109 protein-coding genes and 2 tRNA genes (2 of these 111 only partly in view) are annotated in these 112,779 nt (G+C 61.5%); 76 read left to right on the top strand and 35 right to left on the bottom strand.

Going from position 1 to position 112,779, the window contains the following annotated elements; genetic code table 11:
* The 13 genes from ACFOGH_RS05560 to ACFOGH_RS05500 all read left to right on the top strand — a co-directional run.
* Positions 1-207, top strand: the 3' portion of a protein-coding gene (locus tag ACFOGH_RS05560; RefSeq protein WP_380072070.1) for a glycoside hydrolase family 19 protein. Its footprint begins 474 nt before the window's first position; the window shows 207 of its 681 coding nt (coding positions 475-681); its start codon lies beyond the left edge, outside the window; the stop codon is at positions 205-207.
* A gap of 73 nt (positions 208-280) precedes the next feature.
* On the top strand, positions 281-478 hold the full coding sequence (locus ACFOGH_RS05555) for a hypothetical protein (RefSeq protein ID WP_380072069.1): 198 nt from the start codon (positions 281-283) through the stop codon (positions 476-478).
* A 72-nt stretch (positions 479-550) separates the two neighbouring features.
* On the top strand, positions 551-1,105 hold the full coding sequence (locus tag ACFOGH_RS05550; RefSeq protein ID WP_380072068.1) for a hypothetical protein: 555 nt from the start codon (positions 551-553) through the stop codon (positions 1,103-1,105).
* On the top strand, positions 1,105-1,452 hold the full coding sequence (locus ACFOGH_RS05545; RefSeq protein ID WP_380072067.1) for a hypothetical protein: 348 nt from the start codon (positions 1,105-1,107) through the stop codon (positions 1,450-1,452). Before ACFOGH_RS05550 ends, ACFOGH_RS05545 begins: the two co-directional genes overlap by 1 nt.
* 8 nt (positions 1,453-1,460) lie before the next feature.
* Entirely contained in the window at positions 1,461-1,871 is a 411-nt protein-coding gene (locus ACFOGH_RS05540) for a hypothetical protein (protein ID WP_380072066.1), read from the top strand.
* Positions 1,871-2,074 (top strand): hypothetical protein, encoded by a 204-nt coding sequence (locus ACFOGH_RS05535; protein WP_380072065.1) that lies wholly within the window; start codon positions 1,871-1,873, stop codon positions 2,072-2,074. Before ACFOGH_RS05540 ends, ACFOGH_RS05535 begins: the two co-directional genes overlap by 1 nt.
* Positions 2,074-2,925, top strand: coding sequence for a hypothetical protein (locus ACFOGH_RS05530; protein WP_380072064.1), 852 nt, complete (start codon positions 2,074-2,076; stop codon positions 2,923-2,925). Before ACFOGH_RS05535 ends, ACFOGH_RS05530 begins: the two co-directional genes overlap by 1 nt.
* Position 2,926: 1 nt before the next feature.
* Complete coding sequence (locus tag ACFOGH_RS05525; RefSeq protein WP_380072063.1) at positions 2,927-3,604, top strand: hypothetical protein; 678 nt, start codon at positions 2,927-2,929, stop codon at positions 3,602-3,604.
* On the top strand, positions 3,601-3,894 hold the full coding sequence (locus tag ACFOGH_RS05520) for a hypothetical protein (protein WP_380072062.1): 294 nt from the start codon (positions 3,601-3,603) through the stop codon (positions 3,892-3,894). Before ACFOGH_RS05525 ends, ACFOGH_RS05520 begins: the two co-directional genes overlap by 4 nt.
* Before the next feature lie 40 nt (positions 3,895-3,934).
* On the top strand, positions 3,935-4,180 hold the full coding sequence (locus ACFOGH_RS05515; protein WP_380072061.1) for a hypothetical protein: 246 nt from the start codon (positions 3,935-3,937) through the stop codon (positions 4,178-4,180).
* A 1,000-nt stretch (positions 4,181-5,180) separates the two neighbouring features.
* Positions 5,181-7,556: a Hint domain-containing protein gene (locus tag ACFOGH_RS05510; protein ID WP_380072060.1), complete on the top strand. Its 2,376-nt coding sequence runs from the start codon at positions 5,181-5,183 to the stop codon at positions 7,554-7,556.
* A gap of 390 nt (positions 7,557-7,946) precedes the next feature.
* A complete protein-coding gene (locus ACFOGH_RS05505) occupies positions 7,947-12,113 on the top strand; it encodes a Hint domain-containing protein (RefSeq protein ID WP_380072059.1) in 4,167 nt (1,388 codons plus the stop codon).
* A 208-nt stretch (positions 12,114-12,321) separates the two neighbouring features.
* Positions 12,322-17,130, top strand: a complete 4,809-nt coding sequence (locus ACFOGH_RS05500; RefSeq protein ID WP_380072058.1) for a Hint domain-containing protein — start codon at positions 12,322-12,324, stop codon at positions 17,128-17,130.
* A 34-nt stretch (positions 17,131-17,164) separates the two neighbouring features.
* On the opposite strand, the gene ACFOGH_RS05495 is transcribed toward ACFOGH_RS05500, so the two are convergent.
* Entirely contained in the window at positions 17,165-17,746 is a 582-nt protein-coding gene (locus ACFOGH_RS05495; RefSeq protein WP_380072057.1) for a nucleotidyltransferase family protein, read from the bottom strand.
* Between the two features lie 219 nt (positions 17,747-17,965).
* Positions 17,966-20,389 carry a GcvT family protein gene (locus ACFOGH_RS05490; protein WP_380072056.1) on the bottom strand — a complete coding sequence of 808 codons (2,424 nt, stop codon included), beginning with the start codon at positions 20,387-20,389 and terminating at the stop codon, positions 17,966-17,968.
* Positions 20,390-20,560: 171 nt separating this feature from the next.
* Between ACFOGH_RS05490 and ACFOGH_RS05485 the strand changes: the two genes are divergently transcribed.
* Positions 20,561-22,084, top strand: coding sequence for an ArnT family glycosyltransferase (locus ACFOGH_RS05485; protein WP_380072055.1), 1,524 nt, complete (start codon positions 20,561-20,563; stop codon positions 22,082-22,084).
* Positions 22,085-22,087: 3 nt separating this feature from the next.
* Here ACFOGH_RS05485 and ACFOGH_RS05480 read toward each other — a convergent pair whose 3' ends face one another.
* The 6 genes from ACFOGH_RS05480 to ACFOGH_RS05455 form a co-directional block, all read right to left on the bottom strand.
* Entirely contained in the window at positions 22,088-23,383 is a 1,296-nt protein-coding gene (locus ACFOGH_RS05480; protein WP_380072054.1) for a branched-chain amino acid ABC transporter permease, read from the bottom strand.
* Position 23,384: 1 nt separating this feature from the next.
* Positions 23,385-24,389, bottom strand: coding sequence for a branched-chain amino acid ABC transporter permease (locus ACFOGH_RS05475; protein WP_380072053.1), 1,005 nt, complete (start codon positions 24,387-24,389; stop codon positions 23,385-23,387).
* A 4-nt stretch (positions 24,390-24,393) separates the two neighbouring features.
* Positions 24,394-25,104 (bottom strand): ABC transporter ATP-binding protein, encoded by a 711-nt coding sequence (locus tag ACFOGH_RS05470; protein ID WP_380072052.1) that lies wholly within the window; start codon positions 25,102-25,104, stop codon positions 24,394-24,396.
* Positions 25,104-25,649: a hypothetical protein gene (locus ACFOGH_RS05465; RefSeq protein WP_380072051.1), complete on the bottom strand. Its 546-nt coding sequence runs from the start codon at positions 25,647-25,649 to the stop codon at positions 25,104-25,106. The genes ACFOGH_RS05470 and ACFOGH_RS05465 overlap by 1 nt, the downstream gene beginning before the upstream one ends.
* Positions 25,646-26,431: an ABC transporter ATP-binding protein gene (locus ACFOGH_RS05460; RefSeq protein ID WP_380072050.1), complete on the bottom strand. Its 786-nt coding sequence runs from the start codon at positions 26,429-26,431 to the stop codon at positions 25,646-25,648. The genes ACFOGH_RS05465 and ACFOGH_RS05460 overlap by 4 nt, the downstream gene beginning before the upstream one ends.
* 140 nt (positions 26,432-26,571) lie before the next feature.
* Complete coding sequence (locus ACFOGH_RS05455) at positions 26,572-27,762, bottom strand: ABC transporter substrate-binding protein (RefSeq protein WP_380072049.1); 1,191 nt, start codon at positions 27,760-27,762, stop codon at positions 26,572-26,574.
* Positions 27,763-28,360: 598 nt separating this feature from the next.
* Here ACFOGH_RS05455 and ACFOGH_RS05450 point away from each other — a divergent pair.
* A complete protein-coding gene (locus tag ACFOGH_RS05450) occupies positions 28,361-28,678 on the top strand; it encodes a DUF4189 domain-containing protein (protein WP_380072047.1) in 318 nt (105 codons plus the stop codon).
* Here ACFOGH_RS05450 and ACFOGH_RS05445 read toward each other — a convergent pair.
* Entirely contained in the window at positions 28,675-29,700 is a 1,026-nt protein-coding gene (locus ACFOGH_RS05445; RefSeq protein ID WP_380072046.1) for a GlxA family transcriptional regulator, read from the bottom strand. The genes ACFOGH_RS05450 and ACFOGH_RS05445 overlap by 4 nt on opposite strands.
* A gap of 153 nt (positions 29,701-29,853) precedes the next feature.
* On the opposite strand from ACFOGH_RS05445, the gene ACFOGH_RS05440 reads away from it, so the two are divergent.
* Positions 29,854-31,224, top strand: a complete 1,371-nt coding sequence (locus ACFOGH_RS05440; RefSeq protein ID WP_380072045.1) for a class II 3-deoxy-7-phosphoheptulonate synthase — start codon at positions 29,854-29,856, stop codon at positions 31,222-31,224.
* Between the two features lie 117 nt (positions 31,225-31,341).
* On the opposite strand, the gene ACFOGH_RS05435 is transcribed toward ACFOGH_RS05440, so the two are convergent.
* Positions 31,342-31,980, bottom strand: a complete 639-nt coding sequence (locus ACFOGH_RS05435) for a PAS domain-containing protein (RefSeq protein WP_380072044.1) — start codon at positions 31,978-31,980, stop codon at positions 31,342-31,344.
* 168 nt (positions 31,981-32,148) lie between these two features.
* Here ACFOGH_RS05435 and ACFOGH_RS05430 point away from each other — a divergent pair, with 168 nt between their 5' ends.
* From ACFOGH_RS05430 to ACFOGH_RS05420, 3 genes are read left to right on the top strand one after another with little or no spacing between them, the layout of a single operon-like run.
* Complete coding sequence (locus ACFOGH_RS05430) at positions 32,149-33,048, top strand: YicC/YloC family endoribonuclease (RefSeq protein WP_380072043.1); 900 nt, start codon at positions 32,149-32,151, stop codon at positions 33,046-33,048.
* Between the two features lie 3 nt (positions 33,049-33,051).
* Positions 33,052-33,687, top strand: a complete 636-nt coding sequence (gene gmk / locus ACFOGH_RS05425) for a guanylate kinase (RefSeq protein WP_380072042.1) — start codon at positions 33,052-33,054, stop codon at positions 33,685-33,687.
* Positions 33,684-34,205 carry a gamma carbonic anhydrase family protein gene (locus ACFOGH_RS05420; protein ID WP_380072041.1) on the top strand — a complete coding sequence of 174 codons (522 nt, stop codon included), beginning with the start codon at positions 33,684-33,686 and terminating at the stop codon, positions 34,203-34,205. The genes gmk and ACFOGH_RS05420 overlap by 4 nt, the downstream gene beginning before the upstream one ends.
* A 45-nt stretch (positions 34,206-34,250) precedes the next feature.
* Here the strand turns inward: ACFOGH_RS05420 and ACFOGH_RS05415 are convergent, their stop codons facing one another.
* From ACFOGH_RS05415 to gap (ACFOGH_RS05400), 4 genes are all read right to left on the bottom strand, one after another.
* The gene (locus ACFOGH_RS05415; protein ID WP_380072040.1) at positions 34,251-34,412 is read right to left on the bottom strand and encodes a hypothetical protein; all 162 of its coding nucleotides are present in this window, start codon (positions 34,410-34,412) and stop codon (positions 34,251-34,253) included.
* Positions 34,413-34,649: 237 nt separating this feature from the next.
* On the bottom strand, positions 34,650-35,654 hold the full coding sequence (gene gap / locus ACFOGH_RS05410) for a type I glyceraldehyde-3-phosphate dehydrogenase (RefSeq protein WP_380072039.1): 1,005 nt from the start codon (positions 35,652-35,654) through the stop codon (positions 34,650-34,652).
* Positions 35,655-35,768: 114 nt separating this feature from the next.
* Positions 35,769-35,912, bottom strand: coding sequence for a hypothetical protein (locus ACFOGH_RS05405; RefSeq protein ID WP_380072038.1), 144 nt, complete (start codon positions 35,910-35,912; stop codon positions 35,769-35,771).
* 12 nt (positions 35,913-35,924) lie between these two features.
* Complete coding sequence (gene gap / locus ACFOGH_RS05400) at positions 35,925-36,923, bottom strand: type I glyceraldehyde-3-phosphate dehydrogenase (protein ID WP_380072037.1); 999 nt, start codon at positions 36,921-36,923, stop codon at positions 35,925-35,927.
* 190 nt (positions 36,924-37,113) lie between these two features.
* Between gap (ACFOGH_RS05400) and ACFOGH_RS05395 the strand changes: the two genes are divergently transcribed.
* Positions 37,114-38,085 carry a DUF808 domain-containing protein gene (locus ACFOGH_RS05395; RefSeq protein ID WP_380072036.1) on the top strand — a complete coding sequence of 324 codons (972 nt, stop codon included), beginning with the start codon at positions 37,114-37,116 and terminating at the stop codon, positions 38,083-38,085.
* A 366-nt stretch (positions 38,086-38,451) separates the two neighbouring features.
* Here ACFOGH_RS05395 and tkt read toward each other — a convergent pair whose 3' ends face one another.
* Complete coding sequence (gene tkt, locus ACFOGH_RS05390) at positions 38,452-40,467, bottom strand: transketolase (protein WP_380072035.1); 2,016 nt, start codon at positions 40,465-40,467, stop codon at positions 38,452-38,454.
* Between the two features lie 209 nt (positions 40,468-40,676).
* On the opposite strand from tkt, the gene ACFOGH_RS05385 reads away from it, so the two are divergent.
* The 3 genes from ACFOGH_RS05385 to ACFOGH_RS05375 are packed head-to-tail and all read left to right on the top strand — an operon-like array spanning position 40,677 to position 41,882.
* Positions 40,677-41,186, top strand: a complete 510-nt coding sequence (locus ACFOGH_RS05385) for a hypothetical protein (protein WP_380072034.1) — start codon at positions 40,677-40,679, stop codon at positions 41,184-41,186.
* Positions 41,179-41,550, top strand: coding sequence for a cell division protein ZapA (locus tag ACFOGH_RS05380; RefSeq protein ID WP_380072033.1), 372 nt, complete (start codon positions 41,179-41,181; stop codon positions 41,548-41,550). Before ACFOGH_RS05385 ends, ACFOGH_RS05380 begins: the two co-directional genes overlap by 8 nt.
* Entirely contained in the window at positions 41,547-41,882 is a 336-nt protein-coding gene (locus tag ACFOGH_RS05375) for an MliC family protein (protein WP_380072032.1), read from the top strand. Before ACFOGH_RS05380 ends, ACFOGH_RS05375 begins: the two co-directional genes overlap by 4 nt.
* A 94-nt stretch (positions 41,883-41,976) precedes the next feature.
* Here the strand turns inward: ACFOGH_RS05375 and grxD are convergent, their stop codons facing one another.
* Positions 41,977-42,339, bottom strand: coding sequence for a Grx4 family monothiol glutaredoxin (gene grxD / locus ACFOGH_RS05370; protein ID WP_380072031.1), 363 nt, complete (start codon positions 42,337-42,339; stop codon positions 41,977-41,979).
* Between the two features lie 70 nt (positions 42,340-42,409).
* Positions 42,410-42,646, bottom strand: a complete 237-nt coding sequence (locus ACFOGH_RS05365) for a BolA/IbaG family iron-sulfur metabolism protein (protein WP_380072030.1) — start codon at positions 42,644-42,646, stop codon at positions 42,410-42,412.
* 213 nt (positions 42,647-42,859) lie between these two features.
* Here ACFOGH_RS05365 and ACFOGH_RS05360 point away from each other — a divergent pair, with 213 nt between their 5' ends.
* Complete coding sequence (locus tag ACFOGH_RS05360) at positions 42,860-43,126, top strand: DUF2798 domain-containing protein (protein ID WP_380072029.1); 267 nt, start codon at positions 42,860-42,862, stop codon at positions 43,124-43,126.
* 31 nt (positions 43,127-43,157) lie between these two features.
* On the opposite strand, the gene ACFOGH_RS05355 is transcribed toward ACFOGH_RS05360, so the two are convergent.
* The 5 genes from ACFOGH_RS05355 to ACFOGH_RS05335 all read right to left on the bottom strand — a co-directional run bounded on the left by ACFOGH_RS05355 (position 43,158) and on the right by ACFOGH_RS05335 (position 48,726).
* Complete coding sequence (locus ACFOGH_RS05355) at positions 43,158-43,643, bottom strand: GNAT family N-acetyltransferase (protein WP_380072028.1); 486 nt, start codon at positions 43,641-43,643, stop codon at positions 43,158-43,160.
* Positions 43,640-44,089 (bottom strand): GNAT family N-acetyltransferase, encoded by a 450-nt coding sequence (locus tag ACFOGH_RS05350; RefSeq protein WP_380072027.1) that lies wholly within the window; start codon positions 44,087-44,089, stop codon positions 43,640-43,642. Before ACFOGH_RS05350 ends, ACFOGH_RS05355 begins: the two co-directional genes overlap by 4 nt.
* A complete protein-coding gene (purL, locus tag ACFOGH_RS05345; RefSeq protein WP_380072026.1) occupies positions 44,089-46,248 on the bottom strand; it encodes a phosphoribosylformylglycinamidine synthase subunit PurL in 2,160 nt (719 codons plus the stop codon). The genes ACFOGH_RS05350 and purL overlap by 1 nt, the downstream gene beginning before the upstream one ends.
* Positions 46,249-46,821: 573 nt before the next feature.
* Positions 46,822-47,661, bottom strand: coding sequence for an ATP-grasp domain-containing protein (locus ACFOGH_RS05340; protein ID WP_380072025.1), 840 nt, complete (start codon positions 47,659-47,661; stop codon positions 46,822-46,824).
* Between the two features lie 171 nt (positions 47,662-47,832).
* Positions 47,833-48,726, bottom strand: coding sequence for a LysR family transcriptional regulator (locus ACFOGH_RS05335; RefSeq protein WP_380072024.1), 894 nt, complete (start codon positions 48,724-48,726; stop codon positions 47,833-47,835).
* Between the two features lie 200 nt (positions 48,727-48,926).
* On the opposite strand from ACFOGH_RS05335, the gene ACFOGH_RS05330 reads away from it, so the two are divergent.
* The 13 genes from ACFOGH_RS05330 (at position 48,927) to ACFOGH_RS05270 (ending at position 60,295) form a co-directional block, all read left to right on the top strand.
* A complete protein-coding gene (locus tag ACFOGH_RS05330) occupies positions 48,927-49,805 on the top strand; it encodes a lysophospholipid acyltransferase family protein (RefSeq protein ID WP_380072023.1) in 879 nt (292 codons plus the stop codon).
* Positions 49,806-49,845: 40 nt separating this feature from the next.
* Positions 49,846-50,658, top strand: a complete 813-nt coding sequence (gene murI, locus ACFOGH_RS05325; protein ID WP_380072022.1) for a glutamate racemase — start codon at positions 49,846-49,848, stop codon at positions 50,656-50,658.
* Positions 50,659-51,195: 537 nt separating this feature from the next.
* Positions 51,196-51,945 (top strand): DUF1684 domain-containing protein, encoded by a 750-nt coding sequence (locus ACFOGH_RS05320; RefSeq protein ID WP_380072021.1) that lies wholly within the window; start codon positions 51,196-51,198, stop codon positions 51,943-51,945.
* Between the two features lie 60 nt (positions 51,946-52,005).
* Complete coding sequence (argC, locus tag ACFOGH_RS05315) at positions 52,006-53,034, top strand: N-acetyl-gamma-glutamyl-phosphate reductase (protein WP_380072020.1); 1,029 nt, start codon at positions 52,006-52,008, stop codon at positions 53,032-53,034.
* 18 nt (positions 53,035-53,052) lie between these two features.
* Positions 53,053-53,496, top strand: a complete 444-nt coding sequence (ccmE, locus tag ACFOGH_RS05310; RefSeq protein WP_380073973.1) for a cytochrome c maturation protein CcmE — start codon at positions 53,053-53,055, stop codon at positions 53,494-53,496.
* 69 nt (positions 53,497-53,565) lie between these two features.
* Positions 53,566-54,177: a holin-associated N-acetylmuramidase gene (locus tag ACFOGH_RS05305; RefSeq protein WP_380072019.1), complete on the top strand. Its 612-nt coding sequence runs from the start codon at positions 53,566-53,568 to the stop codon at positions 54,175-54,177.
* Positions 54,168-54,659, top strand: a complete 492-nt coding sequence (locus ACFOGH_RS05300; protein WP_380072018.1) for a holin family protein — start codon at positions 54,168-54,170, stop codon at positions 54,657-54,659. Before ACFOGH_RS05305 ends, ACFOGH_RS05300 begins: the two co-directional genes overlap by 10 nt.
* Before the next feature lie 82 nt (positions 54,660-54,741).
* A complete protein-coding gene (argS, locus tag ACFOGH_RS05295) occupies positions 54,742-56,487 on the top strand; it encodes an arginine--tRNA ligase (protein WP_380072017.1) in 1,746 nt (581 codons plus the stop codon).
* Positions 56,488-56,572: 85 nt separating this feature from the next.
* The gene (locus ACFOGH_RS05290) at positions 56,573-57,640 is read left to right on the top strand and encodes an SPOR domain-containing protein (protein WP_380072016.1); all 1,068 of its coding nucleotides are present in this window, start codon (positions 56,573-56,575) and stop codon (positions 57,638-57,640) included.
* Entirely contained in the window at positions 57,637-58,644 is a 1,008-nt protein-coding gene (nagZ, locus tag ACFOGH_RS05285) for a beta-N-acetylhexosaminidase (protein ID WP_380072015.1), read from the top strand. The genes ACFOGH_RS05290 and nagZ overlap by 4 nt, the downstream gene beginning before the upstream one ends.
* Positions 58,637-59,434, top strand: coding sequence for a segregation and condensation protein A (locus tag ACFOGH_RS05280; protein ID WP_380072014.1), 798 nt, complete (start codon positions 58,637-58,639; stop codon positions 59,432-59,434). Before nagZ ends, ACFOGH_RS05280 begins: the two co-directional genes overlap by 8 nt.
* Positions 59,431-60,087 carry an SMC-Scp complex subunit ScpB gene (gene scpB / locus ACFOGH_RS05275; protein WP_380072013.1) on the top strand — a complete coding sequence of 219 codons (657 nt, stop codon included), beginning with the start codon at positions 59,431-59,433 and terminating at the stop codon, positions 60,085-60,087. Before ACFOGH_RS05280 ends, scpB begins: the two co-directional genes overlap by 4 nt.
* Positions 60,088-60,091: 4 nt before the next feature.
* Complete coding sequence (locus ACFOGH_RS05270; RefSeq protein ID WP_380072012.1) at positions 60,092-60,295, top strand: hypothetical protein; 204 nt, start codon at positions 60,092-60,094, stop codon at positions 60,293-60,295.
* 47 nt (positions 60,296-60,342) lie between these two features.
* Here ACFOGH_RS05270 and ACFOGH_RS05265 read toward each other — a convergent pair whose 3' ends face one another.
* Genes ACFOGH_RS05265 through ACFOGH_RS05255 form a run of 3 tightly spaced genes read right to left on the bottom strand, consistent with a single transcriptional unit; the run spans position 60,343 to position 62,584 of the window.
* Positions 60,343-61,320 (bottom strand): methyltetrahydrofolate cobalamin methyltransferase, encoded by a 978-nt coding sequence (locus ACFOGH_RS05265; RefSeq protein WP_380072011.1) that lies wholly within the window; start codon positions 61,318-61,320, stop codon positions 60,343-60,345.
* Positions 61,321-61,335: 15 nt separating this feature from the next.
* Positions 61,336-62,259, bottom strand: coding sequence for a methylenetetrahydrofolate reductase (locus ACFOGH_RS05260; RefSeq protein WP_380072010.1), 924 nt, complete (start codon positions 62,257-62,259; stop codon positions 61,336-61,338).
* 22 nt (positions 62,260-62,281) lie between these two features.
* Entirely contained in the window at positions 62,282-62,584 is a 303-nt protein-coding gene (locus tag ACFOGH_RS05255) for a virulence factor (RefSeq protein WP_380072009.1), read from the bottom strand.
* A 260-nt stretch (positions 62,585-62,844) separates the two neighbouring features.
* Between ACFOGH_RS05255 and ACFOGH_RS05250 the strand changes: the two genes are divergently transcribed.
* Positions 62,845-63,978 carry a Ppx/GppA phosphatase family protein gene (locus ACFOGH_RS05250; protein WP_380072008.1) on the top strand — a complete coding sequence of 378 codons (1,134 nt, stop codon included), beginning with the start codon at positions 62,845-62,847 and terminating at the stop codon, positions 63,976-63,978.
* Positions 63,975-64,727 (top strand): RlmE family RNA methyltransferase, encoded by a 753-nt coding sequence (locus tag ACFOGH_RS05245; protein ID WP_380072007.1) that lies wholly within the window; start codon positions 63,975-63,977, stop codon positions 64,725-64,727. The genes ACFOGH_RS05250 and ACFOGH_RS05245 overlap by 4 nt, the downstream gene beginning before the upstream one ends.
* 98 nt (positions 64,728-64,825) lie before the next feature.
* Here ACFOGH_RS05245 and ACFOGH_RS05240 read toward each other — a convergent pair whose 3' ends face one another.
* Entirely contained in the window at positions 64,826-65,386 is a 561-nt protein-coding gene (locus tag ACFOGH_RS05240) for a YcbK family protein (RefSeq protein WP_380073972.1), read from the bottom strand.
* A 356-nt stretch (positions 65,387-65,742) separates the two neighbouring features.
* Here ACFOGH_RS05240 and ACFOGH_RS05235 point away from each other — a divergent pair, with 356 nt between their 5' ends.
* The 4 genes from ACFOGH_RS05235 (at position 65,743) to ACFOGH_RS05220 (ending at position 70,066) form a co-directional block, all read left to right on the top strand.
* Positions 65,743-67,389, top strand: a complete 1,647-nt coding sequence (locus tag ACFOGH_RS05235) for a L,D-transpeptidase family protein (RefSeq protein WP_380072006.1) — start codon at positions 65,743-65,745, stop codon at positions 67,387-67,389.
* A gap of 65 nt (positions 67,390-67,454) precedes the next feature.
* Entirely contained in the window at positions 67,455-68,546 is a 1,092-nt protein-coding gene (locus ACFOGH_RS05230) for a UDP-3-O-(3-hydroxymyristoyl)glucosamine N-acyltransferase (RefSeq protein WP_380072005.1), read from the top strand.
* Between the two features lie 30 nt (positions 68,547-68,576).
* Positions 68,577-68,858 (top strand): acyl carrier protein, encoded by a 282-nt coding sequence (locus tag ACFOGH_RS05225; protein ID WP_380072004.1) that lies wholly within the window; start codon positions 68,577-68,579, stop codon positions 68,856-68,858.
* Complete coding sequence (locus ACFOGH_RS05220) at positions 68,855-70,066, top strand: beta-ketoacyl-[acyl-carrier-protein] synthase family protein (protein WP_380072003.1); 1,212 nt, start codon at positions 68,855-68,857, stop codon at positions 70,064-70,066. The genes ACFOGH_RS05225 and ACFOGH_RS05220 overlap by 4 nt, the downstream gene beginning before the upstream one ends.
* A 180-nt stretch (positions 70,067-70,246) precedes the next feature.
* Here the strand turns inward: ACFOGH_RS05220 and ACFOGH_RS05215 are convergent, their stop codons facing one another.
* Complete coding sequence (locus ACFOGH_RS05215; RefSeq protein WP_380072002.1) at positions 70,247-70,915, bottom strand: invasion associated locus B family protein; 669 nt, start codon at positions 70,913-70,915, stop codon at positions 70,247-70,249.
* Between the two features lie 460 nt (positions 70,916-71,375).
* On the opposite strand from ACFOGH_RS05215, the gene ACFOGH_RS05210 reads away from it, so the two are divergent.
* Together ACFOGH_RS05210 and ACFOGH_RS05205 are read left to right on the top strand one after the other, a co-directional pair.
* The gene (locus ACFOGH_RS05210; protein WP_380072001.1) at positions 71,376-72,932 is read left to right on the top strand and encodes a helicase HerA-like domain-containing protein; all 1,557 of its coding nucleotides are present in this window, start codon (positions 71,376-71,378) and stop codon (positions 72,930-72,932) included.
* 73 nt (positions 72,933-73,005) lie between these two features.
* Positions 73,006-74,307 carry a CAP domain-containing protein gene (locus tag ACFOGH_RS05205; RefSeq protein WP_380072000.1) on the top strand — a complete coding sequence of 434 codons (1,302 nt, stop codon included), beginning with the start codon at positions 73,006-73,008 and terminating at the stop codon, positions 74,305-74,307.
* Here ACFOGH_RS05205 and ACFOGH_RS05200 read toward each other — a convergent pair.
* From ACFOGH_RS05200 to ACFOGH_RS05185, 4 genes are read right to left on the bottom strand one after another with little or no spacing between them, the layout of a single operon-like run.
* On the bottom strand, positions 74,304-75,599 hold the full coding sequence (locus ACFOGH_RS05200) for a transporter associated domain-containing protein (RefSeq protein WP_380071999.1): 1,296 nt from the start codon (positions 75,597-75,599) through the stop codon (positions 74,304-74,306). The genes ACFOGH_RS05205 and ACFOGH_RS05200 overlap by 4 nt on opposite strands.
* Positions 75,596-76,546: a tyrosine recombinase gene (locus ACFOGH_RS05195; protein ID WP_380071998.1), complete on the bottom strand. Its 951-nt coding sequence runs from the start codon at positions 76,544-76,546 to the stop codon at positions 75,596-75,598. The genes ACFOGH_RS05200 and ACFOGH_RS05195 overlap by 4 nt, the downstream gene beginning before the upstream one ends.
* Positions 76,547-78,190: a hypothetical protein gene (locus ACFOGH_RS05190; RefSeq protein WP_380071997.1), complete on the bottom strand. Its 1,644-nt coding sequence runs from the start codon at positions 78,188-78,190 to the stop codon at positions 76,547-76,549.
* Positions 78,180-78,452 (bottom strand): hypothetical protein, encoded by a 273-nt coding sequence (locus tag ACFOGH_RS05185; RefSeq protein ID WP_380071996.1) that lies wholly within the window; start codon positions 78,450-78,452, stop codon positions 78,180-78,182. The genes ACFOGH_RS05190 and ACFOGH_RS05185 overlap by 11 nt, the downstream gene beginning before the upstream one ends.
* 65 nt (positions 78,453-78,517) lie before the next feature.
* Here ACFOGH_RS05185 and ACFOGH_RS05180 point away from each other — a divergent pair, with 65 nt between their 5' ends.
* The 6 genes from ACFOGH_RS05180 to ACFOGH_RS05155 all read left to right on the top strand — a co-directional run bounded on the left by ACFOGH_RS05180 (position 78,518) and on the right by ACFOGH_RS05155 (position 83,425).
* Complete coding sequence (locus ACFOGH_RS05180; RefSeq protein ID WP_380073971.1) at positions 78,518-79,060, top strand: shikimate kinase; 543 nt, start codon at positions 78,518-78,520, stop codon at positions 79,058-79,060.
* A gap of 2 nt (positions 79,061-79,062) precedes the next feature.
* A complete protein-coding gene (gene aroB, locus ACFOGH_RS05175; protein ID WP_380071995.1) occupies positions 79,063-80,181 on the top strand; it encodes a 3-dehydroquinate synthase in 1,119 nt (372 codons plus the stop codon).
* A 152-nt stretch (positions 80,182-80,333) separates the two neighbouring features.
* On the top strand, positions 80,334-81,113 hold the full coding sequence (locus ACFOGH_RS05170; protein WP_380071994.1) for an ABC transporter ATP-binding protein: 780 nt from the start codon (positions 80,334-80,336) through the stop codon (positions 81,111-81,113).
* 34 nt (positions 81,114-81,147) lie between these two features.
* On the top strand, positions 81,148-81,912 hold the full coding sequence (locus tag ACFOGH_RS05165) for a transporter substrate-binding domain-containing protein (RefSeq protein WP_380071993.1): 765 nt from the start codon (positions 81,148-81,150) through the stop codon (positions 81,910-81,912).
* Positions 81,912-82,649, top strand: coding sequence for an ABC transporter permease (locus ACFOGH_RS05160; RefSeq protein WP_380071992.1), 738 nt, complete (start codon positions 81,912-81,914; stop codon positions 82,647-82,649). Before ACFOGH_RS05165 ends, ACFOGH_RS05160 begins: the two co-directional genes overlap by 1 nt.
* Entirely contained in the window at positions 82,649-83,425 is a 777-nt protein-coding gene (locus tag ACFOGH_RS05155; RefSeq protein WP_380071991.1) for an ABC transporter permease, read from the top strand. Before ACFOGH_RS05160 ends, ACFOGH_RS05155 begins: the two co-directional genes overlap by 1 nt.
* Before the next feature lie 158 nt (positions 83,426-83,583).
* On the opposite strand, the gene ACFOGH_RS05150 is transcribed toward ACFOGH_RS05155, so the two are convergent.
* The gene (locus ACFOGH_RS05150; RefSeq protein WP_380071990.1) at positions 83,584-84,240 is read right to left on the bottom strand and encodes a TetR/AcrR family transcriptional regulator; all 657 of its coding nucleotides are present in this window, start codon (positions 84,238-84,240) and stop codon (positions 83,584-83,586) included.
* 57 nt (positions 84,241-84,297) lie between these two features.
* Here ACFOGH_RS05150 and tgt point away from each other — a divergent pair, with 57 nt between their 5' ends.
* The 8 genes from tgt to ACFOGH_RS05110 all read left to right on the top strand — a co-directional run bounded on the left by tgt (position 84,298) and on the right by ACFOGH_RS05110 (position 91,722).
* Complete coding sequence (gene tgt / locus ACFOGH_RS05145; RefSeq protein WP_380071989.1) at positions 84,298-85,425, top strand: tRNA guanosine(34) transglycosylase Tgt; 1,128 nt, start codon at positions 84,298-84,300, stop codon at positions 85,423-85,425.
* 10 nt (positions 85,426-85,435) lie between these two features.
* Positions 85,436-85,987 carry a hypothetical protein gene (locus tag ACFOGH_RS05140; RefSeq protein WP_380071988.1) on the top strand — a complete coding sequence of 184 codons (552 nt, stop codon included), beginning with the start codon at positions 85,436-85,438 and terminating at the stop codon, positions 85,985-85,987.
* Positions 85,988-86,201: 214 nt separating this feature from the next.
* Positions 86,202-88,610: an endopeptidase La gene (gene lon, locus ACFOGH_RS05135; protein ID WP_380071987.1), complete on the top strand. Its 2,409-nt coding sequence runs from the start codon at positions 86,202-86,204 to the stop codon at positions 88,608-88,610.
* Positions 88,611-88,772: 162 nt separating this feature from the next.
* Positions 88,773-89,348 (top strand): HU family DNA-binding protein, encoded by a 576-nt coding sequence (locus tag ACFOGH_RS05130; protein WP_380071986.1) that lies wholly within the window; start codon positions 88,773-88,775, stop codon positions 89,346-89,348.
* Between the two features lie 12 nt (positions 89,349-89,360).
* Positions 89,361-89,435 (top strand) — tRNA-Val (locus tag ACFOGH_RS05125).
* Positions 89,436-89,763: 328 nt separating this feature from the next.
* Positions 89,764-90,282 carry a VOC family protein gene (locus ACFOGH_RS05120; RefSeq protein WP_380071985.1) on the top strand — a complete coding sequence of 173 codons (519 nt, stop codon included), beginning with the start codon at positions 89,764-89,766 and terminating at the stop codon, positions 90,280-90,282.
* Positions 90,283-90,287: 5 nt separating this feature from the next.
* Positions 90,288-91,289 carry a zinc-binding dehydrogenase gene (locus tag ACFOGH_RS05115; protein WP_380071984.1) on the top strand — a complete coding sequence of 334 codons (1,002 nt, stop codon included), beginning with the start codon at positions 90,288-90,290 and terminating at the stop codon, positions 91,287-91,289.
* The gene (locus ACFOGH_RS05110) at positions 91,276-91,722 is read left to right on the top strand and encodes a GlcG/HbpS family heme-binding protein (RefSeq protein ID WP_380071983.1); all 447 of its coding nucleotides are present in this window, start codon (positions 91,276-91,278) and stop codon (positions 91,720-91,722) included. The genes ACFOGH_RS05115 and ACFOGH_RS05110 overlap by 14 nt, the downstream gene beginning before the upstream one ends.
* 291 nt (positions 91,723-92,013) lie before the next feature.
* On the opposite strand, the gene ACFOGH_RS05105 is transcribed toward ACFOGH_RS05110, so the two are convergent.
* Complete coding sequence (locus ACFOGH_RS05105) at positions 92,014-92,664, bottom strand: TetR/AcrR family transcriptional regulator (RefSeq protein WP_380071982.1); 651 nt, start codon at positions 92,662-92,664, stop codon at positions 92,014-92,016.
* A 273-nt stretch (positions 92,665-92,937) separates the two neighbouring features.
* On the opposite strand from ACFOGH_RS05105, the gene ACFOGH_RS05100 reads away from it, so the two are divergent.
* The 7 genes from ACFOGH_RS05100 (at position 92,938) to ACFOGH_RS05070 (ending at position 101,721) form a co-directional block, all read left to right on the top strand.
* Positions 92,938-94,050 (top strand): sugar ABC transporter substrate-binding protein, encoded by a 1,113-nt coding sequence (locus tag ACFOGH_RS05100; RefSeq protein ID WP_380071981.1) that lies wholly within the window; start codon positions 92,938-92,940, stop codon positions 94,048-94,050.
* A 90-nt stretch (positions 94,051-94,140) separates the two neighbouring features.
* Complete coding sequence (locus ACFOGH_RS05095; protein ID WP_380071980.1) at positions 94,141-95,106, top strand: ABC transporter permease; 966 nt, start codon at positions 94,141-94,143, stop codon at positions 95,104-95,106.
* 11 nt (positions 95,107-95,117) lie between these two features.
* Positions 95,118-96,623, top strand: a complete 1,506-nt coding sequence (locus tag ACFOGH_RS05090; protein ID WP_380071979.1) for a sugar ABC transporter ATP-binding protein — start codon at positions 95,118-95,120, stop codon at positions 96,621-96,623.
* A 7-nt stretch (positions 96,624-96,630) separates the two neighbouring features.
* Positions 96,631-97,572: an ABC transporter permease gene (locus ACFOGH_RS05085; protein ID WP_380071978.1), complete on the top strand. Its 942-nt coding sequence runs from the start codon at positions 96,631-96,633 to the stop codon at positions 97,570-97,572.
* A gap of 9 nt (positions 97,573-97,581) precedes the next feature.
* On the top strand, positions 97,582-98,601 hold the full coding sequence (locus ACFOGH_RS05080) for a zinc-dependent alcohol dehydrogenase (protein WP_380071977.1): 1,020 nt from the start codon (positions 97,582-97,584) through the stop codon (positions 98,599-98,601).
* A 13-nt stretch (positions 98,602-98,614) separates the two neighbouring features.
* Entirely contained in the window at positions 98,615-100,111 is a 1,497-nt protein-coding gene (locus ACFOGH_RS05075) for an aldehyde dehydrogenase family protein (RefSeq protein WP_380071976.1), read from the top strand.
* Positions 100,111-101,721: a GMC family oxidoreductase gene (locus ACFOGH_RS05070; protein WP_380071975.1), complete on the top strand. Its 1,611-nt coding sequence runs from the start codon at positions 100,111-100,113 to the stop codon at positions 101,719-101,721. Before ACFOGH_RS05075 ends, ACFOGH_RS05070 begins: the two co-directional genes overlap by 1 nt.
* Before the next feature lie 338 nt (positions 101,722-102,059).
* On the opposite strand, the gene ACFOGH_RS05065 is transcribed toward ACFOGH_RS05070, so the two are convergent.
* Positions 102,060-102,878 carry an aldo/keto reductase gene (locus ACFOGH_RS05065; RefSeq protein WP_380071974.1) on the bottom strand — a complete coding sequence of 273 codons (819 nt, stop codon included), beginning with the start codon at positions 102,876-102,878 and terminating at the stop codon, positions 102,060-102,062.
* 118 nt (positions 102,879-102,996) lie between these two features.
* Between ACFOGH_RS05065 and ACFOGH_RS05060 the strand changes: the two genes are divergently transcribed.
* The 4 genes from ACFOGH_RS05060 to ACFOGH_RS05045 are packed head-to-tail and all read left to right on the top strand — an operon-like array spanning position 102,997 to position 106,913.
* A complete protein-coding gene (locus ACFOGH_RS05060; protein ID WP_380071973.1) occupies positions 102,997-104,568 on the top strand; it encodes an acyl CoA:acetate/3-ketoacid CoA transferase in 1,572 nt (523 codons plus the stop codon).
* A complete protein-coding gene (locus ACFOGH_RS05055) occupies positions 104,565-105,329 on the top strand; it encodes an enoyl-CoA hydratase/isomerase family protein (protein WP_380071972.1) in 765 nt (254 codons plus the stop codon). The genes ACFOGH_RS05060 and ACFOGH_RS05055 overlap by 4 nt, the downstream gene beginning before the upstream one ends.
* A 25-nt stretch (positions 105,330-105,354) precedes the next feature.
* Positions 105,355-105,666, top strand: coding sequence for a Dabb family protein (locus tag ACFOGH_RS05050; RefSeq protein WP_380071971.1), 312 nt, complete (start codon positions 105,355-105,357; stop codon positions 105,664-105,666).
* Complete coding sequence (locus tag ACFOGH_RS05045) at positions 105,663-106,913, top strand: glycerate kinase type-2 family protein (RefSeq protein WP_380071970.1); 1,251 nt, start codon at positions 105,663-105,665, stop codon at positions 106,911-106,913. Before ACFOGH_RS05050 ends, ACFOGH_RS05045 begins: the two co-directional genes overlap by 4 nt.
* Positions 106,914-107,095: 182 nt before the next feature.
* Here the strand turns inward: ACFOGH_RS05045 and ACFOGH_RS05040 are convergent, their stop codons facing one another.
* Positions 107,096-108,112 (bottom strand): aldo/keto reductase, encoded by a 1,017-nt coding sequence (locus ACFOGH_RS05040; protein WP_380071969.1) that lies wholly within the window; start codon positions 108,110-108,112, stop codon positions 107,096-107,098.
* A 155-nt stretch (positions 108,113-108,267) separates the two neighbouring features.
* On the opposite strand from ACFOGH_RS05040, the gene ACFOGH_RS05035 reads away from it, so the two are divergent.
* The 6 genes from ACFOGH_RS05035 to ACFOGH_RS05010 form a co-directional block, all read left to right on the top strand.
* Positions 108,268-109,410, top strand: a complete 1,143-nt coding sequence (locus ACFOGH_RS05035; RefSeq protein WP_380071968.1) for an acyl-CoA dehydrogenase family protein — start codon at positions 108,268-108,270, stop codon at positions 109,408-109,410.
* An 11-nt stretch (positions 109,411-109,421) separates the two neighbouring features.
* Positions 109,422-110,183, top strand: coding sequence for a 3-ketoacyl-ACP reductase (locus ACFOGH_RS05030; RefSeq protein WP_380071967.1), 762 nt, complete (start codon positions 109,422-109,424; stop codon positions 110,181-110,183).
* A gap of 9 nt (positions 110,184-110,192) precedes the next feature.
* Positions 110,193-111,338, top strand: a complete 1,146-nt coding sequence (locus ACFOGH_RS05025) for a dihydrodipicolinate synthase family protein (protein ID WP_380071966.1) — start codon at positions 110,193-110,195, stop codon at positions 111,336-111,338.
* Positions 111,335-112,195 carry a sugar phosphate isomerase/epimerase family protein gene (locus ACFOGH_RS05020; RefSeq protein ID WP_380071965.1) on the top strand — a complete coding sequence of 287 codons (861 nt, stop codon included), beginning with the start codon at positions 111,335-111,337 and terminating at the stop codon, positions 112,193-112,195. The genes ACFOGH_RS05025 and ACFOGH_RS05020 overlap by 4 nt, the downstream gene beginning before the upstream one ends.
* A 185-nt stretch (positions 112,196-112,380) precedes the next feature.
* Positions 112,381-112,456 (top strand) — tRNA-Val (locus ACFOGH_RS05015).
* Positions 112,457-112,579: 123 nt separating this feature from the next.
* Positions 112,580-112,779 carry the 5' end (the start) of a pirin family protein gene (locus ACFOGH_RS05010; RefSeq protein ID WP_380071964.1) on the top strand. The gene runs 730 nt beyond the window's last position, so the window shows 200 of its 930 coding nt (coding positions 1-200); its start codon is at positions 112,580-112,582; its stop codon lies beyond the right edge, outside the window.

The following is a 112,779-nucleotide window of genomic DNA, read 5'->3' as shown; positions in this document are numbered from 1 at the left end:
ACCAAGTGCATCAACGGCGGCACCAACGGCCTCACGGATCGAATCCGGCTGACCGTCGCCGCCTCGCTGTTCCTCTCAGGGTCAGCAGATGCCAAATCCTTCCAGCGTGCCCACGGGCTTAAAGCCGATGGTATGATCGGCCCGATCACCCGCAGCGTTCTGCACAAAGCGCTGACGGGGCAACCTGTCGTCACCTTCGCCCTCTAACCGACCTGCAACCCCTCACAATTCGATCCCCCCGCCACGCATCCCGCGTGGCCTTTTGGCATAGGAGCCAGCCATGAATCCTGTCTATATCCGCCTCGGGCTTTACGTCCTCTCCACCGTCATTGCGGCGCTCCCTGCCGCTTATGCAGGCCTGATCACCTACGATATGGCCGCAGATGTTTTTATGGTTAAGCCGGTAACGCTCCTGACATCGCTGCTTGGCGGCGGCGTAATCACTGGGGGCATCTTCGGCAAGTTCGGCAAGAAATAACCGCCTGATCTGATGAGTGGCGCGGGCTTTGATCGGCCCGCGTCATAATTCCAAGCCCTGAAAGGCAACCCAATGACGAATGAAGTTTTGCAGGCGACCGCCTCGGCCGGCGCTGAAATCGTGCGCGGTGGCGGCATGGCCGAGGTAGCGGAAGCGCACGGCTTCTACACCGTCGAGTGTATCGGGCCGGATGGCGAGATCCGCTGGACCGACACGATCGAGAACCTTGTCACCACCGCCGGCAAGAACGATGCGCTGGATAAGTATCTGGCAGGCTCGGCCTACACGGCGGCTTGGTTCCTCGGTCTGGTGGATGGCGGGTCCGCACCGACCTACGCCGCGGCTGACACGATGGCCTCGCACTCGGGCTGGACCGAGGCGGTGCCATATTCCAACGCCACGCGCCCTGCGCCTGCCTTCGGCGCGGCTGCCGCTGGCGCTAAGGCATCGACGGCCACAGCGTTCAACATCAACGCGACCGCCACCGTCGCCGGCTGCTTCCTTGCCTCGGTCAACGCCAAGTCGGGCACCACCGGAATCCTGTATTCCTGTGGTTCCTTCGCGGGCGGCAATAAGGCCGTGACATCGGGCGACACGCTGAACGTCACCTATACGGCCTCGCTCTGATGTTCGCAGATCGGGCCAAGATGACCACAGCCACGACCGGGACGGGGGCGATCACCCTCGGCTCGGCCGTCGCTGGGTTTCAGACCTTCGCGGCTGCTGGCGTCACCGATGGCGCGAAGGTCCGCTATGTCATCGAGGACGGCACGGCTTGGGAAATCGGCACCGGCACTTACAGCGCCGCGGGCACGATCCTTTCCAGATCCTTTGAACAATCCAGCACGGGATCTGTCCTGAGCCTGAGCGGGGCGGCGGTGGTTTATGTCACGGCGGCTGCGGCGGATATTCTGACAGGCACGCAGATGGTCGGCATGGATATTGCCCTCAATCAAAACCTTTTCTCGCACTGAGGTAAATCATGGGCAACAACGCACCGATTTTTTCTAAGATCGCCCATATCGAATGGGCAACTGGCATCACGGCGGCAAACACCGCCAAGGATGGCACGGGCACGGTCGACACCGTTTTTGTCGCTGACGCCACGAACGGATCCTATCTGCAAAAGTTGATTGTCCGACCCAAGGGCACCAACGTCGCAAGCGTGCTGCGCGTGTTCCTGAACAACGGCTTGACCAATGCCACCGCGGCGAACAACGTCCTGATCGCTGAGATCGGATTGGCGGCAACCACCAACTCGGAAATCGCGGCGATCGCCGGCTATGAGGTGCCGATCAACCTGCCAATTCCGCCCGGCTATAAGGTCAACGTCACCCTCGGCACGGCTGTTGCTGGCGGCTATGCGGTGGCCGGTTGCGGTGGTGATTACTGATGGCAACCTTCATCGCGATGACGCTCGAGGTTGATGGGGTGAAAACGCCCATCTGGCAAAAGGTCGAGTTCGGCGCAACGGTCGTGGTGATGGGGCAGGTGGTGTCTTACGTCGATGCCGCTGGCAATTCCGTTGCCCTTCCTGAAACCTACGAAATGGCCGTGATCGACGGGGTTGAACATAGCGTGCCGGGGGTGGTCTGATGTTTCCTTTCCACCTGCCGAAAGAGGGCGGCAACACCCGGCTATTTGACCCCACAGGCCAGTATCAGGCCTACAATGTCCCATCAGGCGCAACGCTTTTGGAAATGCTGTGCGTTGGCGCTGGTGGTGCCGGTGGTGCTGGCTTCTCTGCCGCAGCGGCTTCGGCCCGAGGTGGCGGTGGCGGTGGTGGATCCGGGGCCGTGTCGCGCCTGATCATTCCCGCGTCATTGCTGCCGCCTACCATCTACCTCTTGCCGGGCTTCGGTGGGCTGGGTGTCGCTGGTCAGGCCTCGACGGTTGCCTTGCTGACCTCTGGCGCTGCTGCGGCATTTCTATGTTCGGCAAACGGTGGTGCCCTTGGCGGCACTGGCACGGGTGCTGCCGTGGGCGCGGCTGGGGCTGCCGGGGCGATCACCCTCGGCGGGGTCTATTCTGCGCTTGGGGCATTTGTCAGCGTGGCAGGGCAACCTGGTGCTGCCGGTGGGTCGGTTGGTGGTGGCGCGGGCGTGTCACTCGTGTTTGGCGGCTTTTCAATCTTTGTCAGCGGCGGGGCAGGCGGTGCCGGCGTCACGGCGTCTGATCAGAGCGGTGGCGCAATCACCGGGGCCGGCCTCTGTCCTACGATCCAAGGGGCAGGGTCTGGCTCATTTGATGGCAAGGCTGGATTCGAATTGTGGCTGCCGCCAACTTTCAGCGGTGGATCTGGCGGCGGTGGATCAAACGCAGGGAACGGCGGCAACGGCGGTGCTGGTGGTCGCGGCTCGGGTGGCGGCGGTGGCGGTGCTGGCGTTATCGGTGGCCAGGGCGGTCGGGGCGGTAACGGCTTCATCCTGATCACGGCGCTGTTCTGATATGCTCGGGTTTTCACCCCTCGGCTCATCCCCTCTTGCCGATGATGCTCTTGCCGCAAGCGGTAGCGCCCTTGGCAGCATTGTTGAGGCCGCGAGTGCTGCGGATGCCCAGACCGTCACCCTTGTCACGGCAGCGGCTTCCAGCGAAGCGGCAACGGCGACCGAGGCTCAGACAGGCCTGACAGGCGGCGTTGTGGCGGCGCTGAACGAGGCGGCAGCGGCGGCCGACGCGGGCGCGGCCGCTCTCATCACGGCGGCATCGAGATCCGAACCGGCAGCGGCAACGGATGGGGCCACCACGACCTCGGCGATGGGTGCAAGCCGATCTGAGGCAGGGGTCGCCATAGACGCAGGCTCCGCTGCGCTGTCGTCTCAGGTGGCGGCATCGGAAGGTCTGACCGCAGATGACACAATGTCGGCCCAGAGTGTGGCCCAAGCGGCAGCGATCGAGGGGGCGACGGCAAGCGATGGCACCAGTGCGGTGCTGATCGCTGGTGCGGCTGTTGCAGGCTATATCATCCCCGCCCAATGGCGCTTAAGCTCTACGCCGGCTGCGTGGATCCAGAACAGCAGCCCTGCCGCTTGGGTGCTGCACAGTGCCGCCGCGGAATGGCGTCACCATGAAATAGAGGCGACCTGGCAATCGCACAGCGTCCCGGCCCAATGGAGAGCGGCATGACCATCACAAGCTATGCGTCCGATACCCTGATCATCGACTTCCCGGTGACGTTCCCCACAACCGGGCCTGTGACGGCTCTCGGCGGGGTGGCATCTGCAACGGCTGACCTTATGACAGGAGGCACGGCGATCAACGCAACCACCAGCATGAACATCGACACAGTGACGGCCACCTGGGCGGCAGGCGCTTTGGCCGAGGGTGTCTATCGGGTGCAGTTGAAACTGACGATCGCGGGGCAGGTGCAGACTGTTGCCGACGTGAAGGTAAGGGTGTTGCCAAGCAACGCTTGAGCACTTGCCAGGACCGTAGTGTGTTCGCTATCCGTTCTGAATGGCTTTCGACTACGACATGCAGCTTTACTGCGCCTGCGGGCATAGCGCGCGGATATCGGCTGAGACGATACCGCCATCATGGGGCGATCAGCCTGCAAACATACCGTCATCAGTTTGGGATCGCGTGCGCTGCACCTCATGCGGAAGGCGCGGCAAACCAAAGCAGGTGATCGTTTCGCCCGTGGAAAACCGCTATCGCAGCGGCGCCTATCCCGAGTTCGGAGAATCGCTGGGGCGGAGATAGGCTCTTGTAGTCGCGCTGCTCTTGATGAGGTGATCTGGGTCGCAAATACGCAGCAATTACGCACGCTGTGCCAAAATCTGCTTGTATATTGACGGCAGGAGTCCGGCCGCCCGTACCATCTTCCTTCGCTTCAGCCAGATTTCAACCAAACGGCGGCGCCGCGCCAATTGTGGCAAAGCTTTGGCGATTAATCGTTAACATCGAGAATCAGCCGTAATGGGCGTGGTTTGTGACGCGATCTGAGCGTCTTACCGCCCCGAAATCCGCGCCGATTCGCGCTCTGCCGCCGATTGACCTTGCGTCAATCTGAACAGTGCGCGCCAAACGGGCGCATTGACGCCTTTGCCGCAACAGCGTTTCCAGAATGTGGTGAAAGAATGGCAAATAATCTCTCTTATGGTTAAGGTAGTATCACGTTTTCTCACCGTTTCCCCAATCGAAACAGTGGCGCGGTGATCGGCGGCGGGCAGCGTGAAAGTTTCGCGTCCTAGCGTCTGATATGCCTGTATTTTTCAAGATGCGTGATTGTTTTCGGTCTCGAAACTGCGCGGAAGATCATACAATCTGTGCGTGTATGCCGGATTTTGCACTGCCGGAAATGTGGCAGAGGCATGGCGAAACCTCGCCGCAATTAGGACTTTTTTTACTTTGCGGCCACGATAACTGGCGATATTGAGATCAAGTCTTACTGGGAAAGACAAAGGCCGTGGGGGCGGTCGTTGAATGGTGATGTGCCGCAAGGCACCTGTGTTGGGAAAGATGTGCTGCCTTAGCCTGGGGTTCTGCGACCTATAGGCTTGTCATGAAAATTCTGTGTTTTCGACCGGAAGCCGTTGGTTTCCGAACAGCATTGCTTTCGCTTCACCTCAGACGGCAGGCAACAGGCGCTGGCCTCGGTTGATCCCGAGCTTGCGCCTTTTCGGGGTCGCTTTACCGCGATCCGGGCTTGAGTCGGTCGGGGGACGGAATGCCGTCTCTCAGGTGAAATGAGGGATATAAAATGCCGGTATTTGCGCAATTCAATTTCAACGACGTTGGCACCGACGCCTTGGACAGCGCACCGGCGTTGGGTGATCAGCTTGGCACCTATCGCAATGGCGCGGCATCTGTCGGCGGCCAGGCGGTGCTGGATGGCCAGGACGATCTGGTGAAAATCTACCAAGATCCAGCCTATCAGATGGACCGCGGCACGCTGGATATCCGCTTCACGCTGGCAGATCAGCCGCTGACCGCAACGCAGACTGTGCTCTCGCGTGACAGCGCTGGCGAAACCGCAGGCGGCTACCGCATTGAAATTCAAGCCGATGGCTCGGTGGTGATCAGCCACGAAACCGCCACCGGCACCGAAACCTTCGGCACGGGGCCGGGTTTTGCACGTCCGGGCGATGAGATCAGCCTGTCCTATTCCTGGGATCAGGGCGGTGCTGGCGGCCAGTTGCACATCGACAACGTCACCAGCAACGACCACTTCAACGACAGCGTGCCGAACACGCTGACGATGGACATGGGCGCGCTGGATCAGCCGTGGATCGCGGGTGCAGGGCAGTCTACTTCGGATGCAGGCACGCTCGACAACATCAACCAGCACTTCGCAGGTTCGGTCGATCTGTTCCAACTGTCTGATACGGTTGACAATTACGACCCGCGCGACGGCTATGTCGATGGCACCTCGGGCAATGACCTGATCGACTACGATTACACGGGCGACCCCGATGGCGACCGCATCGACCACAATGATGCGATCCTGGGCAATGACCGCCCGAATGACGACCGGGTGCGCGCCGGGGCTGGCGATGACACCGTGCATGCCGGTCTGGGCAATGACCTGGTCGATGGCGACGCGGGCAATGACGTGCTTTATGGCGATGCTGGCGATGACACGCTGAACGGCGGCACCGGCAATGATCTGCTCTACGGCGGCCCGGGCGACGACTCGCTGCGCGGTGGCGACGGCGACGATACCCTGTTCGGCGGCAACGGCAACGATGTGGCCTATGGCGGCGACGGCAACGATCTGATCGACACCTCGGGCGGCGGCGCTGCTCCGCTGCCGGATCAAGGCTACCCCGGCCTTTACCCGGCTGACAGCGATCCGACCAATGATCTCGACACCGTTTATGGTGGCGCGGGCGATGATACCATCCGCACCGGCGACGATGCTGATGTGATCTACGGTGGCTTCGGCAACGACTCGATCGACGGCGGTTTCGATAACGACACCATCGAGGGCAATCAGGGCAATGACACCATCATCGGTGGCGAAGGCGCTGATCTGATCGACGGTGGCCAGGGCGACGATCTGATCTACGGCGGCTACGGCCCCGGCGTGCCGGATGCGGTGAACATTCCCGATGCCGACGGCGATCTGCGGCCGCAGAACGGCAATGACAGCATCGTTGGCGGTCTGGGCAATGACACCATCTTCGGCATGGATGACGATGACACCATCGACGGCGGTCAGGGCGACGATCTGCTCTATGGCGGCATCGACGATGACAGCATCCGCGGCAATGTCGGCAACGACTCCATCTACGGCGGCGAAGGTTCCGATACGATGGAGGGCGGCAATGACCGCGACACCTTCTATGTCGGCTCGCAAACCGATGGCGCTGGCGATGTGATCGACGGCAACGAAGGCGGCGACGACTATGACACCCTCGATCTGACCGGCTCGGGCCCACTGCACATCATCTATGATGAGAACAACCCCGAGAACGGCACCGTGCAGTTCCTCGACGCTGATCGCAACGTCACCAGCACGCTGACCTTCACCAACATCGAAAACGTCATCCCCTGCTTTACCCCCGGCACGCTGATTGCGACGCCGAAGGGCGAGGTTCCGGTGGAAAGCCTGAAAGCCGGTGATCGCATCATCACCCGCGACAACGGCATTCAGGAAATCCGCTGGACCGGGCGGAAGGATTTGGGCTGGCATGATCTGGTCGCCAATCCGCATCTGAAGCCGGTGCTGATCCGTCAGGGCAGCCTTGGCAACGGTCTGCCCGAGCGGGATATGATGGTCTCGCCGAACCACCGCGTTCTGGTCGCCAACGACCGCACCGCGCTCTATTTCGACGAGCATGAAGTGCTGGTTTCGGCCAAGCATCTTGTGGCTGGCAAAGGCATCGACAGCATCAACGCTGTGGGGGCAAGCTATATCCACTTCATGTTTGACCGCCACGAAGTCGTGCTGTCGAACGGCGCTTGGACCGAAAGCTTCCAGCCCGGTGACTACACGCTGAAAGGCATGGGCAATGCGCAACGCGGCGAGATTTTTGATCTGTTCCCCGAGTTGAAAACCGAAGCTGGCCTCGAAGGCTACAGCTCGGCCCGCCGCACCTTGAAGCGCCACGAGGCAATGTTGCTGGTGAAATAACGGTTTATGCAGCACGCCCGTGCCGATTTGGCGCAGGCGACGGATCAGGAGGGCTTCGGCCCTCCTTTTTTGTTTTCAGTTTGACGAAAATCTGAACCATTACGATGCTTTACAGCGGCCGATTTCGGCGGCCTGTATGGGGTCTGGCCCGATGAAGGTCATAGCCACACCGCCTTATAGCAACCCGAGCGCCGACGGGCGCGCCCATTTTCGCCACAGTTCAGCCGCTAAAAACCACAGTTTCACCCTAAATTGCACCAAATTTTCCACGATAAGACCTGCGTATCTCGTGCGCATAGGATGATTATTTTGCGACTCCGCCTGAACATACCAACGCACGGGCCAATCGCCCGGGTTTTTTGCACCGCTGTTCGGATGGAGGGCTAAGTCATGGCAACGACCTATTACGGCATCTACCTTGGCACTTCGACCAATCAGCTGGACCCGACAGAGGGCAACAGCAACAACGAAGGCTATGCGCTTTTTCAGAACACCACCTGGGGCTCGTCGACCGCCCCGCTTTCTGCCAGCAAGGTTCAGATCACCGCAGGGAATTTCGCAGGCGGCGCCGCTGCAACGTCTCTTGAAACCAACAACAACGTCGAAAACGCCACCCTGTCCACCAACATCGGTGGTACGGCTTACACGCTGACCTATGACGGCACCGCGATCTACAACGCCACCCTGACCTACGCCGACGGCACCACTGCGACGGTCACGGCCGTTCTGGTGCAGACCACCGACGGGCGGCTGTTCCTGATGCCCGAAAGCACCGCAGTCAGCGATGGTGACACGGCCAAATATGAAGCCAAGCCGATCACCTCCGTCACCTTCGGCACCGCCACAACCTTTGACAATGTGAACTTCGGCTCGGATCGCGTCGTTACCGCCTACGATGATGGCGTGGTCGAAGGCACCGCTGGCGACGATGTCATCGACAGCACTTACGTCGAACCCATCGCCAATGGCTCAGATCGGGTCGACAACGCAGATGGCACCTCGGCAGCCAATATAAACGGCGACACCATTCGCGCCGGCGCGGGCAATGACATCGTTTCCGCAGCGGCAGGCAACGATTCCGTCTTTGGCGGCGACGGCAATGATCAGCTGTATGGCGGTGTGGGGGACGACACGCTGCTGGGCGAAAACGGCAACGACACCGTCTACGGCGAAGACGGCAACGATTCGCTCACGGGGGATGCTGGTGCCGATGTGCTCTACGGCGGCATCGGCAACGATCAACTGTTCGGCGGCACTGGCAACGACACGCTCGACGGCGGCACTGGCAATGACATCCTGCAAGGCGGCGACGGCGACGACACCTTCCTGCTCTCGGGCACCTTCGGCAACGACATCATCACCGGCGGTGAGGCTGGCGAGACCAACGGCGATCTGCTGAACGCCAGCGCCACCACCGTCAACACCACGCTGAACCTGACGGGTTCCGAGGCTGGAACCATCACCGACGGCACCTCGACCACCAGCTTCACCGAGATCGAGCGCTTCCAACTCGGATCTGGCAATGACACCGTTCTGGGCGGCGCGGGGAATGACTCAGTCGACGGCGGCGCAGGCAACGACTCCATGGCAGGCGGCGCGGGCAATGACACGCTTGCGGGCGGCGCGGGCAATGACACGCTCGACGGCGGCACCGGCAACGACATCCTGCAAGGCGGTGACGGCGACGATACCTTCCTGCTCTCGGGCACCTTCGGCAACGACACCATCACCGGCGGTGAGGCTGGCGAGACCAACGGCGATCTGCTGAACGCCAGCGCCACCACCGTCAACACCACGCTGAACCTGACGGGTTCCGAGGCGGGGACGATCACCGACGGCACCTCGACCACCAGCTTCACCGAGATCGAGCGCTTCCAACTCGGCTCTGGCAACGACACCGTCCTGGGCGGCGCGGGAAATGACTCGGTCGACGGCGGCGCAGGCAACGACTCCATGACCGGCGGCGCGGGCAACGACACGCTTGCGGGCGGCGCGGGCAATGACAGTCTTTTCGGCGGCACCGGCAATAATCAGTTGTTCGGCGGCGACGGCGTTGATTACTTTGGCGTCACCACAGCGAATACCGGTACAACGGTCATTCAGGGTGGCGAAGGCGGCACGGATACCGGCGACCAGATCGCCTTTTCCGGCGCGGACGCTGTCACGGTGGTTTTCACCGGCAATGAGGCCGGAACCTTCATCGGCGGCAACCACAGCGGCAGCTTCAGCGAAATCGAAGTCATCACGTCGGGCAGCGGCAACGACAGCTATGACGCAACGGTGACAACCAGCGCGCTCTACATCGGTGCGGGTGGCGGCAACGATACCATTTTCATGGGGGCGGGCAATGATACCGTCTACGGCGGGGACGGGGCAGATACGATCCGGGGCGGTGCGGGCAACGATTTTCTGGTCGGCGATGCAGGCAACGACACTTTGGACGGCGGCGCGGGGAATGACACGCTGAACGGCGGCAATGATGCCGATACCTTCCTGCTGACAGGCGCAAGCTTTGGCACTGACACCATCACGGGCGGCGAAGGTGGCACCGATACCGACACCATCGACAGCACTGGCGTCACCGGCAACATCACCGTCACCTATAGCGGAGCCGAAGCGGGCGGGCTGACCTCTTCGACCGGCGGCACCGCGTCGTTCAGCCAGATCGAAGCGATTGTCACCGGCAGCGGCGATGATAGCATCAATGCTGGGGCGAACACCGCGAACTCCAGCTATGCCACCGGCGCGGGCAATGACACGATCACTGGCGGGTCGGGGAATGAGACGCTAGATGGCGGCACGGGCAATGACCTGCTTTCGGGCGGGGGCGGCAATGACAGCATTCTCGGCGGCACTGGCAACGACACGCTCGACGGCGGAACCGGCAATGACATCCTGCAAGGCGGCGACGGCGACGACACCTTCCTGCTGTCGGGCACCTTCGGCAACGACACCATCACCGGCGGCGAGACGGGTGAGACCAACGGCGATCTGCTGAACGCCAGCGGCGTAACGGTCAACACCACCCTCAACCTCACCGGCCCTGAGGCGGGGACGATCACCGACGGCACCTCGACCACCAGCTTCACCGAGATCGAGCGCTTCCAACTCGGCTCTGGCAACGACACCGTTCTGGGCGGCGCGGGGAATGACTCGGTCGATGGCGGCGCAGGCAACGACTCCATGGCAGGCGGCGCGGGCAATGACACGCTTGCGGGCGGCGCGGGCAATGATGTGCTCGACGGTGGCACCGGCAACGACCAACTGTTCGGCGGCACTGGCAACGACACGCTCGACGGCGGCGCGGGAAATGACGTGCTGAACGGAGGCAATGATGCCGATACCTTCCTGCTGACCGGCACAAACTTTGGCGCCGATACCATCACCGGCGGCGAAGGCGGCACCGATCTCGACACCATCGACACCAGCGGCGTGACCGGCAACATCAACGTCACCTTCAGCGGAGCCGAAGCGGGCGGGCTGACCTCGTCGACCGGCGGCACCGCGTCGTTCAGCCAGATCGAAGCGATTGTCACCGGCACCGGCGACGACACCATCAATGCCGCGGCGAACACCGCCAACTCCAGCTATGCCACCGGCGCGGGCAATGACACGATCACGGGCGGGGCGGGGAATGAGACGCTGGACGGCGGCAGCGGCAATGACATGCTGTCCGGCGGGGGCGGCAATGACAGCATTCTCGGCGGCGCAGGCAATGACACGCTGATCGGTGGCGACGGGGCTGACAGCCTGTTTGGCGGCGATGGCCGCGACACATTCTTCGTCGGTGCGGGCGATAGCGTGGACGGTGGCGAGGGCGGCGACGACTACGACGTGCTCGATCTGACCGCCTATGGTTTTTCGGCCACGAACATCATCTACGACCCGCTGAACCATGAAAATGGCACGGTCGAGTTTCTGGATGCGCAGGGCAATGTCACCGGCACGATGACCTTCCAGAACATCGAGAAGGTGATCGCCTGCTTCACCCCCGGCACCATGATCCTGACCGAGCAGGGCAAGGTCGCGATTGAAACGCTGGCAGTGGGCGATCTGGTGTTGACGCGCGATAACGGCTTTCAGCCGATCCGCTGGATCGGGCAGCGGACCTTGTCGGCGGCTGATCTTGTGGCGGTGCCGCAGTTCAACCCGGTGCAGATCGCCAGCGGCGCCTTGGGCGGCGGTCTGCCAGAGCGGACCATGCAGGTCAGCCCGCAGCACCGGATGCTGATCAACACGCCGCGGGCCGAGCTTTTGTTTGGCGAGGCCGAAGTGTTGGCCGCAGCGGTGCATCTGGTCGGCAGGCCCGGCATCACCCGGGCGACCCCGGATCAGGTCAGCTATATCCATCTGCTCTTTGATGAACATGAACTGATCTACGCCGATGGGGCGTGGAGTGAAAGCTTCCAGCCGGGCCAGCACACCCTGGCCAGCATGGACACTGCACAACGGCAAGAGATATTTGCGCTTTTCCCCGAGTTGCAGGTCGGTGCCACCTATCCCGCCGCGCGCATGATGCTCAAATCCGGTGAGGCCCGATTGTTGCTGAACACCTGAGCAGCCAGATTTTTCGTCGGGGTTGTCTCGGGCATTGTTGCCAAGACAGAAACTTACCCCGGTTCGGACACATTTCAACCACGCGGCAGGGTTAATTTCAGGTTGAGAAATCTGGATTGGTCCCGCCCGTGTCTTTGCCTGTCGCCCAAAACTCCACCCCAGCCGCCGCGCGCACCCCAGCGCCGCGACCCTGTAAGGAGCGTTGAGCATGGCTGTGTTGAACTCGGGTCTCGGCGGCACATCCGGCTACGGCGAGCAATCGTTCAAAACCACCGGCGGCTATACCGGATCACTGGATGACGGCTCGCGGCAGGTCGATGTCAGCGGCGTGTTCGGCTCCGGCGGGATGGACGTTTACGGCAGCCGCTTCACCTCGATCTATGTCAACACCAACGGCCTGATCACCTTCAACTCGGCGCAGCCCAGCTATACCCCGGCCGCGCTGACCACTCTGGGCCAGCCCAGCCTTGCCCCGTTCTGGACCGATATCGACATCAGCAAAGGTGGCGATATCTACTGGGACATCGACGCCACAACCGGCAAGATCACCATCACCTGGCTGAACGTCGCGCCCTATTCCGGCACCGGCACCAACAGTTTTCAGGTGGTGATCACCAACCTGGGTGGCGGAGATTTCGGCGTTGAATATCTTTACAACTCGGTCGGCTTCACCAACGGCTATGCCGGGCAGGCCACAGTCGGCATTTCCAACGGCACCACCTCGCAGACGTTGCTGGAAGGCTCGGGCGACGCGGCGTTCCTGTCGACCTATGCGGGCAATGATTTCGACACCAACGACCCGGCGGGCGTCTATTCGATGCAGTTCGAAGGCGGCACCGTGTTTCAGGGTGACGGCGTGGTGGACGGCACCGCTGGCAACGATCTGATCGACACATCCTATGTCGGCGACCCCGACGGCGACCGCATTGATGCCAATGATGGCACGGGCTACGCAGGCACCACCGGGCAGGCCGATTATGTGCTGGCGGGGGCGGGGAACGACACCGTCAACTCCGGCCTTGGCAATGACATCGTTTACGGTGGCAGCGGCAATGATGTGGTCAATGCAGGCACCGGCAACGACACTGTCTACGGCGATGATGGCAACGACAGTCTGGATGGCTCCAGCGGCAATGACGTGATCTATGGCGGCGATGGCGATGACACGCTGTCGGGCGGCACCGCCACCACAGGCACAACCTACACCCCCAGCTACACCGAAGTCACCGCAGCGCTGCAATCGGTGACGGGCACCAATGGGCGGCCGAACTTTACCGTCAACACGGTCTCCAGCGACAACCAGCTTTCCACCGGCACCTCTGGCACGCTGACCGGGTTCTACCTCGGCAACGGCGATGCTGTGGAAACCCACACCCACACCGCAAGCTCGCAACTGGCGGGCGGCCAGATCCTGTTCAACGCCATCAACAGCAACGAGACGCTGACCATCGTCATCGACGGCGTCACCATCAACCTGAACACGGCGATTTCCTCGGGCGCGGTGACGTTCAACGGCAACGGTGTCTATGCGATCAACGCCTCGGGGCAGGTGATCCGCATCGGCTCGGGTGCCAGCTCCACCACCAACGGCACGCTGACCATCAACGTGCCCTTCACCAGCCTGTCGCTGACCTCGGGCGGCACCACCACCGGCACGGCGGCGGGTCTCTACTACGAGTTCTACGCCAATACCAACCCTCTGAACGTCGCGGCAGAAGCGGCGGGCGACGACTATCTGTCGGGCGGTTTGGGCAATGACAGCCTGCTGGGCTATGATGGCAACGACACGCTGTTTGGCGATGAGGGCAATGACACACTCGACGGCGGCAATGGCAACGACAGCCTGAACGGCGGCATTGGCGATGACAGCGTGCTGGGGTCGGCTGGTAACGATACGCTGATCGGCGGCGATGGCCGTGACAGCCTTTACGGCGGTGCCGATGCCGACAGCCTGACCGGCGATGCGGGCAACGATCTGCTTTACGGCGGCGACGGCAATGACACGCTGGATGGCGGCGCGGATAACGACACGCTTTATGGCGATGCAGGCAACGACAGTCTGCTGGGTGCCGCAGGCAACGACAGCCTGTTCGGCGGTGCTGGCAATGACACGCTGTACGGCGGTGATGGCAATGACAGCCTCGATGGCGGCGCGGATGCCGACAGCCTGATCGGCGATGCGGGCAACGATACCCTGAACGGCGGTGCCGGGGCGGATTCGCTGTTCGGCGGCGCAGGGATGGACTACGCCGATTACACGGGCTCGGGCGCGGGCGTGAATGTCGATCTGGCGGCGGGCACGGGCCTCGGCGGTGATGCCCAAGGCGATGTGCTGAACAGTCTTGATGGCATCTTCGGCTCGGCCTTTGATGATACCTTGCTGGGCTATGACGGCGAAAGCACGGTTCCGGGCGATAGCTGGACCAACGTGCTCTACGGTGCTGCGGGCAATGACAGCATCGACGGGCGCAGCGGCTCAGACAGCCTCTATGGTGGCACCGGCAATGACACCGTGATCGGTGGCGCGGGCAATGATCTGGTTGATGGCGGCGACGACAACGACAGCCTGACCGGAGACGCAGGCAACGACACGCTGACGGGTGGCCTCGGCGATGACCGGCTGTATGGCGGCGCCGACAATGACTTTCTGTCAGGCGACGCGGGCAACGATCTGCTTTACGGCGGCACCGGCAATGACAATCTGTCGGGCGGCGCGGACAATGACACGCTCTATGGCGATGACGGCGCAGACACGCTGGACGGCGGCGCGGGCGCTGATCTGCTGTTCGGCGGCGCTGGCAGCGATAGCCTGCTGGGCGGCACTGAAAGCGATACGCTGAACGGTGATGATGGCGATGACACTTTGCTGGGTGGCGCAGGCAACGACAGTCTGCTCGGCGGCTTGGGCAATGACAGCCTGCTGGGCGAGGCTGGCAACGACACCCTGCTCGGTGGCGACGGCAACGACACGCTTGACGGCGGCACCGAGGCCGACAGCCTTTCCGGCGAGGCGGGCAATGACAGCCTGATCGGTGGCGACGGCAACGACAGCCTTTATGGCGGCGCAGACAATGACACGCTGTCAGGCGATGCAGGCAACGATCTGTTGTATGGCGGCACCGGCAATGACAGCCTGTTGGGCGGCGCCGACAACGACACGCTCTATGGTGACGATGGCGTAGACGCGCTGGACGGCGGCGCGGGCGCTGATCTGCTCTACGGTGGCAATGGCAATGACAGGCTGCTTGGCGGCGACGGCAACGACACGCTCTACGGCGATGCAGGCGACGACAGCCTGTCAGGCGGCACCGGGCTTGATCAACTGTTCGGCGGCGACGGCAATGATACGCTGCTGGGCGAAGACGGCAATGACACGCTGTCGGGTGATCTGGGCAACGACAGCCTGTTCGGCGGTCTTGGCAATGATCAGCTTTCTGGCGGCGACGGCAACGACACCCTGTTCGGCGATGCGGGCGATGACACGCTGGATGGCGGGCAGGGCGCTGACAGCCTTGATGGCGGCGACGGCAATGACTCGATCGTTGGCGGCCCCGGTGTGTGGAATGACACGCTGGTGGGTGGCCTTGGCGACGACACGATCTGGGGCGGCGACGGCACCGACCTTGCCTATGGCGGCGATGGCAACGACTCGATCTCGACCGGTCTGGGCAATGACACCATCTATGGCGGCGCGGGCAATGACACGCTGTCGGGCGCGGATGGCAATGATCTGCTCTATGGCGGCACCGGCGACGACTCCTTGCGCGGCGGTATCGGTGACGATCTGCTGGATGGCGCAGATGGCAACGACATCCTCGATGGCGGCTCGGGCAATGACACCATTCTCGGCGGTGCAGGCAACGATACCATTCTCGCAGGGTCAGGCGACGACTCGCTGGTCGGCGGCGATGGCAACGACTCGCTCAACGCCTCGCTCGGCAATGATACCGTAGACGCAGGTGCAGGCGACGACAGCATCGACGCGGCCTCGGGCAATGATCTGGTCTATGGCGGCGACGGTCAGGACAGCATCTATGGCGGTGCCGACAATGACACGCTTTACGGCGACGCAGGCAACGATCTGCTCTCGGGCGGCGACGGCAATGACCTGCTGTTTGGCGGCCTTGGCAATGATGTGATCGCTGGCGATGCGGGCGATGACACCCTGCACGGCGGCGCAGGGACAGACACGCTTTCGGGCGGCACCGGCAATGATCTGTTCGTGGCCGAGGCCAATTCGGATGTCTTTGGCGATGTGATCGACGGTGGCGAGAACACCGGCGACTACGACGTTCTGGATCTGACGACCTGGGGCTGGGCACGCACCAACATCATCTATGATCCTCTGAACCACGAAAACGGCACGGTCGAGTTTCTGGATGCCAATGGCCTCGTGATCGGCACGATGACCTTCTCGAATATCGAGAAAGTCATTCCCTGCTTTACCCCCGGCGTGATGATCACCACCCAGCGCGGCCCGGTGGCGGTCGAAGCCCTGCGCGTCGGCGATCTGATCGTCACCCGCGATCACGGGCTGCAACCGATCCGCTGGATCGGCAACCGCACGCTGGGCTTGGGCGATCTGATCGCACAACCTCGCCTGCAACCCGTCCGCATTGGCCAAGGCGCGCTGGGCGGCGGTCTGCCGCTGCGCGACACGCTGGTTTCGCCGCAGCACCGCATGCTGATCGAAGGCGCTTTGCCGGAAATGCTGTTCGGCGAGGCCGAGGTGCTGGTCGCCGCGACCCATCTGACCACGCTGGACGATGTGGCGCAAATTCTGCTGCCGCAAGTGACCTACATCCACCTGCTGTTCGACCACCACGAAATCATCTGCGCCAATGGCGCGTGGAGCGAAAGCTTCCAACCCGCCGAGCGGATGCTGAACGCGCTTGAAGATGGCCCGCGCGCCGAAATCGCGGCGCTGTTCCCGGAACTGGCGATTGACTCCTCAGCCTATCCGGCAGCCCGGATGACGCTGAAAGCCCATGAAGCCAAAGTGCTGCTATCCGTCTAAGTATTGGTTTGGAATAGGAAAATCGCGCCCGACCTCAGCCTTTAGCCCGCCATGCCGCCCAAGCCTCGGGCGTGTCCAAGTCAGTCAGCGCGCGGTGATCGGGCAGGGCGATCAGCCTGACCCGGTGCACTTCCTGCTGCAAAACCCCGCGCCCGCCGCTATCGCCCTGCAACTGCTGCAACGCGCCAAGCAGATCGGCGGGGAAAATCACCGGATGCCCCGGCCTGCCATCCGCAGTTGCGCCGCGCCAGATCACCGCTGGCGCTTGATCGAAAGCCGCGATCAGTTCGAGCAAATCCTCTGCCTCAAGGTCCGGCATATCCGCAGGCAAGATCATCAGCCCCCCCGCCGCCACCCGCGCCCCGGCGCGGATCGACGCTGCCATACCTTCGCCCGCATCGCCCAACTGCAACACCGTCACATCCAGCCCCGCCAAAACCTGCACCCGCGCCACATCTTCGGCGCGCAGTGTCACCACCACCTGCGCGCAGACCGCCCGCGCCATGCGCGCCTGCCTGCGCAGCATCGGCGCGCCGCACACATCCTCCAGCAGTTTGTCGCCGCCGCGCATGCGACTGCTGGCTCCGGCAGCGGGGATCAGGATGGTCAGGGTCATGTTTGAAAGGTGGCTTAAAGCCAAACCCCGGTCAAGCGACCGGGGTTTGGCCTTGGGCATCTTGAACCCATGCAAGCAGCAAACTCAGTAACCGACCACAAGATGTTGTGTATATTCCCCGCGAAATGCCCCCAAGACACAAGTCAATCCCAGCGGGGAACAAATTCTGCCGAGAATCCCGGCGCGCGTCCGAGAGGCCACGCGCCGCGGATCGCTGTCTTACCCGCGCATCCGCGCGCCATCGGCGTCAAACAGCGGGGCCAGATGCACGGTGGCGCGGCGGCGCTCACCCAGGATCTCGATCTCGCATTCCAGCCCGTCGCGGACCTTGTCTGCCGGCAAGAAGCCCTGCGCCACCGACTTGCCGGTAAAGTGGCTGAAGCCGCCGCTGGTGCAGAAGCCTACCACAGCACCGTCCAGCCAGATCGGCTCCCACGCCACCACATCGGCGTCGTTGGCATCAACGATGAACGACACCAGCTTGCGCTTTGGCCCTGCGGCTTTCTCGGCGGTGGCCGCGGCCTTGCCGATCCAGTCCGCATCCTTGTTCCAGCGGATGAAACGATCCAGCCCGGTTTCGCAAGGGGTGTAATCGGGGCTGAACTCGCGGCCCCACGAGCCGAACCATTTGTCCAACCGCAAGCTCATCATCGCCCGCATCCCGAACGGCCGCAGGCCCAGATCAGCCCCCGCCGCATTCAACGTATCCCACAGGTGCCGCACCGACATATGGTCGCAGAAAATCTCATAGCCCAGATCGGCGGTGTAGCTGACGCGCTGCACGATGCACTTGGCCATGCCCACGGTGATCTGCTTCACGTCCATGAACTTGAACGCCTCACCCGACACATCGCTGCGCGTGACACGGGCAAGCAATTCCCGCGCCTTCGGCCCGGCAATCTGGAAGCCCGTGCGCGCATCCGAGACGTTTTCCACCGTCACGCCATCCATCGCGTTCTGCTCGAACCAGCGGTAATGCCAGCCCTGCGCGCCATAGCTGGCGGTCAGTTGGAACTCGGTTTCCGACAGGCAAGACACCGTGAAATCGCCAATGATCTTGCCGGAATGTGCCAGCATCGGCGTCAGGCTCAGACGGCCCACTTTCGGGATCGAACCTGCCATGATCCGGTCCAGCCAAGCCCGGGCGTTCTTGCCCTTGACGATATACTTGCCAAAGTTCTGCAACTCGTTGATGCCAACGCCCTCGCGCACCGCCATCACCTCTTGCCGCGTGGCTTCCCAGGCGTTCGAGCGTTTGAAGGTCGGGGTTTCATAAACCGGCTCACCTGGCAGGGCGTAATAATTCACCACTTCCAAGCCATATTGCTGGCCCCAAACCGCGCGCAGAGCGTTGTTGGTGTCATACATCGGCGTGGTGCGGAACGGCCGCGCTGCCGGACGTTCCTCGTTCGGATACCCGACCGAGAAGCGCATCTGATAGTTTTCGATCACCTTCGGCACGGTATAGCCCGGCGTGGTCCAGGTGCCAAAACGCGACACATCAAAGCCGCGCGGGTCACGCTCGACCTCGCCCTCGATCATCCATTGCGCCAGCGCCAGACCCATACCGCCGCCTTGGCTAAAGCCCGCCATCACCGCGCAAGCCGACCAGTAGTTTTTCAACCCCTGCACCGGCCCGATCAGCGGGTTGCCATCGGGGGCAAAGGTGAACGGCCCGTGGATCACGCGCTTGACGCCCGTGCGCTCCAGCACCGGGAAGCGGCGATAGGCGAAGTTCACCGAATCTTCGATCTTGTCGAACTGCTCGTTCAAAAGCTCATGGCCAAAGCCCCAGGGCGTGCCATCCAGCGACCACGGCTCGCAGGGTTTTTCGTAGAAACCGATGCACAGACCGCGGCCTTCCTGCCGCAGATACGACTCACCACCCGGATCCATCACATGCGGGAATTCACGGCCCGATTTCAGGATGTCCATGATTTCAGGAATATCGTCGGTGACAAGATACTGGTGCGCCATCGGCAGCAGCGGCAGATAAACCCCCGCCATCGCCCCAATTTCCCGCGCCCACAGACCACCTGCGTTCACCAGATGCTCGCAGTAAACCGTGCCCTTCTCGGTGACAACTTCCCAGCCCTCAGCCGTCGGGTTGGTCTCCAGCACGCGGTTGTGCAGCACGATTTCTGCCCCGCCCATCCGCGCCGCCTTGGCATAGGCGTGGGTGGTGCCCGAAGGGTCAAGGTGACCATCCAGCGGATCATAAAGTGCGCCGATGATGCCGTTCAGGTTCACCATGCCGTCGGTGAACTTCTCAATCTCAGCCGGCCCAAGGATTTCGGTATCCAGCCCCATATAGCGGTGCTTGGCGCGCTCGGCCTTCAACTGATCAAAGCGTTCCTGATTGTCGGCCAGCGTGATGCCGCCCACGTGGTGCAGCCCGCAAGACATGCCGGTGATCGCCTCCAACTCCTTGTAAAGCCGGATCGTATAGCCCTGCAGCGCCGCCATGTTGGTGTCGCCGTTCAGCGTGTGAAACCCGCCCGCCGCGTGCCAGGTCGAGCCAGAGGTCAGTTCCGACCGCTCGATCAGCATCACATCCGACCAGCCGAGTTTGGTCAGGTGGTACAGCACCGAACAGCCAACAACGCCGCCGCCAATCACTACAACGCGGGTATGAGTTTTCATCTGGGAATCCCTTTGCAAGCGCAGAGCCGCAGCCCTTTTGCGCCAAAATAGGCCCTCCCGCGCAAATCACCGCCCCGTCCGCGACAAAATGCGTCGCAAATGTCACCTCGGCACGGTGATGGACCGGGGCCGCGGTTCGTTGTAGCAAGAGGCCAAGCAACGGAGGCGCAGATGCTGGGTAAACTTTGGCCGATCCTGATCGGTGTGGCGGTGGTCTTGGCGGCATTGGTGGCGATGCGCCCGCTGCTTCCGATTGACGAGACCCGCTATCTGTCGGTCGCGTGGGAGATGTGGCTGTCGGGCGATCCGGTGCATCTGACCAAGAATGGCGAGATGTACACCCACAAAACGCCCTTGCTGTTCGTGCTGATCAACCTTGTCTGGCTGGTGACAGGCGTGTCCGAGTTTGCCGCTCGCCTTGTTGGCCCCGCCTGCGCGGTGGCGATGGTGGCGGGCACTGCGCTGCTGGCGCGTCGTCTCTGGCCTGCTGAAAATCTGAGTATTCGCGCCGCGCTGATCCTGTCCGGCTTCCCGGTGTTTCTGATCTACGGCTCTGCCACTATGTTTGACGCACTTTTGGCGCTTGGTGTGCTGGGCGGCATCGCCAGCCTGTGGCGGATCGGGCAGGGCAGGGGCGGTTGGGCTTGGTTCGGCCTTGCGCTGGCCTTTGGGGTCTATGCCAAAGGCCCGGTCATCCTTGTTCACCTGATCCCCGCGCTGCTGACCATGCCCTACTGGGCCCCGAACCCGCCGAAAGCCGCGCAGATCGGTAAAGGTTTCGCTGGTGCTCTGCTGATCGCGCTGGCGCTGATCGCCCTGTGGCTGGTGCCGACGCTGATCACCGCCACGCCCGAGTTCCGCACCGAACTGCTGTGGACGCAGTCCGCCGCCCGCGTTGCGGGGGGCATGGCGCATGACCGCCCGTTCTGGTTCCTTGCAGCCCTGCTGCCGCTATTGCTGTTCCCGTGGGGCTGGTCAATCCGCCTGTGGCGCGGCTTCAGCGGCGCGTGGTGCGATCCCGCCATCAAACTCTGCACGATCTGGGCCACCTCTACCCTGATCCTGTTCTCGCTGATTTCCGGCAAGCAAGCGCACTACCTTTTGCCCGCTTACCCCGCGCTGGCGCTGCTGTTCGCCTATGCCTCCACCCGCGCCAAAGCGGGCAGCATGGCGTGGGTCGCCCTGTTGATGGTCGCCGCCGGGGCAGGGGCAGTTGGCACCGGGCTGATCCCCGCCAAAGCCGACCTTGCACAACTCGCCCCCTCCTGGCCGCTGACCGTCTTTGCCGTGCTTTGCATGATCCTTGCCCTGCTGATCTGGCGCTTGCCGCGCATCTCCGGCCATCTGCTGGCGGGCGCTGGCGTCGCACTTGGGCTGCACGGCGTCATCGCCACCACCGGGCTTTACGCCGCCTATGACGGCCAAGCGCTTGCCAACACCCTTGCCACGCACGAAGCGGGCGGCCTTGCCGTGATCAATCAGGAATACCATGCCGAGGTCAACTTCCTCGCCCGTCTGACCACGCCTGTCGCGCTGACACCAGACCTTGCCAGCCTGACGACTTGGGCACAGGCGCATCCGAACGGGATGATCTTTGGCCGCGTAAAAGAAAACCCGCTGACGGCAGCGCCGCAGCAGGTTTTCCATTTCTTTTCCCAAGATTGGGGTCTTTGGCCTGCCAGTCAGGCCAAGTAGCGCCTACTTCTCGGGGATAAGCCCCTTCGGACTGAACCGCAGCACCAGCAGCAGCACCACGCCCAGCGACACCAGTCGCAGGTGCGGTGCCACGTCAATCAGATGGGTTTTCAGCGCGCTGGCAGGCAGCGGCATGGTCAGATAGCCCATCAGCGTTGGCCCGGCATCTTCGACGATCAGCCACAGCCAGCCCAAAAGCAAGCCACCCAGCACCGCGCCCCAGTTGTTGCCCGAACCCCCGACGATCACCATCACCCAGATCAGAAAGGTGAACTGCAACGGCGTGTAGTTGCCCGGCACCAAAGCGCCAAGGCTTGACACCAGCATCGCCCCCGCCATCCCCACCACGGCCGAGCCGATGATGAAAATCTGCAAATGCCGCGCGGTGACATTCTTGCCCATCGCACTTGCCGCCACTTCGTTGTCGCGGATCGCGCGCATCATCCGGCCCCATGGGCTGTTCAGCATCCGCTCGGAAATCCAGATCAGCGCCAGCAAAACGATGCCAAAGATCAGGATATACAAAAGCTTGACCAGCAGGGTCGAGCTGGTGATCGGGTCCCAGCCATAGCCTTGCACAAAGCCCAGGAAATCGGCGTTCTTTTGCAGATCAACCTCATAGGGCACCGGCCACGGGCGCGGCAGGCCGATCAGGTTTTTCACGCCGCGCGCCAGCCAATCCTCGTTCTTGACCACCGAGATGATGATCTCGGCAATCCCCAGCGTGGCAATCGCCAGATAGTCCGAGCGCAGGCCCAAAGCCACCTTGCCAATCGCCCAAGCCGCAATGCCCGCAAACAGCGCACCCACCGGCCAAGCCAGCAGTGAGGGCAGGCCAAAGCCGCCGATATTGCCGTAGATCGCCGGATTGAACGCCTCAATCGCCGTCACCGCCGGGTCATAGATCGCGCGGTAAGCAAAGAAACCGCCGATCAGGATCGCCGCCACCGTCCAGTTGCGCGCCCGCCCGGTCATCCGCTTATAGGCCATCACCGCCGCCGCAATCGCCGCGATGCCGAAGGCAAAGCTCAAAAGCAGCCGCGGCCCGCCCGCCGCCCAAGCCTCGGGCACCGGCTGGGCCGAGACCACCACCACCGCCAGACCGCCCAACACGACCGAGCCGACGATGCCGGTCGAAAACAACCCGGCATAGCCCCATTGCATATTCACACCCAAGGCCATGATGGCCGAAAGGATGCCATACATCAAAATCCGCAGGCTCAGATCCCAGCTATAGCCAACGCCTGTCAGCACGAACAACAGACCAACCCCGGCGAAAAGCATCACGTTACGGTTCATGTCACTTCCCCTTAAAGATGCCGGTCGGCATGAACAGCAGCACGATGATCAGGATCGAGAAACTGACCGCGAATTTGTAATCGGTGGACAAAAGTTGCAGCAGTTGCGTCGGCGCGAGGTCAACATCAACCAGATACAGCACCACCTTTTTCCAGGCATAGGTCACGAACACCTCGGAAAACGCGATGATGAAGCCGCCCGCAATCGCGCCCAGCGGGTTGCCAAGCCCGCCCACCACCGCCGCGGCCGCAATCGGCAACAGCAGTTGGAAATACAGGAACGGACGGAAGCTTTTGTCCAGCCCGTAAAGCGTGCCCGCAATCACCGCCAGCGCCGTGGCGATGATCCACGTCACCACCACCACACGCTCGGGGTTGATCCCCGACAGCAGCGCCAGATCTTCATTGTCAGAAAACGCCCGCATCGACTTGCCGGTGCGGGTTTTCTGCAAGAACCAGAACAGCGCCGCCACACAGACCGCCGCCATCACAATGGTGATCGCGGTGGTGGATTTGATGGCCAGACCCTCTTGCAGCCCCGTCGCGTCCTTGAACTGCTGCGCCGTCATCACAAAGCGCCCGCCATCGGCAAAGCTTTGCTCTTCCGCCCCGATAATGATCCGGGTCAGACCGTTCATGATGAACATCACACCCGTCGAGACGATCACCAGAATGATCGAAGCCGCCTTTTTCTGCCGGTAGAACCGATACACCACACGGTCAGTGGCCAGTGTGAAGGCGCAGGTGATGGCGATGCCAAAGGGCAGGGCCAGCAGCGCTGTAGGCAATGGCCCGGCCGTGATGCCCATGCTTTGCAGCCACCAGGTGATCAGGATCACCCACATCGTGCCAAAAGCCATGGTATCGCCATGGGCAAAGTTGGAAAACCGCAGGATGCCGAAAATCAGCGTCAACCCCAGCGCCCCAAGCGCCAACTGGCTGCCATAGGAAAACCCCGGCACCACAACAAAGTTCAGAAAGGCCACAAGGGCGTTCAGAATATCCATGACCTCAGCCCCCCAGGAACGAACGACGGACTTCGGGATCGGCAAGCAAAGCGGCCCCCGTGTCGGTAAAGCGGTTGGAGCCCTGCACCAGCACATAGCCTTTATCGGCAATATCCAGCGCCTGACGGGCGTTTTGTTCCACCATCAGAATGGAGATCCCGGTGCGGGCAACCTCGATGATGCGGTCGAACAATTCGTCCATCACGATGGGCGACACGCCAGCGGTCGGCTCGTCCAGCATCAGCACCTTCGGCTGCGTCATCAACGCACGGCCCACGGCCACCTGCTGACGCTGCCCGCCAGAAAGCTCTCCGGCAGCCTGATAGCGCTTTTGCTTCAGGATCGGGAACAGGTCATAGACCTGCGCCATCGTGTCCTTGATGTCATCGGTGCGGATGAACGCGCCCATCTCAAGGTTTTCTTCCACCGTCATGCTGGTGAAGATGTTGCTGGTCTGCGGCACAAAGCCCATGCCCTTGCGCACACGCGCTTGCGGCGAAAGCTTGGTGATATCCTCACCCGCCAGTTTGACCGCGCCACCGCGCAAGTTCAGCATGCCGAACACCGCCTTCATCGCAGTGGATTTGCCCGCGCCATTCGGGCCAACGATCACCGCGATCTGGCCCTTTTCGACGGCAATCGTGCAGTTGTGCAGAATATCCACCGCGCCATAACCGCCGGTCATATTCTCACCAATCAGGAAGGGTTCAGCCATCAATTTGCCTCATAGCGGGTTGCGGCCAGAAAAGCGTTGTGGACCGCTTTCCAATCAGTCCAAGGATCTGACGCGGGCGCTGAGGTTACAATTTGAACAAGAGCGTCATCAGTATTGAACCATGTCTGAACGTAGACCATTGGCTTTTTGTTTACTTCGTCCGAATAGACCCGCGTTTCTGCTACGCGTCCATCAACAGAATCTGCGTAAGACGTTAGAAGAGGTCCGTGAGTTAAGTGCAAACTTTTAGGGCCAGTCGCAAGCTTTGCCGCGATCTGCTCTAAAGTTAGCCCACCGGTTTCGGGCAACTTTGTGGTGGAAACGACTGTAGCCGTGTCTCCAAGACTCATGGTGTAATAAATGGCCTCGTCGTCACGCTTAGAGGGCCACGATTTCCAGCCAGACGTGTCCTCTCCCGACGTTTCGCCACAAAAAGAAAGTACCGCGGAAATCTTTTTGCAATCTTCCAAGGCCGCCTGTTCTGCACTCGAAATGACGGGGGTTGAGGCCAAGGCCGCAGCGAGCGGGATGCTCCAGTGCTTCATACTGCCGCCTCCTTCACCTTGTTCTTCAGCCCGGTGCCCAGATAGGCCTCGATGACCTTTTCGTTGTTCTTCACTTCGTCCACTGTCCCCTGCGCCAGCACCTTGCCCTCGGCCATACAGATCACCGGGTTGCAGATGCGGGCGATGAAATCCATGTCATGTTCGATGACGCAGAACGTATAGCCGCGCTCTTTGTTCAGCCGCACGATGGCATCGCCGATGGTGTTCAGAAGCGTGCGGTTCACACCCGCGCCAACCTCATCGAGGAAAACCATCTTGGCGTCGACCATCATCGTCCGGCCCAATTCCAGCAGCTTTTTCTGCCCGCCCGAGATATTAGCGGCACGCTGATCGGCCAGATGGGTGATCGTCAGAAACTCCAGCACCTCATCGGCCTTCTCGCGGATGCGGCGTTCTTCGGCGGCCACAGCGCCGCGGCGGAAACAGGCGTTCCACAGGCTTTCGCCCGATTGGTGCGCAGGCACCATCATCAGGTTTTCCCGCACCGTCATGCTGCCAAACTCATGCGCGATCTGAAACGTCCGCAGCAGACCCTTGCCGAACAACTCATGCGGCGGCAGGCCGGTAATATCCTCGCCCGCCATCTTCACCCGTCCGCTGGTCGGTTGAAGCCGCCCGGCGATCACGTTGAACAACGTGGTCTTGCCCGCGCCATTCGGCCCGATCAACCCGGTGATCGACCCGGCCTTGATTTCCAGCGAGGCCCCGTCCACGGCGCGAAACCCGCCGAAATGCCTGTGCAGGTCTTCGACAACGATCATATTTCCCCCTGTCCGCCGCCTCTTGTCATGGCTTGCCATGCGGGCGTGTTGAATTGCAGGCTTCCCATGCGGGCGTGCTCATTTACAGCAACGGCCCGAGGCAAAACCTCGGGCCGTGCTAAGGTTAATTCACCACAAGATCAACGGAACTTGATGGTTTCGTATTTGCCGTCCTTGATCTCGAACTCTTTGTAACGGCCAGCGCTTTCGCCATTGCCGATCAGTTCGACGCCCGAGGCACCTTCATAGTCGATGTCCTTGCCAGCGGCGAGCAGCTCCAGCGCCTTGCCGATTTCTCCGGGCAGGATTTTCTCACCCGGAGCGTTGGCGATTTCCATCATCTTGTCTTTGTAGACTTTGGAATCGGTGGAGTTTGCCGCCTGCATCGCCAGGATGATCATCGCCGCTGCGTCATAGGATTCCGGCGCATAGGGCGAGGTTGCATCGAACGGTGCCGAATTGGTTTTGCCCATTTCGATCAGGATCGCTGCACCGGGGCTGTCCGATTGCGCGACCTGGCCATAGGAGCCGTCCAGCGCCGGGCCGATGGCTTTCGGCAGGTTGTCACCCACCATACCGCCCGGCAGACCGAACTTGGTGAAGGCACCGGCGTCGAGCGAGGCTTGGATGATGCCTTTGCCGCCTTGGTCCAGATAGCCAGCAACCACCAGCAGATCGCCACCAGCCGCCGCCAGCGAAGCAACTTCGGCCGAGTAATCAGCCTTGCCGTCTTCGTGCGGGATGTTGATGGTCACGGTGCCGCCCTTGGCGGTGAAGGAAGCCGAAATCGCTTCGGCCAGACCCTTGCCGTAGTCGGTGTTCGAATAGGTCAGCGCGATCGACTTCACGCCATGCTCGGTCAGGATGTCTGCCATGACTTCGCCTTCACGCGCATCCGAAGGTGCGGTGCGGAAGAACAGGCCGTCATCTTCTGCGGTCGACAGCGCGGGCGAGGTGGCCGAGGGCGACACCATCACGATGCCGTTCGGACGCGCCACGTTTTGCAGCACAGCGCCGGTCACACCCGAGCAGTCGCCGCCCATGATGCCTTTGACGCCGTCTGCGGTGACGATGCGCTCTGCCGCTGCAGTGCCAGCTGCCGAGTCGCCGCAGGTGTCATCGGCGCGTACCGAGACAAAGTTCCAGCCGTTCAGCGCTTTGCCCGAAGCATTGGCTTCCGACATCGCCAGTTCCGCTGCATTGGCCATATGGCCGGTCAGCGATTCGATTGGCCCGGTAAAGCCGATCAGCACGCCGATCTTCACATCTTCCGCCGAAGCAGCACCAGCCATAAGGGCGGTTGCCGCCGTGGCCAAAAGCAGTTTTTTCATTGTTATCTCCCATGTTGGATCGCAATCCTGCCGTCGAGCCTAGAGTGAGGTTTCCGAAAAGAAAAGCGTCTAAAACGACAACAATTTCTTCGGATACATCAGCTCTACCTGCGGCAGGTTGCGATTAGGCTAAAGCGGAAAGCATTTTATTTCCAGCTTAAAGTAGTTTGCAGACGGGCTGCCTTCGCTTTCGGTTCTCAAACCCCGCTGCACGGGACGCATCACGCGCCTTGAGCCTATGGTCTGGACAGCGCAGCGGGGCGGGTGCAACAGTGGCATAGGGCAGGCAGACAAGGGCAATCCGTGAATTTTCTGAACGTCGCGCGCGGCCTGTGCCGCTTGCCTCAGTTTTTTAGACGCGGTCAGCGGGTCGGTTTGGCCGGTCCAAGGCAAGCGCTGCCAACCGCCTTGGGTATCATCCGCTGGAAAGTGCACAAACCCGTGCCCGAAATTCTGGCCCAATACTTCTGTTTGCCCTATGCCGCATGACACCTGAATTTCATCACCAACAAAAACACCTGAACGGAGAGACGCGTTGCCCCGCCTGATGACCAAACCACTTTTGCCCTTGTTCGCAAGCACTTGCCTACTGCTTGCCGTGACCACCACCGCCCGGGCCGAAGGGCTTTACGCGGCCATCGCCATCTCGCCGTCAACGGGCATCGCGGGAACCGCCACCAATTTTGAAACCGAAACTCTGGCCGAAACCGAAGCCTATCAGCAATGTGGGTCTGAAGATTGCGACACCGCGTTGGTTTTCCAGCAATGCGGCGCGATTGCCGTGGGGCAGGGCCATGGCTGGGGCGCGGCTTCTGATCTGTCATCAGCCACCGCGATTGACAACGCACTGGATATTTGCAGCGAAAACGACAGCGGCTGTGAGATCACCGCCGCCTTCTGCAACGAAGGCTATTAAATCGACAACCGCACGCCAATGCCGGGGCTGGGCATCCCTTGGGTGCCCCGCTCGCGGTAGGGCGTGGTGTTATAGTGGCTGCGGTAGCATTTCGAGAAATGCGACGGGCTGGCAAAGCCGCAGGCCAGTGCCACGTTGATCACGCTCATATCGGTCTGCATCAGCAGGTTGCGCGCCTTTTGCAGCCGCAACTCCATGTAATACCGCTTGGGCGAACGGTTCAGATAGCGGCGGAACAACCGCTCCAACTGCCGGGTCGACATGCCGACATCCTCGGCCAGATCGGCAGGGCTCAGCGGGTCTTCGATGGCGTTTTCCATCATTTGAATGACCTGGCTCAGCTTCGGATGCCGCACCCCGATCCGCGTCGGGATCGACAGCCGTTGCGTGTCCTGATCGGTGCGGATGGTGGAATAGATCATCAGGTCGGCGACATTATTCGCCAGATCCTCGCCATGGTCTGACGCAATGATGCGCAGCATCAGGTCAATCGACGAAATCCCCCCGGCGGTAGACCAGCGGTTGCCATCCATCACGAACACCGATTTGGTCAGCTTGACCTCCTCGAACTCCTCGGCAAAACCGTCCTGGTTCTCCCAATGGATCGTCGCTTTCTTGCCATCCAGCAGACCGGCCTTTGCCAAAGCATAGGCCCCGGTGCAAAGCCCACCAATCGCCACCCCCCGCCGCGCCTCGCGCCGCAGCCAGCCGATCACCGGCTTGGATGTGGTCTTTTGAATCTCGATGCCGCCGCAAACCAGAATGGTGTCTTCGCGGTCAACTTCATCCAGCCCGAAATCCAACTTGAACGTCGCGCCATTTGAACAGGTCTTTTCCACCCCGCCTTCACCACACAAAGCCCAAGTGTAAACCGGAAAGCCCATCACATGATTGGCCAGTCGCAACGGCTCGATAGCGCCTGCGAAGTTGATCATGGTGAACTTGTCCAGCAGCAGAAACACGAAGCGCCGCGGCGCGTCCTCTTTTTCTACCTGGGTGGCTTTGCGCGAAGGGGCGGGCATGATGCGACCTGATTGTGTCGGTTTCGACGCAAGGAAACAGGAAAAACGCACCTCTGCAAGGGCGATCACGCCATAATCGGCGGCTTTCGCTCTTTGCTTTCCGCCATAATTTTCTTATACCGCCCCGGTATCGCTAACGGAGGGGGAACTCCCATGACCAAAGGATGGACGAAATCGGATTGGCGCGCAAAACCGCGTGTGCAGATGCCTGATTATCCGGACACCGCAGCCCTCAACGCGGTTGAGGCGCAACTGGCCAAATATCCCCCGCTGGTCTTTGCAGGCGAAGCCCGCAAGCTGAAGAAACAACTGGCCTTGGCGGGTGAGGGTAAAGCGTTCTTGCTGCAGGGCGGTGACTGCGCCGAAAGTTTCGCCGAATTCTCGGCCGACAACATCCGCGACACCTTCCGCGTCATGCTGCAAATGGCGGTGGTGCTGACCTATGGCGCGAAAGTGCCGGTGATCAAGGTCGGCCGCATGGCAGGCCAATTCGCCAAGCCGCGCTCGGCCAATACCGAGATGATCGGCGGCGTCGAATACCCATCCTACCGCGGTGACATCATCAACGGCTTTGACGCCACGGTCGAGGCGCGTCGCCCCGATCCGTCGCGGATGCTGCAAGCCTATACCCAAGCCGCCGCCAGCCTGAACCTGCTGCGCGCCTTCTCGACCGGCGGTTTTGCCGACATCCACCGCGTCCACTCCTGGACGCTTGGCTTTGCCGAGCATGACAAGGCCGAGCGCTACCGCGAGTTGTCGAACCGCATCTCTGATGCGCTCGATTTCATGAACGCGGCGGGCATCACCTCGGACAGCGCCCCGTCGCTGGCCACGGTTGATTTCTACACCAGCCACGAATCGCTGCTGCTGGAATATGAAGAAGCCCTCTGCCGCGTCGATAGCATCACTGGCCAGAACGTCGCAGGCTCCGGCCATATGATCTGGATCGGCGACCGCACCCGTCAGCCCGACGGCGCGCATGTTGAATTTGCGCGTGGCGTGCTGAACCCGATCGGTCTGAAATGCGGCCCGACCACCACCGCCGATGATCTGAAAGTGCTGATGGCCAAGCTGAACCCGCAAAACGAAGCAGGCCGCCTGACCCTGATCGCGCGCTTTGGCGCGGGCAAAGTGGGTGAAAACCTGCCGCGTCTGATCAAGGCCGTGCAGGAAGAAGGCGCGAACGTGGTCTGGTCTTGCGACCCGATGCACGGCAACACCATCAAAGCGGCCTCGGGCTATAAAACCCGGCCGTTTGAATCGGTGCTGCGCGAGGTCCGCGAATTCTTCCAGATCCACAAAGCCGAAGGCACCATCCCCGGTGGCGTGCATTTCGAAATGACCGGCCAAGACGTGACCGAATGCACCGGCGGCCTGCGCGCTGTGTCGGATGAAAACCTTGCCGACCGCTACCATACCGCTTGCGACCCGCGCCTGAACGCCTCGCAATCGCTGGAATTGGCGTTCCTTGTGTCGGAAGAACTTTCGTCGCAGCGTGAAGCAGCCCGCCGCGTCGCGCTGTAAGACAGCGATCCCTTTCAACAGAAAGGCGGGGGAAATCCCCGCCTTTTTTCATATCCCGCCTCGTGAAACAGCCACGGGGGTGAGGCGCCCCCAGGGGGCGGATACGCCCCCTTGCCCTCAGTCGCGCGAATGCACCAGCCGCAGATCGGGCCGCCCGGAACTGCGCGGCGGTGCCAGCGGCGCATCCGGCATCACCTGCGCCCCGGTTTCGGCCAAGACTTCCCGCACCAACCCCGAAATCGCAAACCGCCGAGGCTGCCTCCCCAGCGCCCCCTCGGTCACAAGACACCCCAGCGCCAGCCTTGGCTCGGTTGCCACTGGGGCCAGCGGCAGCAACAGCATCCGCCCCGACAAGGCCGGGCGGCCCAGCGAACGCTCGGCCTCCAACCAGATGTCCAGACTGGCCGAGGCCGCGAACACCTGATCCAGCGCATCCCCAATCCGCGCCCGTGCCACCGGCTCGAACAGTGACGACAGCGGCATCCCTCGCACATCCATGCCCAACAGATCGTTCAGCACCATCCCCGCCAGCCGAAACCGCGCCAATCCCGGCGCGATCTGTTCGATCAGAAATACCTTGTCCAGACAATCGGCCATCCCGCGCGGATCAACCTGCCCACGCCGCGGCAAGCCGCCCTGCGTCCGCAACGCCTCCCAATAGCCGCGCACCTGCTGCAAAGGTGCGAGCAACTCTGCCACAGCACTTGCGCGATCTGCGCCCTTGCCATGTGGGCCTTTACCAAAGAAAGTTAACATCGTAGGCCTCCAGAACCAGGCGAGAAACGACAATCCTGACGTGCGCGGTTGCAACTCAAGATTGCTTACTGAGATATTAACATACACCAGTTGCCGCGGTTTTCGCCGACAATCTGGGCAAATGGTAAACACCCAAGACCACACCGGCCAAAGCAGAAGGATCGCAGGATGACCGTTTCGATGACAGGCTTTGCTGCGCGCAAAGGGCAGGGGCTGGGCTATGCCTGGGCTTGGGACATCCGGTCGGTCAACGGCAAGGGGCTTGATCTGCGCCTGCGGCTGCCCGATTGGATTGACGGGCTGGAACTTGCGCTGCGGGCAGAGATCGCAAAGGCGCTGCATCGTGGCAATGTCAGCCTGTCGTTGAAGGTCACGCGTGAAGGCGGTGATGGTGCCGCAGAGGCGCTGCGGCTGAACCCAGCCACGCTGTCAGCGGTGCTGGCGGCATTGGTGCAGATCGAAGATGCCGCCATGGCCGCGGGCGTCACCTTAGGGCAGCCGACCTCGGCCGATGTGCTGGGCGTGCGCGGCGTGCAGGATGCCAATAGCGCGGATGCTGACACAACGGCGTTGCGGTCCGCCCTTTTGGCCGATCTGCCAGCCCTGTTGGCCGATTTCAAAGCCATGCGCGCCGCCGAGGGCGAGGCGCTGCACAATGTCATCGCGGCGCAACTGACCAAGATCGCCGACCTCACCGCGCAAGCCGCGACCGAGGCCGAAGCCCGCCGAACGGTTGCTCCCGCGACCTTACGCGATGCGCTTGCCCGCGTGCTGGCCAACGCCGATGGCGTGGATGAGGCGCGGCTGACCCAGGAACTCGCCCTGATCGCGGTGAAAAACGATGTCACCGAAGAACTTGACCGCCTGCGCGCCCATGTCGAGGCTGCCCGCAGCCTGCTGTCCGAACCGGGGCAAATCGGCCGCAAATTCGATTTTCTGATGCAGGAATTCATGCGCGAGGCCAACACACTGTGTTCGAAATCGCAAAGCCTTGGCCTGACCCGCATCGGGCTTGACCTCAAGACGGTGATAGACCAAATGCGCGAACAGGTTCAAAACGTGGAATAGAAAATGGCGCGCCGTGGTCTTTTGCTTATCCTGTCCTCGCCTTCGGGTGCGGGCAAATCGACGCTCGCCCGGCGGCTGATGCAATGGGACCCGAGCTTGCGGTTTTCGGTTTCCGCCACCACCCGCCAGCCCCGCCCCGGCGAGGTGGATGGCCGCGAGTATTACTTCCACAGCCGCGCCGAATTTGAGGCGATGGTGCAGACCGCGCAGATGCTGGAACATGCCGAAGTGTTCGGCAATCTCTACGGCAGCCCGAAAGCCCCGGTCGAGGCCGCGATGCAGGAAGGCCGCGACACGCTGTTTGATATTGATTGGCAGGGCGGCCAGCAGATCCGCAATTCCTCGCTGGGCCGGGATGTGGTGTCGATCTTCATCCTGCCGCCCTCGATTGCCGAGCTGGAAAGCCGCCTGCGTGCCCGCGCGCAAGACAGTGATGAGATCATCGCCGGTCGGATGGCGAAATCCCGAGATGAAATCAGCCATTGGGCCGAATATGACTATGTCATCATCAACCGCGATATCGACAGTGCTTTCAACGAGTTGATCGCCATTCTTCAAGCCGAACGCCTGAAGCGCGACCGCCAGCCCGACCTTTCGGATTTCGTCCGGGGCCTCAACAAGGAGTTTGACGCGCGATGATCTATTCTCTTGACGGGATCTCCCCCGAAATCGGCCCCGAGGCCTGGGTCGCCGACTCCGCCGTGCTGATCGGCAAAGTGGTGCTGGAGGAGGCTGCGAATATCTGGTTCGGCGCGGTGCTGCGCGGCGATAACGAAGAAATCCGCGTCGGGCGCGGCAGCAATGTGCAGGAAAACGCAGTTTTGCACACCGACATGGGCTATCCGCTGATCATCGGTGCCGATTGCACCATCGGCCACAAAGCCATGCTGCATGGCTGCGTGATTGGCGCAGGCAGTCTGATCGGCATGGGGGCGACGGTGCTGAACGGTGCCAAGATCGGCAAAGGCTGTCTGATCGGGGCAGGGGCGTTGATCACCGAAGGCAAAGAGATTCCCGATGGTTCGCTGGTGATGGGTGCCCCCGGCAAGGTTGTGCGGCAGCTTGACGGCGAAGCGCAAGCGCGGCTGCACAAATCCGCCGAAGGCTACCGCGCCAACGCGCGCCGTTTCGCCAAGGGTCTGGTATTACTGAAATAAAAAGGGGGCCGTCAGGCCCCCACATGGTCGCATCGGTCGCTGGGCTTAGCCCCAGACAGCCTTGCGTGCGATGATCTCGGCATCTTCCGGAAAAATCCCCAGATCCAGCGCAACCCGGCGCGGCATCCCGGCGATTTCATCACGGGTGCGGCGATACAGAGCGCGTTTTTCAGCAGCACTGCGCAGTTGAGCGATAAGCGATTTCATAGTGTTTCCTTTTCCTCTGCGATGACTTGGCCCGGATGGCCTTATCCCCTTCGCATGATCAGGATATAGGAAGTCTGTTAGCGCCAACAACCGCCAATGCTGCGGTGCGGCGTTGCGTCCAGTGCATGGCTTGTGCAAATCTGCCGTAGCAAAAAGGGGCGCCCAAAGGCACCCCCAAACCGATTTCTGAAACAGAAATCGTGCCGGAATTTGTTCAAATTCCGTTTTGGTCCAGCGTCAGATCAGCTTGCCCATCGCCACTGCGGTATCCGCCATCCGGTTCGAGAAGCCCCATTCATTGTCATACCAAGACAGGATCGAGCAGAACGTGCCGTCCATCACCTTGGTCTGATCCATGTGGAAAACGCTCGAATGCGGGTCATGGTTGAAATCCGACGAGACATTCTTGAACTCGGTATAGCCCAGAATCCCCTTAAGCGGCCCCGAAGTCGCTGCCGCCTTGATCGCCGCGTTGATTTCGTCGACGCTGGTGGCGCGCTTGGCGAAGAATTTCAGATCGACGACCGAGACGTTCGGGGTCGGCACGCGGATCGCGAAACCGTCGAGTTTGCCCTTCAACTCGGGCAGCACCAGACCCACCGCCTTGGCAGCCCCGGTCGAGGTCGGGATCATGCTCAGCGCCGCAGCGCGACCGCGGTACAGGTCTTTGTGCATGGTATCCAGCGTCGGCTGGTCGCCGGTATAGCTGTGGATCGTCGTCATCATGCCTTTTTCAATGCCGATCACATCGTTCAGCACCTTCGCCACCGGCGACAGGCAGTTGGTGGTGCAAGAAGCGTTCGACACCACAAGATCGCTGGAGGTCAGCGTGCCATGGTTCACACCGTAAACGATGGTCTTGTCGGCATCTTCACCGGGGGCCGAGATCAGCACGCGCTTGGAGCCATTCTCCAGATGCGCCTTGCACTTTTCCTTGCTGGTGAAAATCCCGGTGCATTCCATGACGATATCCACGTCACCCCAAGGCAGTTCAGCCGGGTTGCGCAAAGCCGTCACCCGCATCGGGCCACGGCCCACGTCGATGGTGTCGGCGGTGGTGGTGACATTGTGCGGGAAGCGGCCATGCACCGAGTCAAAGCGCAAAAGATGCGCGTTGGTTTCCACCGGGCCCAGATCGTTGATCGCGATCACTTCGATATCGGTGCGGCCCGATTCGATGATCGCGCGCAGCACGTTGCGGCCAATCCGACCGAATCCGTTAATGGCGACTTTGACGGCCATAAAAACCTCCTGAAATAGCGCGGCGGGCGCGCGTTGGAACGGGCGCGACTCGCGCGCTCTGTGCTAGCGCTAACATCACGAAATTGGCGTGACAATCAACGGCAACTTTTACCCTTACCGCCAGATCATCACATATTGAACAAGATCGAGGAGTTTGCGTAGCAAAAACACCGAGGCCGCGCCACTATTCAACACAACATCCGCGCCAATCGCAGCCGCGATCAGCAGGGCCAGCACCAAAGCAATCCGGTCGGTCACGGCATCTCCGCTTTATTGCAGCAGCCGTCCCATCACCCCAGCCACATCGGCCATACGGCAGGAAAAGCCCCATTCGTTGTCATACCAGGCCAAGACCCGCACCGAGCGGCCGACAACCTTGGTCTGGTCTGGGGCGAAGATAGACGAATGTGGCGTGTGATTGAAGTCGATTGATACTTTCGGTTCCGGGTCATAGGCCAGCACCATACCCATATAGCCCGAAGCGGCCTCACGCACGATGTCATTCACCTCGGCCACCGTCACCGATTTCTTGGCAATGAACGTCAGATCGACCGCCGAGACATTGGGCGTCGGCACCCGGATCGACGATCCATCCAGCAATCCCGCCAGTTCCGGCAGCACCTCGCCAATCGCTTTGCCTGCGCCGGTTGAGGTCGGGATCATCGCCATCGCCGCCGCGCGCGCGCGATACAGATCCTTGTGGCGTCGGTCCAACGTCGGCTGATCGCCGGTATAGCTGTGGATTGTGGTCATGATGCCGCTTTCAATGCCGATGCTGTCATTCAGCACCTTGGCCAGCGGGGCGAGGCAATTCGTCGTGCAGGACGCGTTCGAGACCACGTGATGATCCGCCGTCAGCCCGCGATGGTTGACGCCATACACCACCGTCATATCCGCCCGCTTGGCAGGGGCCGAGACCAGCACGCGCTTGGCACCCCGCCCCAGATGCACCGCTGCTTTCTCACGCTCGTTGAACTTGCCGGTGCATTCCAGCACCACATCGACGCCTTCCCAATCCAGCTCATCCGGGTTGTAGGTCGACATGACCCGCATCGGACCACGGCCTAGATCCAGCTCATTCCCCGAAACCTTGACCACACCCGGAAAGCGGCCATGCACCGAATCGTATTTCAGCAGATGCGCGTTGGTCTCAATCGGCCCGGTCGCATTGATCGCCACCACTTGCACATCGTTGCGCGCAGACTCGGCGATATGGGCCAAAGTGCAGCGGCCAATCCGGCCAAATCCGTTGATCCCGATGGTAATCATGCGCGTATCTCCTGGGCGTGAGCGGTTTTCCAATTTCGCTATAGGCAAGGGCGGCGCAGACGAAAAGTCTAAAACCGACGTGAATTCAATATGTTATCGCAAACATCCCTTGTTCGCGCTAACAAGCCACAGGCTTTGCCTTTCTGCTGTGCAGCAACTACATCTGACGTGACACAGCAATGAGGCGGATATGAGCGGGTTACTGGCACTTCTGGATGATGTGGCGGCGATTGCCAAAGTGGCGGCGGCCTCGATTGATGATATTGCCGGGGCTGCGGCCAAGGCCGGGGCAAAAGCGGCGGGTGTGGTGATCGACGATGCCGCCGTGACGCCAAAATATGTGCATGGCTTTGAGGCCAAGCGCGAGCTGCCGATCATCTACCGCATCGCCAAAGGCTCGCTGAAGAACAAGCTGATCCTGCTGCTGCCTGGCCTTCTGGCGCTGGATGCGTTCCTGCCGCAGGTGATCACGCCCTTGCTGATGGTCGGCGGCGCGTATCTGTGCTTTGAGGGCGCGGAAAAAGTCTATCACGCACTGGTGCCGCACAAGGATGCCACGGTTGAGGCCGATCTTGACACCAAAGACCCGGCGCGGCTGGAAGAGGAAAAGGTCGCAGGCGCGATCAAGACCGATTTCATTCTGTCGGCCGAGATCATGACGATCTCGCTCGCCGCGATCCCGGAAAGCGGCTTCTGGATGGATGCGATCACCCTTGCCATCGTCGGCACGCTGATCACCATCGCCGTCTACGGCGCGGTGGCCCTGATCGTGAAAATGGACGACATCGGGCTTCACATGGCCGCCACCCGCAAGACCGCCGCCGCTCGCGCCTTTGGCCGTGGTCTGGTCAGCGCGATGCCGAAACTGATGAGCTTTCTCTCCACCGTCGGCACGCTTGCGATGCTGTGGGTGGGCGGCAATATCATCGTGCATGGCTTGGATGTTCTGGGTCAGCACGAACCCTACAACACCATCCACCACTGGGCCGTCGCCGCTGCCCAAGCTGTGCCGCAAGCCGCTGGCTTGGTGGAATGGGCCGTCACCGCCGCCTGCGATGGCGTGATCGGGCTGGCCTTGGGCCTGTTGCTGATCCCGGTTGCCACCAAGATCATCGTGCCGATCTGGTCGGCACTCACCGGCAGCAAAAAGGCCGCGCATTAAGCCGGATCGACATTCATTGTGGACAGTCTGGCACCTTGAATAGTCTGGCGAAGGCCATCGCCTTCGCCATGCGGTGCAGTCGCCGGTGAGACCGCCGAGCCTCAAAGGCCCGGCCAGCGCCCGACCCGCCGATGGCGGGCGCTTCTCGCCCGCCGGGTCGGGCACTGGCCTAAGTGGTTTTCTCGCTGAGGTGACTTCAGGGCCGAGCGGCCCACGCGGGCGGGGAAACGCGGTGCGTTTCCTGTTTCCGCCCGGATCTGGCGGCACGCAATCGCCTGAATGTCGATTGGGCCGAGCGCGGCCCCATTCGTTTCAATGTCGTCGCGCTGGTAAGGTGGGGTTTAACCCCACCTTACCCCACCACAATCACAGCAGCGCTTTGACCTTGGCCACCGCGTTTTCTGCGGTGATGCCAAACTCTTTGTACAGCCGTTCCATCGGGGCCGAGGCCCCGAAAGACGACATGCCGACGAAATCGGCCTTGCCATCGCGGCCGCGCTCGCCCAGCAGCCAGCGATCCCAGCCCTGACGCACGCCCGCTTCAATCGCCACCCGCACCGGACCCGCAGGTAGCACTTTGCGGCGATAGGCTTCATCCTGTGCCGCGAACAGTTCCATCGACGGCACCGAGACAACCCGCGTGCCGATGCCCTCGGCTTGCAGCAGATCGCGGGCCTTCAGCGCGATTTCCACTTCCGAACCCGTCGCCATCAGAATGACCTGACGCTTACCCTCGGCCTCGGCCAGCACATAGGCGCCCTTGGCCACCATGTTGGTGTTGGTATGGGTCTTGCGCACCATCGGCAGGTTCTGACGGCTCAGCGCCAGCACGGACGGAGTTTTCTTCGACGAAAACGCAATCTCCCAAGCCTCGGCGGTTTCCACCAGATCGGCAGGGCGGAACACCATGGTGTTCGGCGTGGCACGCGAAATCGCCAGATGCTCAACCGGCTGGTGCGTCGGGCCATCTTCGCCCAAACCAATCGAGTCATGCGTCATCACATAAACCACCGGAATCCCCATCAGCGCCGACAAGCGCATCGAGGGGCGGGCATAGTCGGTGAAGCACATGAACGTGCCCGAATAGGGCCGCACGCCGCCGTGCAGCGCCATGCCGTTCATCGCCGCCGCCATGCCATGCTCGCGGATGCCGTAATAGACGTAACGGCCCTTGCGATCCTCGGCGCTGAACACGCCCAAATCGGCGGTCTTGGTGTTGTTCGATCCGGTCAAATCCGCCGAACCACCAATGGTTTCCGGCAAGATCGGGTTCACCGCCGCCAGCACCTTTTCCGATGCCGAACGGGTCGCCAATTTGGCCCCGGCTTCCGTAGCCGCTTTCTTCACGCCGCGAATGATCGCCGGCAGCTTGGCCGGCACATCGCCCGCGAAAATCCGCGCAAATTCAGCCTGCTTGGCAGGCGACAGCGCCGCCAGACGCGCATCCCAAGCCGCCCGCGCCTCAGCACCGCGGGCACCGAATGCTTCCCACTGCGCCTTGATCGCTGCCGGAATAACGAAGGGCTCTGACGTCCAACCATAAGCCTCTTTCGCCGCTTTCATCTGTGCAGGATCTGTCAAAGCGCCGTGGCCCTTCGAAGTATCCTGCGCCGCATGGCCCAAGGCGATATGGGTCTTGCAATCAATCAGCGTCGGCTTGTCAGATTTCTTCGCCGCCGTCAGCGCGCGGTCGATATCCACCGGATCATGGCCGTCGCAATGCAGCACATTCCAACCGCTCGCCGCAAAGCGCGCGCGCTGGTCGGTCACATCCGACAAGGAAACCTTGCCATCAATGGTGATGCCGTTGTTGTCCCACATCACGATCAGGCGGCTGAGTTGCTGCTTACCCGCCAGCGCAATCGCCTCTTGGCTCACACCTTCCATCAGACAGCCATCGCCCGCGATCACATAGGTGTAGTGATCGCAGATCTTCGCCCCCCACCGCGCGCGCAGATTTTCTTCGGCAATCGCAAAGCCCACCGAATTGGCAATGCCCTGACCCAGCGGCCCGGTGGTGGTCTCCACCCCCGCCACATGGCCATATTCCGGGTGCCCCGCCGTGATCGCGCCCCATTGGCGGAAGTTCTTGATCTGCTCCAGCGTCATATCGGCATAGCCGGTCAGATACAGCAGGCTGTAAATCAGCATCGAGCCATGGCCCGCCGACAGGATGAACCGGTCACGATCCGCCCAACGCGGTGCTTTCGGATCAAACTTCAGGTGCTTTTCGAACAACACGGTGGCCACATCCGCCATCCCCATCGGCATCCCGGAATGGCCCGAGTTGGCGGCGGCAACGGCGTCCAAAGTCAGCGTGCGAATGGCGGCGGCGCGCATCCAATGGTCAGGGTGAGCGGTGCGAAGCGTCTGGATATCCAAGGCTGATGTCCTGTCAATGAAATTGGGTGGGCTGAAAGCTGCATAACAGCCCGTGCGGCAAGATCAAGCGCGCCCCGCAAGGCCTTGGACGCAAAAGACAAGACGGCCCCGCGCCAAGCCGCTAAGATCAACCGAAACGCGGGCTTTGCCGATTCGCGGCATGCGATGGGGCAGGGCAAGCGCTGAAGAAACAGAAAGGGCCAACACCCATGCAGGATATCGCAGAGCTGGAGCGGCGCATCACCGCCGCCATGGCCCGCATCGGGCGCGGGGTGGAAAGCCTTGCCGCCGCCGTGCCCATGCCGTCCGACAATCCCACCGCGATGCTGCCCGAAAGCGATTTCGCGGTGCTGAACGAAAAACTTGACGAAGAACGCATGCTCAACGCGCAACTGCAAGAACGCCTGCGTGCCGTGCATCAAAAGGACGAAGCCGCGAAAGCCGCCCTGACCGAAAAGATTTCCGCCCTCAATGCGCAAGTCGCAGCCCAGGCCGATGAGTTAGAGCTTTTGCGCAACAGCACCGCCACGCTGAACGCAGAACTCGCCGCCCTGCGCGATGTCGCCGAATTGGGCGTGACCGAGCCTGAGCATATCAACCACGCCATGCTGACCGAACTCGACGCCCTGCGCGCCGCCCGCGCCGCCGAGGCCGAAGAATTGTCCGACATCATCGCCGCCCTGAACCCGCTGATCGAGGAGGCCGCCGCCAATGCCTGATATCGAAATCTCCATCGGCGGGCGCAATTTCACCGTCTCTTGCCAACCGGGCGAGGAGCATTTCCTGCGCGGCGCTGCCGCGATGCTCGACGCCGAAGCGGCCCCGCTGGTCGCGCAAATGGGCCGTTTGCCGGAATCGCGGATGCTGCTGATGGCAGGCCTGATGCTGGCAGACAAAACCGCCGCAATCGAGGATGAAAACCGCCAGCTCAAACTGAAACTGGCCGAGATCGAAGCCCGCCCGCAGCCCGAGCGTGAAAAGATCGAAGTCGCCGTTGTTCCCCCAGGCCTGCGCGAAACCCTCGCCGAAATCGCCGCCCGCGCCGAAGCGATGGCCGCGTCTATCGAGGATCGCCTGCAATGATGCGCCTGTCTGCCGTGTTGCTCGGCCTCACTGCCTGCACGCCACAAGGCGAGGCGCCGGTCACGGCCGATGGCACAACGCGCTATCTTTGCGCAGACGGCGCGAAACTCAGCGCAGTTTATGGAAGCAATGACGATGTGAAACTCACCGTCAACGGCGAAACCGTGAACCTGCTGGTCGAAGAATCCGCCTCGGGCGCGCGCTATGGCTGGCCGTCGGATGGCTCGAATTACGTCTGGTGGACAAAGGGCGATACCGGCACACTTTATTGGAAAGACGGCACCAAAGGCGGCAAGGAAACCGTGCTGTACGAAGATTGCAAAGCCCAATAATCAAACGCCAAACCACACGGCATTTGATTAAAATTTGCTTTAATCTGTCCTTAAATATCCCGGGGGCGCGGGGGCTGGCCCCCGCTCCACCAGATCAGCCAGCGTTGGCTTCGCGGATCTTGTCCGCTGCCGCCTTGTCAAACGCCACGCCATTCGTCTCCAGCAGCGTATCCAACTCGCCCGACAGCGTCATCTCGATGGCAATGTCGCAGCCACCGATGAACTCGCCCTTGACGTAAAGCTGCGGAATCGTTGGCCAATCCGAGAATTCCTTGATCCCCTGCCGGATTTCCGCATCCGCCAGCACATTCACATCGGTGTATTCGACGCCCAAATAATTCAAAATCCCCGCCACCTTCGACGAGAACCCGCATTGCGGCATCATCTTGCTGCCCTTCATGAACAGCACCACGTCGTTTTTCGTTACAGTGTCTTTGATCGTATCCAGAGCAGTCATGCCCGACATCCTTCATTGTTACTTGCCGACTTCATCGACAAAAGACTGTCAACAACAGCCATTTCAAACTTCACTCCGCAGCTTTCGTCGTCAGCGCCAGCGCATGCAGTGCGCCACTCGGCCCATCCATCTTGCCCTTCAAACTGGCATAAACCGCGCGCTGTTGTTGCACCCTGTTCATCCCCTTGAAGCTTGCATCAATCACCTCGGCCGAGAAATGCGCGCCATCGTCGCCCTGCACGGTGATCTTGGCGGCAGGAAAGGCCGCGCGGATCAAGGCTTCAATCTCATGGGCTTCGATGGCCATTGCGCACTCCTGAATATATTGCCCCAAATGTAAGGCCGGGGCAGGGGCGCTGCAAGGGGCCAATCTGCGCCGGGCGCTTGACATCTGCGCCGCCTCTGGGCATTTAAACCGTGTCGGGAAACCGACCGTAAGCGTCTGACGTCAGGCAACGCATCATGTCCCAAGATTGGCGGCTTTGGCCCCGATATGGGCATTGTGCAAAGGGAATATCCTGTGTCTGACGTTCACTCCAACTCTGGCTTTCGCAAACTGCCGCCGCGCTTTGCGGCGATCATTCTGCCCTTGCTGCTGTCTATCCTGATGACTTTCGTTGTCTCTTGCATCGCCACCCTTATGGCACTTGGCCCGGTGGCAGGCTTTGCCACGCAATGGATGCGCAGTTGGGGCATGTCCTGGCTGATCGCCTTTCCCACCTTGCTGCTGGTGCTGCCACTGGTGCGCCGTCTGGTTGCGCTGATCGTGGCCACTCCACAACGATAAGCCGCAGAGATGAATGATGTGGCGGGCGGGCCTAAGGTTTCGCCCGCCATTCATCCCGCATCATGCCATACAGCATCATATCCACCACCCGCCCCAACGCAGGCCGATACCAATGCCCGCGCAAGCGGCCTTCCAGCGTGAACCCGGCGCGCGCATAGGCCGCTTGCGCCCGCAAATTCTCACCCGAGGCATCCAGCCACAGCCTTTGTGCTGCAAGCTCTTGGAATGCATAATCAATCATCGCGCGCAAAAATGCCTGACCCTCACCACGTCCGGCCATATCCAGCGCCAGCCTGCGCAACTCGACCACGCCCGCGCCATCTTGTGGCACCGCATAAAGCGCAAAGCCACGCGGCCCCTGATCGTCTTGCCAGATCAGCAACCGCGCCGCGGGGTCGGTCAGATAGCTGGCGAGCTTTGCCTCATCATCATCGGTGATGAAAGGCGCGTATTCCGCGCGCCCGGCAAGACCACGGATAAAGCCGAAATCGGCAGGCAGGGCAGGGCGTAGTTTCATGGTTGCCAGTCCCGTTTCAGGATAGCCATAAAGATGCAATCGGCCCATTCACCATCCGGGCGCTGCCAGCACTCACGCATCACACCCTCACGGATAAAGCCCGTGGTTTCAAACAGATGCAGCGCCTTGGCATTGTCATAGGTCGTGTCCAACCCCAACCGATGACCGCCAAGCGCCGTAAACACCTGCGCCTGCACTGCCCGCACCAAGGCGCGTCCCTGACCGGGTTTGGTCGAGACAACCGCCGCCAGACTGAACACGCCCGGATGCCAGCGCTTCAGCGCTGCAAAGCCTGCAACCGCATCGTCCAACTGCCACACAAACAGCAGCCCCGCCTCTGCTGCCTCTGCGATCTGAAGCGGCTCTGGCGGGTCGATATAGCGTTCCTCAGCCAGCCAAAGCGCCTTGATCAAGTCAAGGTCTTGCGCCGTGGCGGGCCGCAGCATCAGCCAACAGCCTTCTCGAACGCGCCACGATAGAGGTTCGACAGCTCGGCCAAGCTAGCCTTGTCCCCACCACAATCCACCACATCACCGCCGAACCGCCCGACACGGATCACCTCGACGCCACTGGTCAACGCCGCAGCCTCCAGCTTTGCCGCCCCGGCTTCATCCGCAGCCACCAGATAGCGCGCCTGATCCTCGCCGAACAGTGTCGCCACATCGCCCGCGATCAACGACACCCCGAGGCCCGCGCCCTCAGCCATCTCGAATGCCGCCAGCGCCAGCCCGCCATCGGCCAGATCGGTGCAAGCCCGCAGCGCCTTGCGGTTGGCAAGAATGAAATCGCCATTGGCGCGTTCGGCTTCCAGATCAACACGCGGCGCATCGCCCGCCTCGATCCCGAACGCCTCAGCCAGCAGCGCTGACTGCCCCAGATGGCCAAATGTCTCACCCACCACCAGCGCAATGTCACCCGCAACCGGACGACCTGCGATCAAATCATCGACCGAGGCCAAAATCCCCACAGCCCCAATCGTCGGCGTCGGCAAAATGCCCGAGCCATCGGTCTCGTTATATAGGCTGACGTTGCCCGACACGATCGGCATATCCAGCGCCGCCACAGCCGCGCCGATGCCCTTGATCGCCCCCACCATCTGCCCCATGATCTCGGGCTTTTCCGGGTTGCCGAAGTTCAGATTGTCTGTAGTAGCCAGAGGCTTGGCCCCCACAGCGATCAGGTTGCGGTAAGCCTCGGCAACCGCCTGCTTGCCACCCTCAAACGGGTTCGCCTTGACATAGCGCGGCGTCACATCCGAGGTGAACGCCAGCGCCTTGCCGGTGCCATGCACCCGTACCACACCCGCACCTGCGCCCGGCGCCACCACCGTATCGGCACCGACCATGCTGTCATACTGCTCGTAAACCCAAGCCTTCTGCGCGTAGTTCGGGCTGGAAATCAGCGCCCGCAGCCCGGCAATCGCGCCAATCACAGGCACCTCACCCAAGGGTGCCGCCGCCGGAGTCTCCACCCAAGGCCGATCATATTCCGGTGCCGACGACGACAGCTTCGACAAAGGCAGATCCGCCTTCACCTCATTGCCATGCAGGATCAGGAACCGATCTTCGGGAATAGTCTCCCCGACAATCGCGAAATCCAGATCCCATTTGACGAAAATCGCCCGCGCCACGTCTTCCAGTTCTGGCTTCAGAACCATCAGCATCCGCTCTTGGCTCTCGGACAGCATCATCTCATAGGCGGTCATATTGGTTTCGCGCTGCGGCACGTCATCCAGTTGCAGCTTGATCCCCAAACCGCCCTTGTCGCCCATCTCCACCGCAGAACACGTCAGCCCCGCAGCCCCCATATCCTGAATGGAAATCACTGCGCCCGAGGCCATCAACTCCAGACAAGCCTCCAGCAGCCGCTTTTCGGTGAAGGGGTCGCCGACCTGCACCGTCGGGCGTTTTTCCTCGATCGTATCGTCAAACTCGGCGCTGGCCATCGTCGCCCCGCCCACGCCATCACGGCCCGTTTTCGCGCCCAAATAAACCACCGGCATCCCCACGCCCGAGGCCACCGAGTAGAAAATCTTGTCGGCATCCGCCAAGCCCGCAGCAAAGGCGTTCACCAGACAGTTGCCGTTATAGGATTTGTGAAAGCGCACCTCGCCCCCAACCGTCGGCACCCCAAACGCATTGCCATAAGACCCCACGCCTTCAACCACGCCCTTCACCAGATACGCAGTTTTTGGATGGCTCGGCACGCCGAACGACAGCGAGTTCATCGCCGCAATCGGTCGCGCGCCCATGGTGAACACGTCGCGCAAAATCCCGCCCACGCCGGTGGCCGCGCCCTGATGCGGCTCGATATAAGACGGGTGGTTATGGCTCTCCATCTTGAAGATCACCGCTTGGCCATCGCCAATATCCACGACGCCCGCATTCTCGCCGGGCCCACAGATCACCTGCGGCCCGGTGGTCGGCAGCGTGCGCAACCATTTCTTCGAGGATTTATAGCTGCAATGCTCATTCCACATCGCCGAGAAAATCCCCAGTTCAGTGAAGGTCGGCTCGCGCCCGATGATGTCCAGGAGCCGCTGATACTCATCCGGCTTCATGCCATGCTTTGCGATCAGATCAGGCGTGATGGCAGGTTCGGTCATGACAATCCCCGACAATGATGAGAGTTGCGCGCGTCATAGGCCAAGCGCGCCAACAGGGGAAGGGCCGGGGCCAAATTCCCGCAATTATTTCACGCAAGGCCACCCCATCTGTCCGTGCGCCGACGAATCGCTTTTCCACCCGCGCAACCCACGCGCTACCCCCACCCATCTCGCACATGCAGCAATTTGCACCATAGCGGCCAAAAATCTGCTTGCTGGACGGGCAGTTAGAAAAAATGTCCCCAAAATCAAAAAAAAAGGCCGAGCTTTCGCTCGGCCAAGTCCAACAGGGAGGTATGAAGCAACAAGAGTAAACTCGACTGCTGCTTCATGGCGGTGTGTATACCTATGGCTGTTTTGCCTCAATAAAGAACAGGCTGCACCCGCAGCATTGCCGCCATGCGCCGGGCGCATAGCTTTGACTGGATGGTCAATTTTGTGTGGCTAGTTGCCCCTGCTATCGTATGGAACGGCGCTGGCCACCATACGATCCCGGCGAAAGGCACATCACATCTGAGGACACCACCACGTCCGCCTCAACGCCCAAAATGGCGAGGCTGATATGTGTAATTGTCACGCTATTGCGTCGATGACCTCAGCCAACCGCACCAAATCAGCGGCGTAAAAGCCAGCCGCATTGATACAGTTCGTCTCTAGTAGGCGCAGCCCGTCCTCGGTCCGACAAATATCCATCACATAGGCTGGGGAGTAAGCTGGGTTCAGTCGAGCCATGTTTTGCGCGAAGGCAAGCGCATCCGCGTCGATCTCATGACGGTAAGTTACCCTCGCGCCTTCCTTGTACAACGAATAAGTGATGACTTGGCCGTCCACGATCCATATGCGCCAGTCTTTCAGAATCCGAGCAGGGGGCGTCAGCATCATCAGCGTGTCTGGCCGCAACGACCCATTCGGAATTTCGTCAGGATCAAGAGCCATGACCTTGCGCGCGGTTTCACGAATTGTTGCCACTGCTCGGACACTTCCCGCCTGTTCCTTGCTGTCTGCGACGGGGCGGATGAACCAATGTTGATCTGCTTGGGGTAACTTGCTGTCGATGTCACTGACGGTAAGAAAAATAGCGTCGGGTCCATTGAGCATATAGGTCTGCCAAGGCATTTCGTGAACGAATGGTTTTATTCGGAACACACCCGGCGTCAGCCCCTTGGATTCCGCATATCGCCACAGCGTATAAGACCCAAACATCACCACAGCCCGAGGATCATGCACCTCCGGTTCGGGTATCAGCGCGCCGACGAATGGAACAACCTTGTGCCAAGAATAAGAAATGCCCAATTGATCCAGCGCGTGGGCAAGCTTCTGTGTGTCCTCAAACTGCTGGAGTATCCACGCATCTCGTATTGATTCCTTTGCCACCCGGCAGCGCCGTCCAAATGGCCAAAACAGGCTGTTCAAGAGGTATGTCCATAGGGCGTGCCATCAAGCGCACGCCCTTTTTTGCGTAACGTCCACCCGTTTCAAAGCGCAAAACGGGCGGGGCAAACCTTAACAAAACCTGATCAAGGGGACATAACCCCCTGATTCATATATTGCCGACCGCGTGTCCACGCGTGGACACACTCCAGCCTACAACTGCTGCCGCTTCCGAAACGCGAAAATCTCTTCCTGCACAAAGTCCCGAAACGCCGAGACGCGTTTGGAATGCCGCAACTCCTCGGGGTAGGCCAGAAACACCGGCACTTCCGTCGATTCCGTCTCGGGCAGCACCCGCACCAGATGCGGGAAATCCTCAGTCAGATAATCCGGCAGCACCCCGATGCCCAGATGGTTCAACACCCCCTGCAACACGCCGAAATAGTTGTTCACTGTCAGCGTAGACGGGATGTCATGGCTCATCAGATCGGCCACCAGATTGGCGCCCGCCGCCACCTGCGCCGTCCCAGCATGTTGGCAGATCAGCCGGTGTTGGGTGAAATCATCCATCGTCAAGGGCGTGCCGTGTTCGGCCAGATACTCCGGCGTCGCATAAAGCCGCATCCGAATGTTCATCAACCGCTTGCGGATCAGATCGGCCTGAGAGGGCTCTTTCATCCGAATGGCCACATCTGCCTCGCGCATCGGAAGATCCAGCACGCGCTCCTCCAGCATCAGGTCAATCTTCAGGCTGGGGTATTTCTTGTAAAGCGCAGGCAGGCGCGGGGCCAACCACAAAGTGCCGAACCCGGTCGTTGTCGTCACCCGCAACTCGCCAAACACCTCATCCTCGCTGTCCCTGATCCGAGCCGCTGTGGCATCCAGCCGTTTGACCATGGCTTGCGTCGCATCATACAGCAACTCACCCTGTTCGGTCAGGATCAACCCGCGCGCATGGCGGTGAAACAGCGTCACCGAAAGACTTTCCTCCAGCGCCCGGATCTGCCGGCTGACCGCCGATTGCGACAGGTGCAGCACATCGCCCGCATGGGTCAGGCTGCCCTTTTCGGCAACCGCATGAAAAATGCGCAGCTTGTCCCAGTCCATCTGTCCCTCGGTTTATTTCGCGTATGATACCATAAGCCGGCTTATCTATGCACAAATTCCGCCCTGTAAACCGGGTAAATCGGCAATTATTCCCCCTATCTGCCCGCCAAATCGCCGCAGCGCTGTCATTCCAGCGTCATGCACAGCCATTACCCTGCCGCAAATCTGCCATTCCGCCCATGCAACGCCAGAGGCTTTTCATGCTGCACAGCAATCTCACCCGTGACATCACTTACGCCACCTCGGCCCGCACCCGGCCCGGGCGCGCGCTGATCCGCGTGCTGGAAAACGTCTCGGGCCGCCGCCATTTGATCAACCGCGCGACGGGCTATGAAGCAGAGATCGCGCAAGGCCGCTCGTTCTGGCAGGTCATGCCGGAACGCTATGGCCTGTCGCTCGACATCACTGCAGGCGCGCTTTCCAACATCCCCAAAACCGGCCCGCTGGTGCTGATCGCCAATCACCCCTACGGCATCCTGGACGGGCTGATGCTGGGGCATATCCTCGACGCCATGCGCGGTGATTTCCGCATCCTGTCGAACGCCGTATTCCGCCGTGCCGATGCGCTGAGCAAGGTCCTGCTGCCAATTTCCTTTGATGAAACCAAAGAAGCCACCCGCATCAACCTGCAAACCCGCGCGACCGCCCTGAAATACCTTGGCCAAGGCGGCGCCATCGGCATCTTTCCCGGCGGCACCGTCTCAACCTCGCTCAAACCCTTCTCGCGCCCGATGGACCCAAGCTGGCGCAACTTCACCGCCAAGATGATTGCCAAATCCAATGCCACCGTGGTGCCGATCTATTTCGAGGGCCATAACTCGCGCCTGTTCCAACTCGCCTCGCGCATCCACGCCAATCTGCGCGTCGCCATGCTGCTGAAAGAGTTCAAATCCCGCACCGACACCCCAGTGCGCCTTGTCATCGGCAACCCGATCCCCGCACAAACCATTGACGCGCTGAAATCCGACCCTACCGCGATGATGGAAACCCTGCGTCAGGCCACCTACGCCCTTTCGCCTGCGCCACTTCCCTCTTATGCTTTGGGCTACGAGTTCGAGGCGAAATACAAATCCCGCTAAACCGCAGCCTCAAGACTGCGAAGGCGGGCAGGGGGGCACCATGGCGGTTGGCGTTTTTGATTCTGGTATCGGCGGGCTGACAGTGCTGGACGCGCTGACCAAGCGTCTGCCCGACACGCCCTTCATCTATTTCGGTGACAACGCCCATGCCCCCTACGGTGTCCGCACGCATGACGACATCTTCAACCTGACCTGCGCCGCCGTCGAACGGCTGTGGGCCGAGGGTTGCGATCTGGTGATCCTCGCCTGCAACACCGCTTCGGCCGCAGCGCTGAAGCGGATGCAAGAGACCTGGCTGCCGCCCGAAAAGCGCGTCCTCGGCGTGTTCGTGCCGCTGATCGAGGCGCTGACCGAACGGCAATGGGGCGACAACTCGCCGCCGCGCGAGGTGACGGTGAAGCATGTCGCCCTGTTCGCCACCCCCGCAACCGTCGCCTCCCGCGCCTTCCAGCGCGAACTCGCCTTCCGCGCCATCGGCGTCGATGTCGAGGCGCAACCCTGCGGCGGCGTCGTTGATGCTATCGAACAAGGCGACGAAATTCTCGCCGAAGCCTTGGTGCGCAGCCATGTCGAGGCCCTGAAACGCCGGATGCCGCACCCACAAGCCGCGGTTCTGGGCTGCACCCACTACCCGCTGATGGAAAAAACCTTCGCCGAAGCCTTGGGGCCGGAAGTGAAAGTTTACTCCCAAGCCAACCTCGTCGCCGAAAGCCTCGCCGACTACCTCACCCGCCGCCCGGAGATGCTGGGGCGGGGCAAAGAGAGCAAATTCATCACCACTGGCGATCCCGCTTATGTCTCGAACAAAGCCACGCAATTTTTGCGCAAGAAAGTGGTGTTCGAAGCGGCGTGACCTGGTCGCAGAACTCGGCTCTGTAGGGTAAGGGGGGGGCCGCTCCCTACCGCCTCGAAATGCCAACTTCACATTGGCGGAAATACTCCCCGCGGAGCGCTCCGAACGACCAACATACAGATTTGATCGGAGTAGTTGCGCAATCGCGGCAGCCTTCCGCAATCCGTCCAAATCATCTCCGCATATCGGAAGAATTTATAGTCCTTGCGTGAGAAAGTGAGCCAGTCTTGAACGGTGCTGCTCTTGCAATGCCGAATTAACTTAGCCAAATTAAATGCAAATTGAATAAGACCCTGCTAGGCGTGATCCGACCCTTGTGAAACGCGGCTTTGGCATGGCCGATGCTGGCGATTCTTTGTAGCCGAGATTTTGACTGGTCACGACGATCGCATCGACTACGGTGTAGGGTGCGTGATCTCACGCACCTTTCGTGAGCCATGCAAACCTTAACAAATCCTTAAATCCACCACTCCATCCTATTGAATCCAAACAACAAAAAAAGGTCCCGAGTTGGGACCACACCCAAAGGCCCCCAAAATGCTCCCTCTCGACCAACACCGCGCCGCCCGCCTGAACGCCCTGCAAGCCGAGGATGGCTGGCTGAATCTGACCGACCGGGTCGATCTGACCCCCGGCCCGCAAACGGTAGGGCACGCCGCAGACAATCAAATCCAGCTTTCCACCGGCCCCGCCCATCTGGGCCTGATCGACCCCACCGCCCAAACCCTGACACCCCCGAACGCAAGCCCCATCCCGTTCCAACCCGCCCCCGGCGGCTTCCCCCAGCTGCGCGCCGGAACGCTGCTGCTCGAACTCCATACCGTCGATGATATCCCCGCCCTGCGTGTCCGCGACCTGACCCTGCCACGGCAAGCCAGCCTCCACTATTTCCCCGTTAACCCCGCCCTGATCATCCGAGCCCGCTGGCAAGCCCTGCCCAACCCCGTCGCCCAATCCATTGACCAGAAAGGCGGCGGCCCGACCACCGTCAACCTCACCCACACCGCCCATTTCACCCACGACGGCCACGCCATCACCCTGCTGGCCACCCACTGGAAAGACGGCAAGCCGATGTTCGTGATCCGCGACAAGACCAGCGGGGTCGAGACTTACCCGGCCTCACGCTTCCTGATCGGCGAGGATGCTTCCGAGAACGAGATCACCCTCGACTTCAACCGCGCCTTCACGCCCCCCTGCGGCTTCACCGATTTCGCGATCTGCCCGCTGCCGCCGCGCGAGAATATCTTGCCGTTCCGGGTTGAGGCGGGCGAGCGCCTGACACCATAATTTCACTTGCATCCGGCCCCCTCAGCCGCCACATCTGCGCCACCAAAATCGGAGGCCGCCATGACCCATCGCATCGCCATTCTCGGAGCATCCGGCTACACCGGGGCCGAGCTTGTCCGCCTGATCGCCACCCATCCTGCGATGAAAATCGTGGCGCTGTCAGCCGATCGCAAAGCGGGCATGGCGATGGCCGAGGTGTTTCCATTCCTGCGCCACCTCGACCTGCCGCGCCTGCAGAAGATTGACGAGATCGACTTTTCCCAGGTCGACCTCTGTTTCTGCGCGCTGCCCCACGCCACGACGCAAGTCGTGGTATCTGCCCTGCCGCGCAATCTGAAGATCGTGGATCTGTCGGCAGATTTCCGGCTGCGCGATCCGGCGGAATACGAGAAATGGTATGGCCAGCCGCATACTGCGGTCGATTTGCAGAAAGAAGCCGTCTACGGGCTGACCGAGTTTTACCGGGACGAGATCCGCAATGCCCGGCTTGTCGCAGGCACCGGCTGCAACGCGGCGACGGGGCAGTTTGCCTTGCGGCCGTTGATCTCGGCGGGGGTGATTGACCTGGATAACATCCTGATCGACCTTAAGGCCGGGGTGTCGGGGGCAGGGCGGAGCTTGAAAGAAAACTTGCTGCACGCCGAGCTTTCGGGCGGCACGCACACCTATTCGATGGGCGGCAAGCACCGCCATCTGGGCGAGTTCGATCAGGAGTTTGCTAAACTCGCCGGTCGGCCAGTTCATATTCAGTTCTCGCCGCACCTTCTGCCGATGAATCGCGGGATTCTGGCGACGACCTATGTGCAGGGCGATGCCAAGGTCATTCACCAAACCCTGACCGACGCCTATGCCGCCGAGCCGTTCTTGCAGGTGCTACCCTTTGGCGCACTCCCCTCGACGCGCGACATTGCAGGGTCTAACTACTGCCATATAGGCGTGATCGCAGACCGGATTCCGGGCCGCGCCGTGGTGGTGGCTGTGTTGGACAACCTGACGAAAGGCTCGTCGGGGCAGGCCATTCAGAACGCCAATCTGATGCTGGGGATTGAGGAAACAGCGGGGCTGATGCTGGCACCGATGTTCCCGTAAGGGGCTGATATGGCTGGGTTGAAGGGTCTGAAAAAGCGTCGTCGCGTGCAGTTGATCCTGTTTGCGTTCGTCCTGCTTGCAGCGTCAACCGCGCTGATCGGCTATGCCATGCGCGACGGGATCAACTTTTTCCGTTCGCCCAGCCAAGTGGTCAGCGATCCGCCGCGCGCGGGTGAGGTGTTTCGCATCGGCGGGCTGGTGGAAAAGGGCACTTTGGTGCGCGGGCAGGGCGAGACGATCAGTTTCAGCGTGACCGATACCAACAAAAGTGTGCCGGTGAAGTTTACCGGCGTGCTGCCCGATCTGTTTGCCGAAGGCGCGGGCATGGTTGGCACCGGCGAGATGCAGGACGGCACCTTTGTCGCCAGTGAAATTCTGGCCAAGCATGATGAAAATTACATGCCCAAGGAAGTGGTGGACGCGCTGAAAGAGCAGGGCGTTTATGTCGCACCGCAAAAGTAGCGCGCGCGCTGCTTCGGCAAGATTAACCCTTTCGCGCGAGCATCCCCCGACACATCAAGGGGAGATGCCATGCAATCTGTGCAGGATTTGGCGGCGGCGATCGTGGCGCGCGAGGGTGGCTATGTAAACGACCCGAATGATCCGGGTGGGGCCACGAAATACGGCGTCACGCTGAACACGATGCGGCGATTGGGCATTGATGTGACCCGCGATGCCCGGATTGATCTGGCCGATGTGCGCGCGCTGACCATGGCGCAAGCTATTGATATTTATGTGGAACACTACTATCGACGCACGGGTGTGGCGGCTCTGCCCGAGGTGTTGCAACCCTCGGTGTTTGATATGTATGTCAACGCCGGGGCCAATGCGGTGAAGGTGTTGCAGCGCTTACTGACCAGCATGGGATTTCCCTGTGACGCCGATGGACAAATCGGCCCGCAGACCATCCGGGCGGCCCAGATGGCCGCCGAGGCCGCCCCCAGCCATATCGCCGATGCTTACGGCATTGTGCGGCGGAATTACTATTACGCCTTGGCCGATGCCCGCCCCGCCAGTCGCAAATATGCGCGCAGGCGGGATGGCGGCAAGGGCGGCTGGATCACGCGGGCGGAGGAGTTCATCGCCCCGAAATATCGGCTGACCGAGGCGCAGCATCAGGCAAGGGTGGCAGCATGGGGTTGATCGGATCGGTTCTGAACGCGCCCGGTGCGGTGGCGGCTTTGGGCGATGCGGCCAAGGGGGTGGCAGAGGTGTTCGTGCCCTCGGCCACCAAGCGGATGGAGCTGTCGGCGCAGGCGCAAGAGGCTGCGCTGGCGCAGTTTGGGGATGAATTCGTCAATGCCTCGGCCAGCGGGTTTGACCGTCTGGTGAATGGCTTGAACCGTTTGCCGCGCCCGCTTTTGGCCTTTGGCACCATTGGCCTGTTTGTCTATGCGATGATCGACCCTGCCGATTTTGCCCTGCGTATGGTGGGGCTGAATGCGGTGCCAGAGCCGCTTTGGTGGTTGCTGGGGGCGGTGGTGGCGTTTTACTTTGGCGCGCGCGAGACACATTACTTTCGCAATCGCCCGGTTAACCTGCCTGCGGTGGCGGGGGCTGCGGTGCCTGTTGCCGAGGCAAATCCGGCCCTGGATGATTGGCGCGCAACACAAACCGAAGGGTAAATCCAGCCCATGAAACCGGGCCGTCCTTGACCTGTCTTGCTGGCTCTGGCATTGCCAAGCCAGTGAGACAGGAATTGATCAAATGAACCTCTTTGCCGAAATCCGCACCTTGGTCACTGACAGCCTGACGGCTTTGGTGGCCGAGGGCGTTTTGCCCTCTGGCCTCGACTTTGCGCAGGTGGCGGTCGAGCCGCCGCGCGATCCGGCGCATGGCGATATGGCGACCAATGCGGCGATGGTGCTGGCAAAGCCCGCAGGGATGCAACCGCGCGCGATTGCCGAGGCGCTGGCCGCGAAGCTGGCAGCAGACCCTCGGGTGACGGCGGCGGAAGTGGCGGGGCCGGGGTTCTTGAACCTGCGGCTGGCGGCGTCGGTCTGGCAGGGGCTGGTCAAGGCGGCTTTGACCCAAGGCACGCAATTCGGCAAATCCAATGCCGGGGCAGGGCGCAAGGTGAACGTAGAGTTCGTCTCGGCCAACCCGACCGGGCCGATGCATGTGGGGCATGTGCGTGGCGCGGTGGTCGGCGATGCGCTGGCGCGGCTCTTGGCCTTTGCCGGTTGGGATGTGACGCGGGAATATTACATCAACGACGGCGGCGCGCAGGTCGATGTGCTGGCGCGCTCGGCTTACGAGCGTTACCGCGAGGCTAACGGGCTTGAACCTGAAATCCGCGAAGGGCTGTATCCCGGCGATTATCTGATCCCGGTGGGCGAGGCGCTGAAGGCGCGCTTTGGCGACAGCCTGCTCGACAAGGGCGAGGAGGTTTGGCTGGCCGATATCCGCGAGATTGCTTCCGAGATGATGATGGAAGAAATTCGCGGCGATCTGGCGGCTTTGGGCGTTCGGATGGATGTCTATTCATCGGAAAAGGCGCTTTACGGCACCGGGCAGATCGAGGCTGCGATTGATGCCCTGCGCGGCATGGGCCTGATCTATGAGGGCGTGCTAGAGCCGCCGAAAGGCAAGACGCTGGAAGACTGGGAGCCGCGGGTGCAAACCCTGTTCCGCTCGACAGCACATGGCGACGATGTGGACCGCCCGGTGATGAAATCGGATGGGTCCTGGACCTATTTCGCGCCCGATATTGCCTATCATTACAACAAGGTGCAGCGCGGCTTTGATGAGCTGATCGACATTTTCGGTGCTGATCACGGCGGCTATGTCAAGCGGATGAAGGCGGCGGTCTCGGCACTGTCGGGCGGCCGCGTGCCGCTGGATATCAAGCTGGTGCAACTGGTCAAGCTGTTCAAGAACGGCGAGCCGTTCAAGATGAGCAAGCGCGCGGGCACCTTTGTGACCCTGCGTGATGTGGTCGAACAGGCGGGCGCGGATGTGACGCGTTTCATGATGTTGACGCGCAAGAACGATGTGACGCTGGATTTCGACTTTGCCAAGGTGCTGGAGCAGTCGAAAGACAACCCGGTGTTTTACGTGCAATACGCCAATGCCCGGATCAATTCGGTGCTGCGCAAGGCACGCGAAGCCGGGATTGCCTGCGGTGATGCTGACCTTGCCAACGCTGATCTCGCGATCCTTAACCATCCTGCCGAGATTGAAATGGCCAAGAAACTGGCGGAATGGCCGCGTCTGGTCGAGATCGCCGCCAAGGGTAACGAGCCACATCGCGTGGCGTTCTACCTCTATGAGTTGGCCTCGGAATTCCATTCGCTGTGGAACAAGGGCAATGATGACACCAGCCTGCGCTTCATTCAGGACGGCAATGCGGCAACATCTGCGGCAAAAATCGCCCTTGCGCGCGCCACGGGCGTTGTGATTTCGGCGGGTCTTGGTATCCTTGGCGTCACTCCGGTTGAGGAAATGCGCTAAGGTGGCAACGCCCAGCCAGCCCGGCCGTAATGGGCAAAATAACAAGCAGGGGTGGCATGTATCGCCCTTGCACGCGAGGCAAGACATGGCGGACGTGGATTTCGATGAGTTCGACGGCGGTTATGCCGAGCATGATTTAGGCTCGGGCGCGGCGCAGGGGCGGGCGCGCACGATGATCAACATGGCCGGGGCGGTCTGCTCGGTGGCTTTGGTGATCGGGCTCGGCGTATGGGGCTATAAACTGGCAGTCCGCGATGTGTCGGGTATCCCGGTAGTGCGCGCGCTGGAGGGCCCCTTGCGGATTGCGTCTGAAAATCCCGGTGGCGAGGTGGCGTCTCATCAGGGCCTTTCTGTCAATGCCGTTGCTGCCGCTGGCACCGCCCGTCCCCTGCCTGACAAGCTGATCCTTGCGCCGAAAGAGGTCACTCTTGCTCCGGAAGATCAGGCAGGCACCGCAGAATTGACGCAATTGCCTGCGGTTGATCCGTTGGCAGGTGGCACGACGGAAATGATCGAGGTCGCTCCGCAAGCCGTGGCCAGCCTTGCCCCGGTGGAGATTGCGCCCGAACCGAAAGCCGCTACGAACGCGGATGCGGCCAGCCTTGCCGTCACTGCCCCCTTGCCCGCCACGCAAGAAGACGCCGTAGCAGCAGCGCTTGCGGCGGCGTTGGCCGATGGTGAGGGTGCCGATGGCGGGCTGAGCGCGAATGATGTGGCCCCGGCAGAGCAAGCGAAATCGCCGCGTCCGAAGCTGCGCCCGTCTAGCCGCGCCGCAGCGCCCGTGGCTGAGGCGGACGCGCAGCCCGGAGCCGCTGAGCCTGCCCCTGCACTGGCAGAAACTGAGGCGCAACCCGCGCCAGTGGTTCCTGCGGCTGCCGAGATCGACCCTAGCACCATTCCGGCCGGCACCCGTCTTGTGCAACTCGGCGCGTTTGATGACGAGGCAAGCGCGCGGGCTGAATGGGCAAAGCTTCAAAGCGATTTCCCGGATCTGTTGCCGGGTAAGGCGATGGTGGTGCAATCGGCGCAAAGCGGTGGCCGCACATTCTACCGTCTGCGGGCGCATGGCTTTGACAATGAAGACGCGGCCCGCCAGTTCTGCGCCGCGATGTTGGCACAGAACGCCTCTTGCATTCCGGTTGCACAAAAATGATCGGCACCGGGGCGGCAATCTTTGGCTGCGCGGGGCTGACCCTTGGCGAGGATGAACGTGACTTTTTTCGTGATTATGATCCGCTTGGCTTCATCATCTTTGCGCGGAATGTTGAAACTCCGGCCCAGCTTGCTCGGCTGACCGCTGATCTGCGGGATGCTGTTGGACGTGATGCGCCGGTGCTGGTCGATCAGGAAGGCGGGCGGGTGCAACGGCTGCGCGCGCCACATTGGCGTGAATGGCACGCGCCGCTGGATACGGTGCAGCGGGCAGGTGCGGATGCTGCGCGGGTGATGGCGCTGCGTGCGACCCTGATCGCCGCAGAGCTGCGCGCGGTGGGGATCGACGCCAACTGCGCCCCGGTCGCCGATATTGCCGGGCCGCAAACCCATCCGTTCCTGCGCAACCGCTGCTACGGCGAAGACGTTGAAACAGTGACGAAAATTGCCCGCGCTGTTGCAGATGCGCATTTGGCGGCGGGGGTGTTGCCTGTGGTCAAGCATATGCCGGGGCATGGCCGATCCACCAACGACACCCACCACGATCTGCCGACCGTGACCACCGATCGCGCTACGCTGAGCGCCACAGATTTCGCGCCTTTCCGCGCGCTGGCTGACCTTCCGATGGCGATGACGGCGCATATCATCTTTGCCGCCTATGATACACGACCCGCCACGCAATCGCCTGCGATGATCAAAGCGATCCGGGAAGAAATCGGCTTTCAGGGCCTGTTGCTTACGGACGATCTGAACATGCAGGCGCTGGCGGGCAGTCTTGGGCAACGTGCAGCGCTGTCGATGGCGGCGGGCTGCGATATTGCGCTGCATTGCAAGGGCGATATGGCCGAGATGGTCGAAGTAGCGGCAGCCGCAGGCGCGATGACCGAAGCCACGCGCACCCGTGCCATAGCAGCACTTGCTCAGCGCCGCGCCGCGAAATCCGTTGACATCGCAGCCCTCGAAGCCGAACTTTCGGCTTTACAGGGCGAAGGCGCGCATGGCTGAAACCGACACCGATGATTGGAGCGCGGCAGAGCGGATCCCGGCGGCGGAGCGGCTGGCCTCGGAAGCGCTGATCATTGATGTTGATGGATTTGAGGGCCCGCTTGACCTGCTGTTGATGCTGTCGCGCACGCAAAAGGTCGATCTGCGCAAGATTTCGGTGCTGCAACTGGCCGAGCAATATCTGATCTTCGTGCAGCGCGCGCAGGCGTTACGGATCGAACTTGCCGCCGATTATCTGGTGATGGCGGCTTGGCTGGCGTTTCTGAAATCGCGCCTGCTGCTGCCGCCCGAACCGGGTGAGGCGGGGCCATCGGCCGAGGATCTGGCGGCGCATCTGGCCTTCCAGTTGGAGCGTTTGTCGGCGATGCGCGAGGCTGCGGCGCGGTTGATGGGGCGCGATCAGTTGGGCCGCGATTTCTTTGCGCGCGGTGTGCCCGAAGATGTGGCGCGCAAGGTCACGGTCAGCTATACTGCGACCCTGCTGGATCTGATGCGCGCCTATGCCCGCATCCGCACCCGCGACGAATTCCGCCCCTATGCCTTTGATCGCAAAGACGTCTACACGATGGAAGACGCGCTGGAGCGCATGCGCGGCTTGCTGGGCTATGCGGGCGAATGGTCTGATCTGACCAGCTTCATGCCCGAGGGCTGGGAGGTTTCTCCTGCACGGCGGCGCTCGGCGACGGCGGCGCATTTCGCGGCCATTCTGGAAATGGCAAAGCGCGGTCAGGTGCAGATCAAACAGGGCGAGGTGTTTGCGCCGCTGATGATCCGCAGGACAACACCATGACCGAACCCACCCACAGCGAACCCATCGAGAAAAGCCTGTTCGAAGCCCCGCCGATGGGGGAGCAGGAACGCATGGTCGAAGCCATCCTGTTCGCGGCCACCGAGCCTGTGACTTTGGCCGAACTGATCAAGCGGATGCCGCATGGCTGCGATCCCGCCGAGGCCTTGCTGACCCTGCGCCGCCGCTACGAGGGGCGGGGGGTGAATATGGTCAAGGTTGGTGATGCCTATGCTTTCCGCACCGCTCCCGATCTTGGGCATCTGATGCAAAAGGAAACCGCCGAGCAGCGCAAACTGTCGCGCGCGGCGATCGAGACGTTGGCAATTGTGGCTTATCACCAGCCCGTGACGCGCGCCGAGATTGAAGAAATCCGTGGCGTTGCCGTCAGCCGTGGCACGGTGGATCAGCTTCTGGAACTTGATTGGATCAGGCTGGGCCGTCGCCGGATGACGCCCGGCAGGCCGGTGACATTCGTGGTGACAGATCATTTTCTGGATCATTTCGGTTTGGAATCAGCGCGAGACCTGCCGGGGCTGAAAGAGTTGCGCGCGGCGGGGCTTTTGGACAGTCGCCCCTTGCCGGGCGGGCTTTCGACCCCATCTGAAGACGAAGAACAGCCCACCACCGGGCAAAGCGAGTTGTTTGAGGATTGATGCGATGGACCGGATTATCAACATGATCTTGAACAAGCTCTTGGGGCGGCTGGTCAATACTGCTGTCAACAAGGGTGTGGATTACGCCGCCCGGCGCGGCAAATCCCCCGATCAGATGACGCCGGAAGAGCTGCAGCAGGCGCGGGCGGGCAAGGATCTGGCCAAGCGGGCGCGGCAGGCGGCAAAGCTGACCCGGCGCATCCGCTAAAGCAAAAGGCCCGCCAGAAGCGGGCCTTTTCCATAGATTTTCGGTGCTTAGCGTGCCCGCCGACCGCCGCGACGTCCCGAGGTTGCAGCCGATGCGGCAGCGGATGCTTCGGCGAAGGTAGCCCCGGCCTCAACAGCCTCCAGCACTTTGGCGAAACGAATCCACTCGCCGCCGTTGGCGTCGTGGTTCATCAGGAAGTTGGCAGCGCGAATGGCCTCCATCTCAACCTGGCGCACCGGGTTCATGATGGCGCTGGTCATGCCTGCGCCAATCGCCATCGGCAGGAAAGCCGCGTTGATGCCGTGGCGGTGCGGCAGACCGAACGAGATGTTCGAAGCGCCGCAGGTGGTGTTTACGCCCAGTTCTTCGCGCAGACGGCGGACCAGAGCGAACACTTGCTGCCCTGCAGACCCCATCGCTCCCACCGGCATCACCAGCGGATCGACCACGATGTCATGCGCCGGGATGCCGAAATCAGCCGCACGTTCGACGATCTTCTTCGCCACAGCAAAGCGCACATCAGGGTCTTGGCTGATGCCGGTGTCGTCATTCGAGATCGCCACCACCGGCACGTTGTATTTCTTCACCAGCGGCAGAACCAGCTCCAACCGCTCTTCCTCGCCCGTGACCGAGTTCAACAGCGGGCGACCTTCGCAGGATTGCAGACCGGCTTCCAAAGCACCCGGAACCGACGAGTCGATGCACAGCGGCACATCGACGACTTCCTGAATCCGCAGGATCATTTCGCGCATCAGCGGCGGCTCGACAAAGTTATTGTCGGCATAGCGCGGGTCTTCGGCCATTTTGTTGGTGAACACGGCACCCGAGTTCACGTCCAGCACGGTGGCGCCGCAAGCGACCTGTTCCAGCGCGTCCTTCAGCACGGTTTCGAAATTGCCTGCTTCCAACTCGGCAGCCAGTTTTTTGCGGCCGGTCGGGTTGATGCGTTCACCGATGACGCAGAACGGCTCATCAAAGCCGATGACAACGGTTTTCGTTTTGGATTCAATGACGGTACGGGTCATTCTTAAACCTTCTCTTTAAGCGTTTGCGGCGTTTGCGGGCACGCCTGCGGCGCCGGCATTTTCAGTAACCCAAGTGGCATTGGTCTTGATGCCACCCAGCGGGAAGAAGTGAACCTGTTCGATGCCAAAGGCCGGATTGGCGGCTTTGTGCGCGGCGAGGCCTGCGACAAACTCGGTCGGCTCGTAGGGCAGCAGCAGTTTGGTCACATCCATCGCGCGCTTTTGCAGCACGCGCAGCGAAGCACCTACGCCGCAGGAAATCGCGAATTTGATCAGGGTTTGCAGCTTGGCCGGGCCTGCCACACCGATATGGATCGGCAGATGCACGCCCGCTTCGGCCAGCCGGTTGGCCCAGGCGATCACCGGATCGGCCTCAAAGCAGAACTGCGTGGCAATCGCCATCTTGGCATCAGAGCGTTCGGAAAAAGCCTGCTTCCACTTCAACGCCTGCATGACGATGGCATCGCCGCCGTCTTTGTCGATGTCCTTGTTGCCCTCGGGGTGGCCTGCGACGTGCAGACGTTCAAAGCCATCGAACAACCCGGTTTCGATCAGTTGCATCGAGCTGTCAAAATCGCCCGCAGGCGTATTCACACCACCACCCAGCAGCAGCGCCTGCTTGACGCCCGCCTCGGTCTGATAGCGCTTGATCCAATCGGCCAGGGTGGCCTTGTCGGCGATGATGCGTGCAGGGAAGTGCGGCATCACGTCAAAACCCTCGCCCGCGATGCGCTTGGCGGTGGCGACCATGTCTTCAATCGGGGTGCCCTCGATATGGGCGATATAGACGCGGGTGCCTTTCGGCAGCAGCGCGCGGAAATCTTCCACCTTTTCGGCGGTGCGCGGCATCACCTCGATGGAATAGCCCTTCAGAAAGGCTTCACTCGCATCGTTGTTGACGGCGGTTTTGGTTTCTTTGCGGAAAAAGCTAAGTGCCACGCGGGCCTCCCGTTAGATGTGGTCAGGCTTGCGCCCAGCCCTCGGCATTGATCAGCGCCTTCAAGCGCTCGGTGTCATAAGCGGTGTCCAGACGCGCGGCTTCGGCGGCAGCAACCTCGGCCGCTTCACCGTCGACCGAATAAGGATCAGCCTTGCGCCATTCTGCCAGATAGGCGTCAGCATCTTTGGCGCCGATCTTCATTGCGCAACGGTCGATCGCTTGCTCAAACCGTTCCGGCAGTTGCACCTTGGACGCGGCACGCCCCTTACCGACAATCACCTGCGCCGGGATATCGCGCCAAAAAACCACAACTACATCCGGCATCGCTGATTCCCCTCACCACTTTCACGCTTGTTCTATGCGGCCATCCGCGACAAGCAGGGTCGGTTTTCGACATAGAACATGCTGCCAGCGACCACGCCCGCTGCATACCACAAACAGCATCCACGCACAGAGCCTGCGTGTGGAGAGTTTTTCATCATTTGCATGAACCCCAGATCACGATTGCGCCGTCGTAGGGGAGGGTGCTTGCCTCCGGCCGCCAACGCGACTACCTTTAAGGCAACCACCAATGGAGGGCGATTATGGCGCCCGAGCGTCCCCTGGGGGCGGACGCGATGCAAACAGCGGTCGAGGCACAGGGTGCTTTCCGCGAAACTGACCCGTCGGCCCCCCCCGGCCTGGGTTCCAAGGGGCTTTATGCCGCCGTGGACTTAGGCACAAATGCGTGCCGCATGTTGATTGCCCAGCCGCGTGGCAGTCAGTTTGTGGTTGTGGACAGCTTTTCAAAGACTGTCCAACTGGGTGCGGGGCTGGAAGCCTCGGGCAGGCTTGGTCGTGCCTCGATGGGGCGGACCATGCAGGCTTTGCGCATCTGTCAGAAAAAGATCGAACAGCACGGCGTCACGCGGATGCGCTTTGTGGCTACCGAAGCCTGTCGGCGCGCGCGCAATTCTAAGGAGTTCATGCGGCAGGTGCGGCGTGAAACCGGGCTGATCGTCGAGATCATTCCCGCCGAGGAAGAGGCGCGGCTGGCGGTGATCTCTTGCGCGCCTTTGGTCAACCGCTCGACCGAGCAGTTGCTGGTGGTGGATATCGGCGGCGGATCGACCGAACTGGTGTGGATTGATCTGTCTGCTGTCGCCCCCGAGGATCGACCCCATGCGATCATGCGGCTGCATCGCGGCTTTCAGGCTGATCCTGCGGGCGCGCGGGTGGTGGATTGGATTTCGGTGCCGCTGGGTGTGGCCACGCTGAAGGATCAGTTTCAGGATGTTGAAGATGACGCGGCGCGTTTCGCGCTGATGAGCTGGTTTTTCGAAGAAAACCTCGCCTCGTTCAGCCCCTATGCGGCGGCGCAAAAGCGGGAAGGTTTTCAGATCATCGGCACCTCGGGCACCGTTACCACAGTTGCTGCCAGCTATCTGGGCCTGCGCCGGTATGACCGCACCAAGGTCGATGGCTTGCAGATGACCTCTGATCAGATCGACTCGGTCATCCGCGAATATCTGACGCTGGGGCCGGAAGGGCGGCGCAATGACCCGCGCATCGGGCGGGATCGGCATACGCTGATCATGTCTGGCGCGGCTATCCTTCAGGCGCTGATGCGGATATGGCCAACCGACAGGCTTTCTGTGGCCGACCGTGGCCTGCGCGAGGGGCTGCTATATGCACAGATGAGTGCCGACGGCGTGTTAGAGGACGGACCTTTCGAATGACGGAAAAGAACACATCAGGCCGGGGCCAGCGCGATCTGCGCGTGCGGGTGAAAACCGCGAAGGGCCGCAAGCTGTCGTCAACCCTGTGGCTTGAGCGGCAGTTGAACGACCCTTACGTCATCCGCGCCAAGAAGGAAGGCTATCGAGGGCGGGCGGCCTACAAGATTCTGGAGTTGGATGACAAATACAACTTCCTCGTGCCGGGTGCGCGGGTGGTGGATCTGGGCTGTGCGCCGGGGGGCTGGTGTCAGGTTGCGGTAAAGCGGGTGAATGCGCAGGGCGACAATCCGAAAAAGCCGATTGGCACCGTGCTGGGCGTGGATTTGCAGGAAATCGAGGGCATCGCGGGCGCGCAGATTCACCAGTTGGATTTTCTGTCCGATGAAGCCGACGCGCTGGTCAAGGGCTGGCTGGGTGGCAAGGCGGATGTGGTGATGTCGGATATGGCGGCTTCGGCCTCGGGGCACAAAGGCACCGATCACTTGCGCATCATCGCTTTGATCGAAGCTGCGCTCGCCTTTGCCTTTGACGTGTTGGAAGAAGGCGGCACCTTTGTCGCCAAGGTTCTGGCAGGTGGGGCCGAAGCCGAAATGCAGACCCAGTTGAAAAAGTCGTTCAAGAAGGTCGCCAACGTCAAACCCCCAGCCAGCCGGGCGGACAGTTCCGAGAAGTTCGTCGTCGCACAAGGTTTCCGCGGCAAGGCGACGCTGACCGGATCATTTGCGCCGCTGCCTGACGCCGAAGATTGATCAGAACAGCGAAACGATCCTGATCCGCCCCAAAACAAAAGGCGCCGTAACGGGCGCCTTTTTGCTTAAACTTCGATTGAGTTGCGCGAAAACCCGCCTCAGCCGCCCCAGGTGCGGACCGGGCCGCAATCCATATGAACAAAGTTGGAACCGTAGTAATGGCCGACGCCACCCGCCGAGCAGGCCTCTGCCGCTTTGGCCATCTGGCTGACCGAACGCGACTTCAAGCGCAGGTCTGCGGCCATGCCCTTCATATGCAGCGAATGCTTGGCAACGCCGCGCGAATGCGAGCGCAGCATCGCGTTGGTCGAGGGGCTGCGATAACCCGACAGCAGCATGTAGGGTTCACGAACATCCAGCAGACGGTGTGCGGCTGCGATGATGTCATAGTTGCGCGGGTCCATCCCGACCACTTCGTCCGAGCGCCAGTCGCGCATGAAGTGATTGATCTCTTTGGTAACTTCGGGGATGTATTCGCCTTCGACCCAATAGATCGTGTCGATGCTTTCCCCGGTGCGACCCGAATACATTCGGATCCGTCGAATGTCGCCCGCGCCCTTCAAAAGACCGAAGGCATTGGAATAAGTCGGGGCTGCAACCACGGCTGTCGCCGCAAAAACGCCCAGCAGCCCACGCCGCGTGATACCGTTCGAAGTCATATTTGCCATTCTGTGCGCCTGTCCGATCGCTGGTCTTTGACCGCCTTTAGTCGCGGTTCTGTTCGTCACTTCATCCCCAAGTGCCTGCACGTTATTGCACAGCTTGCGGTGAAGCCAAAGAGCAGATTGGCCGCCGAATCTCAGTCTGACGGCAATAGGCAAAAAATTGCTGAAAATGAGGGAACCAAGTGGGGATTTCCGTAGCTGCCATATTCGTGGCGAATATGCGACAATCGGCCAAGGAGTTGCGACCCAAGCGCGGCTTGACAGCTTAACACACGTTTACACTTCCGGCGATTTCACCCAAGCTTTTCAGAGTAATCAGCGTTTCCCGACCCTTGGCCCCGGCCCAAGCCATGAGAATCATCGTGCCCAATAGTTTCCCCGCGACTTTTCTGTCCTTGCGTTTTTTGGGGCGCGCCCGCACCGCTTTGCATCGGCTGAGTGTCAGCACCGCTTTGATCATAGGTCTGGCCTATGCAGCGCCTGTCTTGGCGCAAAGCGATGCCTTCACCCGGTCTTTGGCCGAAGCCGCAGCCGCGAATGAGTCGGTGGCCGCGTTCTATCGGATGCATGGCTATCAACCTTTGTGGACGGGTCCGCAGGATCAGGCGCGCCGTCATGCGTTGATGATGGCGTTTGCAACGGCGCAGGGGCAGGGGCTGCCTACCGGCCGCTATGACCCGGCTGCGCTGATCGCGCAGGCCAAAGCGGCGGTGACGGAAGGCGACCGGGGCCGTCTGGAAGTGGCGATGACCACGGCCTATCTGGCCTATGCCCGCGATGTCAGTTCGGGCGCTTTGACCCCGAAAAAGATCGACCCCACCATTCTGCGCGAAATTCCGCGCCCGGATCAGGCGAGCTTGCTTGCGGCCATCGCGGCGGCCCCAGTGCCGGAAACCTATCTGGCATCCTTGCTGCCCACCGTGCCGGAATATGCGCGGTTGATGAAGGAAAAGCTGCGGCTGGAGCATGATGCGCCGTCCGAGATCGGAATTTCGGCCTCCAAACTCTCGCCCGGTGACAGCGGTGCTGCGGTTGTGGCGCTGCGGGATCGGCTGATTGAACTGGGGTATATGGGGCGGTCGTCGACCGCTGTTTATGACGCACAGATGCAGCGCGCGGTGCAGCGCTATCAGTTGGATCAGGGCTTGGCGGCGGATGGTGTTGCAGGCGGCTCGACCATTGAGGCGCTGAACACCACGCCGGCAGAACGTCTGCAATCGGTGACGGTTGCATTGGAGCGGCTGCGCTGGATGGCGCATACCGATCTGGGCAAGCGGCATATCTGGGTCAATCAGGCCAATTTTACTGCAGAAATCGTCGATGATGGGCGCGTGACCTTCCAGACGCGGGTGGTGGTGGGCAAAGCCTCGCCAGAGATGCGCAGCCCGGAATTCTCGGACGAGATGGAATATATGGTGATCAACCCCAGCTGGGGGGTGCCGCGCTCGATCATCGTCAAGGAATACCTGCCGATGTTGCAGCGCAACCCGAATGCGGTGGGGCATTTGCAGGTGATTGATGGCCGGGGCCGGGTGGTGCCGCGGGGTGCGGTGAATTTCGCGGCCTATTCGGCGTCAAGCTTTCCGTTCGGGCTGCGTCAGCCGCCGTCGGATGGCAATGCGTTGGGCAAGGTGAAATTCATGTTCCCCAACCCCTACAACATCTATCTGCACGACACGCCCGCAAAGGCACTGTTTGCCAATGAAGTGCGCGCTTTCAGCCATGGCTGCATCCGTTTGGGCGACCCGTTTGATTTTGCCTACACCTTGCTGGCCAAGCAGACTGCTGACCCCAAAGGGTTGTTCCAGGAACATCTGGACAGCAAGGGCGAAAGCTCGGTCTCGCTGGAGGTGCCGGTGCCTGTGCATCTGGTCTATTACACCGCTTGGCCGACCAAAACCGGCATGGCCTATCGGCGGGATGTTTACGGGCGCGATGGCAAGCTGTTTGAGGCTTTGCGCGAGGCTGGGGTGACGATGCCAGAGGTGCAGGGCTGAATATTCCGGGGTTCAAGCCCGCCGCAATCCGCGCTAAACCTTCCGCATAACCGCCGGAGGATAAAATGGCCCATACGATCCGCGACATAGCGCAAGCCTTGGGGGCCGAGGCCGAGGGCGATCTTGACCTGACCGTGCTGCGCGCGTCGGAACCTGCGGCGGCAGGGCCGCAGGACTTGGCCTTGGCGATGGACCCGCGCTATGGCGATGGCATTGCCAAAGGTCAGGCGCAGGTGGCAATGCTGTGGCCGGGGGCGGATTGGCGGGCGCTGGGGCTGAAAGCGGCGATCTTTGCGCCGCGCGGACGGTTGGCGATGGCGGGGCTGTCGGTGATGCTCGATCCCTGCCCGGCGATTGCGCCGGGTGTACATCCGATGGCGCTGGTCGATGCCTCGGCGCAGATTGGCGCAGGTGCTGCAATCGGGCCGTTTGTGGTGATTGGCGCGGGGGCTGTTATTGGCGCGCGGGCGCGGATTGCGAGCCACGTCTCGGTGGCCGAGGGGGCGGTGATTGGCGATGATGCGCTGATCTTGCAGGGCGCGCGTATTGGCGCGCGGGTGAGGATTGGGCATCGATTCATCTGCCAGCCCGGTGCTGTGGTGGGGGCGGATGGGTTTTCGTTTGTGACGCCCGAGAAGTCGGGGGTCGAGGAAATCCGCGCGAGCCTTGGCAAGCGCGATGATATCCGCGCGCAAAGCTGGACGCGGATTCATTCGCTGGGCGCTGTGACGATTGGCGATGATGTAGAGCTTGGCGCGAATGTGGCGATTGATCGCGGCACCATCCGCGATACGGTGATCGGATCGGGCACCAAGTTGGATAACCTTGTCCACATTGGCCATAACGTGCAGGTCGGGCGCGATTGCCTGCTGTGTGGGCAGGTGGGCATTGCAGGCTCGGCCCGCATCGGCGACCGGGTGGTGCTGGGTGGGCAATGCGGCGTCAATGACAATATCTTTGTCGGCGATGATGTGATCGCGGGCGGGGCCACCAAGATTTTTACCAACGCGCCTGCAGGCCGGGTGCTTTTGGGCTATCCTGCGGTCAAGATGGAAACCCATATCGAGATGCAAAAGGCGCTGCGGCGGCTGCCGCGGATGGCGGGGCGGATGGCGGCACTGGAGAAAGCCATATCCCTGTTACCTGATGTTGATTAAACGGGGAAAACCGTGACGGAAGGAAACCCGATGAACATGCAAACTCCGGTGGTCAGCGTTGAGGCGCAGGTGATCGCGATCATTGCCGAACAGGCGGTGCTGGATGTGGCGGATGTGACGGCGGCGCAATCGCTGGAAAGTCTGGGCATCGACAGCCTTGGTCTGGTCGAGACGATTTTTGCGATTGAAGAGGCTTTCGACATTTCGGTGCCGTTCAACGCCAACGAGCCGTCGAAAAGCGGCTTTGATCTGACCTCGGTTGCCTCGATTGTGGCGGCGGTTGAAGGTTTGATCGCCCAGAAAGCTGCATGAGGCGGGTTGTCATCACCGGGGCGGGCACGGTCAATGCCCTCGCGCAGGATGTTGCGGGCACCTACGCGGCTTTTGCCGAGGGGCGCTGTGGTATTGCCGAATTGGATATCCGCGACCGGGATCGGTTGAGCATCCAGATCGGTGGTCAGGTGAAGGATTGGGATGCCGAGGCGCGGTTCAGCCGCCAGCAGTTGACGCTGTATGATCGGTTCACCCAGTTCACGCTGGTGGCGGCAGAGCAGGCAGTGGCACAGGCGGGCTTGGTGTTTGAAGGTGATCTGGGCGATGACAGCGGCGTGGTGCTGGGCACCGCGGCGGGGGGTGTCAACACCTGGGACGAAAGCTATCGCGCGGTTTATGCCGAGGATAAGAACCGGGTGCATCCGTTTGTGGTGCCAAAGCTGATGAACAGCGCCGCTGCCAGCCATGTGGCGATGCGGTTCGGGCTGCGGGGGCCGAGCTTTTCGGTCTCGACCGCTTGCGCCAGTTCCAATCATGCGATGGGCTTGGCGTTTCAGGCGATCAGGGGGGGCGGGGCTAAGGTGATGCTGACCGGCGGGTCGGAGGCCATGCTGTGCTTTGGCGGCATCAAGGCGTGGGAAGGTTTGCGGGTGATGTCGCAGACCGCCTGCCGTCCGTTCAGCGCCAATCGCAGCGGCATGGTGCAGGGCGAGGGCGCTGGGGTGTTCGTGTTCGAGGATTACGACCATGCCCGCGCGCGCGGGGCCGAGATTTTGGCCGAGGTGATCGGTTTTGCGATGACCTCGGATGCCTCTGACATTGTGATGCCGTCGCAGGAAGGGGCGGCGCGGGCGATCCGGCTGGCGCTGCGCGATGCGGCGGTGACGCCGGATGCCGTGGGCTATATCAACGCGCATGGCACCGGCACGGCGGCGAATGACAAGACCGAATGTGCCGCGATTGCGCAGGTGTTCGGGGCGGCGGCGGAGGCTGTGATGCTGTCTTCGACCAAATCCATGCACGGCCATCTGATTGGCGGCACCGGGGCGGTAGAGTTGCTGGCCTGTGTGATGGCGTTGCAGCAGGGTGTGATTGCGCCGACGATTGGCTATGAAGCGGCGGACCCAGACTGTCCGTTGGATGTGGTGCCGAATGTGGCGCGGCAGGCGCAGGTGGATGTGGTGCTGTCAAACGCCTTCGCCTTTGGCGGGTTGAACGCGGTGCTGGTGCTGCGCCGCGCGCCTTAGCGACGGCTGTGTCGGAGCAAAGTTCTTCCCATCTGGGAATCACTTGTGTATTTCGCCCATAAAATGGCCTGAATTATACCATATATTGTGGTATGTAGCTTTTTGCGGATGCGGGCTGGCATGTCTGCCCATGAAAAAGCCCGCCCAAACCGGGCGGGCTTTTTGCGATCTGGGATGGTCTTACTTCTTCGGCATCGTGGCTGCGACGGCGTCGTAGCCTGCGGTGAAGCCTTTCAGGGCGACGGCGAGTTCAACCTTTTGATCGGGTGCTGCGGCTGGAACGATGGTGATCGTGGCCTTGGTGCCCTTCTTGAATTGCGCAACTTCGTCTGCGGTAAAGCCGACGCGCGCGACGCAGCCCAGTTGGGCGCAGAAGGTGAACGGGTAAAGCTTGGCCTTGCTGCCATCCACCGACACCGACAGGTTCGCGGTCAGCAGGGTTTCCAGCGGTGCGATGATCGTGGCACCGGCTGCGGCTTTGCCACCGGCGGGCAGGGCGAACATGCTGATTTCGGCCACGTTGGTGCCGTCTTTGTCTTTCAGCAGTTGATAAAGCTCGCACGGATCAGAGCCGTCTTTCATCTTGGTGCAGCGCTGCGCCCAGGCGTCAAAGGTGGCGAGTTGATAAATCTGGCCTTCTTTGGCTTCTTCTTGCGTCAGCGGCGCGGGCGGGGTGTTGGCGTCAACGCCCATGTTCAGATCATCGACTGCCGGTGCGGTGGTGTCCACCGTGGCCGTCGGTGCGGCGTCTGCCGGTGCTGCTTCTTGCGCCAAAGCCGGGAAAGCTGCTGTGGCCAAGGCAAGGCCCAACGAAAATGCGAAGGAACGGGGCAAAGTTGTCATCGACATCACTGTCTCTTTCTTGATTGTTTGGCTGGCCAATTACCATGGCAAGCCGGGGAAGTCAGCCGGAAAACACATCACGACTTCGCGTGTTTGGGCAAAAAACTGCCGTGAAGATCACGTCTGAAAACATGGCCGGAAGACGATGTTTCAAAAAGGAAAAAGGGCCGGACAGCCGACCCTTTTTCAACTTTTTTATTCTCCCTGTCGGACTGGCCGACTTCTGAGGCAGACGCTACGGCGCTTTCAAATCCACGTCAACAGGAATTGTAACCGATTGTGACAGTGGATCTGCGGAAAAGGCCGCGCTGCTTGCGCAGCGCGGCAGTCTGACAGGGAGGAGGTCATTGCCAACCACAACCTGACGTGTTCGGCACGATCCAGACTGGCACAGTCGGGTTAACAATGTATTTTGTCGGAGAACGGTTGCCTGCGGGCAGCTTTATTTCGTGCAAAAGGTGGCAGCATGGGCGAGACGATTTTTGTGGGCGGCGGTGGCGAAGCTTATGGTGTGCCGCAGAACCTGCTGCTGAAATACGGCAACCGTCACGGGTTGATCGCGGGGGCCACCGGCACCGGCAAGACTGTGACCTTGCAGGTGCTGGCCGAAGGCTTTTCTGCCGAGGGCGTGCCGGTGTTCATGGCCGATGTGAAGGGCGATCTGGCGGGGCTGGCGGCGGCGGGGGCCGTTACGCAAAAGCTGCACGACAGCTTTGTCAAACGTGCGGCGACCATCGGGCTTGATCTGCAATACCGCGCCTTTCCGGTGACGTTCTGGGATATGTTTGGCGAAAAGGGCCATCCGATCCGCGCGACCGTGGCCGAGATGGGGCCGCTGCTGTTGTCGCGCCTGCTGGAATTGACCGAGCCGCAAGAGGGTGTGCTGAATGTCGCCTTCCGCTTGGCGGATGAGGAAAACCTGCCGCTGCTGGATCTGAAAGACCTGCAGGCCTTGCTGACCTTTGTTGCCGAGCACGCGAGCGAGATTTCGGGGCGGTTTGGTTTGGTGTCGACCACTTCGGTCGGGGCCATTCAGCGCCGGTTGCTGGTGTTGGAAAATCAGGGTGCCGCGCAGATGTTTGGCGAACCGGCGCTTGATCTGGCTGATCTGATGCGCTGCGACAGTTCGGGTGCGGGGATGATCAACATTCTGGCCGCAGAAAAGCTGATGAATGCGCCGCGGCTTTATGCGACGTTCCTGCTGTGGCTGCTGTCAGAGCTGTTTGAAAACCTGCCCGAGGTTGGCGACCCCGACAAGCCCAAGCTGGTGTTCTTCTTTGATGAGGCGCATCTGCTGTTCACCGATGCCCCCAAAGCGCTGGTGGCCAAGGTAGAGCAGGTGGCGCGGCTGATCCGATCCAAGGGTGTGGGCGTGTATTTCATCACGCAGAACCCCGCCGACGTGCCCGAACTTATTCTGGGCCAGTTGGGCAACCGGGTGCAGCACGCGCTGCGCGCCTTTACTGCCAAGGATCAGAAAGACCTGAAGCTGGCAGCGGAAACCTATCGCCCCAATCCGCGCTTTGCGATTGAAGATGCGATCCGCGATGTTGGCACGGGCGAGGCAGTGACCTCGTTTCTGGAAGCCAAGGGCGTGCCCGGTGTCGCAGAACGCACGCTGATCCGCCCGCCATCTTCGCAATTGGGTCCGATTGATCCGACATTGCGCGCGCAACTGATCGCGGCCTCGCCCATGGGGGCGAAGTATAACACAGTCGTGGACCGCGACAGCGCCTATGAACGCTTGCGCGCGCGCGCTGAACATGCGGCGGCAGAGGCGAATGCCGCAGTGCCGGAAAGCCAACAGCCAGCCGACCGTGCCGAGCCCGAGTTTCGCAATGCCCGTCGTTATGACGGCGGCAGCGCGGGGCGCAGCAGCTCGGCTGCTCCGAAGAAAACCGCGTCCAGCCGGTCTGATTCGATTGGTGAGGCTTTTGCGAAAAGTTTCGCCAGAAGTCTTGGCTCTAAAACCGGGCAGGCGGTGATCCGCGGGGTTCTGGGGTCACTTTTCCGCAGCCGTTGACATATTCGCGTCTTGGTTGTGCCTTATTCAGCGTGCAGATCTTGGACATCTGCGTTGAGTTTGGGAGACCCTGATGGCTTTGACCGCTGCCGAGCAATATTTGCTGGAACTGATCAACCGCGCCCGGCTTGATCCGGCGGCTGAGGCTGCGCGTTACGGTATCGACCTGAACGCAGGCCTTGCGGCTGGCACGATCAGCACCGCCTCACGGCAGGTGCTGGCCCCCAATGCGCTGCTGGAAAATGCAGCGATTGGCCATTCGCAATGGATGCTGGCCGCCGATGTGTTTTCGCATACCGGCAGCGGTGGATCATCCGCCGCGCAACGGGTGACGGCAACAGGATATGGTTGGAGCAACGTGGCGGAAAATCTGTCGTGGCGCGGCACTTCGGGCACGATTGATCTGAATGCCGCTATCGCCACGCATCATCAGGATCTCTTTCTAAGCGCCGGGCATCGTGCGAACATGATGAACGGCGTCTATCAAGAGGTTGGTTTGGCGCAAGAGCGTGGGCTTTTTAACAATAGCGGGCGCAATTACGACTCGTCCATGCTAACCGAAGTGTTCGGCAGGCCCGCTACCGCGACGGTGTTCCTGACTGGCGTGGTTTACAACGACAGCGATCGCAACGCGTTCTATTCGATTGGCGAAGGAGTGGCTGGGGCAACGTTCACAGCACAAGGGCATTCGGCGACCAGTCAAGCGGCAGGTGGCTATGCGCTTGCCCTTACCGCTGGCGCGGCGGTTGCCGTGACGGGGCAAGTTGGCACGATCAGCTATGCCTTTACCGTTGGCATGGGCAACGGCAATGTGAAGGTGGATATCGTCAATCAATCCACGATCCTGACGTCAGGGTCCGTTACGCTTAATCTTGGCATCAACAATCTGACCTTGCTGGGGAATGCGAGCCTGAATGCGGGCGGCAACGGCACTGCCAATGTGATGACTGGCAATGCCGGAAATAACCGAATGGATGGCGCGGCTGGCAATGACCGACTTTTGGGGATGAACGGCAACGATTATCTGATTGGTGGTAGCGGGCACGACACGATCATCGGCGGCAATGGCGCTGACCGGATTGACGGCGGCACCTGGAACGATCGTCTGACTGGTGAAGCTGGTGCCGACACGTTCATCTTCGCGAATAACTTCGGGCTGGACACGATAGCCGATTTTTCACGGGCTGCGGGGGATCGGCTGACGTTCGACGATCAGATCTGGGGTGGCACGGTGCTGACGGCGCAGCAGGTGGTGGCGCAGTTTGCGCATGTGGTCGCGGGCGGCGTGACGTTTGAATTCAGCGCCAATGAGGTGATCACGCTGACCGGTTTGACCTCGACGGCGGGGCTGGCGGACGCGCTGACGATTGTCTAGGCGCGCGACATCGGTGCGCGGGCGGACAGGCCAACCTCGGCCACCGGGCGCAGTTTCAGCTTGGTGAGGCGGTTCTCGCGGCGTTGCGCCACTTCGATGCGAAAGCCGTGGAAGTGGAAAACCTGACCCTCGGACGGAATCATCTGGGCTTCGTGGATCACCAGCCCGGCGATGGTGTTGGCTTCGGCATCGGGCAGTTGCCAGTCGGTTGCGCGGTTCAGATCGCGGATCGTCATGGCGCCGTCGATCAGATAATCGCCATTGCCGTCACGTTTCAGGCCCTGATCGCGCGTGACCACATCGAATTCATCGGTGATGTCGCCGACGATTTCTTCCAGAATATCTTCAAGCGTGATCAGCCCCTGAAGCGCGCCGTATTCATCAACCACAAGGGCGAAATGCGTGCGCCGCTTGAGAAATTCGCGCATCTGTTCGTCAAGGTTGGTGGTGTCGGGGATGAAATAGGGCTTCTTGGCGACCTTTAGAATATCAAGGTTTTCCAACCCCTCGGGGGCATCACCGCGCAGCAGGCGATCCAACTCGCGCAGCAGATCCTTGGTGTGGACCACGCCCAGAATATTCTCGGCCTCGTCGCGGAACACCGGCAGGCGCGAGTGCGGTGAGGCGAGCATCTGGGCGACAATATCGCCGGGGGGATCGTCGGCGTTCAGCATTTCGATCTGGCGGCGGTGGCGCATGATTTCTTCCACCGCACGGTCGGACAGATCGAGCGCGCCCAGCAGGCGGTCACGATCCTCTTTCTGCATCGCACCGCCGGAGTGGCCCAAGGCGATGGCCCCGGCGATGTCATCGCGCAGCGCGTCATGTTGTTCAGAGAGATCAAAGGTCAGCCCGAAGCTGCGCAGGGCGGCTTGTTTCAGGGCTTGCATCAGGATCGCCAGCGGGGCGCAAATCCAAGCCGTGATCAGGCCAAACGTGCCCAGTCGCGACAGCGTTGCCTCTGCCGCGGCACTGCCCACGGCAGAGGGGATCAGCCGACCCAGCACCGCAAGGGTGATCCCCGCAGCGAAGGTCAGCCAGGCGAAGTCAAAGCCCGTCCAGTCGCGCGCTTGCCACAGCAGGCCCGACAGGGCGGCAAGTGCGGTCAGGCTGTGCGCCAGCCGCAGGGCCATAAGGCCGGTTTCGCCGCGCGCGATCAGATTGACCGCCGCAGGATTGGCGGGCGTGCGGCCATGCGGCAGATTTTGCAGCGCGGCGATCACGGCGGCCATCAGCGAGGCTGCGGCCAAAATGGCAACGAGCAGTGTGTAAACCCAAACACCGTGCATCATGCGCCCGCTTTGCCAGCCGCCAGAGGATGATGCGTCAGCACAAGGCGGCGCAGATCATCATCCAGCACATGCGTGTAAATCTCGGTGGTCGCGACATCGGCGTGACCGAGCAGGGCCTGGATCACCATCAGATCCGCCCCGCCTGCCAGCAGATGCGTGGCAAAGGCATGGCGCAGGGTGTGGGGGGTGACGCTGGCAGGATCAACGCCGCCTTGCACGGCTATATCCTTGACCAACAAATAGAAATGCTGGCGCGTCAGATGGCCATCGGCCCCCGGACCGGGGAACAGGTATTTCGATGCGGGTTTGCCATGCTTGCGCGCCACATCTTCCTGCGCGTCGCGTTCGGCCAGCCAATCCTGCACCGCAGCGCGCGCTGTGGCAGACAGCGGCACCATGCGTTCCTTGTCGCCCTTGCCGGTGACAAGGATCATCTTCGGATCGCCGCGCACGGCAGCCACTGGCAGGCCCACCAATTCCGACACCCGCATTCCGGTGGCATAAAGCAATTCGACCAACGCGCAGTTGCGCAGTCGTTCCGGTTCGGACCGGCCCTTGCGGCGGGCGGCGTCGAGGAGGCGTTCGACTTCGGGCAGCGAGAGCGTGCCGGGCAGGCGCTGGCTTGCGCCCGGGCCCTTGATGCGCAGGGCGGGGTTATCGTCGCGCCAGCCTTCCTCATGCGCAAAGCGGTAAAGCTGGCGCACCGCCGACAGCCTGCGCGCGCGGGTGGCTTTGGACAGCCCCTGCGCATCGCAGAACACAAGGTAAGCCTCGACATCCTCGCGCGTGGCGGTGGCAAAACTGCTGGCATTGCGTTCCAGCCAAGTGGCGAAATCTTTCAGATCGCGGCCATAGGCGAGTTGGGTGTTGCGCGCGGCCCCCAGATCGGCGGCTTGCGCGGCCAGAAAGCTGGAAATCCAACTGTCAGCGTGACGTGGGGCTGCCATTCAGCCCCGCCGTTCCAACAGCATCAACTGCAAGGCGGTGCGGCGGGCGATATCCTCTAGCCCCAGTTTGCGCAGCACCGACAGGCCTTCTGTGACCTTCACCAACTCACCACGCAGGCCGGATTCGATGCGGATCATCGCTTGCAGCATCGCCTCACCCACCCGCTTTTGTGCGATTAAGGCGGCAATGTCGTCGGGCAGTTGCGGGTCGGTAAAGGCGGGGGCGATGGCGCGGGCCATGCTGTCTGGGGCGATCAGGCCCTTGACCGATCCTGCGGCGAGGCCCGCCAGAAACGCCGTGCGCGCATCGGTGCCCGCATCGGGCGATTTCGCCAGCCGTTCATATTCGGGCGACAGCAGGCCCAATTCATAGCTGATGCGGGCGGCATCGCCCGTCAGGTGCATGGTGGCCAGCGGCCCTGCGAACAGGGTGGCAAAGGGCACCTCGATTTCCACATCTTTCATCCGCGCATAGGCCAGCGGCAGGCGCTGCTCGACCGCCGCCACATCGCGTTTGGTCAGGGCGGCGTCAAAGCGTTGGAACGCATCGGCCCGATCCCATACCCCGCCCGAGGCTGCGGGGGCACGATCGGTGTAAAGGCCCAGCAGGACGTTCGGAGCGATTGCGCCCGCGCGTGACAGACGCTCGGCGGCTTCGATCTGTGCTTTCCATCCCGCGCGGTCGGACAGATCGGCATTGGCAAAGGCCGGGGGCAGGGTGGTGGTGGGAAGGGGTTCGCCCAAGGCATCATAGATGCGCCAGACCAGCGGCGTAATCGGCTTGGGCGCGGGCGGCATCGGCTCGCCATCAAACTGCTCGGGGTCGAGAAAGCGTGACAGCAGTGCGTCATCTTCGGCGCTGATATTGTCCAAGGCCTGCGCGGTGCGCAGTGTCAGCGCGGCGGCATTCCAATCGCCAGCGCGGGCCAGACAAAACACCCGTGTCGTCAGGGTGGGGGCTAGGCCGGGGGCGGATTTCAAAACCTCGCAGGCCTTGTCTTCTTCGCCGGTCAGCAGCGCCACATCAAAGCTGCGGCGGAACAGTTCGGGCGAGCTGGCAGCGCCTGCCGCCTCGATCAGCGCCTGCGCCTGATCCAGCGCGCCGATGGTCAAGAGCTTGTCGATGCGTGCGATCAGCAAATCGCCCGAGCCTGCGGAATCGGCTGGCGCTTCGGCCTCGGCCAACAGCAGCGTCATCAGCAGCGATTGCAGGGCGGGCACGTCGCCCTGACCTGCGTCGGCAATGTCGCGGGCAATCTCGGCGCTGTGGCCGATGCCCCACAGATCATGCGGGAAGCCCGTCACTTGCGGCGGCAACAGCCCGACCGCATCCAGCGAGGTGCCGCCCAGCACGGTGGTGGCCACCTGATCGGGCAGCGCATCGGTGGTGACTTTCGGCTCATTGGCGACGGGCGGCAGATTGGCCTGCGTGCCGTTCTTGATCGCAGCCGGAGCCAGTGCAGCAGGCTCGGCGGGGGCTTGCGGTGCCACACCGCCCTTGGGCATCGGCGTCTTTACCGATTGAGACAACCAGTCGATGGCCGACAGCGGTTTCTTCTCGGCGGCAGCCATGCTGGGCAGGAGACTTGGCAGCGCCAAAGCCAGCGCCGCTGCCAGACAGCCGCCAAGGGTGTTAATCAACATTCAACGTCACCGGCAACTTTACCTCGGATGCGGTCGGAGAAAGATCCGCGAGATAAGCGTAACCCGTCAGCCCAATGATGCCAAGCACAGCCAATACCACCAAAACCTTGATCAGACGCCCCATGCCCGCTTCGCCTTCTACTGCTGCCGCAGGTTTTCCCTGCGCGATTGTTGTCGTGATTTCGCCACCGCCGGCAAAAGCCTTCGCAGCGCTATGCAGATTATATATGGCATTTGCGCCGAGTTCACGCCATTCAGACAAGAAAGATATGCTTTGGGCGGCGATGCGCCATCTGGCGCTGCAAATCAAGGCACACAGGGAAAAACATCGTGGCGTTGAAGAAAACCGTGGTGATGGTCGGGATGATGGGGGCGGGAAAAACCGCCGTGGGCACGGCGCTGTCGCGTCTGCTGGGCGTGCCCTTCGTTGATTCGGATGAAGAGATTGTGCGGGCGGCGGATCGCTCGATTGCCGAGATTTTTGCGCGCGACGGCGAGGCATTCTTTCGTGCGCGCGAAACCGAAGTGATCGCCCGGCTGCTGCGCGGCGCGCCATGTATCCTGTCCACCGGCGGCGGTGCTTTTCTGGCTGAAGCCAACCGCGATTTGATCCATGATGCGGGTGTTTCGGTCTGGTTGCGCGCCGATCTGGAACTGCTTTGGCAACGCGTGCGCCACAAAAGCACCCGACCGCTGCTGCGCACCGCCAATCCGCGCGAAACCCTGCGCGGGCTTTACGATGCCCGGCTTCCCTTCTACCAGATGGCCGATCTGACGGTTGATTCCTCGGCGGAATTGTCGGTCGAAGATATGGCGGCGCGCGTGGTTGAGGCTTTGCGCAGCCGCGCCGACGTGCTGGAAAGGGTCTGAAGATGAGCATGAACGTGGTCAATGTCGATCTGGGCGCGCGCAGCTATGAGGTGCGCATCGGTCAGGGTCTGATCGCGCAAGCCGGTCATCAGATCGCGCCCTTGCTGCACCGCCGCAAGGTTGCGGTGATCACCGATGACACGGTGGCGGCGCGGCATCTGATGGAGCTTGCCAAGGCGTTTGAGAATGAGGGCATCGCGATGACCGCGCTGACCATTCCGCCCGGCGAAGGCTCGAAAGGTTGGGAGCAATTTGCCCGCGCGGTGGAATGGCTGCTGGAGCAGAAGATTGAGCGGCGCGATGTGGTCGTGGCGTTTGGCGGGGGGGTTGTTGGCGATCTGGTGGGCTTTGCCGCGGCGGTGTTGCGGCGCGGCGTGCGGTTTGTGCAGATCCCCACCACGCTGCTGGCGCAGGTAGACAGCTCGGTCGGCGGCAAGACCGGCATCAATACGCCGCAGGGCAAGAACCTGGTGGGCGCGTTCCATCAGCCCAGTCTCGTGCTGGCGGATATTGACGTTTTGTCCACTCTGGCGCCGCGTGACTTCCTGGCCGGTTATGGCGAGGTGGTGAAATACGGCCTGCTTGGCGATGCGCGGTTTTACGATTGGCTGGAAGCCAATGCGGTTGAGATGGCGCGCGGCGATGTTGCTTTGCGGCAATATGCCGTGACCCGCTCGGTAGAGATGAAGGCGGGGATCGTCTCGCGCGATGAGACCGAAGAGAGCGAGCGCGCGCTGCTTAATCTGGGCCATACCTTCTGCCATGCGCTGGAAAAGGCGACCGGATTTTCGGATCGGCTGTTGCATGGCGAGGGTGTCGCGATTGGCTGCGCCATGGCGTTTGAATTGTCGCAACGCCTCGGGCTTTGTGCGCAGGAAGCTCCCAGCCGGGTGCGCGCGCATCTGAAAGCCTTGGGCATGAAGACCGATCTGCGCGATATTGACGGCGATCTGCCGGGGCCCGAGGCTCTGCTGGCGCTGATGGGGCAGGACAAGAAGGTGATCGACGGCAAGCTGCGTTTCATCCTTGCGCGCGGTATTGGTGAGGCTTTTGTTGCCGAAGATGTGCCGACAGATGCGGTGCGCGGGCTTTTGGCCGATGCACTGGCTGTGCGGCGGTAGGCGCAAACAAAGCCGCATAAACGTGCTGATGCCGAGATTTTCGGCAAAGTTCGGCGCGGTGAGCCGGGTGCTCTGTGCAAGTCTGCAATTATTCGCTTGCATAATTGCAGGGTCGGGCATTTGATGGCTGAAATCATAACGGCAGGAAACACATGCCGATTCAGGGAACTACGGCTGCAAAGCCCATCGCAATCCGTGTGGCTGGCCTGCACAAATCTTTTGGCACGCATGAGGTGCTGAAAGGCGTCTCGCTTACAGCCTGCGAAGGCGATGTGGTGGCGATCATCGGTGGCTCGGGGTCGGGCAAGTCGACCATGCTGCGCTGCATCAACTTTCTGGAAACACCGTCCAGCGGCACCATCGAGATTGGCGGCGAGGCGGTGTCGATGCACGCCGATGGCAGCCCGTCAGATCGGCGGCAGTTGGAACGGCTGCGGCAAAGCCTTGGTATGGTGTTCCAGAGCTTTAACCTCTGGACGCATAAAACCGTCTTGGAAAACCTGATCGAAGTGCCGGTGCATGTGCTGAAACTGCCGCGCGCCGAGGCAGAGGCGCGGGCGCGCAAGCTGCTTGCGCGCGTGGGTTTGGCGGAAAAAGAGGGCGCTTATCCGGCCTATATGTCGGGCGGGCAGCAACAGCGCGCGGCGATTGCGCGGGCTTTGTGCATGGAACCCCGTGCGATGCTGTTTGACGAGCCGACCTCGGCGCTTGACCCCGAACTGGTGGGCGAGGTGCTGCAAGTGATCAAAGGGCTGGCCGATGAGGGCCGCACCATGGTGCTTGTCACGCATGAAATGAAATTCGCGCGCGAGGTCGCAACCCATGTGATCTATCTGCATAACGGCGTGATCGAAGAACAGGGTCCGCCTGCCGAAGTGTTCGGCTCTCCGAAATCGGAAAGGCTGAAACAGTTCCTGAAAACCGTGGGTTAACACGGAAATTTAAACCAACCTGTGAGGATTGACTATGAAGAAACTCGCCATTGCTGCCGCAGTCTCGCTGCTGTTCGGCACCGCTGCCTTGGCTGCTCCGCTGAAGATCGGCGTTGCGGCCGAGCCCTATCCGCCGTTCACCTCGCCCGATGCCAGCGGCAATTGGGTGGGCTGGGAGATCGACTTTCTGGGGGCCGTCTGCAAAAAGGCCGCTTTGGATTGCGTGATCACCCCGACCGCTTGGGATGGCATCATTCCGGCGCTGAACGCGGGCCAGATCGACGTGATCATGTCGTCGATGTCGATCAACGAAGAGCGTGAAAAGAGCATTGATTTCACCAACAAATACTACAACACCCCGACCGCTGTGATGGCCGCCAAAGGCTCGGGCATCCTGCCGACGCCGGAAGGGCTGGCAGGCAAGATCATCGGGGTGCAGGTGTCGACCATTCAGGAAGCCTATGTGCAGGCGCACTTCCCGGATGCCGAATTGAAAAGCTACCAGACTTCGGACGAATCCTATCAGGATCTGGCTGCTGGCCGGATTGATGCGGTGGTCGCTGATTCCATCGTGGTGGGCGATTTCCTGAAAACCGAGCCGGGTGCTTGCTGTGAGAATGTGGGCAACGTGGCCGATGATCCGGTGATCCTGGGCCGCGGTGTGGGCTTTGGCCTGCGCAAGGGCGATCCGCTGAAGGAAACCCTGAACAAGGCCATCGCGGATGTCCGGGCAGATGGCGAATATGATGCCATCACCAAGAAATACTTCCCGTTCGACATCTACGGCCCTGCAAACTGATGGTCTGCCCCCCTCCCGCACAACTATCCAGCCTGACGCTGCTTGGCTTTGGCGATTGCGGTTGGGGGGCGACCCTGCTTTGGGGCTTTGGCAATTCGCTGCTGATCGCGCTTGGTGCCTATGCGATTGGGTTTTGCATTGGCGTATCGGGCGCGTTTGGCAAACTTTACGGCGGTCCGGTCGCGAAAGACCTGCTGGCCGTCTATACGACGATTGTGCGGGCGGTGCCGGAACTGGTGCTGATCCTGATCCTGTATTACGCGGTGCCTGCCTTGATCAATCAGGTGCTGCTGGGGCTGGGGTATGAGCGGATCAATCTGCCGCAGTTCATCACCGGGGTGATGGTGTTGGCGGTGGTGCAGGGGGCGTATCAGATCGAGGTGTTGCGCGGTGCCATTCTGGCCGTGCCTCAGGGTCAGATCGAGGCTGCGCGCGCGATGGGGATGCCGCCGGTGATGCTGGCGCGGCGGATCACGCTGCCGCTGATGACCTCGAACGCGATACCGGGATTGGGCAATCTGTGGCTGAATGCCACCAAAGACACGGCTTTGCTGGCGGTGATCGGCTTTACCGAACTGACCAAGGCGACGTTTCAGGCCTCGGCCACCACCAAGGCGTTTTTCACGTTTTACGGGGCGGCGATGACGCTTTACATGGCGATTTCGCTGATCTCGATCTTGCTGTTTGGGCGGCTTGAGAAAGCTGCGCGCCGTGGCCAACGCGAGCAGAGGGCGTGATGCGCGATTTTCTGAACCTGCGCCGGGTGATCATGATCGGGATTGCGATCGGGTTGGTCGGGTGGTGCGCCTATGCGTTGCAGTGGGATTGGCTGGCCAATCCGAAGTATCAGTCGATGATGCTGCGCGGGTTGTGGCAGACGATCTGGATGCTGGTGGTGACGATGGTTGTCGGCTTTGCGCTGGCGATTCCGATTGGCTTTGTGCAGGCGGCGGGGCCGCGGTGGCTGGCTTGGCCTGCGCGGGTGTTCTGTTCGGTGATCCGGGGCACACCGCTTTTGATGCAGATCTGGCTTTTGTATTACGGGATTGGGGCGCTGTTTCCGTCGATCCCGTGGATCCGGGATTCGGCGATGTGGCCGATTTTGCGGCAGGCATGGCCCTATGCGGTTATAGCGCTGTCGCTGTCGGTCGCGGGGTATGAGGGTGAGGTGTTGCGTGGTGCGTTCAAATCGGTGCCGCATGGCCAGCTTGAGGCTGCAAAGGCGATGGGGATGCCGCGTTTCACCATGTTCCGCCGGATCTGGCTGCCGCAGGCGATCCAGCGGGTGTTGCCGACGATTGGCGGCGAGACGGTGTTGCAGTTGAAATCGACTCCGCTGATATCCACGATCACCATCATGGAAATCTATGATGTGGCGGGCCGGGTGCGGCGCGATACTTTGGTGGTCTATGAGCCGCTGCTGCTGCTGGCGCTGACCTATATGATCATCACGGCGCTGATCGTGTTGTTGTTCAAGTGGTTTGAAAGCCGCTTTCCCAGCAAGGTGGCGTGAATTTTTGGTCTTCCCACGTGGGAGAGACTTGTGTCGGTTGATGGGCTCTACACAACATATTGTGGTGCGGTGGCAGCGTCGGAGCCTCCGGCGGGAGTATTTGGGCCAAGATGAAGCCGCATTTTAGATAAATTTTAGCGGATTGTTGGGGCGGGCAGTCAGGTGCCGCCCAGGCGCAGACGCGCGAACAGCACGCAGCCGTCGAGGCCGTTTTTCACCGCGACCTCATCCCCCCGGCGCAGCCAATCGAGCCAGAGGCCGTCGAGTGTGGCCATGATCAGATCGGCGACGGCGGGGATACGCTCGAACGCGTAGCCTGCGGCCATGCGATCCAGCAGGCGTTCCAGCGCGTCGCGGTGGCTGTCGTAGAGCGCGCGTTCGATCGAGGCGATCTGCGGTTGGGTCAGGGCTGCGGACCACAGATCAATCTTCAGGCGCAGATGCGCGGGGGTCATCATGTCGGTGGTGAAGCCTGCGCGCAAGAACCGCTCCAGCCGTTCCGAGGGCGTGCCGCCGGGTTGGATCAGCGCGCGGCGGCCCGCCTCTTGCACCTGTTCGGCGGCAAGCCGGAAGGCGGCGGCCAGCACCTGATCCATATCCTTGTAGTGATAGGTCAGATGGCCGAGGGACAGCCCAGCCTCGGCTGCGACCTTGCGGGCGGTGAGGCCGGCGTGGCCGTGGGTTTGCAGGGCGCGCAGGGCGGCTTCGGCGATGTGTTTACGACGGGTTTCGGCGGCGATGCGGATTTGCGGGGGGCGGGAGGGCGTGTCGGACATCTGTTCTTTCCACGGGCAGGCATAGGCTTGGGCGCGCATCCCTCTTCACTTTCTGCCGGGATTCCCGCAGAAGGGCAACGCTTAGAGGGATATCCGATGACAAAATTCAGCTTTGATCTGCAGGCGACCGATGGCGCGGCGCGCACCGGGGTGATCCGCACCCCGCGCGGCGATATCCGCACCCCGGCCTTCATGCCTGTGGGCACGGCGGCAACGGTGAAGGCGATGTTGCCCGAGTCGGTGCGCGCGACCGGGGCCGATATTCTGCTGGGCAACACCTATCATCTGATGTTGCGCCCGACGGCGGAGCGGATCGCAAACTTGGGCGGGTTGCACAAGTTCATGAATTGGGAGCGGCCGATTCTGACGGATTCGGGCGGCTTTCAGGTGATGTCTCTGGCGGCGTTGCGCAAGCTGACCGAAGAAGGCGTGCGGTTTTCCAGCCATATTGACGGCTCCAAGCATATGCTCAGCCCCGAGCGCAGTATGGAGATACAAAAGCTGCTGGGCAGCGACATCGTGATGTGTTTCGACGAATGTCCGGCGCTGCCTGCGACCGAGGCCGAGGTGGCAAAGTCGATGGCGTTGTCGATGCGGTGGGCGCAGCGCAGCCGCGATGCCTTTGGTGATCGGCCGGGGCATGCGCTGTTTGGCATCATGCAGGGTGGCGTGACCAAGGATCTGCGCGAGGAATCGGCGAAGGCGCTGACGTCGATTGGCTTTGACGGCTATGCGGTGGGCGGATTGGCGGTGGGCGAGGGGCAAGAGGCGATGTTTGGCGTGCTGGATTACGCGCCGGGGTTTCTGCCCGAGGACAAGCCGCGCTATCTGATGGGTGTCGGCAAGCCCGATGATATTGTGGGTGCTGTCGAGCGCGGCATTGACATGATGGATTGCGTGTTGCCGTCACGGTCGGGGCGGACCGGGCAGGGCTGGACCCGGCGGGGCCAAGTGAACATCAAGAACGCGCGGCATATGGACGATCCGCGGCCTTTGGATGAGGCTTGCACGTGCCCGTGCTGCGCCAATTACAGCCGGGCTTACCTGCACCATGTCTTTCGCGCGCAAGAGATCATCGCGAGTATGCTGCTGACCTGGCATAACCTGCACTATTATCAGGAATTGATGCAGGGCCTGCGTGATGCGATTGCCGCAGGGCGGTTGGCGGCGTTTGTGGCGGATTTCCATGCGCTGCGGGCTGCGGGTGATATTGAACCGATCTGAGGGGAACATGATGCGGGTTCTATGGATCGCGGTTTGGTGCGCTTGCGCGGGTGTGGCGGTGGCGGAGCCTTACTGCAAGCCGGATGCAGCAGAGCTTGCGGCTTTGCCGGGGCAGATGGCAGGGGATTGGCAGCGCGCGGTTGTGGCCGGTGCCGCGGTGCTGGGGGGCGTGCCGCGCCAGATGCCTGCCGATGCAATGGCGATGCCCGCAGCGCTGACGGCAGAGGGGGCGGGCATTGGTCTGCCGGACCCAAGCTTGCCCGAGACCGCGCATCTGCTGCCGGGCGTGGATGCCGATCAGGACTATGGCTTGCCGGGCGAGTCGCCGCTGCTGGCGCAGGAGTTGCTGGAGCCTATGTTGGCCGAGGCCGGGGTGAGTTGTGCGGCGGCCGATCTGCCGCAGTTTCAGGCGCAGATTGCGGCGGGACAGGGGCTGGGGATGCGGTTGCGGCTGTATGTGCTGGGTCCTGACAAGGCGGTGTTGGTGACTTATGTGGCGCAGCTTGGCCCTGTGGCGCGACCGGGCACGGCGGTTCGGGTGCTGATGCGCTATACCCGTTAGCTTGCTGGGCGGTTAAGCTTGCGGCGCAAATGTGAAGCAATCGGGCCTTGCCCCTGACGGGGTGTGGGTTCATGATTGCACCAGATGATGTGGTTGCCCTTGCCTGTGCTTGAAAGCCGGGATTGCCACACCCAAATACAAACTCCGAAGGGGAAAGCCCAAGACGCTGCCGATGATCGGGGCCACGGCTTTCCTGCCAGATAAGGAATGCGATATGACAGATACTCTCGCCACGAGCTACCCGGTTCTGCCGCTGCGTGACATCGTGGTTTTCCCGCATATGATCGTGCCGCTGTTCGTGGGGCGCGAAAAATCGGTGCGGGCGTTGGAAGAAGTGATGGCGGATGACAAGCAGATTTTGCTGTCGAGCCAGATCGACCCTTCTGTCGATGACCCGGCGACCGATGGAATTTATCAGATTGGCGTGCTGGCCAATGTGCTGCAGCTGTTGAAGCTGCCCGATGGCACCGTGAAGGTGCTGGTCGAGGGCAAGGCGCGCGTCAAGATCACCGAATTCGTTGAAAACCCGAATTTCTTCGAGGCGCGCGCTGTGCGGCTGGACGAAGTGCCGGGCGACAAGGATGCTGCGGGCGCGATGGTGCGCGTGGTGGCCGAAGAATTCGAGCGCTATGCCAAGATCAAGAAAAACATCCCCGAAGAGGCTTTGTCAGCCGTTTCGGAAACGCGCGAGCCTGCGCGGCTGGCCGATCTGGTGGCGGGCCATCTGGGGGTTGAGGTTGGTCTGAAGCAGGACCTGCTGGAAACGCTGGATGTGGCCGAGCGGCTGGAGAAGGTTTATGGCCAGATGCAGGGCGAAATGTCCGTCTTGCAGGTCGAGAAAAAGATCAAGACCCGCGTGAAGTCTCAGATGGAGCGCACCCAGCGCGAGTATTATCTGAATGAGCAGATGAAGGCCATTCAGAAGGAACTCGGCGATGGCGAGGACGGCCAGAACGAGTTGGCCGAGTTGGAAGCGCGGGTGAAGGCGACCAAATTCTCGAAAGAGGCGCGCGAGAAGGCCGAAGCCGAGCTGAAAAAGCTGAAGAACATGTCGCCGATGTCTGCCGAGGCCACGGTGGTGCGCAACTATATCGACTGGCTGTTGTCGGTGCCGTGGGGCGTATCTTCCCGCGTCAAGAAAGATCTGGGTGCGGCGCAGAAGGTGCTGGATGCCGATCACTACGGGCTGGAAAAGGTCAAGGAGCGCATCGTTGAATATCTGGCGGTGCAGGCGCGGTCGACCAAGCTGAAGGGGCCGATCCTGTGCCTTGTCGGCCCTCCGGGTGTGGGGAAAACCTCGCTGGGGCGGTCTGTGGCGAAGGCGACGGGGCGTGAGTTCATCCGTATCAGCTTGGGTGGCGTGCGTGACGAGTCGGAAATCCGTGGCCATCGCCGCACCTATATCGGCTCGATGCCCGGGAAGATCATTCAGGCGCTGAAGAAGGCGAAAACCACCAACCCGTTGATCCTGCTCGATGAAATCGACAAGATGGGCCAGGATTTCCGGGGCGACCCTGCCTCGGCGATGCTGGAGGTGTTGGACCCGGAACAAAACGCCACCTTCGTCGACCACTATCTTGAGGTCGAATATGATCTGTCGAACGTGATGTTCATCACCACGGCCAACAGCTATAACATGCCGGGGCCGCTGCTGGATCGGATGGAGATCATTTCGCTGTCGGGTTACACCGAGGACGAAAAGCGTGAGATCGCCAAGGGCCATCTGGTGCCGAAGCAGATCGCGGGCCATGCCTTGAAGAAGGGCGAATTCTCTGTGACCGATGGTGCGCTGACCGAGATGATCCGCACCTATACCCGCGAAGCCGGCGTGCGGAATCTGGAACGCGAAATCGCCAAGCTGGCGCGTAAGGCTGTGACCGAGATCGTCAAGAAAACCGCGAAAACGGTTGAGGTGACGGCGGACAAGCTGGAAGGCTATCTGGGTGTCAAGCGCTATCACTATGGTCTGGCGGAGCAAACCGATCAGGTCGGCGTGGTGACGGGTCTGGCCTGGACCAGCGTTGGCGGTGATCTGTTGCAGATCGAGGCTTTGCGGCTGCCCGGTAAGGGGCGGATGAAAACCACCGGCAAGCTGGGCGATGTGATGAAGGAGTCCATCGAAGCCGCAGCGTCGTTCGTGCGGTCGATCAGCCCCGAATTGGGGGTGAAGCCGCCGAAGTTCGAGACGATGGACATTCACGTCCACGTCCCCGAAGGCGCGACGCCGAAGGATGGCCCGTCGGCGGGCCTCGCTATGGTGACGTCAATCGTGTCGGTTATCACCGGCATCCCGGTGCGCAGGGATATTGCGATGACGGGCGAAGTCACCCTGCGCGGCAATGCCTTGCCGATTGGTGGGCTGAAGGAAAAACTGCTGGCGGCGCTGCGCGGTGGGATCAAGACGGTGTTCATTCCGGTTGAGAATGAAAAAGACCTCGTCGAGATCCCGGATAACGTGAAGCAAGGCTTGCAGATCATCCCGGTGACGAATGTGCGCGATGTGCTGAAACAGGCTTTGGTGCGTCAGCCCGAGCCGGTGGAATGGGATGAGGCCGCCGAAGAAGCCGCCGCTGCGGCGCGGGCTTTGAATGCGGGCAATGCCTCGGCCTCGCTGGCGCATTAAGCTTGCTAAACTGCTAGGCAAAGGCGCGGGGGAAACCCCGCGCCTTTGTGCATTTATGCCCTGTCTGGCGGGGTTTTCAGGAAGTTTGACAGGTATTTCTTTCCCGAGAGGCAGAATATCTTCTATGGTCGTTTCCAAAGCAGAACCAATCGGAGAGCGTCCATGCCCACCAAGCCCGCAGCCGCGACATCCCGCAACGCTGCGCCGAAATCCACAGCAAAGACCGCGGCTGCCAAGCCTGCAACGGCGAAAGTCGCACCCAAGACGACGGCACGCAGCGCCGCCAAGCCCACGACTGTCGCTGCGTCAAAACCCAAAACCGCCGTTGTGGCGAAGCCCAAGATTGCTGCTGTCGCAGCGGAACCCAAAATCGCCGCCGTCGCGGCCAAGCCAAAGATCATCGAGGAAAGCATGAACGAAGTCAGCGAAGTCACCGAGGCTGGTGCAAAGGTTGTGGCGCAAATGAAGGTGAAAGACCTGATTGATCGCGTGGCCACTGCCACGGATCATAACAAGAAAGAGGTGCGCGCGATTGTCGAGGCGACCTTGGCTGAGCTTGGCAAAGCCTTGGAATCCGGCGAAAGCCTGAACCTGCCGCCGTTCGGCCGGGTGCGGATTGCCAACCAGAAAGCCGATGCTTCGGGGCAGATGATGACGTTGAAGCTGCGGCGCGGTGGCGAAAAGAAGCCTGCGAAAAATGACGGCGAGGCTCTTGCAGAGGCCGATGAAGCCAGCTAATACCCCGCCTACGGGAGATTAGCTCAGCGGTAGAGCGCATCGTTCACATCGATGATGTCAGGGGTTCAAATCCCTTATCTCCCACCATCATTCACGTGCTGTTAGAAAAACCCCTTGGAAACCAAGGGGTTTTTTATTGCGTTTGGCGGTGGGGCCGCGGGCGAAGTGCTGCGGCGTGCCGGGCGGGGCCAGCCCTTGCTGACGCCTGTGTCATCCAGTCTTTCGGTCTCGCCTGATTCCTCGGCGATTTGGTGCGCGCCTGTGTGGGCTGAGCTTTGCCATCGGACGCTGTGCGCAAGGGTGGGGTTGGGTGAAAACTTATGTGGACGTAAGTAACCATATAGTTATATATCGGATCGAGGGCTGGCAGTTTCAACTGCGGCTCGTGCAATCTCTCAGGCGCATTGGAGGCATCATGAAGGTTTACGGCGTTCAACACATCGGGCTGACGGTGCCTGATATGGCGCAGGCGGTGGCGTTCTTTGTCACGCATTTTGGCGCGGTGGTTTGTCTTTCGACCGGAAAGCTGGAGGTTGACGACACCTATATGATCCGCCGGCTTGGCGTGCCGGGGGATCGGCGGATTGAGGATATTCAGGTGTTGCGGCTGGGCAATGGCTCTAACCTCGAGTTGTTTCAGTATTCGGGCGAGCCTGAAGTTGATGCGCCTTTGAAGCGCAACAGCCAGCCGGGGGGATACCATATTGCCATTCAGGTGGATGATTGTGACCGTGCCGCCGCGCAGTTGCAGGCGGCTGGGGTCGTGGTGCTGGACGGGCCGAACTATGTCGAGAGCGGTGTAATGGCGGGGCTGACCTGGTGCTATTTTCAGGCACCCTGGGGGCAGTTTCTGGAGATCGTCAGTATGGACGGGCCGCTGGGTGCGGAACGGGCGGGTGGGCATCCGCAATGGTCGCCGGTTACGGGGGGCTAGGGCAGATGGCACAAGAGATCGTCATTTCGGGCAAGCAGAGCTTTTCCCTTGCGTCCTATCAGGATGCGCCGTTGCAGCAGGATGAGATCCGGGGGCGGACGATGTGCACGCTGATCAGCCAGGGCACCGAGTTGGGCTGGGCCAATGGCGACAGCTTTCCGATCCGTCCCGGCTATGCGGCGGTGTTCGAGGTGCAAGAGATTGGCGCGGATGTGGTGGGGGTCAAGCCGGGGGATCTGCGGTTTGCGATGGGGTGCCACCGCTCGACGCAGACGCATCCGGTGGGGCAGACTTTGGCCGTGCCTGCGGGGCTGGCGCCGGACAGGGCGGTGGTCGCGCGGTTGTTGGGCGTGACGATTTCAACGCTGATGACGACGCGGGCGCGGCCAGGTGATCCGATGGTGATCACCGGGGCGGGGCCGGTGGGGTTTCTGGCAGCACAGTTGTTTCAGGCCTTTGGCTATGCTGTCACCGTGGTTGATCCAGACGCGCGGCGGCGGGCGCAGGTGGTGGCCAGCGGGATTGCCGATTGCCGGGCGGAGATGCCGCTGGAGGATGCGGCGCTGGCGGGCAAGGTGGCGCTGGTGGTTGATTGCTCGGGCCATGAGGGCGCGGTGCTGGCGGGCTGCAAGATGGTGCGGCGGCTGGGCGAGGTGGTGCTGGTGGGGGTGCCTTGGCGCAAGATGACGGAGACCAGCGCGCATGAGGTTTTGTCGGCGGTGTTCTTCAACCTTGTCACCCTGCGCTCGGGTTGGGAATGGCAGTTGCCGATAAAATCCAAAGCCTTTGTGTGGGAGGAGTTGATGGAAGGCTATAACAACGCCCCCCACAGCATCATGGACGGTTTCCGCCGTGCCTTGGATTGGCTGACTGAGGGGCGGTTCATGCTGGAGGGGCTGTTCCATATTGCAGAGCCGGGCGATCCGGCGGCGCTCTATGGTCAGATCGCGCGGCGCGAGATTGTCGAGCCGTTTATCGTGCTGGATTGGTGCGATGCAGAGGGCTGAGGCGGCGGTGATCACGCAGGTGCCGATGCTGACGGCGGGCACGGCCTTGCGGCTGGTGCAGGCCGCGATCGCGCATGCCGAGGCGCAGGGGTGGAAGATCGCGGTGGCGGTGGTGGACCCGATGGGGGTGGCGCTGGCGAGCTGCCGGATGGATGCGGTGACGCCGCCGATAGCTGATTACGCGCTGGACAAGGCTTATACGGCCGCCACCATGCGGCGCAGCACGGCGGCTTATTTCGAGCGGATGGATGCTTCGCCCTCGCTGCGTCTTGGCCTTGGCAACCGCGACCGCTTGCTGGTCTGGGGTGGCGGGTTGGCGATCTGGCATGGCGGCGTGGTGGTGGGCGGCATCGGCGTGTCGGGAGCGCAGGATTTCGAGGATGTTGCCTGCGCCGAAGCGGCGCTGGCGGTGGTGGGATTGGCCAGTGGTTAAGGGGGTGGCGGTTCCAGGGTTTGCTTGCAGTGCGTTCCGGGCGGAAACCGGAAACGCATTGCGTTTCCCCGCCCGCGCGTGCGGTTTCACTCTGTAGTCAGCTTAACGAGAAACCCGGTGAGGCCAGTGCCCGACCCGGCGGGCGAGAAGCGCCCGCCATCGGCGGGTCGGGCGCTGGCCGGGCCTTTGAGGCCCGGCGGTTTCAGCGACTCTGTTACCGCGTGGCGAAGGCGATGGCCTTCGCCAGATTGATCGGGATGCCAGTTTGGCCGCGATGACTGTCGATCAGCGTCAGGGTTCGACGAGGCGCAGCACGGTGTCGATGTTGAAGCGCAGGCGCTCTTCCAAGGCTTCCTTGGTCATCAAATCGCGCTCGAACACGATGGATCCGGTGAAGCGGTTGGTCATGTAATAATAGCCGATTGCGGCGATGGTGATGTTCAGTTGCACCGGATCAACCCCGGCACGAAACACCCCCGCCGCAACGCCACGGTTGAGGATATCTTCGACCATGGCGACGAATTTGCGGCTGTAGACCTTCACCACTTCGGACTTTTTCAGATGCTTGGCGCGGTGCAGGTTTTCACTGTTCACCAGCGTGATGAACTCGGGGTTTTTCAGGTAGTAGTCGAAGGTGAAGCGCACCAGTTTTTCAAGCGCCAGCCGGGGTTCGACATTGTCGAGTTTCAGCTTTTGCTCAGCGGTGCGGATATCGACATAGGCATTTTCCAGAACGGTCTGGAACAGGCCCTCTTTGCTGCCAAAGTAGTGATAAATCATGCGCTTGTTGGCGCGAGCCTTCTCGGCGATGTCATCGACGCGACCACCGCCCAAGCCGTTCTTGGCGAATTCTTTCTTGGCGGCTTCCAGAATTCTGGCTTTTGTCGCCTCGGCGTCGCGGATGCGCGGTTTGGCTGCGGTTTCCTGTGGCTCGATGTCCATCGTCAATCTCTGGCTCTCCGGCGCGCTAAGGGTCGATCAAGCCACAGTCTTACACATAGCTGTCCGCCAAGGTCAAAGTCCTTCACAACGATGTGGCGCGTTTTTATTGCCGAAAACACTTGACTCGGGTTGATCTAAGAAAGTAACCAGATAGTGCGTTAATTGAGGCGCGGCTTTGGCCACGTCGGCGGCGACCTTCACAAGGCAAGGCGCAGCGCTTGTCGCAAAACCGGCCACCCTGCGGTGGCTTCATGTGGAAAAGGGGAGGAACCTATGTCTACTTTCATCAAGGATTTCATCGAGCGTGAGACCGTCAGCCGCCGCAACTTCCTGCTGGCGAGCGCGGCGGGTCTGGGGTCGATGGCGCTGCCGATGGCGATGGGGCGCGATGCTGCAATGGCCGCTGAAAACCCGGCCTTGGCCTGGAGCTATCGTGACCGCGCCAGCGCCTATTGGAATGCGGTTGTCTCTGGCGGCGAGAATTTCGTTGAAAGCCTTGGCAAGACCAAGGCCGATATGACCAGCCTGATCAATGAAGGGTCGTCCGAGAAATCACTGGCGGATATCAAGGCGTTTCTGGCGAAGAACTCGGGCAACTGCGCGATTGCCTGCGATGCCAATGACAGCCCGAATGCCCGCCCTGTGGTTGAGGCCGTGAAAGCCTCGGGTGGGTATATCTCGACGATCTGGAACAAGACCGACGATCTGCATCCGTGGGATATCGGCGACAACTATGTCAGCCACATGACCTGGTCGGATGAGAAACCCGCCGAGGAGACCGCGCGCCTGCTGTTCGCCGCGATGGGGGGCAAGGGTGGTGTGGTGCATCTGGGCGGCATCCCGGCGAATAACCCGGCGGTGGAGCGTCTGAACGGATTGAAGAACGCGCTGAAGGATTTCCCCGAGATCGAGTTGCTGGATGCGCAGCCGGCGGATTGGGATACCACCAAAGCGGCTGAGCTGATGGCCTCGTTCATCACGCGTTATGGCGACAAGATCACTGGTGTGCATTGCGCGAATGACAACATCGCTTATGGCGTGATCGAGGCGTTGAAGGCCGAGGGGCTGGAAGGCACGATTCCGATCGTGGCCTATGATGGCAACCCCGAAGCGGTGCAGATGGTGATGGATGGCACGCTGCTGGCCACGGTGTTCACCAACCCCTATTGGGGCGGCGGTATCTCGCTGGCCTTGGCGTATCACGCGGCCATCGGCACCTTCAAACCTTCGGAAGAGCCGCATGAACACCGCGAGTTCTATGGCCCGACGGTGATGGTCACGAAGGACGATGCGGCGGCGTTCAAGGCGAAATACATCGACTCGACCCCGACCTACGACTGGAACGACTTCTGGGGGCCGTCCAACGGCGGCATCGTCTACAAGTAAAACATCCGGGGCCGTCGCAGGGCGGCCCCACACATCGGCAGGCTGCAAGGGCGCGGCCTGCGGGTGGCACAGCAAGGGGGGAGATCGGATTTGACACAGCGTTTCACGCGCGAGCAGGCTATTCGCTGGGCACCGTTGATGGTGCTGCTGGCATTGATCATCCTGTTCACCGCGATCAACCCCAGCTTTTTTGCCTTGCGCAACTTTGCCCGGATCGCGGTGGCGGCAGCGCCGGGGCTGATGGTGGCGCTGGGTGTCACCTTCATCATCATCATGGGCTCGATTGATTTGTCGATGGAGGGGGTTCTGTCGTTTACGGCTGTGCTGTTCTGCTTTGCGTTCGTGCAGTTTGGCGGAACCTTGGCTGCGGGCGGGTGGCTGGCGATCCCCTTGGTGCTGCTGATCGGCGCTGGGGTGGGGATGGTGAACGGGCTGATCCATGTCAGGCTGCGGATTCCGTCGTTCATGGCCAGCCTTGCGATGGGGTTTGTGGCGACGGGTGCCACGGTGCTGCTGACGGGCGGCGGTATCGTCAAGATCAATGATGATATTTTCCGCGGGCTTCTGACCTATCGTGTGCTGGGCTTTCCGCTGATGGTTTACGTGGCAGGTCTGTGCCTGCTGCTGGGTTGGTTCATCCAGACCCGGACCACGCTGGGCCGCAACTTCTATGCGGTGGGCGGGGGTGAGGAATTGGCGCATGCCTCGGGGCTGAATGTGCGCCGGGTGCGGGTGGCGGGCTTTACGCTGGCGGGGGTGTTCTATGCGGTGGCGGCGATCTTGCAGGTTGCCAAGCTGGGCCAGGCGGAATCCGTCACGGGGGCGAATTTCATGTTCATCTCGATCACCTCGGTGGTGGTCGGTGGGGTGGCTTTGTGGGGCGGCGTTGGCGGCGTGTGGAACGCGCTGGTCGGCGTGCTGATCGTCAATGTCATCAACAACGGCATGGTGGTGATCGGTTTGCCCGATTACGTGCAGGACGGGATGCTGGGCCTGCTGGTGATCATCGCCGTGGTGCTTTCAACCGACCGCCGTGCGCTGACGGTTGTGAAATAGGGGGGCGGGCAATGTATCAGCTTGCAAAAGTTGACAAGAAATTTCCCGGTGTCCATGCGCTGAAAGCGGTGGATTTTCAGATCGGGCGCGGTGAGATCGTTGGGCTGGTCGGCGAGAATGGTGCGGGCAAATCGACGCTGATGAAGGTGCTTTACGGCGCTTATCAGCCCGATGGCGGCCAGATCACGCTGGATGGCAAATCCGTCCGCTTTGCCAATCCGCGCGCTGCGATGGAGCAGGGCATCGGCATGGTGTTTCAGGAGCAATCGCTGATCGCCAATCTGACGGTGATGGAAAACATCTTTCTGGGCTATGAGCAGCAGTTCGTGCGCTTTGGCGTGATCAACTGGAAGGCGATGGCCGATGCGGCGCGCCATCAGCTTGCCAAGGTCAAGCTGGAGATTGATCCGGCCACTGTCACCTCGGCGCTGTCCTTTGCGCAACGGCAGTTGGTGGAACTGGCCAAGGTGCTGACGCTGGAAGAGCGCGTGCAGGGCAATCTGGTGATTTTGCTGGACGAGCCGACCTCGGTTCTGGCCGAGGATGAGGTGAAACTGCTGTTCAAACTGGTGCGTGAGTTGACGGCACGGGCGTCGTTCATCTTCGTCTCGCACCGGATGGACGAGGTGATGGAACTGTCTGACCGCATCTATGTGATGAAGGACGGCGCGGTAGTGGATATGGTGGCGCGCGGTGAAAAGACCGTCGAGCAGATCCAGCACAAGATGGTCGGGCGCAATGTCGATAAGGAATATTACCGCGAGCATCGCCAGCGCCCCTATGACAGCAGCCGCGAATTGCTGCGGATGGAGGGCGTTTCGCTGCCGGGTCGGATCAGCGATATCAGCCTGAAGCTGCACGCGGGCGAGGTGTTGTGTCTGGTGGGCACCGAAGGTTCGGGCCGCGAGGCGATCTTGCGCACGATCTACGGGATGCGCACGCCGATCCGCGGCAGTGTCAGCCTGAAGGGGCAGAAAGTTACCAACTTTACCCCGCGCTATGCGGTGGCGCAGGGGGTGGGCTATGTCCCGCGCGAGCGCAAGGTGGAAGGCATCGTCGCAGGCATGAATGTCTATGAAAACATGACGCTGTCGCAGATGGGCCGTCATTCTGGCGCAGGCGTGCTGCGCATCGCGGGTGAGCGGGCGCTGGCGCGGGAATGGATTGGCAAGCTTTCCATCAAGGCACATTCGGAACTGGCCGATTGCGGCAATCTCTCGGGCGGCAATCAGCAAAAGGTGGTGCTGGCGAAGTGGCGTTCGGGCGGGTCTGACATCATGCTGCTGGATCACCCGACGCGCGGGCTGGATATTGGCGCCAAGGAAGATGTCTATGACATGATCCGCGATATGTCCGAGGCCGGTGTGGGCATCGTGCTGGTGGCGGATACGCTGGAAGAAGCGATTGGCCTGTCGCATTCCATCATCGTGGTCAAGGACGGCGCGATCCAGAAGCGCTTTGACTGCACTCCCGGAGCGAAGCCCGCTCTGTTTGACCTTCTCCATTACATGATCTGAGGCACATATGGATTTCCAGCGTTTCAAACCGCATCTGCCGTGGATCACCCTTCTGGTGTTGGTGGCAGCCGTCGGCATCGTCGATGATACCTTCCTGCGCCCGGCCAATCTGTTGTCGCTGGCGGGGGATATCGTGCCGCTGTTCATCATGGCGCTGGGGTTGACCTTTGCGATCTATATCGGCGGCATCGACCTTTCGGCGCAGTCGATGGCCAATCTGATCACGGTGGTGGCCTCGGTCTATCTGGCGCAATTCGGCGGCTGGGTGGCGCTGTTGTGCCTTGTGGTCGGTTTCGGCTTTGGCGCGGTTTCGGGGTATATCACCACCAAGCTGATGGTGCCCTCGTTCATCTCGACGCTTGCGGTGGGGGGCGTTGCGTTTTCGCTGGCGCAGTATCTTTCGGGGCAAAAGGCGCTGAACATGGATGCCGCCGAGCGTGATGCGGTGTTCGGCTGGATGATCGGCAAGACCGGCCCGATCCCGCATGAGCTGTTCATTGCTGCTGCCCTGTTGGCGCTGACGCTGTTTATCGAGCGGCGCACCACGCTGGGCCGCGCGCTGAAGGCGGTGGGGGCGGGCGAGCCTGCTGCGGCTGCATCTGGGTTGAACGTGGCGCGTTACAAGATCCTGGCCTTTGCGATTTCGGGCGCGCTGGCGGCGATTGCTGGGCTGCTCTTTTCAGTCAAGCTTTCGGGTGGGGCGCCGACCATTGCCAACGGCTTTCTGCTGCCTGCCATTGTGGCGGTGCTGGTTGGCGGCACGCCTTTGACGGGCGGCGTGGGTGGGGTGTTGAACACCGCCATCGGCACGCTGATCGTCGCGGTGATCCGGGCTTCGATGCTGTATTTCGACATTCAGGCCACCCAGCAACAGATGGTGTTCGGATTGGTGCTGATCGGGGCGATTGCGCTGACCATTGACCGCGCCAAGCTGCGCACCGTGAAATAGGGGGCGGGGATGAAAGCTGCTGTCCTTATTGCCCCACATCGGTTCGAGCTGCGCGACGTGGCGATGCCACAGATTGGCCCAGAGGATGCGCTGATCCGCGTCACCCGCACCGGCATTTGTGGCACGGACCTGCATATCTTCAACGGTCACTATGCGGCTGACCGTCTGCCGTTGATCCCCGGGCACGAGTTTTGCGGGCAGGTGGCGGCAGTGGGCGCGAATGTGCGCCATCTGTCGGAAGGTCAGCGCGTGGTGGCCGATATCAACATCGGTTGCGGCACCTGCTATTGGTGCCGTCGCAATGAAATCCTGAATTGTCCCGAGATGGTGCAGTTGGGCATTCATCGCGATGGCGCTTTCGCCGAATATGTCGCTTTGCCCGCAAGGCTGGTGATCGCGGCACCGGAAGGTGTCTCGGATGCGGTTCTGGCGCTGACCGAGCCTGTGGCTTGCGTGGTGCGGGCGGCGCGCAAAGCACAGGCGCGGTTCGGGCAATCGGTTGTGATCCTTGGGGCGGGTCCGGTTGGCAATCTGCATGTGCAGATGATGCGGCTGGTAGGCGCGGCACCAATCATCGTGGCCGATCTGTCGCCTGAGCGTTGCCAGATGGCGCTGGAGGCCGGGGCGGATACCGCGATCAGCGATCCGGCGGCGTTGCAGGCCGAGGTGATGGCGCGCACGCAAGGGCGCGGCGCTGATCTGGTGATCGAAAGTGTCGGCTCGCCCCGGCTTTATGCCACGGCGCAAAGTCTGATCCGCAAGGGCGGGCATATTGCCTTCTTTGGGCTGACTGGCCCCGATCAGGCGCTGCCCGTCGATATTCTGCGCACCATTCTGGAAGAAAACAGCCTGAAAGGCTCGGTCGCCGGGATGGGCGAGGATATGCATGATGCGCTGACCTTGCTGGCGCATGGCCGTTTCCGCACCGATGCCTTCACGCAAGCCAGCTTTGCGCTGGACGATATCCAAATCGCGTTTGAGACGCTGGCCAATCGGCCCGGCGATCTGAAAACCCAAATCCTGCTTTAGATCCGAGGTTCCGATGGACACCCTGCGCCCGTTTCCCAAATTGCCCGCCACCCCGCGTGAGTTCGGCTTCTACATTGATGGTGCGTGGCACGCGGGTCGTGAGATGTTCGAGCGTGCCTCGCCCGGCCACGGCGTTGCGGTGTCGCGGATTCCGAGATGCACAAGCGATGATCTGAACGCGGCGGTTGTCGCAGCACGCAACGCCTTTGAAGATCGCCGCTGGGCGGGAATTTCTGGTGCGGCGCGGGCGGCTGTTCTGCTGCGCGCGGCTGAAATCCTGAAACGCCGCAGGAGCGAGATCGCATATTGGGAAAGCCTGGAGAACGGCAAGCCGATCAGCCAAGCGATGGGGGAGATCGACCATTCCATCGCCTGTTTCGAGATTGGGGCAGGCGCGGCGCGGATGCTGCATGGCGACAGTTTCAACAGTCTTGGCGATGATCTGTTTGGCATGGTGCTGCGCGAACCGATTGGCGTGGTGGGATTGATCACGCCGTGGAATTTCCCGTTCCTGATCCTGTGCGAACGCGTGCCGTTCATCCTTGCTTCAGGGTGCACGCTGGTGGTGAAGCCATCGGAAGTGACATCGGCCACAACGCTGCTGCTGGCCGAAGTGCTGGAGGAAGCGGGGCTGCCGAAAGGGGTTTATAACGTCATCACGGGTTCGGGGCGCAGTATCGGGCAGGCGCTGACCGAACACCCGGATGTGGATATGCTGTCGTTCACCGGATCGACCGCTGTGGGGCGATCTTGTGTGCATGCCAGTGCTGACAGCAATTTCAAAAAGTTGGGGCTGGAGCTGGGCGGCAAGAATCCGATCATCGTTTTCGCGGATGCCGATCTGGAGGATGCCGCCGACGCTGCAGCTTTTGGCATCAGCTTTAACACCGGGCAGTGCTGTGTCTCGTCCAGCCGGCTGATCGTTGAACGCTCGGTCGCGGCGGAGTTTGAGGCACTGCTGGCGGCCAAGATGGCGAAGATCCGGGTGGGTGACCCGTTGGACCCGGATACGCAGGTCGGCGCGATCACCACCGATGCGCAAAATCAGGTGATCCTGGGCTATATCGCCAAGGGGCAGGCTGAGGGTGCGAAGATTGCCATTGGTGGCACGGTGAAAGACCTTGGCCATGGCCAATACATTCAGCCGACGCTGTTCACCGGCGTGACGCCCGAGATGGCGATTGCCCGTGATGAGATCTTTGGCCCGGTGCTGTGTTCGATGCCGTTTGATACGGTGGAGGAGGCGATTGCGCTGGCCAATGATACGGTTTACGGCCTTGCCGCCAGCCTGTGGACCAAAAGCATCGACAAGGCGCTGACCGTCACGCGCCGGGTGCGGGCAGGGCGGTTCTGGGTGAACTGCATCATGGCGGGCGGGCCGGAAATGCCGTTGGGCGGTTTCAAGCAATCAGGCTGGGGCCGCGAGGCCGGAAAATACGGTGTCGAAGAATACACCCAGATCAAATCGGTGCATATTGAAACCGGCAAACGCAACCACTGGATCGCATGATGGCGCAAGCTTCTGAACGGGCGGGTTTTGACTATGTGATCGTTGGCGGTGGCTCGGCGGGCTGCGTGCTGGCGGCGCGGTTGTCGGAAAATCCTGCTGTCCGCGTCTGCCTGATCGAAGCTGGTGGCAAAGACAATCACCCGCTGATCCATATGCCGGTCGGTTTTGCCAAGATGACCACCGGGCCGCTGACCTGGGGGTTGACGACCACGCCGCAGCGCCACGCCAACAACCGCGAAATTCCCTATGCGCAGGCGCGGGTTCTGGGTGGCGGCTCGTCGATCAATGCCGAGATTTTCACCCGTGGCCACCCCAGCGACTATGACCGCTGGGAGACCGAGGGCGCGACCGGCTGGAATGCGGCTTCGGTGCAGAAATACTTCCTGCGCTCGGAAGGCAATGCGGTGCTCTCGGGGGCGCTGCATGGCACCGATGGGCCGTTGGGGGTGTCAAACATTCCCGATCCGCAGAAGGTCACACGGGCTTTCGTGCAAAGCTGTCAGGAATGGGGGATGCCCTATAACCCTGATTTCAACGGCGCGGTGCAACAGGGCGCAGGGTTTTATCAGACCACCACCAAGAACTATCGTCGCTGCTCGGCGGCGGTGGGCTATTTGCGCCCGGCGCTGTCGCGGCCCAATCTGACGGTGATCACAGGTGCCTTGGTGTTGCGTGTCGTGGTGACGGCGGGCAGGGCGACGGGGGTGGAGTATCGGCACGGCGGCAGCACGCAGGTGGCGCAGGCGGATAGCGAGGTGATCGTGACCTCGGGCGCCATCGGCTCGCCCAAGCTGATGATGTTGTCGGGCATCGGGCCTGCGGCGCATCTTGCCAGCCTTGGCATCAAGGTGCAGCACGATCTGCCGGGCGTCGGCCAGAACCTGAATGATCACTTCGGCATCGACATCGTGGCCGAGCTTGCGCATCACGGCAGTCTGGACAAATACAACAAGCCGCATTGGGCGCTTTGGGCGGGGATTGCCTATACTTTATTCAAGGCGGGGCCTGTCACCTCGAACGTGGTGGAGGGTGGGGCGTTCTGGTATGCGGATAAAAGCGCCGACTGTCCCGATCTGCAGTTTCACTTCCTTGCCGGGGCGGGGGCCGAGGCTGGTGTGCCCTCGGTGCCGAAGGGGGCCTCGGGGATCACGCTGAACAGCTATGCCACCCGGCCAAAGTCGCGTGGGTCGGTGACGCTGCGCTCGGCTGATCCGGCGGCGCTGCCGCTGGTCGATCCGAATTTTCTGGCCGACCCCGATGATCTGCGGATCGCGGCAGAGGGTGTGAAGATCAGCCGCGAGATTTTCAGCCAGCCTTCGCTGCAAAAATACATCCGCACACTGCGGTTCCCCGATGACACGGTGAAAACCCAAGCCGATTACGAAGCCTATGCCCGCCAGTATGGCCGCACGTCTTATCATCCGGTCTCGACCTGCCGGATGGGGCAGGATGCGATGGCGGTGGTTGATCCGGCACTGCGGGTGCGGGGGATGGACGGTTTGCGCATCTGCGACAGTTCGGTGATGCCCAGCCTGATCGGGTCGAACACCAATGCGCCCACCATCATGATCGGCGAGAAGGCTGCCGATCTGATCCGGGGCAACCAGTGAAAAGGGCGGCCAGAACGACCGCGCTATTGCTTTGATCACAGCGACCTTTTCCCTCGGACCTAGGTTGGATGGACATCAATATTGAGTAATTTGGCGAAGGCCATCGCCTTCGCCATGCGGTGCAGGTGCCGCTGTGACCGCCGGGCCTCAAAGGCCCGGCCAGCGCCCGACGCAGCCGTGGCGGGCGCTTCTCGCCCGCCGGGTCGGGTGCTGGCCTCGTGGGGATTCTCGCTGAGGTGACTTCAGGGGCAAGCCGCCCAAGCGGGCGGGGAAACGCAATGCGTTTCCTGTTTCCGCCCGGCGATGTCTGCACGCATGCGCGTGAATGTCGATCAGCCTTAATCCCACTCAGGCGCAATCGGCACCAGATCGCGCGTCACCACACGGTAGCCCACTGATTTCAGCGCCTCGATCCGCGCCATGTCGATGGAGGACAGGGTGAAATCCATCACATCAAAATTCTCGGCGATATTGGCGGGTTTGGTCGACATGGTGTTGATCGCCAGACCCTTTTGCAAGATCCAGCGCAGCACGACTTGCGCTGCCGATTTGCCATAGCCCGCGCCGATTTGTGCAAAAAGCGGATATTTGAACACCTCGCCCCGCGCGACCGAGCAATAGGACGACAGCGGTATGCCGGTTTCTGTGGCCGCCGCGAGCAGGATATCCTGATTGAGCAGCGGCTGAAACTCTACCTGATTGGTGACTAGCGGTGCATCTACGACAGCCTTGGCCTGCCGCATCATGGCGGCGGTGAAGTTGGAAATGCCGATGGTTTTGGTCAGCCCGCGTTGCTGCGCCTGCTGCAACAGCCGCAACGAGGGTGCGATATCGCCATCCGGCGCGGGCCAGTGCAGCAACAGGATATCGACCTGATCAAGCCGCAAGTGCTTCAGGCTTTGTTCAACCGAAGCGATGAATTTGTCAGCGCCGAAATTCTCGGGCTGCACCTTTGTGGTGATGCAAAGCTGATCGCGAGCGACGCCGGTGGCCTTCAGCGCGGCGCCGGTATCGGCCTCGTTGCCATACATTTGGGCGGTGTCGAATGCGCGATAGCCCACCTTTGCCGCAGCGGCAATCGCCCCAGCCAAAACCTCGCCCTTCAGCGGAAAGGTTCCGAACACGCGTTGATGGGTCTTTTCAAAAGTGATGTTCATCGCTGGCTCCAGACTGTTGGCAAGACGCGGCCATAAACCGCTTGATGGGGTTGGCAGGTTGTGCTTAATCTTATAACCAGTTAGTTACTTGATGCAATGTCGGAATAGGAGAATCGTTATGTCGAAAATCAAGACGGCTGCCGAGGCGGTGCGGTTGATTGGCGATAACGCGATGATCGCGGTGAATTCTTCGTCGGGTCTGTGCTGCCCCGATGCGGTGTTGCAGGCCTTGGGTGCGCGCTTTGACGCCGAGGGGCATCCGGCCAATCTGACCACGGTGCATCCGATTGCGGCGGGCGATATGTTTGGCACCAAGGGCGTTGATCACATTGCCAAACCGGGGATGCTGAGCCGGATCATTGGCGGCTCTTACCCATCGGGCCCCAGCAATGCCGAGCCGCCGTTGGTGTGGCAGATGATCCTGGCTGAACAGTTGGCGGCGTATAACGTGCCGTCGGGGATCGTGTTTGACATGCTGCGCGAAGGTGGCGCGAAACGCCCCGGCGTGCTGACCAAGGTGGGGTTGGATACGTTCGTTGACCCGTTGCAAGAGGGCTGCGCGATGAACGCCAGTGCCCGTGCGCAACCGATCGTGCAGCACGTTGATTTCGCGGGCGAGGATTGGCTGCATTTCCCGCCGCTGCATCCCGATGTGGCGATCATCCGCGCCTCGACCGCAGATGAAAACGGCAACCTGACCTTTGAGCAAGAGGGCGCGACGCTTGGCGCGATGGAGATGGCGCTGTCGGCGCATAACTCGGGCGGGCTGGTGATTGCGCAGGTGCGCCGCATCGCGCAAAACGGCAGTCTGCGCCCGCATGATGTGCGGGTGCCGGGGATTCTGGTGGATGTGATCGTCGAAGCCCCGGATCAGTTGCAAACCACCGCCACCGCCTATGATCCGGCGATTTCGGGCGAGTTGTTCCGCCCGCTGCACACCTTCCGCCGCGCCGATTTCAACCCCGGCAAAGTGATTGCACGGCGGGTTGCGCAGGAATTGCGCGCGGGCTGGGCGGTGAATATCGGTTTTGGCATCTCGGCCAATGTACCGCGGATTCTGCTGGAGGAAGGCCACCACGGCAAGGTGACTTGGGTGATCGAGCAGGGCGCGGTGGGGGGGATCCCGCTGCTGGATTTCAAATTCGGCTGCGCGAGCAACGCCGAGGCATTTGTCGCCTCGCCCCATCAATTCAGCTATTTCCAGGCGGGAGGGTTCGATTGCTCTCTCCTCTCGTTTCTGGAAATCGACGCCGAGGGGTCGGTCAATGTATCGCGCCTCTCGGCGACACCGCATCGCACCGCGGGGGCGGGAGGGTTCGTCGATATCACTGCCCGAGCCCGCAAGATCGTGTTTTCCGGCAATTTCAACGCGGGCGCGAAGATGCATTTGGAAGGCGGCAAGCTGGTGATCGACAAGGAAGGCAAGCTCGCCAAGATCGTGCCGAAGGTGGATCAGGTTTCCTTCTCGGGCAGGCGCGCGGTGATGCAGGGGCAGGACGTTTCTTATGTGACCGAGCGCTGTGTGATCCGACTGAGCGAGGCGGGTTTGTTGCTGACCGAGATCGCGCCTGGCATGGATTTGCAGCGCGATATTCTGGATCAATGCGCCACGCCGCTGCGTGTGTCGGCTGATTTGAAGCTGATGGAGGCTGCGTTGTTCCGCGAGCCGCCGTTTGGGCTTGCGCTGTGAGCGCGGCGCGAATCTCGCTGCACTTTGACGGCGCGGTGGCGCATCTGCAGCTTTGCCGCCCCGAAAAGCTGAACGCGCTGGACGGTGATATGGTGGCGGCGCTGATGCCGCTGTGCCGTGAGATCGAACAGTCGCAGGCGCGCGTGGTCATTTTGACGGGTGAGGGCAAGGCGTTTTGCGCGGGTGGCGATATTGCGGGGTGGAGCAATCTGGCACCCGATGATTTCGGCCGACGGTGGTTGCGCGATGGGCATCAGGCCTTTGATGCCTTGGCCCGGTTGCGCCAGCCGCTGATCGCGGTGCTGAACGGGGCTTGCCTTGGCGGTGGGCTGGAACTTGCGGCCTGTGCCGATCTGCGTATTGCCGAAGCGCAGGCGACATTTGGTCTGCCCGAGACGGGCTTGGGTGTGATCCCCGGCTGGTCTGGCACGCAACGCGCCAGCCGCCGGTTTGGCGCGCAACTGGTGCGGCGCATGGCGCTGCTGGGCGAGGTTTTCACAGCCGATCAGGCGCTGGCCTTGGGGCTGGTGGATCAGGTCGCGCCGCGTGGGCAAGGCATGGCCGCAGCGCTCGAGGTTGCGGCACGGGTCGCTGCGCGCAGCCCGCGCGCCACCGAGATCACCAAGATCCTGATCAACGCCGCGACAGGCGAAGATCGCGAACGTGGCATCGAGGCCCTTGCAGGCGCGCTTGTCGCGGGGTCAGATGATCTGGCCGAGGGTTTGTCGGCCTACCGTGCCAAACGCCAACCGCAGTTTTGATCCATCTGCTGCCGAAAGGACCGCCATGATCCGCCATATCGTTGCCCTGCACTTCAAACCCGGCACCAACGCCGAAACCAAGGACAGGCTTTATACGGCGCTGGCCGGACTTTCGGCGCATATTGGCGGCATCCTTGATTTCCAATCGTCAAAGAACGTGACGGTAGAGCCGCTGTCGCGGGGCTTTGACGATCTGTTCTGGTTTGATTTCACCGATGCGGCGGCGCGTGACGCCTATCTGATCCACCCCGCGCATCAGGCGGTGGGGGCGCAGATCGTCGCCGAAACCGAAGGTGGGGTTGAGGGTGTGTTCGTGTTTGACGTAGTGGCGCGATGAACCCGGAAGATCGCGTCTTACTGACCGGGTTGTTTCAGGCGGCAGTGCAGGCCGCTGATCCGCGTCAGGCTTTGCGGGCGCATATACCCGATCGGCCAAAGGGCCGTGTTGTGGTGATTGGTGCGGGCAAAGGGGTGGCGCAACTCGCTGCCGCGTTTGAGGATTTGTGGGACGGGCCGCTGACAGGCGTGGTGGTCACGCGCTATGGCTATGGCTGCGCGACCCGCCAGATCAAGGTGCTGGAGGCCGCGCATCCGGTGCCGGATCAGGCAGGCATTGCGGCGGCGGCGGCGCTGTTTGATGCGGTGCGGGGCCTTAGCGCCGATGATCTGGTGGTGGCGCTGGTGTGTGGCGGCGGTTCGGCGTTGTTGCCGTGCCCGCCGGGCGATCTGACACTGGAGGACGAAGCGGCGCTGAACCGGGCTTTGCTGGCCTCGGGGGCGCCGATTTCGGTGATGAACGCGATCCGCAAGCAGGTGTCTGGCATCAAGGGCGGGCGGCTGGCGGCGGCCTGTTATCCGGCAAAGGTGGTCAGTCTGGTTGTGTCGGATGTGCCGGGCGATGATCCGGCGCAAGTGGCCTCGGGCCCGACGGTGCCGGACCGGGTGACGCGCGAAGATGCGCGTGCGATGGTGGCTGCCTGGCGGATTGCCTTGCCCGAAAAGGTGGCGGCTTGGCTCGCGGGAGATTCAGGCCGCGCGCCCGATCCGGCGGACCCGGCGTTTGCCGGGCATCAGGTGAGGGTGATCGCCTCGGCCCGGATCAGTCTGGAAGCGGCGGCCTCGGCCTCGGCGGTGCCTGCGGTGATCCTGTCGGATGCCATTGAAGGTGAGGCGCGGGATGTGGGCCGGGTGCATGCGGCGATTGCGCGCGAAGTGGCGCTGCGGGGCCGCCCATTCGCGCGCCCGGTGGTGATTTTGTCGGGTGGCGAGACGACGGTGACGCTGCGCGGCAAGGGTCGGGGTGGGCGGAATTCCGAATTCTTGTTGGCTTTGGCGCTGGCGGCGGAGGGCGTGGGCTTCGCGGCCCTCGCGGCGGATACCGATGGCATTGATGGTTCGGAAAACAACGCAGGCGCCTTTGCCGATGGCGGCTCAATGGTGCGGTTGCGTGGCCTGGGGATGGATCCGGCGGCGGCGCTGGCGGGAAATGATGCCTATACGGCGTTCGCAGCCTTGGGCGATCTGTTCGAGCCGGGACCGACCGGGACCAATGTGAATGATTTTCGCGCCATTCTGATCCGGTGATGGCGTTTCCTGCGGGCGCTGCGGCGGGTGGACCCGCGCTGCGCGCGCCCTTCGGGTAGATAGGTCCACCCATGGCGGCCACCCCCGCATTGGTGCGGGGACCCCCGGACCGCCAGCGCAGGCTATCCGCCTGCTTTAAGGGGGCTGAGACGCGAAGCAGGGCGTGGTGGAGGCGTGCGGCGTCAGGCCGGCACGGGGGCATCGTCGCGCAGCAGGCCTTTTGCTTTCAGATCAGACCAGAACGCGGGTGGAATCGGGTGGCTGAACCATGCCAGATTCTGCTGCAACTGCTGTACGTTGCGGGTGCCTGCGATGAAAGATGGGATCGCCGGATGTGCCACCACGAATTGCAGCGCAGCGGCGGCAAGTGGCACATTATACGCGGCGCAGACCGCTTCGATCTTTGCGACCTTTTGCAAGATCGCCTCGGGCGCGGGGGCATAGTTGTATTTCGCGCCGGGCCGCGCGCCGGTGGCAAGAATCCCAGAGTTGAACCCACCGCCGACCAGCACCGCCGCGCCACGCTCTACGCAGAGCGGCAGGAAGCTGTCGAGCGCATCTTGTTCCAACAGCGTATAGCGGCCCGCCAGCAGGAAAGCATCGAAATCACGTTGTTGCAGCGCGGCGTGGCAGACTTGCCATTCGTTGACACCAACGCCAATCGCCTTCACCAGCCCCTGATCACGCAAGGAGGCAAGGGCGCGGTAGCAGCCATCCATCGCTTGGGCAAACACCTCGGGCTGTTCGGAGCCACGGGTGAACACGTCAATGTCGTGGATGAACATGATGTCGATGTGTTCCAGCGCCAGACGTTGCAGGCTGTCCTCGAAGGCGCGCATGGTGCCATCGTAGGAATAGTCGAACTGCATCTGGAACGGTGCTGCGTTGACCCAAGGCGCGAAATCAATCTGATCGCGGCGGGCGGGTTTCAGCAGACGACCAACCTTTGAGGCCAGCATGAATTCATCGCGGTTTTTCCAGCGCAGCGCTTGTGCGGTGCGGGCTTCGGACAGGCCATGGCCATACATCGGGGCGGTGTCAAACAGGCGAATCCCGGCATCCCACGCGGTATCGAACATCGCGCTTGCCGTCGCCTCGTCCATCTCGGCCAGGAAATTCCCCAGCGGGGCGGTGCCGAATCCGAAGGCGGTGACATCGAGATCAATGCGGCCGAATTTGCGTTTCTGGGTGGGAAGCATGGGATGGGTTCCTGTCATTAGTAACCGTTTGGTTATTTATACGGGTGATTTCCGGCCCTGCAAGCCTGTTTGCGGGTTTGCGGTGATTTTTCGGTCTTGACCGATGGGTGCTTGCGCCAATAATGTAACCAGATAGTTACTAAACGGAGGGCGGCATGTATCTGACCGAGACTCATCTTCAGGTGCGCGACATGGCGCGGGATTTTGCCGATCAGGTGATCCGCCCGGTCGCCGAGGAGTTGGACCGCGAAGAAAAATTCCCGGCGGGACTTTATGATGAGATGGCCAAGCTGGGGTTGTTCGGCATTGGCGTGCCCGAGGCTTTGGGCGGGCCGGGCTTTGATACGCTGACCTATGCGCTGGTGATGGAGGAATTGTCGCGCGGTTATGCCAGCGTGGCGGACCAATGCGGGCTGCTGGAGTTGATCTCGACCCTGCTGGTGCGACACGGCACGCCGGCGCAGCAGGCGCTGCTGGGTGATATCCTGAGCATGAAGACGAAGGTGGCCTATTGCATCACCGAACCCGAGGCGGGGACGGATGTGTCAGGTATCCGCACCACCGCCGTGGCCGATGGTGAGGGGTGGATTCTGAACGGCGGCAAAATCTGGATCCACAACGCGCCCGTGGCCGACCTGGCTTTCGTGCTGGCGCGGACAGACAAAGAGGCCGGCAATCGCGGCATGTCGATCTTCATCGTCGATCTGCACAGTGCGGGCGTCACGCGCGGGCCGAAAGAGCACAAGATGGGCCAGCGGGCCAGTCAGGTTGGCGGGCTTGATTTCAAGGATGTGCGGCTGGGGGCGGGGGCTTTGCTGGGCCAGCCTGGGCGCGGCTTTCACATGATGATGTCGGTGCTGGACAAAGGCCGGGTGGGCATCGCCGCACTGGCGGTCGGGATTGCGCAGGCGGGGCTTGAGGCCGCTGTGGATTACGCCGGGCAGCGGCGGCAGTTTGGCAAGTCGATTTCTGAATTTCAGGGCGTGCAGTGGCTGCTGGCCGATATGGCGCGCGATATCGAAGCGGCGCGGCTGTTGGTGCAATCGGCTGCCGTCAAAATTGACCGGGGCGAGGATGCAACCAAGGCCTGTTCCATGGCAAAATGCTTTGCCGGAGATATGGCGGTACAGCGGACCGCCGATGCGGTGCAGGTATTCGGCGGCTCGGGCTATATCCGCGGCTTTGAGGTCGAGCGGCTGTATCGCGATGCCAAGATCACCCAGATCTACGAGGGCACGCAGCAGATCCAGCGCATGATCATCGCGCGCGAATTGCTGAAGAAGGGCGCCAGATCGTGACGGTTCGGGGGATGCAAGTTGCTTTGGTCACAGGCTCGTCGCGCGGCATTGGTCTTGCGACCGCCAAGGCACTGGCCGCCGAGGGCTTTGCGGTGGCGGTGAACGGGCCGGTTGACGATGCCGAATTGCGCGCGGCGGTGGCGGCGGTGCAGGCCATCGGGCCTTGTGTCGCAGCGCCTTTCGATGTCAGCGATTTATCCGCACATGACCCGGCTTTGGCGCAGGTCGAGGCGGCTTTGGGGCCGCTGACGACGCTGGTGAACAATGCAGGCGTTGGCGTGTTGCAGCGCGGCGATCTGCTGGAAGTGTCCGAGGCAAGCTGGGATCGCTGCCTGAACATCAACAGCAAGGCGATGTTCTTTCTGGCGCAGGCCTTTGCCAAGCGTGTGTTGGCCCGCCCGCGCGATGCGGCGGTGTTTCATGCCATCGTCAATGTCACCTCGTCCAATGCGATGGCGGTGGCAGTGCAGCGGGCGGAATACTGCGCCAGCAAAGCAGCGGCGGCGATGGTATCCAAAGCGCTGGCAGTGCGGCTGGGGCCCGAGAATATCGCGGTTTACGATGTGCAGCCGGGGCTGATTGCCACGGAAATGACCGCGCCGGTCATCGAGATGTATCGCAAACGTGCCGAGGACGGGCTGACGCTGTTCCCGCGCGTGGGTTCGCCCGAGGATATCGGCGCGATTATCGCTTCGCTTGCTTCTGGCAAGCTTCCCTATACCACCGGACAGGTGATCTCGGCCGATGCCGGGATGCTTGTTCCTCGTTTTTGAGGTGCGGCTATGAAGATTCTCCTCCCTGATCTGACGGGCCGTCCGGTGGCGTATCACTTGCAGGGCACCCCGATTGCGCAGGCCACGCTGGGGGCCGATCCAGCGCGGGTGGTCTATTCGGCGGCGCATGTGGTGGCCGATCCGTTCACCGCAAGCGATCCCTCGGGCCGCGCGGTGGTGGATTGGGAAAAAACGATGGCGTTTCGTCGCTACCTTGCCGGGATGGGCTTGGGCATCGCCGAGGCGATGGATACTGCGCAGCGCGGCATGGGGCTGGATTGGCCGGGGGCGCTGGAGCTGATCCGGCGCACCAAGGCGGAATTGCCCGATGCGCTGGTGGCCAATGGCTGCGGTACGGATCATCTGCCGCCGGGGAAATATACACTGGATCAGGTGAAGGCTGCCTATCTGGCCCAAGTCGAGGCTGTTCAGGCGCTGGGTGGGCGAATCATCCTGATGGCCAGCCGCGCGCTGGTGCAGGCGGCGAAGCGGCCGGAAGATTACATCAAGGTCTATTCCGAGGTGTTGGCAGCTTGCGATCATCCGGTGGTGTTGCATTGGCTGGGTGAGATGTTCGATCCGGCACTTGCGGGCTACTGGGCGGCGTCAAGCTTTGATCAGGCGCTGGAAACTGCGCTGGCGGTGATCAACGGCAATGTTGCCAAAGTCGATGGCATCAAGATTTCGTTGCTGGACAAGGACAAGGAAATCCAGATGCGCCGTCGGCTGCCTGCGGGTGTCAAAATGTATACCGGCGATGATTTCAACTACCCCGAACTGATCGAGGGCGACAGCCTTGGCTATTCGCATGCGCTGTTGGGCATTTTTGATCCACTTGCCCCGGCTGCGGCTTATGCCGTGCAAAAACTGGGCGAGGGCGATGCGCAGGCATTTCGTGCCACGCTGGACCCGACTGTGCCACTGGCACGGCTGATCTTTCGTGCGCCAACGCAGTATTACAAGACGGGCGTGGTGTTTCTGGCCTGGCTGAACGGCTTTCAGGACCATTTCATCATGCTGAACGGTGCGCAGGCGATGCGGCCCTTGCCGTATTTCACCGAAGTTTTCCGGCTGGCCGATGGCTGTGGCTTGCTGCGTGACCCCGATCTGGCGGTGGCGCGGATGCAAAAGCTGCTGGGCGTCTACGGTGCATGATGCGCGATTTTACGAATGATCATTCGGCCCTTGCGCTGAACACGGCAAGTTTGGGCCACAACCTTGACGGGGCAGGGGCCGGATGGTCAACCGAGCGGGTGATTGACGCCTGCGCCGAACGGGGCTTTGGCGGCATCGTGTTCTGGCGGCGCGAGATTGGCGCGCGGGCGGTGCAGATCGGCGAACGTGCGCGCGCGGCGGGGTTGCAGGTTGTGGGCCTGTGCCGGACGCCGTTTTTGGTGGGCCCGATGGCACCACGTGGCCATGCGGCGGTGATGGATGATTTTCAAGCCGCGATTGACATGGCTGCTGCCTTGCAGGCCGGCGTGCTGACCATCGTGGTCGGCGGCGTAGACCCTGGCAGCAAGGGCGTGCGCGACAGCCTGCAGCGAGTGACAGAGCGGGTGGCAGAAGCGGCACCCTATGCCGCTGCGCGCGGGGTGAAGCTGGCGCTTGAACCGCTCAATCCGGTCTATGGTGGCAACCGATCCTGTCTGACCACCACACGCGATGCGCTGGATATCTGCGACGCCATTGCAGCGCCCAATCTGGGGGTGGCGATTGATGCCTATCATGTCTGGTGGGACACTGATCTTCCGCGCCAACTTGCCCGCGCCGGGCAGCGCATCTTTGGCTATCACCTGTGCGACTGGCTGGTGGATACGCAAGACGTGCTGTTAGATCGCGGCATGATGGGCGATGGCGTGGCCGATCTGCGCGGCCTGCGCCAGGCAGTCGAGGGCGCGGGCTATACCGGAGCGTGCGAAGTCGAAATCTTCAGCGCCGCGCATTGGTGGCAGCGTGATCCGGCAGAGGTGCTGGATGTGATGGTAGAGCGGTTTCGCAGCCTGTGTTGAGCGCAGGCGGGCGTGGTGGCCGCCACCTAGACTAACTTTGGCGTGACGATGGAGATGGAAGTGGCCGTCGGGTATTCAAGCCTCTGATTTCGCCATCATCTTAAGAAAGATCCCGCCGACAGCCTGCTTTTTTGTCCGAGCAAAGGGGTTGTGCTAGGCCCAGCGCTTGGCTATGAGAACGGCGCGGGTTGTTAGCTCAGTTGGTAGAGCGTCTCGTTTACACCGAGAATGTCGGCGGTTCGAGTCCGTCACGACCCACCATTTTTCAACAGCTTGTACTGTTTTAGTCTGCTCTGCGCGCATACGCACAGAAACCGCGCGCGCACAGGGTCTGGGTCTGTGCGCATTTAGCCCCTATCTTGGCCTTCAGAGATGGAGGCGAAAATGAGCTGGAATCCTTTGTTGGACGCGTCGATTCCGATCGGCAATCAGGTGGATGCGATTGAGGCGCTGATCATTCCGCGCGCGCGCGATCTGGGCGGGTTCGAGGTGCGCCGCGCCTTGCCCTCGGCGCAGCGGCAGATGGTGGGGCCGTTCATCTTCTTTGATCAGATGGGACCAGCCGAGTTTCTGACCGGCAAAGG

It is taken from the genome of Cypionkella sinensis, from assembly GCF_042646385.1.
Classification (GTDB): domain Bacteria; phylum Pseudomonadota; class Alphaproteobacteria; order Rhodobacterales; family Rhodobacteraceae; genus Cypionkella; species Cypionkella sinensis.
Note: the sequence above shows the minus strand (reverse complement) of the source record. Positions and strands in the feature narration are given on the sequence as shown.

Bases quoted from the DNA above. Each gene is read 5' to 3' on its own strand.
- ACFOGH_RS05120 (WP_380071985.1), top strand. From the start codon at position 89,764: ATGAAGGTTTACGGCGTTCAACACATCGGGCTGACGGTGCCTGATATG.
- ACFOGH_RS05355 (WP_380072028.1), bottom strand. From the start codon at position 43,643: ATGAAACTACGCCCTGCCCTGCCTGCCGATTTCGGCTTTATCCGTGGT.
- ACFOGH_RS05195 (WP_380071998.1), bottom strand. From the start codon at position 76,546: ATGGCAGCCCCACGTCACGCTGACAGTTGGATTTCCAGCTTTCTGGCC.
- ACFOGH_RS05375 (WP_380072032.1), top strand. From the start codon at position 41,547: ATGATGCGCCTGTCTGCCGTGTTGCTCGGCCTCACTGCCTGCACGCCA.
- ACFOGH_RS05065 (WP_380071974.1), bottom strand. From the start codon at position 102,878: ATGAACATCACTTTTGAAAAGACCCATCAACGCGTGTTCGGAACCTTT.
- ACFOGH_RS05440 (WP_380072045.1), top strand. From the start codon at position 29,854: ATGACCAAAGGATGGACGAAATCGGATTGGCGCGCAAAACCGCGTGTG.
- ACFOGH_RS05300 (WP_380072018.1), top strand. From the start codon at position 54,168: ATGGGGTTGATCGGATCGGTTCTGAACGCGCCCGGTGCGGTGGCGGCT.
- ACFOGH_RS05030 (WP_380071967.1), top strand. From the start codon at position 109,422: ATGCAAGTTGCTTTGGTCACAGGCTCGTCGCGCGGCATTGGTCTTGCG.
- ACFOGH_RS05220 (WP_380072003.1), top strand. From the start codon at position 68,855: ATGAGGCGGGTTGTCATCACCGGGGCGGGCACGGTCAATGCCCTCGCG.
- ACFOGH_RS05210 (WP_380072001.1), top strand. From the start codon at position 71,376: ATGGGCGAGACGATTTTTGTGGGCGGCGGTGGCGAAGCTTATGGTGTG.
- ACFOGH_RS05495 (WP_380072057.1), bottom strand. From the start codon at position 17,746: ATGACCCTGACCATCCTGATCCCCGCTGCCGGAGCCAGCAGTCGCATG.
- ACFOGH_RS05200 (WP_380071999.1), bottom strand. From the start codon at position 75,599: ATGATGCACGGTGTTTGGGTTTACACACTGCTCGTTGCCATTTTGGCC.
- ACFOGH_RS05020 (WP_380071965.1), top strand. From the start codon at position 111,335: ATGATGCGCGATTTTACGAATGATCATTCGGCCCTTGCGCTGAACACG.
- ACFOGH_RS05235 (WP_380072006.1), top strand. From the start codon at position 65,743: ATGAGAATCATCGTGCCCAATAGTTTCCCCGCGACTTTTCTGTCCTTG.
- ACFOGH_RS05290 (WP_380072016.1), top strand. From the start codon at position 56,573: ATGGCGGACGTGGATTTCGATGAGTTCGACGGCGGTTATGCCGAGCAT.
- ACFOGH_RS05265 (WP_380072011.1), bottom strand. From the start codon at position 61,320: ATGACCCGTACCGTCATTGAATCCAAAACGAAAACCGTTGTCATCGGC.
- ACFOGH_RS05075 (WP_380071976.1), top strand. From the start codon at position 98,615: ATGGACACCCTGCGCCCGTTTCCCAAATTGCCCGCCACCCCGCGTGAG.
- ACFOGH_RS05470 (WP_380072052.1), bottom strand. From the start codon at position 25,104: ATGGCTGAACCCTTCCTGATTGGTGAGAATATGACCGGCGGTTATGGC.
- ACFOGH_RS05415 (WP_380072040.1), bottom strand. From the start codon at position 34,412: ATGAAATCGCTTATCGCTCAACTGCGCAGTGCTGCTGAAAAACGCGCT.
- ACFOGH_RS05100 (WP_380071981.1), top strand. From the start codon at position 92,938: ATGTCTACTTTCATCAAGGATTTCATCGAGCGTGAGACCGTCAGCCGC.
- ACFOGH_RS05250 (WP_380072008.1), top strand. From the start codon at position 62,845: ATGGCGCCCGAGCGTCCCCTGGGGGCGGACGCGATGCAAACAGCGGTC.
- murI (WP_380072022.1), top strand. From the start codon at position 49,846: ATGGCGGTTGGCGTTTTTGATTCTGGTATCGGCGGGCTGACAGTGCTG.
- ACFOGH_RS05205 (WP_380072000.1), top strand. From the start codon at position 73,006: ATGGCTTTGACCGCTGCCGAGCAATATTTGCTGGAACTGATCAACCGC.
- ACFOGH_RS05035 (WP_380071968.1), top strand. From the start codon at position 108,268: ATGTATCTGACCGAGACTCATCTTCAGGTGCGCGACATGGCGCGGGAT.
- ACFOGH_RS05140 (WP_380071988.1), top strand. From the start codon at position 85,436: ATGCGGGTTCTATGGATCGCGGTTTGGTGCGCTTGCGCGGGTGTGGCG.
- ACFOGH_RS05165 (WP_380071993.1), top strand. From the start codon at position 81,148: ATGAAGAAACTCGCCATTGCTGCCGCAGTCTCGCTGCTGTTCGGCACC.
- ACFOGH_RS05225 (WP_380072004.1), top strand. From the start codon at position 68,577: ATGAACATGCAAACTCCGGTGGTCAGCGTTGAGGCGCAGGTGATCGCG.
- ACFOGH_RS05350 (WP_380072027.1), bottom strand. From the start codon at position 44,089: ATGCTGCGGCCCGCCACGGCGCAAGACCTTGACTTGATCAAGGCGCTT.
- gmk (WP_380072042.1), top strand. From the start codon at position 33,052: ATGGCGCGCCGTGGTCTTTTGCTTATCCTGTCCTCGCCTTCGGGTGCG.
- ACFOGH_RS05430 (WP_380072043.1), top strand. From the start codon at position 32,149: ATGACCGTTTCGATGACAGGCTTTGCTGCGCGCAAAGGGCAGGGGCTG.
- ACFOGH_RS05255 (WP_380072009.1), bottom strand. From the start codon at position 62,584: ATGCCGGATGTAGTTGTGGTTTTTTGGCGCGATATCCCGGCGCAGGTG.
- ACFOGH_RS05025 (WP_380071966.1), top strand. From the start codon at position 110,193: ATGAAGATTCTCCTCCCTGATCTGACGGGCCGTCCGGTGGCGTATCAC.
- ACFOGH_RS05305 (WP_380072019.1), top strand. From the start codon at position 53,566: ATGCAATCTGTGCAGGATTTGGCGGCGGCGATCGTGGCGCGCGAGGGT.
- ACFOGH_RS05455 (WP_380072049.1), bottom strand. From the start codon at position 27,762: ATGAAAAAACTGCTTTTGGCCACGGCGGCAACCGCCCTTATGGCTGGT.
- ACFOGH_RS05080 (WP_380071977.1), top strand. From the start codon at position 97,582: ATGAAAGCTGCTGTCCTTATTGCCCCACATCGGTTCGAGCTGCGCGAC.
- nagZ (WP_380072015.1), top strand. From the start codon at position 57,637: ATGATCGGCACCGGGGCGGCAATCTTTGGCTGCGCGGGGCTGACCCTT.
- ACFOGH_RS05240 (WP_380073972.1), bottom strand. From the start codon at position 65,386: ATGACTTCGAACGGTATCACGCGGCGTGGGCTGCTGGGCGTTTTTGCG.
- ACFOGH_RS05385 (WP_380072034.1), top strand. From the start codon at position 40,677: ATGCAGGATATCGCAGAGCTGGAGCGGCGCATCACCGCCGCCATGGCC.
- ACFOGH_RS05090 (WP_380071979.1), top strand. From the start codon at position 95,118: ATGTATCAGCTTGCAAAAGTTGACAAGAAATTTCCCGGTGTCCATGCG.
- ACFOGH_RS05510 (WP_380072060.1), top strand. From the start codon at position 5,181: ATGCCGGTATTTGCGCAATTCAATTTCAACGACGTTGGCACCGACGCC.
- ACFOGH_RS05045 (WP_380071970.1), top strand. From the start codon at position 105,663: ATGAACCCGGAAGATCGCGTCTTACTGACCGGGTTGTTTCAGGCGGCA.
- gap (WP_380072037.1), bottom strand. From the start codon at position 36,923: ATGATTACCATCGGGATCAACGGATTTGGCCGGATTGGCCGCTGCACT.
- ACFOGH_RS05395 (WP_380072036.1), top strand. From the start codon at position 37,114: ATGAGCGGGTTACTGGCACTTCTGGATGATGTGGCGGCGATTGCCAAA.
- ACFOGH_RS05380 (WP_380072033.1), top strand. From the start codon at position 41,179: ATGCCTGATATCGAAATCTCCATCGGCGGGCGCAATTTCACCGTCTCT.
- ACFOGH_RS05445 (WP_380072046.1), bottom strand. From the start codon at position 29,700: ATGCCCGCCCCTTCGCGCAAAGCCACCCAGGTAGAAAAAGAGGACGCG.
- ACFOGH_RS05320 (WP_380072021.1), top strand. From the start codon at position 51,196: ATGCTCCCTCTCGACCAACACCGCGCCGCCCGCCTGAACGCCCTGCAA.
- ACFOGH_RS05150 (WP_380071990.1), bottom strand. From the start codon at position 84,240: ATGCGCGCCCAAGCCTATGCCTGCCCGTGGAAAGAACAGATGTCCGAC.
- ACFOGH_RS05530 (WP_380072064.1), top strand. From the start codon at position 2,074: ATGTTTCCTTTCCACCTGCCGAAAGAGGGCGGCAACACCCGGCTATTT.
- ACFOGH_RS05475 (WP_380072053.1), bottom strand. From the start codon at position 24,389: ATGGATATTCTGAACGCCCTTGTGGCCTTTCTGAACTTTGTTGTGGTG.
- ACFOGH_RS05480 (WP_380072054.1), bottom strand. From the start codon at position 23,383: ATGAACCGTAACGTGATGCTTTTCGCCGGGGTTGGTCTGTTGTTCGTG.
- ACFOGH_RS05505 (WP_380072059.1), top strand. From the start codon at position 7,947: ATGGCAACGACCTATTACGGCATCTACCTTGGCACTTCGACCAATCAG.
- ACFOGH_RS05040 (WP_380071969.1), bottom strand. From the start codon at position 108,112: ATGCTTCCCACCCAGAAACGCAAATTCGGCCGCATTGATCTCGATGTC.
- ACFOGH_RS05105 (WP_380071982.1), bottom strand. From the start codon at position 92,664: ATGGACATCGAGCCACAGGAAACCGCAGCCAAACCGCGCATCCGCGAC.
- ACFOGH_RS05515 (WP_380072061.1), top strand. From the start codon at position 3,935: ATGGCTTTCGACTACGACATGCAGCTTTACTGCGCCTGCGGGCATAGC.
- ACFOGH_RS05525 (WP_380072063.1), top strand. From the start codon at position 2,927: ATGCTCGGGTTTTCACCCCTCGGCTCATCCCCTCTTGCCGATGATGCT.
- argS (WP_380072017.1), top strand. From the start codon at position 54,742: ATGAACCTCTTTGCCGAAATCCGCACCTTGGTCACTGACAGCCTGACG.
- ACFOGH_RS05215 (WP_380072002.1), bottom strand. From the start codon at position 70,915: ATGTCGATGACAACTTTGCCCCGTTCCTTCGCATTTTCGTTGGGCCTT.
- ACFOGH_RS05190 (WP_380071997.1), bottom strand. From the start codon at position 78,190: ATGTTGATTAACACCCTTGGCGGCTGTCTGGCAGCGGCGCTGGCTTTG.
- ACFOGH_RS05555 (WP_380072069.1), top strand. From the start codon at position 281: ATGAATCCTGTCTATATCCGCCTCGGGCTTTACGTCCTCTCCACCGTC.
- ACFOGH_RS05435 (WP_380072044.1), bottom strand. From the start codon at position 31,980: ATGTTAACTTTCTTTGGTAAAGGCCCACATGGCAAGGGCGCAGATCGC.
- ACFOGH_RS05500 (WP_380072058.1), top strand. From the start codon at position 12,322: ATGGCTGTGTTGAACTCGGGTCTCGGCGGCACATCCGGCTACGGCGAG.
- ACFOGH_RS05050 (WP_380071971.1), top strand. From the start codon at position 105,355: ATGATCCGCCATATCGTTGCCCTGCACTTCAAACCCGGCACCAACGCC.
- ACFOGH_RS05460 (WP_380072050.1), bottom strand. From the start codon at position 26,431: ATGATCGTTGTCGAAGACCTGCACAGGCATTTCGGCGGGTTTCGCGCC.
- tgt (WP_380071989.1), top strand. From the start codon at position 84,298: ATGACAAAATTCAGCTTTGATCTGCAGGCGACCGATGGCGCGGCGCGC.
- ACFOGH_RS05540 (WP_380072066.1), top strand. From the start codon at position 1,461: ATGGGCAACAACGCACCGATTTTTTCTAAGATCGCCCATATCGAATGG.
- ACFOGH_RS05245 (WP_380072007.1), top strand. From the start codon at position 63,975: ATGACGGAAAAGAACACATCAGGCCGGGGCCAGCGCGATCTGCGCGTG.
- aroB (WP_380071995.1), top strand. From the start codon at position 79,063: ATGAGCATGAACGTGGTCAATGTCGATCTGGGCGCGCGCAGCTATGAG.
- argC (WP_380072020.1), top strand. From the start codon at position 52,006: ATGACCCATCGCATCGCCATTCTCGGAGCATCCGGCTACACCGGGGCC.
- ACFOGH_RS05490 (WP_380072056.1), bottom strand. From the start codon at position 20,389: ATGAAAACTCATACCCGCGTTGTAGTGATTGGCGGCGGCGTTGTTGGC.
- grxD (WP_380072031.1), bottom strand. From the start codon at position 42,339: ATGACTGCTCTGGATACGATCAAAGACACTGTAACGAAAAACGACGTG.
- ACFOGH_RS05110 (WP_380071983.1), top strand. From the start codon at position 91,276: ATGCAGAGGGCTGAGGCGGCGGTGATCACGCAGGTGCCGATGCTGACG.
- ACFOGH_RS05155 (WP_380071991.1), top strand. From the start codon at position 82,649: ATGCGCGATTTTCTGAACCTGCGCCGGGTGATCATGATCGGGATTGCG.
- ACFOGH_RS05280 (WP_380072014.1), top strand. From the start codon at position 58,637: ATGGCTGAAACCGACACCGATGATTGGAGCGCGGCAGAGCGGATCCCG.
- ACFOGH_RS05335 (WP_380072024.1), bottom strand. From the start codon at position 48,726: ATGGACTGGGACAAGCTGCGCATTTTTCATGCGGTTGCCGAAAAGGGC.
- ACFOGH_RS05550 (WP_380072068.1), top strand. From the start codon at position 551: ATGACGAATGAAGTTTTGCAGGCGACCGCCTCGGCCGGCGCTGAAATC.
- ACFOGH_RS05545 (WP_380072067.1), top strand. From the start codon at position 1,105: ATGTTCGCAGATCGGGCCAAGATGACCACAGCCACGACCGGGACGGGG.
- ACFOGH_RS05270 (WP_380072012.1), top strand. From the start codon at position 60,092: ATGGACCGGATTATCAACATGATCTTGAACAAGCTCTTGGGGCGGCTG.
- purL (WP_380072026.1), bottom strand. From the start codon at position 46,248: ATGACCGAACCTGCCATCACGCCTGATCTGATCGCAAAGCATGGCATG.
- ACFOGH_RS05115 (WP_380071984.1), top strand. From the start codon at position 90,288: ATGGCACAAGAGATCGTCATTTCGGGCAAGCAGAGCTTTTCCCTTGCG.
- lon (WP_380071987.1), top strand. From the start codon at position 86,202: ATGACAGATACTCTCGCCACGAGCTACCCGGTTCTGCCGCTGCGTGAC.
- gap (WP_380072039.1), bottom strand. From the start codon at position 35,654: ATGGCCGTCAAAGTCGCCATTAACGGATTCGGTCGGATTGGCCGCAAC.
- ACFOGH_RS05420 (WP_380072041.1), top strand. From the start codon at position 33,684: ATGATCTATTCTCTTGACGGGATCTCCCCCGAAATCGGCCCCGAGGCC.
- ACFOGH_RS05535 (WP_380072065.1), top strand. From the start codon at position 1,871: ATGGCAACCTTCATCGCGATGACGCTCGAGGTTGATGGGGTGAAAACG.
- ACFOGH_RS05085 (WP_380071978.1), top strand. From the start codon at position 96,631: ATGGATTTCCAGCGTTTCAAACCGCATCTGCCGTGGATCACCCTTCTG.
- ACFOGH_RS05485 (WP_380072055.1), top strand. From the start codon at position 20,561: ATGCTGGGTAAACTTTGGCCGATCCTGATCGGTGTGGCGGTGGTCTTG.
- ACFOGH_RS05230 (WP_380072005.1), top strand. From the start codon at position 67,455: ATGGCCCATACGATCCGCGACATAGCGCAAGCCTTGGGGGCCGAGGCC.
- ACFOGH_RS05520 (WP_380072062.1), top strand. From the start codon at position 3,601: ATGACCATCACAAGCTATGCGTCCGATACCCTGATCATCGACTTCCCG.
- ACFOGH_RS05330 (WP_380072023.1), top strand. From the start codon at position 48,927: ATGCTGCACAGCAATCTCACCCGTGACATCACTTACGCCACCTCGGCC.
- ACFOGH_RS05160 (WP_380071992.1), top strand. From the start codon at position 81,912: ATGGTCTGCCCCCCTCCCGCACAACTATCCAGCCTGACGCTGCTTGGC.
- scpB (WP_380072013.1), top strand. From the start codon at position 59,431: ATGACCGAACCCACCCACAGCGAACCCATCGAGAAAAGCCTGTTCGAA.
- ACFOGH_RS05060 (WP_380071973.1), top strand. From the start codon at position 102,997: ATGTCGAAAATCAAGACGGCTGCCGAGGCGGTGCGGTTGATTGGCGAT.
- ACFOGH_RS05365 (WP_380072030.1), bottom strand. From the start codon at position 42,646: ATGGCCATCGAAGCCCATGAGATTGAAGCCTTGATCCGCGCGGCCTTT.
- ACFOGH_RS05465 (WP_380072051.1), bottom strand. From the start codon at position 25,649: ATGAAGCACTGGAGCATCCCGCTCGCTGCGGCCTTGGCCTCAACCCCC.
- ACFOGH_RS05170 (WP_380071994.1), top strand. From the start codon at position 80,334: ATGCCGATTCAGGGAACTACGGCTGCAAAGCCCATCGCAATCCGTGTG.
- ACFOGH_RS05130 (WP_380071986.1), top strand. From the start codon at position 88,773: ATGCCCACCAAGCCCGCAGCCGCGACATCCCGCAACGCTGCGCCGAAA.
- ACFOGH_RS05070 (WP_380071975.1), top strand. From the start codon at position 100,111: ATGGCGCAAGCTTCTGAACGGGCGGGTTTTGACTATGTGATCGTTGGC.